84 protein-coding genes (1 of these 84 only partly in view) are annotated in these 88,395 nt (G+C 72.1%); 18 read left to right on the forward strand and 66 right to left on the reverse strand.

Features of this window, described 5'->3' with window-relative positions:
• The 3 genes in view from asnB to OG737_RS34730 are tightly spaced (each overlapping or abutting the next) and all read right to left on the reverse strand, a layout consistent with a single transcriptional unit that may run on beyond the window.
• On the reverse strand, positions 1-891 hold the start of the coding sequence (gene asnB, locus OG737_RS34720) for an asparagine synthase (glutamine-hydrolyzing) (protein WP_328930694.1). 987 nt of this gene lie to the left of the window's left edge; only the first 891 of its 1,878 coding nucleotides appear in the window; the start codon lies at positions 889-891; its stop codon lies beyond the left edge, outside the window.
• Positions 888-1,439 (reverse strand): hypothetical protein, encoded by a 552-nt coding sequence (locus OG737_RS34725; RefSeq protein ID WP_328930695.1) that lies wholly within the window; start codon positions 1,437-1,439, stop codon positions 888-890. The genes asnB and OG737_RS34725 overlap by 4 nt, the downstream gene beginning before the upstream one ends.
• Entirely contained in the window at positions 1,436-1,888 is a 453-nt protein-coding gene (locus tag OG737_RS34730; protein ID WP_328930696.1) for a DUF1772 domain-containing protein, read from the reverse strand. Before OG737_RS34730 ends, OG737_RS34725 begins: the two co-directional genes overlap by 4 nt.
• Before the next feature lie 229 nt (positions 1,889-2,117).
• Between OG737_RS34730 and OG737_RS34735 the strand changes: the two genes are divergently transcribed.
• Positions 2,118-3,707 (forward strand): FAD-dependent monooxygenase, encoded by a 1,590-nt coding sequence (locus tag OG737_RS34735; RefSeq protein WP_328930697.1) that lies wholly within the window; start codon positions 2,118-2,120, stop codon positions 3,705-3,707.
• An 83-nt stretch (positions 3,708-3,790) separates the two neighbouring features.
• Here the strand turns inward: OG737_RS34735 and OG737_RS34740 are convergent, their stop codons facing one another.
• From OG737_RS34740 to OG737_RS34760, 5 genes are all read right to left on the reverse strand, one after another.
• Positions 3,791-5,395 carry an FAD-dependent oxidoreductase gene (locus OG737_RS34740; protein ID WP_328930698.1) on the reverse strand — a complete coding sequence of 535 codons (1,605 nt, stop codon included), beginning with the start codon at positions 5,393-5,395 and terminating at the stop codon, positions 3,791-3,793.
• A gap of 47 nt (positions 5,396-5,442) precedes the next feature.
• Complete coding sequence (locus OG737_RS34745; protein ID WP_328930699.1) at positions 5,443-6,474, reverse strand: methyltransferase; 1,032 nt, start codon at positions 6,472-6,474, stop codon at positions 5,443-5,445.
• A 219-nt stretch (positions 6,475-6,693) separates the two neighbouring features.
• On the reverse strand, positions 6,694-8,301 hold the full coding sequence (locus OG737_RS34750; protein WP_328930700.1) for an MDR family MFS transporter: 1,608 nt from the start codon (positions 8,299-8,301) through the stop codon (positions 6,694-6,696).
• 199 nt (positions 8,302-8,500) lie between these two features.
• Positions 8,501-9,478 (reverse strand): zinc-binding dehydrogenase, encoded by a 978-nt coding sequence (locus tag OG737_RS34755; RefSeq protein WP_328930701.1) that lies wholly within the window; start codon positions 9,476-9,478, stop codon positions 8,501-8,503.
• 138 nt (positions 9,479-9,616) lie between these two features.
• Positions 9,617-11,152 (reverse strand): FAD-dependent monooxygenase, encoded by a 1,536-nt coding sequence (locus OG737_RS34760; protein WP_331723516.1) that lies wholly within the window; start codon positions 11,150-11,152, stop codon positions 9,617-9,619.
• 127 nt (positions 11,153-11,279) lie between these two features.
• On the opposite strand from OG737_RS34760, the gene OG737_RS34765 reads away from it, so the two are divergent.
• Positions 11,280-11,801: a MarR family winged helix-turn-helix transcriptional regulator gene (locus OG737_RS34765; RefSeq protein WP_331723517.1), complete on the forward strand. Its 522-nt coding sequence runs from the start codon at positions 11,280-11,282 to the stop codon at positions 11,799-11,801.
• Between the two features lie 18 nt (positions 11,802-11,819).
• On the opposite strand, the gene OG737_RS34770 is transcribed toward OG737_RS34765, so the two are convergent.
• The 23 genes from OG737_RS34770 to OG737_RS34880 form a co-directional block, all read right to left on the reverse strand.
• Positions 11,820-13,433, reverse strand: coding sequence for an FAD-dependent oxidoreductase (locus OG737_RS34770; RefSeq protein WP_331723518.1), 1,614 nt, complete (start codon positions 13,431-13,433; stop codon positions 11,820-11,822).
• A gap of 97 nt (positions 13,434-13,530) precedes the next feature.
• On the reverse strand, positions 13,531-14,493 hold the full coding sequence (locus tag OG737_RS34775; RefSeq protein ID WP_328930705.1) for a GNAT family N-acetyltransferase: 963 nt from the start codon (positions 14,491-14,493) through the stop codon (positions 13,531-13,533).
• Between the two features lie 126 nt (positions 14,494-14,619).
• A complete protein-coding gene (locus OG737_RS34780; RefSeq protein ID WP_328930706.1) occupies positions 14,620-14,823 on the reverse strand; it encodes a ferredoxin in 204 nt (67 codons plus the stop codon).
• Positions 14,824-14,829: 6 nt separating this feature from the next.
• Positions 14,830-16,080, reverse strand: coding sequence for a cytochrome P450 (locus OG737_RS34785; RefSeq protein ID WP_328930707.1), 1,251 nt, complete (start codon positions 16,078-16,080; stop codon positions 14,830-14,832).
• A gap of 64 nt (positions 16,081-16,144) precedes the next feature.
• Positions 16,145-16,918: an SDR family oxidoreductase gene (locus OG737_RS34790; protein ID WP_328930708.1), complete on the reverse strand. Its 774-nt coding sequence runs from the start codon at positions 16,916-16,918 to the stop codon at positions 16,145-16,147.
• Positions 16,915-18,366 carry an FAD-binding oxidoreductase gene (locus tag OG737_RS34795; RefSeq protein ID WP_328930709.1) on the reverse strand — a complete coding sequence of 484 codons (1,452 nt, stop codon included), beginning with the start codon at positions 18,364-18,366 and terminating at the stop codon, positions 16,915-16,917. Before OG737_RS34795 ends, OG737_RS34790 begins: the two co-directional genes overlap by 4 nt.
• Positions 18,367-18,425: 59 nt before the next feature.
• Positions 18,426-18,794 carry a hypothetical protein gene (locus OG737_RS34800; protein WP_328930710.1) on the reverse strand — a complete coding sequence of 123 codons (369 nt, stop codon included), beginning with the start codon at positions 18,792-18,794 and terminating at the stop codon, positions 18,426-18,428.
• 104 nt (positions 18,795-18,898) lie between these two features.
• The gene (locus OG737_RS34805; RefSeq protein ID WP_331723520.1) at positions 18,899-19,099 is read right to left on the reverse strand and encodes an acyl-CoA carboxylase subunit epsilon; all 201 of its coding nucleotides are present in this window, start codon (positions 19,097-19,099) and stop codon (positions 18,899-18,901) included.
• 32 nt (positions 19,100-19,131) lie between these two features.
• Entirely contained in the window at positions 19,132-20,700 is a 1,569-nt protein-coding gene (locus OG737_RS34810) for an acyl-CoA carboxylase subunit beta (RefSeq protein WP_405681587.1), read from the reverse strand.
• An 84-nt stretch (positions 20,701-20,784) separates the two neighbouring features.
• Positions 20,785-20,982 carry a DUF6059 family protein gene (locus OG737_RS34815; RefSeq protein ID WP_328930713.1) on the reverse strand — a complete coding sequence of 66 codons (198 nt, stop codon included), beginning with the start codon at positions 20,980-20,982 and terminating at the stop codon, positions 20,785-20,787.
• The gene (locus OG737_RS34820; protein WP_331723522.1) at positions 20,979-22,271 is read right to left on the reverse strand and encodes an MFS transporter; all 1,293 of its coding nucleotides are present in this window, start codon (positions 22,269-22,271) and stop codon (positions 20,979-20,981) included. The genes OG737_RS34815 and OG737_RS34820 overlap by 4 nt, the downstream gene beginning before the upstream one ends.
• 1 nt (position 22,272) lies before the next feature.
• Positions 22,273-23,697, reverse strand: coding sequence for an adenosylhomocysteinase (gene ahcY, locus OG737_RS34825; protein ID WP_331723523.1), 1,425 nt, complete (start codon positions 23,695-23,697; stop codon positions 22,273-22,275).
• Positions 23,698-23,732: 35 nt separating this feature from the next.
• Entirely contained in the window at positions 23,733-24,668 is a 936-nt protein-coding gene (gene metF / locus OG737_RS34830; protein WP_328930716.1) for a methylenetetrahydrofolate reductase [NAD(P)H], read from the reverse strand.
• A 29-nt stretch (positions 24,669-24,697) separates the two neighbouring features.
• Positions 24,698-28,147 (reverse strand): methionine synthase, encoded by a 3,450-nt coding sequence (gene metH / locus OG737_RS34835; protein ID WP_331723524.1) that lies wholly within the window; start codon positions 28,145-28,147, stop codon positions 24,698-24,700.
• Positions 28,144-29,136, reverse strand: a complete 993-nt coding sequence (locus tag OG737_RS34840) for a carbohydrate kinase family protein (RefSeq protein WP_328930718.1) — start codon at positions 29,134-29,136, stop codon at positions 28,144-28,146. Before OG737_RS34840 ends, metH begins: the two co-directional genes overlap by 4 nt.
• Positions 29,137-29,204: 68 nt before the next feature.
• Positions 29,205-30,428, reverse strand: a complete 1,224-nt coding sequence (gene metK / locus OG737_RS34845; protein WP_328930719.1) for a methionine adenosyltransferase — start codon at positions 30,426-30,428, stop codon at positions 29,205-29,207.
• 56 nt (positions 30,429-30,484) lie between these two features.
• A complete protein-coding gene (locus OG737_RS34850; RefSeq protein ID WP_331723525.1) occupies positions 30,485-32,620 on the reverse strand; it encodes a condensation domain-containing protein in 2,136 nt (711 codons plus the stop codon).
• Between the two features lie 85 nt (positions 32,621-32,705).
• On the reverse strand, positions 32,706-33,521 hold the full coding sequence (locus OG737_RS34855) for a 4'-phosphopantetheinyl transferase superfamily protein (RefSeq protein ID WP_331723526.1): 816 nt from the start codon (positions 33,519-33,521) through the stop codon (positions 32,706-32,708).
• Positions 33,518-35,305 carry an acyl-CoA dehydrogenase gene (locus OG737_RS34860; RefSeq protein WP_405922479.1) on the reverse strand — a complete coding sequence of 596 codons (1,788 nt, stop codon included), beginning with the start codon at positions 35,303-35,305 and terminating at the stop codon, positions 33,518-33,520. The genes OG737_RS34855 and OG737_RS34860 overlap by 4 nt, the downstream gene beginning before the upstream one ends.
• Positions 35,306-35,314: 9 nt before the next feature.
• Positions 35,315-36,271 carry an aromatase/cyclase gene (locus tag OG737_RS34865; protein WP_331723528.1) on the reverse strand — a complete coding sequence of 319 codons (957 nt, stop codon included), beginning with the start codon at positions 36,269-36,271 and terminating at the stop codon, positions 35,315-35,317.
• Positions 36,272-36,473: 202 nt separating this feature from the next.
• Positions 36,474-37,265, reverse strand: coding sequence for an ABC transporter permease (locus OG737_RS34870; RefSeq protein ID WP_328930724.1), 792 nt, complete (start codon positions 37,263-37,265; stop codon positions 36,474-36,476).
• Positions 37,262-38,230, reverse strand: a complete 969-nt coding sequence (locus OG737_RS34875; protein ID WP_331723529.1) for an ATP-binding cassette domain-containing protein — start codon at positions 38,228-38,230, stop codon at positions 37,262-37,264. Before OG737_RS34875 ends, OG737_RS34870 begins: the two co-directional genes overlap by 4 nt.
• Positions 38,231-38,263: 33 nt before the next feature.
• Complete coding sequence (locus tag OG737_RS34880) at positions 38,264-38,935, reverse strand: DUF4097 family beta strand repeat-containing protein (protein ID WP_331723530.1); 672 nt, start codon at positions 38,933-38,935, stop codon at positions 38,264-38,266.
• Between the two features lie 222 nt (positions 38,936-39,157).
• On the opposite strand from OG737_RS34880, the gene OG737_RS34885 reads away from it, so the two are divergent.
• The gene (locus tag OG737_RS34885) at positions 39,158-39,907 is read left to right on the forward strand and encodes a helix-turn-helix domain-containing protein (protein ID WP_328930727.1); all 750 of its coding nucleotides are present in this window, start codon (positions 39,158-39,160) and stop codon (positions 39,905-39,907) included.
• A 39-nt stretch (positions 39,908-39,946) separates the two neighbouring features.
• Here OG737_RS34885 and OG737_RS34890 read toward each other — a convergent pair whose 3' ends face one another.
• From OG737_RS34890 to OG737_RS34925, 8 genes are all read right to left on the reverse strand, one after another.
• Positions 39,947-41,215, reverse strand: coding sequence for an FAD-dependent monooxygenase (locus OG737_RS34890; RefSeq protein ID WP_331723531.1), 1,269 nt, complete (start codon positions 41,213-41,215; stop codon positions 39,947-39,949).
• 16 nt (positions 41,216-41,231) lie between these two features.
• A complete protein-coding gene (locus OG737_RS34895) occupies positions 41,232-41,504 on the reverse strand; it encodes an acyl carrier protein (protein WP_328930729.1) in 273 nt (90 codons plus the stop codon).
• A gap of 30 nt (positions 41,505-41,534) precedes the next feature.
• Positions 41,535-42,797, reverse strand: coding sequence for a ketosynthase chain-length factor (locus tag OG737_RS34900; RefSeq protein ID WP_328930730.1), 1,263 nt, complete (start codon positions 42,795-42,797; stop codon positions 41,535-41,537).
• Positions 42,794-44,062, reverse strand: a complete 1,269-nt coding sequence (locus OG737_RS34905) for a beta-ketoacyl-[acyl-carrier-protein] synthase family protein (RefSeq protein WP_328930731.1) — start codon at positions 44,060-44,062, stop codon at positions 42,794-42,796. The genes OG737_RS34900 and OG737_RS34905 overlap by 4 nt, the downstream gene beginning before the upstream one ends.
• Before the next feature lie 131 nt (positions 44,063-44,193).
• On the reverse strand, positions 44,194-45,165 hold the full coding sequence (locus tag OG737_RS34910; RefSeq protein WP_328930732.1) for an aromatase/cyclase: 972 nt from the start codon (positions 45,163-45,165) through the stop codon (positions 44,194-44,196).
• Positions 45,165-45,968: an SDR family NAD(P)-dependent oxidoreductase gene (locus OG737_RS34915; RefSeq protein ID WP_331723532.1), complete on the reverse strand. Its 804-nt coding sequence runs from the start codon at positions 45,966-45,968 to the stop codon at positions 45,165-45,167. Before OG737_RS34915 ends, OG737_RS34910 begins: the two co-directional genes overlap by 1 nt.
• Complete coding sequence (locus OG737_RS34920; RefSeq protein WP_331723533.1) at positions 45,965-47,680, reverse strand: FAD-dependent oxidoreductase; 1,716 nt, start codon at positions 47,678-47,680, stop codon at positions 45,965-45,967. Before OG737_RS34920 ends, OG737_RS34915 begins: the two co-directional genes overlap by 4 nt.
• A 72-nt stretch (positions 47,681-47,752) precedes the next feature.
• Positions 47,753-49,354: a class I adenylate-forming enzyme family protein gene (locus OG737_RS34925; RefSeq protein ID WP_331723534.1), complete on the reverse strand. Its 1,602-nt coding sequence runs from the start codon at positions 49,352-49,354 to the stop codon at positions 47,753-47,755.
• Between the two features lie 106 nt (positions 49,355-49,460).
• On the opposite strand from OG737_RS34925, the gene OG737_RS34930 reads away from it, so the two are divergent.
• On the forward strand, positions 49,461-49,922 hold the full coding sequence (locus tag OG737_RS34930; protein ID WP_331723535.1) for a nuclear transport factor 2 family protein: 462 nt from the start codon (positions 49,461-49,463) through the stop codon (positions 49,920-49,922).
• 12 nt (positions 49,923-49,934) lie between these two features.
• Here OG737_RS34930 and OG737_RS34935 read toward each other — a convergent pair whose 3' ends face one another.
• The 11 genes from OG737_RS34935 to OG737_RS34985 form a co-directional block, all read right to left on the reverse strand.
• On the reverse strand, positions 49,935-51,203 hold the full coding sequence (locus tag OG737_RS34935; RefSeq protein WP_328930737.1) for a beta-ketoacyl-[acyl-carrier-protein] synthase family protein: 1,269 nt from the start codon (positions 51,201-51,203) through the stop codon (positions 49,935-49,937).
• The gene (locus OG737_RS34940) at positions 51,200-51,961 is read right to left on the reverse strand and encodes an alpha/beta fold hydrolase (protein WP_328930738.1); all 762 of its coding nucleotides are present in this window, start codon (positions 51,959-51,961) and stop codon (positions 51,200-51,202) included. Before OG737_RS34940 ends, OG737_RS34935 begins: the two co-directional genes overlap by 4 nt.
• Before the next feature lie 44 nt (positions 51,962-52,005).
• Positions 52,006-52,827 (reverse strand): AfsR/SARP family transcriptional regulator, encoded by an 822-nt coding sequence (locus OG737_RS34945; RefSeq protein WP_328930739.1) that lies wholly within the window; start codon positions 52,825-52,827, stop codon positions 52,006-52,008.
• A 271-nt stretch (positions 52,828-53,098) separates the two neighbouring features.
• Entirely contained in the window at positions 53,099-53,872 is a 774-nt protein-coding gene (locus tag OG737_RS34950) for a 4'-phosphopantetheinyl transferase superfamily protein (RefSeq protein WP_328930740.1), read from the reverse strand.
• Positions 53,869-55,533, reverse strand: coding sequence for a polyketide synthase (locus OG737_RS34955; RefSeq protein ID WP_331723536.1), 1,665 nt, complete (start codon positions 55,531-55,533; stop codon positions 53,869-53,871). Before OG737_RS34955 ends, OG737_RS34950 begins: the two co-directional genes overlap by 4 nt.
• A gap of 16 nt (positions 55,534-55,549) precedes the next feature.
• Positions 55,550-56,224, reverse strand: coding sequence for a phosphopantetheine-binding protein (locus OG737_RS34960; protein WP_328930742.1), 675 nt, complete (start codon positions 56,222-56,224; stop codon positions 55,550-55,552).
• Positions 56,225-56,256: 32 nt separating this feature from the next.
• Complete coding sequence (locus OG737_RS34965; RefSeq protein WP_328930743.1) at positions 56,257-56,916, reverse strand: ScbR family autoregulator-binding transcription factor; 660 nt, start codon at positions 56,914-56,916, stop codon at positions 56,257-56,259.
• A gap of 67 nt (positions 56,917-56,983) precedes the next feature.
• Positions 56,984-57,850 (reverse strand): AfsR/SARP family transcriptional regulator, encoded by an 867-nt coding sequence (locus tag OG737_RS34970; RefSeq protein WP_328930744.1) that lies wholly within the window; start codon positions 57,848-57,850, stop codon positions 56,984-56,986.
• A 276-nt stretch (positions 57,851-58,126) separates the two neighbouring features.
• Positions 58,127-58,783 carry a ScbR family autoregulator-binding transcription factor gene (locus OG737_RS34975; protein ID WP_328930745.1) on the reverse strand — a complete coding sequence of 219 codons (657 nt, stop codon included), beginning with the start codon at positions 58,781-58,783 and terminating at the stop codon, positions 58,127-58,129.
• 109 nt (positions 58,784-58,892) lie between these two features.
• Positions 58,893-59,564 carry a ScbR family autoregulator-binding transcription factor gene (locus OG737_RS34980; RefSeq protein WP_331723537.1) on the reverse strand — a complete coding sequence of 224 codons (672 nt, stop codon included), beginning with the start codon at positions 59,562-59,564 and terminating at the stop codon, positions 58,893-58,895.
• Positions 59,565-59,665: 101 nt separating this feature from the next.
• On the reverse strand, positions 59,666-60,928 hold the full coding sequence (locus OG737_RS34985; protein WP_331723538.1) for a cytochrome P450: 1,263 nt from the start codon (positions 60,926-60,928) through the stop codon (positions 59,666-59,668).
• A 461-nt stretch (positions 60,929-61,389) separates the two neighbouring features.
• Between OG737_RS34985 and OG737_RS34990 the strand changes: the two genes are divergently transcribed.
• Positions 61,390-62,394: a ScbA/BarX family gamma-butyrolactone biosynthesis protein gene (locus OG737_RS34990; RefSeq protein WP_328930748.1), complete on the forward strand. Its 1,005-nt coding sequence runs from the start codon at positions 61,390-61,392 to the stop codon at positions 62,392-62,394.
• A gap of 49 nt (positions 62,395-62,443) precedes the next feature.
• On the opposite strand, the gene OG737_RS34995 is transcribed toward OG737_RS34990, so the two are convergent.
• Entirely contained in the window at positions 62,444-63,379 is a 936-nt protein-coding gene (locus OG737_RS34995) for an NAD-dependent epimerase/dehydratase family protein (protein WP_328930749.1), read from the reverse strand.
• Positions 63,380-63,467: 88 nt separating this feature from the next.
• On the opposite strand from OG737_RS34995, the gene OG737_RS35000 reads away from it, so the two are divergent.
• Positions 63,468-64,235 (forward strand): glucose 1-dehydrogenase, encoded by a 768-nt coding sequence (locus tag OG737_RS35000; protein ID WP_331723549.1) that lies wholly within the window; start codon positions 63,468-63,470, stop codon positions 64,233-64,235.
• 38 nt (positions 64,236-64,273) lie between these two features.
• On the opposite strand, the gene OG737_RS35005 is transcribed toward OG737_RS35000, so the two are convergent.
• Together OG737_RS35005 and OG737_RS35010 are read right to left on the reverse strand one after the other, a co-directional pair.
• On the reverse strand, positions 64,274-64,918 hold the full coding sequence (locus OG737_RS35005) for a dihydrofolate reductase family protein (RefSeq protein ID WP_328930751.1): 645 nt from the start codon (positions 64,916-64,918) through the stop codon (positions 64,274-64,276).
• A 125-nt stretch (positions 64,919-65,043) separates the two neighbouring features.
• On the reverse strand, positions 65,044-65,880 hold the full coding sequence (locus tag OG737_RS35010; RefSeq protein ID WP_331723539.1) for an alpha/beta hydrolase: 837 nt from the start codon (positions 65,878-65,880) through the stop codon (positions 65,044-65,046).
• Positions 65,881-66,010: 130 nt separating this feature from the next.
• Here OG737_RS35010 and OG737_RS35015 point away from each other — a divergent pair, with 130 nt between their 5' ends.
• Positions 66,011-66,463 (forward strand): helix-turn-helix domain-containing protein, encoded by a 453-nt coding sequence (locus tag OG737_RS35015; protein WP_328930753.1) that lies wholly within the window; start codon positions 66,011-66,013, stop codon positions 66,461-66,463.
• A 14-nt stretch (positions 66,464-66,477) separates the two neighbouring features.
• Here OG737_RS35015 and OG737_RS35020 read toward each other — a convergent pair whose 3' ends face one another.
• Complete coding sequence (locus OG737_RS35020) at positions 66,478-67,296, reverse strand: alpha/beta fold hydrolase (protein WP_331723540.1); 819 nt, start codon at positions 67,294-67,296, stop codon at positions 66,478-66,480.
• Positions 67,293-68,654, reverse strand: coding sequence for an AMP-binding protein (locus OG737_RS35025; RefSeq protein ID WP_331723541.1), 1,362 nt, complete (start codon positions 68,652-68,654; stop codon positions 67,293-67,295). Before OG737_RS35025 ends, OG737_RS35020 begins: the two co-directional genes overlap by 4 nt.
• Positions 68,655-68,831: 177 nt before the next feature.
• Here OG737_RS35025 and OG737_RS35030 point away from each other — a divergent pair, with 177 nt between their 5' ends.
• Positions 68,832-69,311 carry an anthrone oxygenase family protein gene (locus tag OG737_RS35030; RefSeq protein ID WP_328930756.1) on the forward strand — a complete coding sequence of 160 codons (480 nt, stop codon included), beginning with the start codon at positions 68,832-68,834 and terminating at the stop codon, positions 69,309-69,311.
• A 4-nt stretch (positions 69,312-69,315) separates the two neighbouring features.
• Here the strand turns inward: OG737_RS35030 and OG737_RS35035 are convergent, their stop codons facing one another.
• Complete coding sequence (locus OG737_RS35035; RefSeq protein ID WP_328930757.1) at positions 69,316-69,861, reverse strand: DUF1772 domain-containing protein; 546 nt, start codon at positions 69,859-69,861, stop codon at positions 69,316-69,318.
• 98 nt (positions 69,862-69,959) lie between these two features.
• On the opposite strand from OG737_RS35035, the gene OG737_RS35040 reads away from it, so the two are divergent.
• The gene (locus tag OG737_RS35040; protein WP_328930758.1) at positions 69,960-70,457 is read left to right on the forward strand and encodes a GNAT family N-acetyltransferase; all 498 of its coding nucleotides are present in this window, start codon (positions 69,960-69,962) and stop codon (positions 70,455-70,457) included.
• Here OG737_RS35040 and OG737_RS35045 read toward each other — a convergent pair.
• The 4 genes from OG737_RS35045 to OG737_RS35060 form a co-directional block, all read right to left on the reverse strand.
• Positions 70,450-71,445, reverse strand: a complete 996-nt coding sequence (locus tag OG737_RS35045; RefSeq protein ID WP_328930759.1) for an AraC family transcriptional regulator — start codon at positions 71,443-71,445, stop codon at positions 70,450-70,452. The genes OG737_RS35040 and OG737_RS35045 overlap by 8 nt on opposite strands.
• A gap of 21 nt (positions 71,446-71,466) precedes the next feature.
• A complete protein-coding gene (locus OG737_RS35050; protein WP_328930760.1) occupies positions 71,467-72,303 on the reverse strand; it encodes an NmrA family NAD(P)-binding protein in 837 nt (278 codons plus the stop codon).
• Positions 72,304-72,370: 67 nt separating this feature from the next.
• Positions 72,371-72,580, reverse strand: a complete 210-nt coding sequence (locus OG737_RS35055) for a DUF4287 domain-containing protein (protein ID WP_328930761.1) — start codon at positions 72,578-72,580, stop codon at positions 72,371-72,373.
• 76 nt (positions 72,581-72,656) lie between these two features.
• The gene (locus tag OG737_RS35060; RefSeq protein ID WP_331723542.1) at positions 72,657-73,208 is read right to left on the reverse strand and encodes a dihydrofolate reductase family protein; all 552 of its coding nucleotides are present in this window, start codon (positions 73,206-73,208) and stop codon (positions 72,657-72,659) included.
• 163 nt (positions 73,209-73,371) lie between these two features.
• On the opposite strand from OG737_RS35060, the gene OG737_RS35065 reads away from it, so the two are divergent.
• Positions 73,372-74,163, forward strand: coding sequence for an alpha/beta hydrolase (locus OG737_RS35065; protein WP_331723543.1), 792 nt, complete (start codon positions 73,372-73,374; stop codon positions 74,161-74,163).
• A gap of 3 nt (positions 74,164-74,166) precedes the next feature.
• Here OG737_RS35065 and OG737_RS35070 read toward each other — a convergent pair whose 3' ends face one another.
• On the reverse strand, positions 74,167-74,580 hold the full coding sequence (locus OG737_RS35070; protein WP_328930764.1) for an SgcJ/EcaC family oxidoreductase: 414 nt from the start codon (positions 74,578-74,580) through the stop codon (positions 74,167-74,169).
• Positions 74,581-74,639: 59 nt separating this feature from the next.
• On the opposite strand from OG737_RS35070, the gene OG737_RS35075 reads away from it, so the two are divergent.
• Entirely contained in the window at positions 74,640-75,188 is a 549-nt protein-coding gene (locus OG737_RS35075; RefSeq protein ID WP_328930765.1) for a flavoprotein, read from the forward strand.
• A gap of 28 nt (positions 75,189-75,216) precedes the next feature.
• On the opposite strand, the gene OG737_RS35080 is transcribed toward OG737_RS35075, so the two are convergent.
• The 3 genes from OG737_RS35080 to OG737_RS35090 all read right to left on the reverse strand — a co-directional run bounded on the left by OG737_RS35080 (position 75,217) and on the right by OG737_RS35090 (position 78,028).
• Positions 75,217-75,723, reverse strand: a complete 507-nt coding sequence (locus OG737_RS35080) for a DinB family protein (protein ID WP_331723544.1) — start codon at positions 75,721-75,723, stop codon at positions 75,217-75,219.
• 33 nt (positions 75,724-75,756) lie between these two features.
• Positions 75,757-76,929, reverse strand: a complete 1,173-nt coding sequence (locus tag OG737_RS35085) for an epoxide hydrolase family protein (protein ID WP_328930766.1) — start codon at positions 76,927-76,929, stop codon at positions 75,757-75,759.
• A 331-nt stretch (positions 76,930-77,260) separates the two neighbouring features.
• Positions 77,261-78,028, reverse strand: a complete 768-nt coding sequence (locus OG737_RS35090; RefSeq protein WP_328930767.1) for a TetR/AcrR family transcriptional regulator C-terminal domain-containing protein — start codon at positions 78,026-78,028, stop codon at positions 77,261-77,263.
• 89 nt (positions 78,029-78,117) lie between these two features.
• On the opposite strand from OG737_RS35090, the gene OG737_RS35095 reads away from it, so the two are divergent.
• From OG737_RS35095 to tpg, 7 genes are all read left to right on the forward strand, one after another.
• Complete coding sequence (locus OG737_RS35095; RefSeq protein WP_328930768.1) at positions 78,118-79,365, forward strand: FAD-dependent monooxygenase; 1,248 nt, start codon at positions 78,118-78,120, stop codon at positions 79,363-79,365.
• Between the two features lie 107 nt (positions 79,366-79,472).
• Positions 79,473-79,931, forward strand: coding sequence for a carboxymuconolactone decarboxylase family protein (locus OG737_RS35100; RefSeq protein WP_328930769.1), 459 nt, complete (start codon positions 79,473-79,475; stop codon positions 79,929-79,931).
• Positions 79,932-80,128: 197 nt separating this feature from the next.
• On the forward strand, positions 80,129-80,776 hold the full coding sequence (locus tag OG737_RS35105) for a ScbR family autoregulator-binding transcription factor (RefSeq protein ID WP_331723545.1): 648 nt from the start codon (positions 80,129-80,131) through the stop codon (positions 80,774-80,776).
• A gap of 170 nt (positions 80,777-80,946) precedes the next feature.
• Entirely contained in the window at positions 80,947-82,203 is a 1,257-nt protein-coding gene (locus OG737_RS35110) for a ParA family protein (RefSeq protein ID WP_328930771.1), read from the forward strand.
• Complete coding sequence (locus OG737_RS35115) at positions 82,200-83,111, forward strand: ParB/RepB/Spo0J family partition protein (protein ID WP_328930772.1); 912 nt, start codon at positions 82,200-82,202, stop codon at positions 83,109-83,111. Before OG737_RS35110 ends, OG737_RS35115 begins: the two co-directional genes overlap by 4 nt.
• A gap of 123 nt (positions 83,112-83,234) precedes the next feature.
• Positions 83,235-85,478: a telomere-associated protein Tap gene (tap, locus tag OG737_RS35120; RefSeq protein ID WP_331723546.1), complete on the forward strand. Its 2,244-nt coding sequence runs from the start codon at positions 83,235-83,237 to the stop codon at positions 85,476-85,478.
• A 3-nt stretch (positions 85,479-85,481) separates the two neighbouring features.
• Positions 85,482-86,036, forward strand: coding sequence for a telomere-protecting terminal protein Tpg (tpg, locus tag OG737_RS35125; protein WP_328930774.1), 555 nt, complete (start codon positions 85,482-85,484; stop codon positions 86,034-86,036).
• 137 nt (positions 86,037-86,173) lie between these two features.
• Here the strand turns inward: tpg and OG737_RS35130 are convergent, their stop codons facing one another.
• Positions 86,174-86,647 carry a MarR family transcriptional regulator gene (locus OG737_RS35130; protein ID WP_328930775.1) on the reverse strand — a complete coding sequence of 158 codons (474 nt, stop codon included), beginning with the start codon at positions 86,645-86,647 and terminating at the stop codon, positions 86,174-86,176.
• Positions 86,644-87,360, reverse strand: coding sequence for a hypothetical protein (locus tag OG737_RS35135; RefSeq protein WP_328930776.1), 717 nt, complete (start codon positions 87,358-87,360; stop codon positions 86,644-86,646). Before OG737_RS35135 ends, OG737_RS35130 begins: the two co-directional genes overlap by 4 nt.
• Between the last annotated feature and the right edge of the window lie 1,035 nt (positions 87,361-88,395).

Here is an 88,395-nt window from a genome sequence, read left to right on the forward strand (position 1 = left end):
GAAGTTCACCGAGAAGCTCTGCAGCGGGCCGCCGCCGGCGCCGGTGAGCGTCTTGTGGGCGAGCGCGGTCAGGGCGCTGGAGTCGATGCCGCCGGAGAGCATGGCGCCGACGGGGACGTCGGCGCGCAGGTGCGAGGCGACGGCGTCGGCGAGCAGCCCGCGGACGGTGGTGATGGTGTCTTCGAGGCTGTCGGTGTGCTGCCGGGCGGGCAGCGACCAGTAGCGCTGCTCCTGGCTGCCGGGGCGGCGCACGACGAGCACGTGGCCGGGGACGACCTCGCGCATGCCGCGGTAGACGGAGGTGCCGGGCTTGCGGCTGTGCGCGAACAGCTCGCGCAGGCCGTCGGCGTCGACGATCGGGGCCACGTACGGGTGGGCGAGGATCGCCTTGGGCTCGGAGCCGAACAGCACGCCGGTGGGGGTCGGGTAGTAGCTGAGCGGCTTCACGCCGAGGCGGTCGCGGGCCAGCAGGAGCTCCTGGCTGCGCACGTCCCACAGGGCGATCGCGAAGAGGCCCTCGAGGTGGGTGAGGAAGTCGGTGCCCCACTCCAGGTAGGCGTGCAGGGCGGTCTCGCCGTCGCCGCCGCCGGTGAACCGGTGGCCCTTGGAGGCCAGTTCGGCACGCAGCTCGGGGTGGTTGGTGACGGTCCCGTCGAGGGTGAGGACGGCGACGGTGGTGCCGCCTTCGGTGGCGAAGACGGCCGGCTGCCCGCCGGTCTCCGTCACGTCGAGGAGGGCCAGGCGCCGGTGGGCGAGCGCGGCATGGCCCTCGGCCCAGATGCCCTGGCCGTCGGGGCCGCGGTGGGCGAGGGTGGCCGCCATGGTCTCGACGACGGCGGCCTCCGGGGACAGGTCCCGCTCGAAGTCGACCCAGCCAGCGATTGCGCTCATCGGGAGGTCCTCTCATTCATGGCGAGTTCGGTGGTGTCGCTGGTGGTGGCCGTCACGGCGACCAGGGCGAGCGGAATGCCGGCGACGGCGGCCCGGAAGTCGTCCAGGGTGGGCGCGGGGCCGTCCTCGGCGACGAGGATGCCGAGGCGGCGGTGGGCGGCCTCGGCGCCGTAGCGCTCGTACAGCTCCAGGTAGCCGCGGGCCGTGCGCTCGGGGTCGGTGACGAGCTCGAAGCGGACCGGCTCGCGGCGGCCGCGCCAGGTGAGCTCGCCGTCGGCGCCGCCGGCGAAGTTGTGGCGCCAGGCGCTGCCGGTGGCGATGACGAGGCCGTCGGCGAGGCGGTGCACGCCCGCGGGCACCGTGTGCGCGCCGCCGCTGCGCCGGCCGGTGAAATGCAGCAGGGCGAGGTGTTCGGCGACCGGGCCCGGGTCGGGCCGGGAGAGGATCGCGATCATGCGGGCGTTGGCGGCGGCGCGGTCCTCGGCGCCGGGCAGGGCCCGGGCGACGCGGGGGGCGCCTTCGAGCGCCTGCCCGGGGGCGGCCGTCATGAGAGCACCACCGCGGCGGCCGTCAGGGTGCAGCCGGCGATGGCGAAGCAGGTGCGCACCAGGTGCCAGTCGCGCCACTGGGTGCGCGGGTCCTGCCAGTCGGGACCCAGGTCCTCGGGCTGCGTCTTCTTGACCCGGTTGTTGATGGGTACGTTGCGGGTCTGCGAGACGATGGCGACGCCGGTCATGGCCAGGGCCGCGGCGATGAACAGGGCCCGCGGACCGGTCTCGTCGGCACGCACGGCGAAGACCACGTCGACGACGACGGAGCCGGTCACGATGAACGGCATGAAGCGGTCGTACCGCTTGCCGAGCAGTTTGTGGGTGTCGACGTAACGGTCCGGGGTCATCGCGATCAGGGCGGGCATGACGCTGACCGCCACGGCGAAGAGCACGCCCGCCACCAGCCCGGTGCCCAGCAGCACCAGCACACTCAGGGTTTCCAGCACGGCCCGAGGCCTCCCGTCCAGCATGGATCGTCAACAGCGGTACGAAGGTTTTCAGCCGGGGCTCGCGCGCCGCTTGAAGCGGTCTGGACGCGGCCGGCGCCCGGCGTCACGGGTGGTGGCGGGTGCGTTCGAGGTCCGAGCGGTCCTCTAGCCGGGCCGTGTTGGCTGGCCGGGAGTGTCCGGAACCGCATGGAGACGGCAGCGGCATCGAGAACAAGGAGCACATCCGATGGCGGAGCAAACCGACGTACTGATCGTGGGCGGCAGCATGGTGGGGCTGGCCCAGGCGCTGTTCCTCGCGCAGCAGGGCATACGGCCGGTCCTCGTCGAGCGGCACACGCACATCTCGGCGCACCCCCGGGCCCAGGCGGCCAGCCCCCGCACGATGGAGCTGATGCGCGCGCTGGGCCTGGAGCAAGCCGTGCGCGCGCAGGAGAACCCGCACGCGCAGTACGGCGACATCCTGCAGGTGCAGTCGCTGACGGGCGCCGAACTGGGCCGGTTCGACGGTCCCTTCCGCCACGACCCGAACGAGGTCAGCACGACCGGCTGGACCCTGATCGGCCAGGACCGCTTCGAGCCGGTGCTGCGCGCGAAGGCCGAGGAGCTGGGGGCGGACATCCGCTTCGCCACCGAGCTGGTGAGCTACGAGCAGGACGAGGACGGGGTCAGCGCGGTCCTGCGGGACGTGCGGCACGGCACCGAGACCGAGGTCCGCGCCAAGTACCTGGTCGCGGCGGACGGGGTCCGCAGCGAGATCCGCGAGGGCCTGGGCATCGGCACGCACGGCCAGGGCGTCTTCGGCCGCCAGATGAACGTCATCTTCCACGCCGCGCTCGACGAGTACGTCGCGGGCCGCGAGTTCTTCCTCTGCTTCGTCAGCAACGACAAGGTCAAGGGCGTGCTCGGCCGGCTCGACAACGCGGACCGCTGGGTGCTGGCGCCGAGCCTGCCGCCGGAGGAGACCCACGCCGAGTACTCCGAGGAGGACTGCATCGCGATGGTGCGCGCCGCGGTCGGCGTGCCTGACCTGGACGTGGCGGTGGAGTCGAGCACCAGCTGGGAGATCGCGGCGCGGATCGCCGACCGGTTCCGCTCCGGCCGGGTGCTGCTGGCCGGCGACGCGGCCCACATCATGCCGCCCACCGGCGGTTTCGGCGGCAACATGGGCGTGCAGGACGCGCACAACCTGGCGTGGAAGCTGGCTCTGGTGCTGCGCGGGCAGGCCGGCCCTGAGCTGCTGGACAGCTACGAGGAGGAGCGGGTCCCGGTCGCCGAGTTCACCACCGAGCAGGGCGTCATCCGCTACCTGCAGCGCAGCGGCCTGGACGAGGAGGCCGCGGCCCGCCACCGCCCGGAGACCACGGTGCTGTTCGGCCACGTCTACCGCTCGGGCGCGGTGCTGTCCGAGCCGGGCGACGACGACGGCGCCCCGGTCGAGGACCCGACCCAGCCGTCGGGCCGCCCCGGCACCCGGGCCCCGCACTTCGAGCTGCGCTCCGGCGGCGGCGACGCGCCGCTGCACGACACGCTGACGGGCGGCTGGCGGCTGCTGGCCGGGCCCGACAGCGGGCTGTGGGAGCGGGCGGCGGGCCAGGTCTCCCGGCTCACCGGCATCGACGTCGCCTTCCACCGGGTGGGCGGCGAGGAGCCGGCCGAGGTCGTCGAGGAGTTCCTGAAGAAGTACGGGATCACGGCCACCGGCGCCGCGCTGGTCCGCCCGGACGGGTTCGTGGCCTGGCGGGCGGCCGAGGAGCCCGCGGACCCGGCGGTCGAACTGTCGGCGGTCGTCCACCGGGTGCTGTCGCGCACGGTCTGACAGCAGCGCTCACAGCGGAAGACGACTCGGCGCGCCTCCCGGATCCGGGAGGCGCGCCGAGTCGTTGCGGGCAGAGCCCGGGGTCAGTCCAGCGACAGGATCTGGCGCAGCAGGCCGGTCACGGTCTGCGCTACGTCTCCTTCGGGGCCGGCCTGGGAGCGCCAGGCGACGAAGCCGTCGGGGCGGACGAGGACGGCGCCGCCCTCGGAGACCCCGTACCGCTCCTTGAAGGTGTCCTCGGTGTCGGCGTAGTCGCCGCCCTCGCCGATGCCGCGGACCGTCAGCACCAGGCCGAGCTCGCGTCCGGCCGCGGTGGCGGCGGCCCACGGGGCGGTGGGGCCGGCGGTCAGCAGGGTGAAGCCGACCGGGAAGAGGTCGACGGTCGAGAACGGGCCGTGCTCACCGGTGACGAGCACGTGCGGGGCGCGCGAGCCGGGGCGGCCGCTGGGCTTGTCCGGGTCCTCGGTGACGGTCCACAGATCCGGGTCCTCGCCAGCGAACGCGCCCGCCGGGTAGGCGTAGCCGAAGGTCATCGTGGTCTCGTCGACCAGGTCCTTGGCGACGTCCTGGAACTGCTTGCCCTCGCGGACCGCGAAGCGCAGCATGGCCTGGCGCACGGTCTCCTCGGCGACCGCGCGTCGCTCGGAGTCGTACGAGGCCAGCAGCCCCTGACCGGCCTTGCCCGCCAGCACCAGGGCCAGCTTCCAGGCCAGGTTGTACGCGTCCTGGATGCCGGTGCTGGCGCCGAAGGCGCCGGTGGGCGGCATGACGTGCGCGGCGTCACCGGCTATGAGGAAGCGGCCCGCGGTGAACGTGTCGGCGACGCGCGCCGAGATGTCCCAGGCGGGCATGTTGACCGACTCGATGGTCAGTTCCAGGTCGGGGACGCCGACGGCGGCCCGGACCAGTTCGACGCAGCGCTCGGGGGTGAAGTCGTCGGCGCTCTGCCCCTTGTCGGGGAAGAAGGAGACGTTGATGACCCACTTGCGGTCGTTGTCGATCGGGATGATCGTGCCGCGCACCTCGGGGTTGTTGACGTAGGCGGCGATGATCTTCCGGCCGCGCAGGGCCTCTTCCAGGTCGGCGTCGAAGAAGAAGCTGACCAGGTTGGTGAGGGTGCCGCGGCCGTGGGATCCGATGTCCAGCAGTTCGCGGACGGGGCTGCGGCTGCCGTCGGCGGCGACGAGGTACTCGGCGCGCAGCGTGTAGCTCTCGCCGGTGCCGGCGTCGGTGAGCGTGGCGCTCACCCCGTCGGCCTCCTCGGTGACGGCGTCGAGGCGGGTGTGGAAGCGCAGGTCGACGCCGACCTCCTCGGCCCGCTTGCGCAGGATGGGCTCGAGCTGGTTCTGGTCGATCAGCGTCCACTGGGCGGGGCTGATGCGGCTGATGTCCTCGATGGAGGCGTTGGGCATCCGGACCCGCTCGTTGCCCGCGAGGGTCTCGACGTGGATCAGGTCGGTGTTGCCGGAGATCGGCGAACGTCCGGCCTTGACCCGGTCCTCCATGCCCACCGCGCGGTACAGCTCCATGGTGCGCGGGTTGATGGCACGGGCCTTGGGGTGCGTGGAGGTGCCGGGGTGGCGCTCCACCAGCGTGGCCTTCACCCCGTGGTGGGCGAGGAACACGGCGGCGGACAGGCCCGCGAGGCCGCCGCCGACGATGAGTACGGGCACCTTCTCCTGGCTCATGGTGATTCCTTGGGTGGTCGGGGCGGCGGACGGCTCCGTGTGGGCGGTCATCGGGTCGCGGTCACCAGCGTGTGCGTGCCGAGCAGCGGCTCGGCGGCGACGGCGGTGAATCCGGCCTCGGTGAGCCAGGTGCGGACGTCGTCGATGCGGTACTCCGAGCCGTCCTGGCTGACGAGGCGCATGTGGAGGCTGGAGAGCAGGCGCTCGGCGTTGCGGCGCTCGTCGTCGATCATCCGGTCGTAGATGAGGACCTGGCCGCCGGGGTTGACGGAGGCGAAGACGCGGCGCAGCAGTTCCTGCCTGCGGTCGGTGTCGAAGCCGTGCAGGATGTGGCCGAGCACGATGACGTCGGCCTTCGGGATGTCGTCCGCGAAGAAGTCGCCGCCGGTGAACTCGACCCGGTCGCCGAGGCCGAGGCGGGTGGTGTGCTCGGTGAACAGCGGGCGGGTGCGCTCCAGGTCGAACACGCCGGCCTTCAGGTGCGGGTGCTCCTTGACCAGGACGGAGGCGAGGTTGCCGCGCGCGCCGCCGAGGTCGATGAAGGAGGAGTGCCGGCTCCAGTCGATGCTGCCGGCGAGCTCGATGCCCATCCGGTCGCTGTACGCGTCGAGACCGGCGAAGAAGCGCTTCATCTTCTCGGGGTCGTTGTGCGTGTTCCCGACGAAGCCGCCCTTGTCGGGGTCGAGGTGCTGCGGGGCGCCGGTGGTCAGCGCCTCGGTGAGCCGGCCCCAGGTGCCGTACAGGGTCTCGTTGGTCAGCTCGACGAAGCCGCCGAGGTAGGTGGAGGTGCCGGGCACCAGGTACGCCTGGGCCAGCGGCCCGTTGCTGTACTGGTCGCCGGTACGCTCCAGCAGGCCGAGACCGGCCAGCGCGTCCAGGAAGTCGGCGGCCATGCGCGGGTGCAGGCCGGACGCGGCGGCGATGTGGTCCGCGCCGGCCGGTCCCTCGGCGAGGGCGCCGAACACGCCGAGCGTCACGGCGCTGTGCAGCACCTTGGCCGCGCAGTCCGCGATGGTCAGCTTGATCAGCGGACCGGGGTCGACCGCCGCGGCCGTCGTACGGTCATCGGTCGTTGTCACGCGAGCCTCCTAGCAAACCGTGGGGGACCGCTTCGGTCCTTCTCCCGACAATGGCCGGTTCGCGTGGAGTCCCACTCGAAGCGGCCTGAAGCCGCGGGGCGGGGCAGCGCGAGGGGTGCGGGCGTACGGGGCAGCGGACATGGCGAAGTGCCGCCCTCCCACCGCGGGTCGCGGGGGCGGGCGGCACTTCGGCCATGTCACACGCGGGGGATGGTGTGATCAGGCCGTTTCGGGGGAGCTGTCGGCCGTGACCGGGGCAGTCTCCTTGGCGGCGGAGTCGGCGGGCGCTCCGTCGCCGCCGCCACCGTGGTGGCGGGAGCGGAGCGTGCTGTTCTTCATCAGCAGGGTGAGGACGAGGCCGACCACCAGGACCGGCACCGCGGCGATGAACACCGGGGTGAGGGCGGCGGCGTAGGCCTGCTCGATGGCGGTGCGCACCGTGGCGTCGAGCGAGTTCAGGACCGTGTCCGAGGAGAGCGAGTTGTGGTCGACGCCGTTCAGGGCGCCGGCCGGGACGCGGTCGGCGATCTCGTCGGTGAGGCGGCCGTAGAAGATCGCGGCGAAGAGCGAGATGCCGATCGAGGTGCCGAAGGAGCGTCCGAAGGTCACGGTGCCGGAGACGGCGCCCATGTCCTGCGGAGGCGCGGTGTTCTGGGCGGCCTGCGTGAAGACCTGGGCGGAGAGGCCCGAGGCGAGGCCGAAGACCAGCATGTAGGCGATGGCCAGGGCGCGCGGGGTGTCGGCGTCCATGGTGGACAGCAGGACGGCGCCGACGATGCCGAGCGCCATGCTCAGGATCGGGAAGATCTTGTACTTGCCGGTCTTGCCGATGATCTTGCTGGAGACCACGGAGGTGAGCACGAGGCCCAGCATCATCGGCAGCAGGACGAAGCCGGAGGTGGTGGGGCTGGCACCGGTGGCGACCTGGACGTACAGGGCGAGGAAGTTGACCGTGCCGACGAAGACGATGCCGCAGATCATGGTGCCGAGCAGCGAGATGGTGAAGGTGGAGTCCTTGAACAGCCGCAGCGGGACGATCGGCTCGGCGGCGGCGGACTCGGCCTTCACGAACAGGCCGAGGAGCAGCAGCGTGGCGAGGCCGAGGCCGATGATCTGCGGGGAGGTCCAGGAGTACTCGACGCCGCCCCACGAGGTCAGGAGCGTCACGGCGACGATGGCGCCGGAGAGGGTGACGATGCCGGCGTAGTCGAGCTTGGACTCGCGGACCTTGCGCGGCAGGTGCAGGTACTTGGCGAGCAGGGCGACGATCACGGCGCCGACGGGCAGGTTGACCAGGAAGACCCAGTGCCAGCTGAGGGCGTCGGTGAGCAGGCCGCCGACGGCGGGGCCGGCGAGGGAGGCACCGGCGAAGACCATGCCGAACATGCCGTAGTACTTGGCGCCTTCGCGCGGGGTGAACAGCTCGCCGATGATGGCGAGGACGGAGACGAAGAGGCCTCCGGCGCCCAGTCCCTGCACGATACGGAAGACGATGAGCAGCTCCATCGAGCCGGCCAGGCCGGACAGGGCGGAGCCGAGGAGGAACAGGGCCATCGCGGAGAGGTAGACGACCTTGCGGCCGAAGAGGTCTCCGAGCTTGCCGTAGATGGGCGTGGTCACGCTGCTGGCGATGACGTACGCGGTGGTCACCCACGCGAAGAGGTCGATGCCGCCGAGGTCGCCCGCGATGCGGGGAAGGGCGGTGGCGACGATCTGCATGTCGAGGATGGCCACGAACGCGGAGAGCATGCAGGCGACCATGACCGGGGTGACTTTGGTCCCGGAGGGGTGCAGCCCGCCGGATGCCTGAGCGGTGGGAGCGGACAAGGTGGTGCCGCCTTTCGAATCGGTGTGCGCGATCCCCGTCGCACCGGCTGCTGAGCTACGGCCGGCGTCACCTGGCTGTTCCGCCCGAAAGGGGCTGGGGAAGGTCACGATGGTTGTGTGTGGTGATGCGGATGCTGTTGGGGGGGGTGCGGCCGGCCCGTCCCGGGGGTGGACGGGCCGGCCGGTTCTCGGCGCAGCCTCAGGGAACGAGGACGACCTTGCCGAGCTGGGCACGGGCTTCCATGAGCTCGTGGGCCTTGGCGGCCTCGTCGAGCGGCAGGCGCTCGTGGACGACCGGCTTGACCTGGCCGGAGCTGATGAGCTCGAAGAGGTGGCGCTGGCCTTCGGCGATCGCCTCGGGCTTGTTGTAGAGCATCGCGTAGAGGCTGAAGCCCGCGACGTTCTTCATGCGGGACAGGGCCAGGGTGGGCAGGTCCGGGATGTCGCCGGAGGCCGAGCCGTAGAAGACGAGGGTGCCGAACTGGGCGGTGATGCCCAGGGACTTCAGCAGGACGTCGCCGCCGACGGTTTCCAGGACCACGTCGGCGCCGCGGCCGTCGGTGGCGGCGAGGACCTGGTCGACCCAGTCCTCGTCGCTGTAGTTGACGGTGACGTCGGCACCGAGCTCGCGGGCGAAGTCGCACTTGGCCTGGGTGCTGGCGGTCGCGATGACCTTGCCGGCGCCCATCGCCTTGGCGATCTGCACGGCGAGGTGGCCGACGCCGCCGGAGGCCGCGTCGATCACGATGGTCTGGCCGGGCTGGAGGCGGCCGGCCTCCTTGATCGCGTGGTACGCGGTCTGGGCCGGGCTCGGCAGGAGGGTCGCGGCGGCGGCGTCGAGGTCCTGCGGGATCTTGATGAGCCAGCCGGTGTCCGCGACGACGTACTCCGCGTAGGCGCTGTGGTCGATGTCGCCGACGACGCGGTCGCCGACGGCGAGGTCGGTAACGCCTTCGCCGACGGCCTCGATCGTGCCGGCGACGTCGCCGCCGGGGGCGCCGGGCAGACCGGCGTGGCCGCCGATCGGGATGCCCTGGCGGCGCTGGACCTCGGCGAAGGTGACGCCGATGGCCTCGGCGCGGATCAGAACCTGACCCGGACCGGGCTGCGGCTTCTCCACCTCTTCGAGGCGCAGGACAGACGGAGCGCCGTGCTCGTAGTGGCGGATGATTCGCATGATTTCTCCAAACGGTATTTCCGTCGAGCCGTCGCGCTGGGCCGCGGCTCCGTCCGGGGGGCCGGATACATGTGCATGTTGTCATGCATTTGATTGCGAGTCCACACGTGATGGCCTCGCGGGGCGTTTCTTTACCGATTACTTAAAGACGGCGCGGGTGGGGTCGGTGACCCCGGCCCAGGTCTCCAGGGCCGTACGCAGGCCCTCGGCGACCTCCTCGGCCGAAGCGCTCTTGTCCGCGGCCCAGGCGACGTATCCGTCGGGACGGACCAGCACACCGGCGAGCTCCGGCTCTTCGGCGCACTCGGCGACGATGTGGCCGACGCGGCCGGCCCACTTCAGCGGCGCGGCCCACTCGTTGTAGACCTCGGAGATCTCCGGGCGGCCGGCGAGGTCGAGCAGCGCGAAATTGCCCCGGCGCAGGTACTTCGGAAGGGTCCGGGTGCCCTCCTCGGTCTTCAGCGTCAGGTCGCGGGCGAAGTCGCCGAGCAGCCGGTGCTCGGGGCCCTCGATGTCGTAGCGGACCCGGACACCGCTGAGCATCTCGGCGATGTGGCGGTTGACCTGATCCTTGGTCATCAGGGTCTGGAAGAGCTCGCGCAGCTGGGTGACGTACGGGTCGGGGTTCATCAGCGCGATCTGGGCGCGGGTGTTGGCCAGTACGGCGCGGGCCGGCTCCTGGCGCTCCTTGTCGTACGTGTCGAGCAGACCCTCGGAGCCCCAGCCGTTGATGGTGGCGGCGAGCTTCCAGCCGAGGTTGAGGGCGTCCTGCAGGCCGAGGTTGACGCCCTGGCCGCCGACGGGGAAGTGGGTGTGCGCGGCGTCGCCGGCGAGCAGGACGCGACCGGAGCGGTAGGTCTCGGCCTGGCAGGCGGAGTCGGTGAACCAGGACAGCCAGCGCGGCTCGCTCGCGCCGAGGTCGTCGCCCCAGATCTCGCGCAGGCTGGCGGTGAACTCCTCCAGCGTCAGCTCGGAGCCCGCTTCCTTCGTCGTCTCGAAGTCGAAGGTGGCGACGCGGTGGTAGGTGTCGTCGAGCGGGACGCAGAAGAGCAGGCCGCGCTCGGTGCGCTCCATGCCCATCGGCGCCTTCTCGCGGTCGGCGAGGACGACGTCGGCCAGGCGCGCGGTGACGCGGCCGCCGGTGCCGGGGAAGCCGATGCCCGCGGACTTGCGGACCAGGCTGCGGCCGCCGTCGGTGCCGACGACGTAGCGGCCGCGCAGGGTGTACGAGCCTTCGGGGCCGGTGACGTCGACCTCGGCGCCGTCCTCGTCCTGACGGACGGCGGTCACCTCGTGGCCGCGGCGGATCTCGACGCCGAACTCCTCGGCGCGCTCCTCCAGCAGCCGCTCGGTGCGGGTCTGCTCGGAGAGCAGCGCGTAGTTGTGGGCGCTGTCGAGCAGGGAGAAGTCGACCCAGACGTCGAGGCCGGCGAAGTGGCCGTTGCTCCACGAGTGGGCGCCGTCGCGGAAGCGGTCGGCGAGGCCGCGGCGGTCGAGCGACTCCAGCGAGCGGGCGTGCAGTCCGAAGGCCTTGGAGTGGGGGGTCCGCTCGGCGAGGCGCTCCAGCACGACGGGCTTGGCGCGGGCGATGCGGAGTTCGGAGGCGAGCAGCATGCCCACCGGACCTCCGCCGACGATGAGGACGTCGAAGTCGAAGTCCTTGGTGTCCGGCATTGCAGTCCTTCCAGAGGGGGGTTGGGGGTTTCTATGACGAGGAAAAATTATATGCTTGCTGTCATGCAAACGCTTGTGAGCATACACATGCTCGCTGTCCTCGATTACCACGCCTAGGATGTTCGCCATGGAGACTTCGACCACCAGGCAGAAGACCGCGCAGCTCCCCTCCGCGCACGGCGCGCTGGCCGCCGCCGACCCGCTGGACGCGGTCGGCCCGGCCTTTTCGCGGCTGCGCCGCGCATCGGCGCTGAACGTGGAAAACCCGGTGTCCCGCAAGGACATGACCCGGACGCTGGTGCTCAACATCGTGGAAGAGGGGCCCGAGCACGACGGCCAGGAGATCACCGTCGGAGTCGTGGCCGAGCGCCTCGCGGTGGACCCCTCCGTGGCCAGCCGCATGGTCACCGACTGCATCTCCGCCGGCTACCTGATCCGCGCCGCGTCCCAGCAGGACGGGCGCCGGACGATCCTGCAGATGTCGGACGAGGGACTGGCGATGCTGGCGGCGTTCCGCCGCCACCAGCGGGCCGCTTTCGAGTTCATCACCCGGGAGTGGCCCGACGACGAGCGCCTGCAGTTCGCCCGCCTGCTGATCAAGTACGTCGACTCGGTCGCCGAGATGCGCGGCGCCCAGGCCGACGGATAACCGCCGGTCCCCCATCGCTCAGCGCGCCAGGATCCGGCGCAGCGCCGCCGTCAGCGCCGCGCCCTGCTCACCGGCGGGGACGGCGGCCGGGGTGCGCCACGCGACGATTCCGTCCGGTCGCACCAGGACGGCGCCCGCGGCGGCCACGCCGTAGGCGGCGGCCCACCGGCCCTCCGGGTCCGCGAGCGCCCCGCCGTCGGCGGCCGGCGCGATGCGGTGGAAGGCCAGGTCGACGCCGAGCGCCGTGGCGGCGCTACCTGCCGCCTCGGCCCACGAGCCGCCGTCCGCCCCGGCCAGCAGGACGAAGCCGGTGCCGAACAGCTCCAGCGTGGACAGCGGGGCGCCGTCGCGCTCCAGCACCACGTACGGAGCGCGGGTGCCGGGCTCGCCCTGCAGGGTGCGCGGGTCGGAGGTCAGCGGCGGCCGCTCCACGCCCGCCTCGGTGATGAACGCGCCGGAGGGGTAGGCCTGGCCCATCGTGACGGTCATCGCGTCGTCGGTGGCTGCCTTCTCCTCCTCGGTCGCGGTGCCCGAGCGCAGGGCGAGCTGGAGCGAGCCCTGGCGCGCGGTGTAGGAGCCGACCGGGTGGCGCTCCTCCTGGTAGGTGTCGAGCAGGCCGGTGCCCGCGGCGCCCTTGGTCACCAGGGCCAGCTTCCAGGCCAGGTTGAAGGCGTCGGCGATGCCGGTGTTGGCCCCGTAGCCGCCGGTGGGCGGGATCTGGTGGGCGGCGTCGCCCGCGATCAGGACCCGGCCCTGGACGAAGTTCCCGGTGACGAGTTCGGCCATGTCCCACGGGAAGCGGGAGCGGACCGTGACCTCGACCTCGTCCGAACCGATCGCGGCGGAGACCAGCTCGGCGCAGCGGGCGTCGGTGAAGTCGTCGAGGCCCTCGCCCTTCTCGGGGTCGTAGCCCACGATCAGGGTGCCCTCGGTGAGGGTGTCGTCGTGCACCAGGATGCCCATGACCGTGTCGTTCTTGACGTGGACGACGCTGTAGCGGCGGTCCCCGAGGACCGCGCCGAAGTCGGCGCCGAACGCGATGCTCACGTGCCGGGAGAGCACGCCGCGCCCTTCGCGCACCAGGCCCAGCGACTCCCGTACGGTGCTGCGCGGCCCGTCGGCGGCCACCAGGTAGTCGGCGGTCAGGGTGGTCTCGGTGCCCTCGGCGTCCTTGACGACGGCGGTGACGCCGCTCCCGTCCTGCGTGAAGGAGACCAGTTCCGTGCTGAACCGCAGGTCGGCGCCGAGCTTCTCGGCCCGGGCGCGCAGGATCGGCTCCAGCCGGTCCTGGGGCAGCAGCAGCAGCTTGGAGGGGGTCAGGTCCGCGAGCTCGTCGCCGCCCTCCAGCTCCTCCTTGCTGAAGAGGACCTCGCCGGCCAGGGAGACCACGCCCGCGCGGGTCTTGTGCTTCTCGAAGCCGGACGCGGCGGCCTTGGCGGCCGCCTCGACGCCCACCGTGCCAAGGATCTCGGCCGTACGCGGGTAGTAGCCGACCGCGCGCGGGTGGATGGAGGTGCTGGGGTGCCGCTCGACCAGGGTGCAGGGCACGTTGTGATGGGCGAGGAACACCGCGGTGGAGAGGCCGACGAGGCTGCCACCGACGATCAGTACATGCGTGCCGCTCTTACTCACAAAGAACCCCTCTCGCGGATACCGGTCTGTGCGGATCGTGGCAGCGGCCGGTGGACCTGAACTCGAACTCCGCTCGCAGCAGCAGGGAGTCGGCGTCTCAGGCCTTGACGGAGTACGTCGACCAGGAGCTGTCCGCCGTGAACCCGAGGCGGCGGTTGAGGGCGACGACGGCGCCGTTGTCGACGTCGTTCCAGGCCTGCACGAGGGCCACCTGCCCGTTCTCGCGGGCGGTACGGGCCAGCAGGTCCGCCTTGAGCCAGGAACCCAGGCCCCGGCGGCGCCGGTCGGCGAGGACCAGGGTCTCCCCCGCGTCGGCCATCGGGCTGTCGCGGACGAAGACGGTGGCGTACCCGACGACTTCGCCGGTCGCGTCGTCGACGGCGGCGGTCACGTGCTGGCGGTGTCCTGCCCGCTCCGCCTCGGCCTCGCGCGCGCGGACGTCGTCGGCGGTGGGGGTGCGCACCTGCGCCTGCCCGTTGACGGGCGCGTCCAGGGTGCCCCAGGCGCGGGCGTAGGAACCGACGAGCCCGTCCGGGCAGCGGTCGGTCCAGTTCACGAGGTGGTGGCCGGGTACCGCCCGGGCGGCGAGCTCGTCGAGTCCGGCGGCGGCCGGGCCCTTCAGGAAGAGGCGGTTGCGCAGGTTGGTGCCGCGCAGTTCGGCGCCGCAGCCGGAGGCGAAGGCCTCGGCGGCGGGGGTGTGCGGGGCGTCGACCATCAGGTGGCCGCGGCCGCGGGCGCGCAGTTCGGCGCGGGCGGCGTCGACCAGGGCGGTGCCCGCGCCGCGACGGCGGAAGGACGGGAAGACCCACAGCGAGCCGTGGCCGGGTCCGGCCGGGTCGCCGAGGTCGAGGCCGAGCTTGGTGACGCCGACGGGCGTGTCGCCGTCGAAGGCGGCCAGGACGATCCGGTCGGCTCCGTGCCGGCGTTGCAGCAGCCTGGCGAGCAGGGCCTGTGACACCGGGGGGTCGGCGGGCAGTTCGAGACTCATCGTCTCCTGGAAGCCCGGAACGAGCAGGGTGATCGTCGCCGGGTCGTCACCGTCGAGGCTGCGGATGTCCATGGCCACCATCGTCCACGACGGCGCTTGAGATCCGTTCGAGAACGGCTCGGGGCCCGGACGCCGCACCGTCCGGGCCCCGAGCTGCGGAAGGCCGGCCGGGCCCGTCAGGGCCCGGCCGGCACGCGTTCACGCCTCCTGCGTCTCCGCGAGCGTGATGGCCTGCACCGGGCAGGCCCGTACGGCCTCGCGCACCATCGGATGCCCGGCGCCGTCCTCACGGCCGGCGATGACGGTGGAGAACCCGTCGTCGTCCTGCTCGAACACGAAGGGAACGGAGACGGCGCACTGGGCGGAGCCGATGCACCGGTCGGTGTCGATCGAGATGCGCACGGCGGCCTACCAGGTGACGGGGAGTTCGGAGACTCCCTGCAGGACGAACGGGGCGTTGACCGGCACCTGGTCGGCCGGGACCGCGAGGCGCAGGCTCGGCACCCGGCGCAGCAGGGTGGCGAGGGCGATCTCCATCTCGGCGCGGGCCAGGTTCTGGCCGATGCACTGGTGGATGCCGTAACCGAAGGCGACGTGGCGGCCGGAGGGCCGGAAGATGTCCAGGTCGTCGGCCTTCTCGAAGGACTGCGCGTCGCGGTTCATCAGCATCGTCGACAGGATCACCCCGTCGCCGGCCTTGATCACGTGCCCCTCGACCTCGATGTCCTCCTTGGCGACGCGCATCAGCATGTCGCCGATGGAGGCGTAGCGCATCAGCTCGTCCACGGCCCTCGGCATCAGGGACTCGTCGGCGCGCAGCGCCTCCATCTGCTCCGGGTGTGCCAGCAGCGCCATCGTGGACAGGGCGATCATGTTGGAGGTGGTCTCGTGTCCCGAGACCAGCAGGACGGTGGCGATCATCGCCAGCTCGTTGCGGTCGACCTTGCCGTCCTCCAGCTGGCGGGCGATCAGCTCGTCGAGCAGGGTGTCGCCGGGCTCCGCCTGCTTGCGGCTGATCAGGTCGTCCAGGTAGGCGAGGATCTCGGTGAACGCCTGCTGCGCCTGCGCGGCCTGCTCGGGCCCGGAGGAGGACAGCACGTGCCGGGAGCGCTCGTCGAAGTAGTGGTGGTCCTCGTACGGGACGCCGAGCAGCTGGCAGATGACGGCGGACGGCATCGGCAGGGCGTACTCGGTGAGCAGGTCCACGGTCCGGCCCGGGCCGCCCGCCAGCATCTTGTCGAGGAGGTCGTCGGCGTACTGCTGGATCACCGGGCGCAGCGCGTTGACCTGGCGGACGCCGAAGCTCGGCAGCACCATGCGGCGCTGGCGGGCGTGCACCGGGTCGTCGACGCCGACCAGCGGGGGCGCGGCGGCCTGCTGGCGCTGGGCCTCGATGCGCGGCGCGAGCAGCGGGAAGTTCGGGTCGAGGACGTCGGAGGAGAGCCGGGCGTCCGGGAACAGCTTGCGGCCGAGCTCGTTGCCCGTCACCAGCCAGGCCACCCGGCCGTTCCAGAGGGTGACCCGGGAGATCGGGCCCTTCTCGCGCAGCCCCTCGTACCCGGGCGGCATCTGGTAGGGGCACTTGCGCTGGATCGGGTACGCAGGAGCGTCCTCGGCCCCGTCCGCCAGCGTCTTCGGCGCGTCGAGTGTGTCGGTCATGGGTTCTCCTGGGTGTGTGGCCGGCGGCGGCCGTGCGTGGGGTCCGGCTGGGAGGGGGCGGGGTTCAGAGTCCGCCGGTGACGCGCAGGGCCTCGCCGTGGACGTTCCCGTTGGCGGCGGAGCCGAGGAAGACGATCGTGCGCGCGACGTCCTCGGGGGTGTTCATCCGGCCCGACGGCAGGGACTTGGCCTTGTTCTCCAGGAAGGCGGGCGAGGCGTGGGTGAGCACGTTCTCGGTGAGGGTCTGGCCGGGGACGACCTCGTTGACCAGGATCCCCGCGGGGCCCAGTTCCCAGGCGAGGCTGCGGACCAGCCCGAACAGCCCCGACTTGGCGGCGCCGTACGCGCCCGCGCCGATCATCCCGGAGTTCGCGAGCCCGGCGCCGACGAGCACGATGCGGCCCCAGTCGCGGCCGCGCATGTGCGGCAGGACGGCCTGGATGGTGTGGAAGACGGCGTCGACCGAGGTGCGCAGGACCCGCTGCCACTGCTCGACCGGGACCTCCTCGAAGGCGGGCATCTGCCGGCCGGGCCGCGGGATCGCGTCGCCCCACTCCACCGCGCTGGCGACGAGCACGTCGATGCCGCCCCACTCGGCGCCGACCGCGGCGACGGCGGCGCGGATCGAGTCCTCGTTGGCGAGGTCGTAGCGGACCACGTAGGGCGTGCCGCCGGCGGCGGCGACCTGCTCGGCCGTCTCCTTCGCGCCCGCCTCGTCGGAGTGGTAGGTGATCGCGACGCGCGCGCCCTCCGCCGCGTAGGCGACGGCGGTGGCCCGGCCGATGCCCCGGGAGGCGCCGGTGACGAGCACCACCTTGTCCGTGAGATCCGTCTTCATCGTCCTGCCTTCGTGGTCTGGTGGGCGCTGTGGGCGGTGTCCGGTCCGGCGCCGATGCTCTGCCCGTGCCGGAAGAAGCCTTCGGGGTCGTAGGCGCGCTTGATGTCGCGCAGCCGGGGGGCGTTCTCCGCGTAGTGGTCGCCCTCCCAGTCCGCCGGCACCCGCGAGCTGGGGAAGTTGATGTACGAGCCAGTGGCCAGCGGGGCGAGGGCCGCGCCGCAGCGGTCGGCCCACTCGTCGAGCTCGGCCGGGCCCCGGGCCGCCGACTCCTCGTCGCGCGTGGCGATCTGGAAGCCCGTCAGGAACTGGGCGTCGCGGTGGACGTACGCGGTCTCGGTGCGGCCGACCCGGTTGGCCGCGCCGCCGAGCGCGATACACAGCAGGTAGCGCTCGTTGTCGAGGTCCGGGTTCCAGGCCCCCAGCAGGGACTCGGCCTCGGTGTGCGTCACGGGCCGGCCGGTGAGCCGGTAGGCCTGCCGGGTGTACGGGTGACGGTGGCCGATCGCGTCCGGGTGGGTGCCGGTGCGGTGGCACTGCTGGACGGTCTTGGATCCGCACAGCGCCTCGTGCATGACCTCGGCGTACGCTCCGGGCGCGCCGACCTCGCGGTGCACGGGCTTGGTGCCGGCGGCCTCGGTGAGTTCGTCGAGGGCCCGCTCCAGTTCCTCGGGCGCCCCGTGGTGCACGCCCCAGATCTTGACGATCGGCTTGCCGCCGGGCCCGAACATGCCGGGCAGTACGACCAGGGAGGTGCCGAGGTCCTCGCAGGCCGCGGCGGCCCAGGCCTGCCAGGCGGCCAGTACGCCGGGGGCGTCCTCGTAGGACCACAGGGTCTCGAAGGCGGTCAGCAGCGGGGCGTCGACGGGCCGCAGCTCGAACTCGGTGACGATGCCGAAGTTCCCGCCGCCGCCACCGCGCAGCGCCCAGTACAGGTCGGGGTGCTCGTCGGCGCAGGCGCGGACGGTCCGCCCGTCGGCGAGGACGACCCGGGCGGAGAGGATCCGGTCGCTGGCGACGCCGAACTTGCGGGTCTGCCAGCCCAGTCCGCCGCCGGTCAGGAAGCCGCCCTGGCTGACGGTGGGGAAGGTGCCGGTGACGATCTGGCGTCCCTGTGCCTTGAGGGTGTCGAGCGCGTCGAGGGACTGCACGCCGGCGCCGATGCGCACGGCGGGGCCGTCGGCGACGGCGTGGTTCATCCGGGACAGGTCGATGACCAGGCCGGTGCCGGTGGACCAGCCGTTGAAGCTGTGGCCGGAGCCGCGCACGTGCGCCCGTACGCCGGTGTCCTGGGCGTGCCGTACGCAGGCGAGGACGTCCTCGTGGGACTCGCAGTAGGCGACCGCGTACGGGGTCACCGAGTCGTACTCGGTGTTCTGCAGCTGCCTGGCGAGCCGGTACCCCGGATCGGACGGGAGAACCAGCTCACCCTTGAGTTCGTCGCGCAGCATGGGGGTTCTTTCCTCCGTGAGTTCCCGGTCCGGGGTACGAGACGGGTCGGCCCGTCCGGCTACTTGTCGATGCCGAACTTGCGGGCGCTGACCTTGGAGCCCTCGTGGCCGCGCAGCAGGTCGCCCTTGGGCGAGTAGAAGTTGGCGCCGCCGGTGCCGACCCACTCGTCGTCGGAGACGAACTCGCCGGTGACGAAGACGTGCGCCTCGCCGACGTGCTCGCCCTCGGGGCTGACGGCGAGGATGTGGAAGTTGTAGTGGAAGGAGTCCGGTCCGGTGGACTCCCAGTTGCCCAGGCCGATGTTCTTGGCGTTGACCTGGTAGCAGGTGACGCCGCCGTCACCGGTGAAGGACGCCAGTCCGAACACGGACTTACCGTCGTCCTCCAGCTCCGTGGTCCAGGTTCCGACCAGCCTCGCGTCGGTCATGGCGATTCTCCTGACATGGGTTTCGGTTTGCGTGGTGTGCCGTCGATACGGTGCCGCCCCGGGCTGGAGCCGTACTTGAACGGCCCTTCAGCGGGCGGGCCCGGTCATCTGCCGCGCCACATCCCGGCGCAGGCGTGCGGGTTGCGGTGGGTGCGGTGCCAGCCGCTGCCGGTGACCCCGGCGTCCGCGGCGGGCGCCTGCGCGGCGGCGGCCCGCCGGGCCAGCAGGGACGTCAGGACGGCGGTGAGGGCGGCGGTCTCCTCCGCGGAGGGGTTGCCGCCGGTGATCTTCCAGGTGGTGGTCATGCGTCTGCCTCCTCGTGTCCCGGAGCAGCGGCTCACACCGGCGGGTTGCCGTGCTTGCGGGACGGGATGTCGGCGTACTTGGAGCGGAGCATCGCGAGCGAGCCGATGAGCGCGGAGCGGGTCTCGGCCGGGTCGATGACGTCGTCCACCAGGCCGCGCTCGGCGGCGTAGTAGGGGTGCATCAGCTCGGTCTGGTACTCCTTGATCTTCTGCGCCCGCTCGGCGTCCGGGTCCTCGGCCGCCGCGATCTCCCGCCGGAAGATGACGTTGGCCGCGCCCTCGGCGCCCATCACGGCGATCTCGTTGCTGGGCCAGGCCAGGGAGACGTCGGCGCCGATGGAGCGCGAGTCCATGACGATGTAGGCGCCGCCATAGGCCTTGCGCAGGATCAGCTGGATCCGCGGGACAGTGGCGTTGCAGTAGGCGTACAGCAGCTTCGCGCCGTGCCGGATGATGCCGTTGTGCTCCTGGTCGACGCCGGGCAGGAAGCCGGGTACGTCGACGAGGGTGACCAGCGGGATGCTGAAGGCGTCGCAGAACTGCACGAAGCGGGCGGCCTTTTCGCTCGCGTGGATGTCGAGGACCCCGGCCATCGCGGAAGGCTGGTTCGCGACGATCCCGGTGACGTGTCCGTCGAAGCGGGCCAGCGCGCACACGACGTTCTGCGCCCAGGCCGGCTGGGTCTCGAAGTACTCGCCGTCGTCGACGATCTCCTCGATGACCTTGCGGATGTCGTAGGCCTGGTTGGGGTTGGCCGGGACAAGGTCGGCGAGGGCGTCGGTGCGCCGGTCGGTGGGGTCGTCGGACTCTTCGCGGGGCGCGGTCTCGCGGTTGTTGGAGGGCAGCAGCGACAGCAGGAACCGTACGTCGGCGAGGCAGCTCTCCTCGTCGTCGTAGGCGAAGGCCGCAACGCCCGAGACCGCCGCGTGGACGTCCGCGCCGCCGAGGCCGTTCTGGGTGATCTCCTCGCCGGTCACCGCGCGGACCACGTCCGGGCCGGTGATAAACATCTGCGAGGTCTCGCGGACCATGAACACGAAGTCGGTCAGCGCCGGGGAGTACGCGGCGCCGCCGGCGCACGGGCCCAGCATCACCGAGATCTGCGGGATGACGCCCGAGGCCCGGGTGTTGCGCTGGAAGATGCCGCCGTAGCCGGCGAGGGCGGTGACGCCTTCCTGGATACGGGCTCCCGCGCCGTCGTTGAGGCTGACCAGGGGGGCGCCGGCGGACTGCGCGAGGTCCATCACCTTGTGGATCTTCTGCGCGTGGGCCTCGCCGAGGGCGCCGCCGAAGATGCGGAAGTCGTGGGCGTACACGAAGACGGTCCGCCCGTGGACCGTGCCCCAGCCGGTGACGACCCCGTCGGTGTACGGCTTCTTGTCCTCCAGCCCGAATCCGGTGGCCCGGTGCCGGCGCAGGGCCTCGATCTCGTGGAACGAGCCCTCGTCGAGCAGCAGCTCGATGCGCTCCCGCGCCGTCAGCTTGCCCTTGGCGTGCTGGCGTTCGGTGGCCTTCGGGTCGGGCCCGGCCACGGCCTGGGCCTTGATGTCGGCCAGTTCCGCGGCACGGTCCTGGATGCGGGCGGGGGCGACGTCAGTGATGCTCACGGGTTTCCTCCGGGACTGTAGGGAGGGGGAGGTGTGCGGGTGCGACCGGGCGGCTGGCCCGCGGGGTGCGGCCGGGGTTCACTGCCACAGGCCGATCAGCTGCCGGAACAGGGCCGTCTCGGTCTCGTCGAACGGGAGATCCGGGCGGAGCCTCTCCGGGTGCCGGGGAGGCGGCCCCTGCGGGACGCTCGTCTCGTCCGGCGGGAACCAGACCCAGATGCTGCCCGCCGCGACCAGCATCTTGTAGACGGCGTGGAGCACTCGGTGCGGTCTCATACGCGCGGCCTCCGTTCTGTGGGCCGGGAACGCACTTCGGAACCAGCCAACCCTCGCCCGGCGCCCTCGACGTCCCGTGGAAGTCCGCTTGAGGACCGGTCTCGGGTGCGCCGGTGCGCGTACAGGGCCGTGAGGGCCGCCGCCACGGTGACCAGGCCGCCCGTGTACAGGCCGGAGCGTGCCCCGTAGTGCTCGCAGAGCCAGCCGACGAGCAGGGCGCCGAGCGGGGTGGACCCCTGAAGGATCATGGTGTAGAGGGCCAGTACGCGGCCTCGGTAGCGCGGGTCGCTGCCCAGTTGGATGCGGTGGTTGGCGGCCTGGGCGAAGGAGATGGTGGCGAAGCCGGTGGCCGCCAGCAGGGGGATCGCGAGGGCGTAGCTGGGCGCGAGGCCGCTGGCGGTCTCCAGGACGCCGAAGGCGAGGGCTGCGCCGATGACCAGTCCGGGGCCGGGCCGGCCGCGGCGGGCGGTGCCGGCGAAGGCGCCGAGCAGGGAGCCGGCCGCCATGGCGGTGGTCAGCAGCCCGAAGCTGGCCGATCCGGAGTGGAAGACGGTCTTGGCGAGCAGCGGCAGGGTGAGCGCGAAGTTGAAGCCGAACATGCCGACGGCGGCGACGAGGCCGAGCGGCATGACGAGGTCGGGCCTGCCCCTGATGTAGCGCAGGGCGTCGGCGATCCTGGCGCCGCCCGGGGCGGCTCCGGTGCGCTGCAGCTCCTTCGTGCGCATCATCATCAGACTGGCGACGGTGGCCAGGTAGCTGAGCGCGTTGAGCAGCATCACCGGTCCGGTGGAGTCGGATCCGCTGATCAGGAGCCCGGCGAGGGCGGGGCCGAGGATGCGCGCGGTGTTGAAGTACGCGGCGCTGAGCGCGGAGGCGTTGGGCAGCAGATCGCTGCCGACGAGCTCGCTGACGAAGGACATCCGGGTGGGCGACTCGACGGCGGACACGGCGCCCAGGGAGCCGGCGAAGACGAGGATGACCGGCAGGCTCGCCCGCCCCGCCAGCACCACGAGGGCGAGGAGGAGGGCGAGCAGCCCGGCCGCGAGGTTCGCGAGGATCAGCAGCTTGCGCTTGTCGTACCGGTCGGCGAGCCGTCCCCCGTACAGGGTCAGGAGCAGCGTCGGGGTGAACTGCACGGCCGTGACGAGCCCGAGGGCGGTGGCCGAGTCGCCGCTGAGCGACAGCACCAGCCAGTCCTGGGCGATGAACATCATCCAGGTGCACATCACGGACAGCAGCTGGCCGGTGGCGAAGAGCCGGAAGTTGCGTACGGACAGGGACTGGAACACGTCAGTAGCGGTAGTGGTCCGGCTTGTACGGGCCCTCGACGGGGACGCCGATGTAGTCGGCCTGCTCCTGGCGGAGCGTCGTCAGCCTGACGCCGAGGGCGTCGAGGTGGAGGCGGGCGACCTTCTCGTCGAGGTGCTTGGGGAGCACGTAGACGTCGGTCGGGTACTCGGCCGGCTTGGTGAAGAGCTCGATCTGGGCCAGCGTCTGGTCCGCGAAGGAGTTCGACATCACGAAGGAGGGGTGGCCGGTCGCGTTGCCCAGGTTCAGCAGACGGCCCTCGGACAGCACGATCAGGACCTTGCCGTCGGGGAACTTCCACGTGTGGACCTGCGGCTTGACCTCGTCCTTGACGATGCCCTCGACCTTGGCCAGACCGGCCATGTCGATCTCGTTGTCGAAGTGGCCGATGTTGCCCACGATCGCCTGGTGCTTCATCTTGACCATGTCCGAGGCCATGATGATGTCCTTGTTGCCCGTGGTCGTGATGAAGATGTCCGCCGTCTCCACCACGTCGTCCAGCGTCGCGACCTGGTAGCCGTCCATCGCCGCCTGCAGCGCGCAGATCGGGTCGATCTCGGTGACGATGACGCGCGCGCCCTGGCCGCGCAGCGACTCCGCGCAGCCCTTGCCGACGTCGCCGTAGCCGAAGACCACGGCGGTCTTGCCGCCGATGAGGACGTCGGTGGCGCGGTTGATGCCGTCGATCAGCGAGTGGCGGCAGCCGTACTTGTTGTCGAACTTCGACTTGGTGACGGCGTCGTTCACGTTGATCGCCGGGAAGAGCAGCGAGCCCGCCTGGTGCATCTCGTAGAGGCGGTGGACACCGGTGGTGGTCTCCTCGGTCACGCCGCGGATCTCCGCCGCCAGCGCCGTCCAGTCGAGGGTGGTCTTCCCCAGCAGGTCCAGGACCAGCGCCATCTCCTCGTTGTCCGCGGTGGACGGGTCGGGAACGGCGCCGGCCTTCTGGTACTCGACGCCCTTGTGGACGAGGAGGGTGGCGTCACCGCCGTCGTCGAGGATCATGTTCGGGCCGCCGGTGGGGGTGTTCGGCCAGGTCAGCGCCTGCTCCGTGCACCACCAGTACTCCTCCAGCGTCTCGCCCTTCCAGGCGAAGACGGGGATGCCGGCCGCCGCGATCGCCGCCGCCGCGTGGTCCTGCGTCGAGTAGATGTTGCACGACACCCAGCGGACCTCCGCGCCGAGAGCCACCAGCGTCTCGATGAGCACGGCCGTCTGCACGGTCATGTGCAGGGAGCCGGTGATGCGCGCCCCGGCCAGCGGCTGGGCGGCCGCGTACTCGGCGCGGATCGACATCAGGCCCGGCATCTCGTGCTCGGCGAGCGTGATCTCCTTGCGGCCGAACGCGGCGAGGGAGAGGTCGGCGACCTTGAAGTCGGTGAACTCGGCTGTGGGCTGGCTGGGCATGGACTACTCCGGTGTGTGGACGTCGAGGTTCAGGGTCAGTTGACGTTCAGGTTCTGGTGGATCTCTCGGGTCGCCGTGGAACGGTTGAGGGTGATGTAGTGCAGGCCCGGGGCGCCCTCGGCAAGCAGCCGTTCGGCCATCGCGGTCGCGTACTCCACCCCGACGGCGTGGCCCGCGGCCGGGTCGTCGCGCACCGCGTCCAGGCGCCGGGCGAGGTGCTCGGGGAAGCGGGCGTCGCTCAGCTCGGCGAACCGGCGGATCTGCCGTACGTCGGTGGCGGGCATGATTTCGGGGATCACCGGTGTGAGGCAGCCGACGGCGGCCAGCCGGTCGCGCAGCCGCAGGTAGTCCTCCACCTGGAAGAACATCTGCGTGATCGCGTAGTCGGCGCCCGCCTGGCACTTGGCCGCGAAGTGCCGGATGTCCTCGGTCCAGCCCGGGGACCGCGGGTGGCGCTCGGGGAACGCGGCCACGCCGACGGTGAAGTCGCCCAGTCGGCGGATCAGGCTGACCAGTTCGTGCGCGTGCGTGAAGCCCTGCGGGTGCGGGGTCCACACCCCCTTCGGGTCTCCCGGCGGGTCCCCGCGCAGGGCGAGCACGTCCCGGATCCCCGCGTCCGCGTACTGGCCGATGATGTGCCGCAGCTCGGCGACCGAGTGCCCGACCGCCGTCAGATGGGCCACCGGGCGCAGCGTGGTCTCGGTCGCGATCCGCTTGGTGACCTCGACCGTACGGTCGCGGGAGGAACCTCCCGCCCCGTACGTGACGGAGACGAAGGACGGCGCGAGGGCCTCGATCCGCCGGATCGCGTCCCAGAGCGTGCGCTCCCCCGCTTCGGTCTTCGGCGGGAAGAACTCGAACGAGAAGGAGCGCCGGCCACTGGCCAGCAGTTCGCGTACGTCGGGGCGGGGGCGCGCGGGTGCGGGCTCGGGGGACGGGAGCGCGGGGCGCTCGGTGAGGACTGCTGCCATGACTCGGTTCCCTTCGGCGTCCGGAGAGGTCAGCGCGCGTTGAAGTACGAGGCTTCGGGGTGGTGGATGACGATCGCGTCGGTGGACTGCTCGGGGTGGAGCTGGAACTCCTCCGAGAGGTGGACACCGATGCGCTCCGGCCGGAGCAGGTCGGCGATCTTCGCGCGGTCCTCCAGGTCGGGGCAGGCCGGGTAGCCGAGGGAATAGCGGCAGCCCTGGTACTCGGTGCGGAACATGCCGTCCATGGACGCCGGGTCGGATCCGGTGATGCCCAGTTCGCCGCGGACCCGGGCGTGCCAGTACTCGGCGAGGGCCTCGGCGAGCTGCACGGAGAGCCCGTGCAGCTCCATGTACTCGCGGTAGGCGTCGGCGGCGAACAGCCGGGCCGTCTCCTCGCCGATCTTCGAGCCGACGGTGACGACCTGGAGGCCGACGACGTCGGTCTCGCCGGATTCCTCGGGCCGGAAGAAGTCGGCGAGGCACAGGCGGCGGCCGCGGCCCTGGCGCGGGAAGGTGAAACGGGTCCGTTCGGATCCGTTCTCGTCGAGGATGATCAGGTCGTCGCCCTTGGACACGCAGGGGAAGTAGCCGTGCACGACGGCCGCTTCGAGCAGCCCGTCGGTGTGCAGCCGGTCCAGCCAGCCGCGCAGCCGGGGCCGGCCGTCCGTCTCGATGGTCTCGGCGTCCTTGAGGCCCCACTGGCCCTTGAACAGGGCGGTCTCGTCCAGCCAGGAGGCGTAGTCCTTGAGCGGGACGCCCTTGATGACGCGCGTGCCCCAGAACGGCGGCGTGGGCACGGCGTTGTCGACGGCCACGTCCGAACGCCCGCCGGGCTCGGGCTCCGCCACCAGGAAGGGAGTGTCCCGCTTGGGCACGCGGCGCTGTTTGAGGGGCGGCAGTTCGACGCCGGGGACGCCGCGTTTGACGCCCATGAGGGCGTCCATCAGGCGCAGGCCTTCGAAGGCGTCGCGGGCGTAGCGGACTTCGCCCTCGTAGATCTCGTGGAGGTCCTGTTCGACGTAGGCGCGGGTCAGCGCGGCGCCGCCGAGGATCACCGGGTAGTCGGCGGCCAGCTTGCGCTGGTTCAGCTCCTGAAGGTTCTCCTTCATGATGACCGTCGACTTCACCAGGAGCCCGGACATCCCGATCACGTCGGCCTTGTGCTCGGCCGCGGCCTCCAGGATCGCCGAGACCGGCTGCTTGATGCCGATGTTGACGACGTTGTAGCCGTTGTTGGTCAGGATGATGTCGACGAGGTTCTTGCCGATGTCGTGGACGTCACCGCGGACGGTGGCCAGCACGATCGTGCCCTTGCCGTCGGCATCGGTCTTCTCCATGTGCGGTTCGAGATGGGCAACGGCCGTCTTCATGACCTCCGCGGACTGGAGCACGAAGGGCAGCTGCATCTGGCCGGAGCCGAAGAGCTCGCCGACGACCTTCATCCCCTCCAGGAGGGTGTCGTTGACGATGTCCAGGGCGGGACGGGTCCGCAGGGCCTCGTCGAGGTCGGCCTCCAGGCCGTTCTTCTCGCCGTCGATGATGCGCCGCTGCAGACGCTCGTCCAGCGGCAGCGCGAGGAGCTCCTCCGCCCGCCCGTCCTTCAACGACTTCATGTTGACGCCCTCGAAGAGGGCCATCAGCTTCTGCAGGGGGTCGTAGCCCTCGGCCCGCCGGTCGTAGATGAGATCCAGGGCGACCGTGACCTGCTCCTCCTCGAACCGGGCGATCGGCAGGATCTTCGACGCGTGGACGATCGCCGAGTCCAGGCCGGCCTTGACGCACTCGTCCAGGAACACCGAGTTCAGCAGGACGCGCGCGGCCGGGTTGAGGCCGAAGGAGATGTTCGACAGACCGAGGGTGGTCTGGACGTCCGGGTGGCGGCGCTTGAGCTCGCGGATCGCTGCGATCGTCGCGATGCCGTCGCCCCGCGACTCCTCCTGGCCCGTGCAGATCGTGAAGGTCAGCGTGTCGATGAGGACGTCCGACTCACGGATCCCCCAGTTGGAGGTCAGGTCCGTGATCAGGCGCTCGGCGATGGCGACCTTGTGCTCGGCGGTACGGGCCTGGCCGTCCTCGTCGATGGTCAGCGCGATCAGCGCCGCGCCGTGCTCCTGCGCCAGCCGGGTGACCTTCGCGAACCGGGACTCGGGACCGTCACCGTCCTCGTAGTTGACGGAGTTGATGACCGCGCGGCCGCCCAGCTTCTCCAGACCCGCCCGGATGACGGGAACCTCCGTCGAGTCCAGCACGATCGGCAGCGTCGAAGCCGTCGCGAACCGCCCGGCCAGCTCCTCCATGTCCGCGACGCCGTCACGGCCCACGTAGTCCACGCACAGGTCGAGCATGTGCGCACCCTCACGGATCTGGTCCCGCGCCATCTCCACACAGTCGTCCCAACGGGCCTCCAGCATCGCCTCACGGAACTTCTTCGACCCGTTCGCGTTCGTCCGCTCCCCGATCGCCATGTACGAGGTGTCCTGCCGGAACGGCACCGTCTGGTACAGCGAAGCCGCACCCGGCTCCGGCTGCGGCTTCCGCCCGGTGACGGCCGCACCCCGCACCCGCTCCACCACCTGCCGCAAGTGCTCCGGCGTCGTACCGCAGCAGCCGCCCACCAGCGACAGCCCGTACTCACGGACGAAGGTCTCCTGCGCGTCGGCGAGCTCGGCCGCCGACAGGGGGTAATGCGCCCCCTCACTCGTGAGCACGGGCAGCCCGGCGTTCGGCATGCAGGAGAGCGGGATGCGGGCGTTGCGCGCCAGATAGCGCAGGTGCTCGCTCATCTCGGCCGGACCGGTCGCGCAGTTCAGGCCGATCATGTCGATGCCCAGCGGCTCCAGCGCCGTCAGCGCCGCACCGATCTCCGAACCCAGCAGCATCGTGCCGGTCGTCTCCACGGTCACCGAACAGATCAGCGGGACGGTGACACCGAGCGCCTCCATGGCGCGGCGGGCACCGATCACCGAGGACTTGGTCTGCAGGAGGTCCTGGGTGGTTTCCACGAGCAGCGCGTCGGCGCCGCCGGAAAGGAGACCTTCCGCGTTCGCCTGGTACGCGTCCCGCAGCGTGACGTACGGGGCGTGGCCGAGGGTGGGCAGCTTGGTGCCCGGGCCCATCGAGCCGAGGACCCAGCGCTGCTGCCCGGTGGAGGCGGTGAACTCGTCGGCGACCTCACGGGCGATGCGGGCACCGGACTCCGACAGCTCGTGCACCCGCTCCGCGATGTCGTACTCGGCGAGCGCCGCGAAGTTCGCGCCGAAGGTGTTCGTCTCGACGCAGTCCACGCCGACGGCGAAGTACGCCTCGTGCACCGACCGGACGATGTCGGGGCGGGTGACGTTGAGGACCTCGTTGCAGCCCTCCAGCTGCTGGAAGTCCTCCATCGTGGGGTCCTGCGCCTGGAGCATCGTCCCCATGGCTCCGTCGGCGACGACCACCCGGGTGGCCAGCGCCTCGCGCAACTCGTCGGCCCGGTTCACGACGCACCTCCCAGGGACCCCAGCACGCCGTCCAGCCGCTGCTCCGCCGCGGGCCCGTACACCGCCCGGACCGTGCCGAGCAGTCCGGCGGGCTCGACCTCGTACGCCTGCGAGCCGACGGCCCGCAGCACCAGTGCCGCCATCGCGCAGCCGAGCTGGCCGGCGGCCTCCAGCGGCAGCCCCTTGCTCACCGCGGCGAGGAAGCCGGAGCGGAAGGCGTCTCCGACGCCCGTCGGGTCCTCGGCGGGCACGTCCGGTACGGCTCGCACCGTGAGGACGGGAACGCCTTCGCTGTCGATGCGCACGCCCTTCGAGCCGAGGGTGGTCACCCAGGTGCCGACCCGGGCGAGTACGTCCTCGACGCTCCACTCGGCCCGCTCGCGCAGCAGCGCGGACTCGTACTCGTTCGTGAAGAGCCAGCGGGCCCCGTCGATCAGGCCCCGCACCTCGTCCCGGGAGAGGCGGGCCAGCTGCTGGGAGGGGTCGGCCGCGAAGGGGATGCCGAGCCGGCGGCAGTCCTCGGTGTGACGGACCATCGCGGCCGGGTCGTTGGGCGAGACGAGGACCAGGTCCAGGGGGCCGCCGCGGGCGATGACCTCGCGCAGGTCGATCTCGGCGGCCTCCGCCATCGCGCCCGCGTAGAAGGAGGCGATCTGGTTGGAGTCCTGGTCGGTCATGCACATGAAGCGGGCGGTCTGGTGCCCGGCGGAGACGCGCACTCCGCCGGTGTCCACGCCGTGCTCCTTCAGCCACACCTCGTACTCGCCGAAGTCGGGGCCGACGGCGCCGACGAGTACCGGGTCCAGCCCCAGTACGCCGAGCCCGTAGGCGATGTTGGCCGCCACCCCGCCCCGCCGGATCTCCAGGGAATCGACCAGGAAGGACAGGGAGACGTGCTCCAGCTGGTCGGGGAGCAGCTGGTCGACGAACCGGCCCGGAAAGGCCATGAGGTGATCCGTGGCGATGGATCCTGTCACCGCTATACGCACGTTCTCTCCTGAAGGCAGGTGGGGGCCGGACTCTCGCCGGGGCGGGGCGCGGGCGGGGCGGGGCGCTGTCAGCGGGCGGCGGCGGCCTTGAGCGCCTCGGCCCGGTCGGTGCGCTCCCAGGTGAAGTCGGGCAGCTCGCGGCCGAAGTGGCCGTAGGCGGCGGTCTGGGCGTAGATCGGGCGCAGCAGGTCCAGGTCGCGGATGATCGCGGCCGGGCGCAGGTCGAAGACCTCGCCGATGGCGTCCTCGATCCGGTCGGTGGCGACCGTCTCCGTGCCGAAGGTCTCGACGAAGAGACCGACGGGCTCGGCCTTGCCGATCGCGTACGCGACCTGGACCTCGCAGCGCGAGGCGAGCCCGGCGGCGACGACGTTCTTCGCGACCCAGCGCATCGCGTACGCGGCGGAGCGGTCGACCTTGGACGGGTCCTTGCCCGAGAAGGCGCCGCCGCCGTGGCGGGCCATGCCGCCGTACGTGTCGATGATGATCTTGCGGCCGGTCAGGCCGGCGTCGCCCATCGGGCCGCCGATCTCGAAGCGGCCGGTCGGGTTGACCAGCAGCCGGTAGCCCTCGGTCTCCAGCTTGATGCCGTCCTGCGCCAGCTGGGCCAGCACGTGGTCGACCACGTGCTCCTGGATGTCGGGGGTCAGCAGCCCCACCAGGTCGATGTCGGAGGCGTGCTGCGAGGACACGACCACGGTGTCCAGGCGCACGGCCCTGTCGCCGTCGTACTCGATGGTGACCTGCGTCTTGCCGTCCGGGCGCAGGTACGGGAGCGTGCCGTTCTTGCGGACCTCCGAGAGCCGGCGCGAGAGCCGGTGCGCGAGGTGGATCGGCAGCGGCATCAGTTCCGGGGTCTCGTCGCAGGCGTAGCCGAACATCAGGCCCTGGTCGCCGGCGCCCTGCTTGTCGAGCTCGTCGCCGTCCTCACCTGCGGCGGCGCCCTCGACCCGCTGCTCGTACGCGGTGTCCACCCCCTGCGCGATGTCCGGGGACTGCGCGCCGATCGAGACGGACACACCGCAGGAGGCGCCGTCGAAGCCCTTGGCCGAGGAGTCGTAGCCGATCTCCAGGATCCTGTCGCGGACGAGCTGCGCGATCGGCGCGTACGCCTTCGTCGTCACCTCTCCCGCGATGTGCACCAGACCCGTGGTGATGAGGGTCTCCACGGCCACGCGAGAGGCCGGGTCCTCGGTGAGGAGCGCGTCGAGGATCGTGTCGCTGATCTGGTCGGCGATCTTGTCGGGGTGGCCCTCGGTCACGGATTCCGAGGTGAACAGACGGCGGGACATGTCACTCCTGATGGGTTGGGACAGAGAGCACGGAGGAGACGGAAGGGACGTGGACGTCATACGGTGCCCAGCCGCGGGCGGCGCGCCGCGGCCGTCAGCGCCCGGGCCAGCGACCGCAGCAGGCCGGTCCCGCCGTCCGCGGCGCCGGCGACGGCGACCAGCGGCGGTTGCCAGCCGTGCGCGGCGATCCGCTCGGCGGCCCGCCAGGCGGCGTCGCCCGCACCGGAGGCCCCGCCGAGCCACACCGGCTCCCCGCGGGCGAGCGCGGGGCGCAGGGCCTGCAGGTACAGGGCCGGGTCGTCCCCGGCGGGCAGGGTGACCAGGGCCTGCGGACCGTCGTAGAACTCGGGGAGGCCGTCGTAACACCCGGGCGGCGAGCCCGGCGCCGGCAGCAGGCAGATCGTGCCCGCCCCGGGACGGGCGGCCGCGCGCAGGACGCGCGCCGCGGCTGCCGGGCGGGGCCGCACCCGCGGTACGGGGATGCCGTCGAGCAGTTCCAGGGCCCCGGACACGTCCAGGGCGCCCCGGCCGTCGGGCAGGGTGCGCAGCAGCAGGGCCGCCTGGGAGAGCAGGCCGGCCGCGTCGGCGTCCTGGAACCTGGCCCGGTCGTGGACCGAGGTCAGGACCAGTCCGCCCGAGGTGTCGTGGTGGGCGAAGAGGGTGAACGGCAGGGCGGTGTGCGCCGCGAGCACCTCCGGCGGGTCCAGCTGTACGCCCGCTTCGGCGAGTTCGTCCACGACGGCGTCGCGCCCCGGTCCCGTACCGGAGGAGCCCCAGCCGGTGTGGGCGGCGGCGGCCTGCGGTTCGAAGACGACGAGGGACTCGAAGGGCGCGGCCGCCGTGCCGCGGCGGCCGGTCCAGTCCTCGATCTGCCCGGCGGACACCCACTCGTAGGCCGCGCGGTCCAGCGCGTGGCCGCTGAGCGTGTCCAGCAGCAGGGCCACCGGCATGTGGGCCCGTACGGCCACGTCCAGCGGAAGGGAGTTGCCCAGCGCGCCGGAGAGCAGCTCGGCGCCGGCGAGGGTGATGCCGCGGCCCGAGACGGCCACCGAGAACGCGACGGCGACCGGGTCGGGGCGCCGCGCGCGAGCGGCGGCCCGGTACAGCAGCAGCGCCCACACCGCGTGCAGGGCGGTCGACTCGGTCGCCCCCTGCGCGGCTGCCCAGGCCCGCAGCCGCGCCGCCTCCAGCGGGGTGAGCCGCGCGCGGTTGCGCCCGTGGCCGGGACCTTCCTGTGCCTCGCCCGCCCGGGTGCCTTGATCGTCGGACCGCACGGCGGGCAGGGTGACGGCGTCCGGCGGCGGGGCGGCCCGCCACCAGAACTCCCGTGCGGCCGAGGTGTCCTGGCGGGCCAGCCAGTGCGCGTGGTCGCGGACGTCGGGGCGGCGCTCGCCGCCCAGCGGCCTGCCGTCGGCGAGGTAGGCGCGCAGGAAGGCCCGCAGCAGGCCGCGCACGCTGCGCTCGTCGAGGAAGGCGCGGTGGTAGGTGAACAGGATGCGGGTGGGCCCGGACGGGCTCCCCGACCCGGGCGGCGCGTCCTCGTCCAGCAGCACGATGCGCAGCTGGCCCGGGTCGCGCAGGTCGAACTCGCGCAGCCGCTCGCGCAGGACGAGGGAGTGCCAGTCGGCGCCGCCGGGGCCGTGGTGCTCGATCCGCGGATCCACCCGCGGGTGGACGACCATCGACGGCGGTGCTCCCGCGGAGTCGGCCAGCGCGGTGCGCAGGGCCGCGTCACCGTCGTACAGCGTCCGCCATGCGGCGGTGAAGCGGGGCAGGTCCAGCGGCCCGTACCAGCGGGCCAGCAGCTGCTCGACGTGGAGTCCGGCGCCGGGGCGCACGAGCGTGTCGAGCAGCAGGTCCCGCTGGAGCGGGGACGCGGGTACGGCCGGCGGGCGCGGGCCGCGGCCGCAGCCGGCGGCCCGGGGGCGGCTGGCCGGGCCGGTGGAGCGGGTCCGGGGGCGCGGACGCGGGCGCGCGGGCGCCGCGCTGAGCAGGTCGGACAGCAGCCCGACGGGGTACGGGTGGGGCGCCACCGTCAGGGTGTGGTGGGTGTCCGAGTGCCGTTCCAGGGTGGGCTCGCAGGCCGGGAGGAGTGCGAGGGCCGCCTCCAGGTGTGCCGCCTCCAGCGGCCCGTGCAGCTCCAGCGAGGGCGGCGGGCCGGGCACGAGGACGACCGCCATGGCCGCGCTCATCGGATTCCTCCCTCCTTTTTCTTCTGCGTGTCTGACGTCGCTGTCTGGTGTCCGGTGTCCGGTGTCACGGAGCCGTCCGGTGAGGTCAGCGGGCCCCCAGTTCCTCCTCCACGGCACCCATGAACCCTTCGTCGAGCATCGTTTCGACCGCGGTGTCCCGCGCGGAGTCCAGCCCGGTGTCATGACAGGCCGTGCTGAGCAGGTACCGCCTGAGCACCCGGTGCGTGGCGAACGACCACGCGCCGCCCCCGGCCGGGCTGCCGTCGGGCCCCAGGAGTCCGCCGTCGGCCAGGCCGAAGCCGAATTCCGTGAACCCCAGCCTCAGCCCTTGTCCCAGGGCCTTGGTGTAGGCCTCCTTGAGGGTCCACAGCCGGAGCATCTCGGCGACCTGCCGCTCCGGGGGCATCCGGTCCAGTTCGGCGGCCTCGGCGGGGATGCACACCCGGTCCCGCAGCAGCTCGAAGGACATCCGCCGGCCGGCCGGCTCCACGTCCACGCCGATCCGTCCGGTCCTGCTGACACCGACGGCGATGAGGTCCTCGGTGTGGCTGAGGCTGACGTCGATCTGGCTCATGCCGCGGATGTACGGGCGTCCGCCGATCCGGTACGACAGGTCCAGCGCGGCCGGATCGGTCCGCAGCGCCGCCGCCGCGGTGTACTTGACGACCATGCGCGAGGTGACGAAGCGGTAGCGGACCGCGGCGTCCGGGGTGCGCCGGTAGCGCTGCCAGTCGCGGCCCAGCAGCGGTCGCAGCGAGGTGTCGGCGAGCGCCGCGGTCAGCCACTCCCCCCACGTCGCGTACACGACGACGCTGCCGCGACGTTCCAGTGCCGCGGAGACCGCTTCCCAGGGCCCGTCGGGGCCGGTGACGTGGATGGGCGGCGCGCCCGCGCGGTTCATCGGGTGAGCTCCGTACCTTCGAGGTCGCAGCTGCGGCCGGTGCGGTGCCGGCGGATCAGCTCGTCGAGCACCTGCGCCAGGCAGCCCTCGGGCAGGTCGGGCACGGCGATGCCGAGACGGCTGCCGATGCGCGTCAGCGCGAGTACGGCCCAGGCGGGGTCGGCGAGGAAGGCGTCCGTGCCGTCCTGCGCCTCCCAGACGCCGAGGACCGAGGCGGCCGCCAGGATCAGCGCGTACCGGTCGGTGAGCACGGCCACCCCGGGGCCGGCCAGCGCGGCCCGTTCGGCGGGCAGCGCCACGCAGTCCGCGCGCAGGGCCCGCAGTTCGTTCACGAAGCCGTCGGCGAGGTCACTGAGCGCGGCCATCTGCCCGCCGACCCGGCGGATCGTGGCGAGCCGGTCGGCCGCGCCCACCAGTGAGGCGGTGAGGAAGTCGTCGCCCCCGGCTATGCCCAGCAGCCGGTAGTCCAGGTCGGGCAGGCGCGCCCCGCCGCGGAACAGGCCGGGCGGTGGCTCGGGCACGCTGAACCAGGAACGGGAGGCCAGCGAGCGCAGCTGCGGGACGATGACGGCCTGGCAGGCGGCCGTTCCGGCGTGCCCGAGGCCGGCCACCGGCAGGTCGCGGACCAGCTTGTCGAGGGCGCCGTACTGCGCGTCACCGTGCGCGTAGCCGTGGCCGCCGAGCACTCCGGCGAGCTCCTCCAGGTTCTCGCGGAGCATGTCCGGTACGACGTACTTGACGGCCGCGGCCAGCACGTTGACGTGCTCGGGCAGCAGGCTCAGCGCGCGCAGCGACACGGTCGCCATGCTGTCGGCGGCCAGCAGGTCGGCGAAGACCCCGGCGAGCGGCTTGTGCCAGCGCCGGGCGACCGGAGCGGTGCGTCCCGCGGTGACGGCCCGTACGGCGGAGTGCAGGACGGTGTCCGCCGCGGCGACGGCGACGGCCGGGATCAGGCACCGGTTGACCTGGAAGGTGCGCAGGGCCAGGGCGACGCCCTCGCCCTCGCGTCCGACCAGGGTGTGCCGGGGCAGCAGGCAGTCGCTGAACTCCAGCCCGGAGAAGAGGCCGCCGCGCATGCCGGGCGTGGTGACGCGGGGCAGGTGGGCGAGGTGTCCGCGGGCGCGGGCGGCGGCGAGTACGTCGGCGTCGAGCAGGAAGACCGAGTGGCTGCGCGGGCCGCGGGCGGACGCGGTCCGGGCGTAGACCGCGTACGCGCCGGACCGGGCGGCGTTCATGATGACGTCCTTGCGGCCGCTGAGCCGGTAGCCGCCGGGATCGGGATCGGCGGTGAACTCGTCGCGCAGGATGCCGTTCGCGTGGGCGATCTCGTGGTGGACGATCGAGGCCCGGCCTCCGGCGAGCAGCGGCGCGGCGGCCGTGGCCCGCTGCCCCGGGTTGCCCGCGGCCCAGACGGCGGCGGTGGCGAACAGCGAGGTGATCCCGTAACCGAAGCCGAGGGCGACGTCGCGGCGGAAGACGGGGCGCAGCACCTGCGCGAGCAGGTCGGCGCGGGTCAGCCGGCCGCCTGAGCCGACGGGCACGAACTCGGCTCCGAGCCCGGCCGCGGCGAGGAGTTCCTCGGTGGCGGCGGGCGGTTCGCGCCGGGCGTCGGCAGCGGCGAGGGCGGCGATGCCGTGCGGATTGGCGGGGTCGTGCGGGTCCCCGAGGAGGCTTTCCAGGCGGGCGGCGCGGGCGGCGGCATCGGCCGCGTGGGATGCATGGGGCGCTGGGGGCGCGGCCGTGGGCAGCCGGGGTTCCAGGGAGATCGTCATCGTGGTGCTCAACTCCCCGTTTCAGAGGGTACGGACGGCGGATTCCGCGTGCTGGGCGGCGCGGCCGAGGGTGGCGACGCTGTTGCGGCCGAGCGCCTCGCGTACGTATGCACGGGCCTGGGCGATGTCGGCGTCCGGGCCCAGCACCTCGGCGATCGCCTCCTCGCGCAGCAGGACGCTGTGCCGCGAGACGGCGGTGACGCCGGTCTCGTCGGGGAACAGCGACCATTCGCCGGTGTGCGCGGCGAGCAGGCGCGGTGTCGCCGTCTGCTTGTAGACGATCCGGTAGGCGTGCGGGAAGCAGATCCGGACGGACTCCGTGGTGTGCCGCGAGCCGTCGCCCGTGAGGGTGTCCATGCTCAGCAGCTGGATGCCGGGCACGTCCTCGGTCAGATTGACGCGGCTGACGTGCGGGAGGTGGGCGGGCCAGTCGTCGACTCCGTAGAGGAAGGAGTAGACGAGCTCCGGCGGCGCCTTGACCGTGACGCGGTCCTCGAAGGTGAGGAGGAGGTCGTCCAGGCTCGCCCAGTTCTCGGCGGTCTCCTTGATCCGGTCGAGTTCGGCCCTGCTGTTGGTGTCGGTGGCGCGCGCCAGCCAGGCCGCGTCGTCGGGCCGGTCCTCGGCCACGGTGAAGTCGTGGTCGAGCGTGAGCCGGGACCGCGTGGCGCCGAGCTCGTCCACGCTCCAGCGCCCGCCCATGGCCAGCGCCGGGGCCGCCGGGGTCTCCTGCCGGAAGTCGACGCGGCGGGCCACCGGGTCCATGGCGCGGCGGGAGAACCAGGACTTCACCTGGCCGTTGGCGGTGACCCACATCTGGAACCGGTCCTCGGTCCCGTCGAAGTCGAGCCGCTCCACGTGCACGCTGGGCGGCACGATCAGCGGCCACTGGGTGGTGTCGGCGATCAGCCCGTACACCACGCCCGCGGGTGCGGTCACGTCCACCGTGTACGTCTTGTGGTGCACTCGCTCACCTGACATCGGCCCGCCTCTCTCGCCCTGGACTCACGAATGTGCCCGAGGCCGCCGGAAGCGGGGTGGAAGGCCGCTTGAGAGCCGGTCAGGGACGGCCGGGACCATGTCCTCCCCGCACACGAACGGGGCGGCGTACGTCGACGGGGTGTCGGTGTACGCCGCCCTCGGGTGGCACGAGTTGCGGGAAGCGCCCGCGTGGTCATGGCGGTTATTTCGGGTCGTGGTTGAACTTCGAGGTCGACCAGCGGTAGCCGAGCACGGCCAGGCCGATGGACCAGGCGACCGCGAGCCACCCGTTGTGGCCGATCTCGGTGCCGAGCAGCAGCCCGCGCAGGGTCTCGATGACGGGCGTGAACGGCTGGTATTCGGCGATCGGCTGGAACCAGCCCGGCATCCCCTCGATCGGGGTGAACGCGCTGGAGATGAGCGGCAGGAGGATCAGCGGCATGGCGCTGTTGCTGGCCGCCTCCGCGTTCGGGCTGGCCATGCCCATCCCGACCGCGATCCAAGTGAGAGCCAGGGCGAAGAGGGCGAGCAGCCCGAACGCCGCCAGCCACTCCAGGGCCGTGGCGTCCTTGGACCGGAAGCCGATGGCCACGCCGACGGCCCCGACGAGGACCACGCTGGCGAGCGACTGCAGGACGCTGCCGACGACGTGCCCGATGAGCACGGAGCCGCGGTGGATCGCCATCGTACGGAAGCGGGCGATGATGCCCTCGGACATGTCGGTGGAGACGGACACCGCGGCTCCGATGACGGTGCTGCCGATGGTCATCAGCAGGATGCCCGGAACGACGTAGGCGATGTACCCGGCGCGGCCGGCGGCGCCTCCGCCGATGCCCGCGCTCATGGTGTCGCCGAAGATGTAGACGAAGAGCAGCAGCAGCATCACCGGGGTGAGCAGCAGGTTCAGGGTGAGCGACGGGTAGCGCCGGGCGTGCAGGAGGTTGCGGCGCAGCATCGTGGACGAGTCGCGCACGGCGAGGGAGAAGGAACTCATCGGACAGCCTCCTTGGGCTGGTTGTTCTGGCCGGGCACGGTGGAGCCGGTCAGGGCGAAGAAGACGTCGTCGAGGTCGGGGGTGTGCACGGTCAGCTCGTCGGCCTCGATGCCGGCCGAGTCCAGCAGGTCGAGGATGGAGCGCAGTTCGCGCTGGCTGCCGTCGCTGGGGAGCTGCAGGGCGAGTGATTCGTCGTCCCGGGAGGCCTCGCGCAGTGCGGACGCGGCGCGCCGGTAGGCGGCCGGGTCGGTGAAGCGGAGCCGGACGTGCCCGCCGGGGACGAGCCGCTTCAGCTCTTCGGCGGTGCCCTCGGCGGCGATCCTGCCGTCGTGGAGCACGGCGATGCGGTCGGCGAGCTCGTCGGCCTCCTCCAGGTACTGGGTGGTGAGGAAGACGGTGACCCCGCCCGTGACGAGCTCGCGGATGATCTGCCACATGTTGTGCCGGGAGCGCGGGTCGAGGCCGGTGGTCGGCTCGTCGAGGAAGATGATCCGCGGGCTGCCGACCAGCGTCATGGCGATGTCCAGGCGGCGCTTCATGCCGCCGGAGTAGGTGGAAGCGGGCTTCTTCGCGGCCTCCGTGAGGTCGAACCGCTCCAGCAGCTCGGCGGTGACCCGCCGCCCCTCGCTCCTGGACAGGTGGTGCAGGTCCGCCATCAGCAGCATGTTCTCCTCGCCGGTGATCAGACCGTCCACGGCGGAGAACTGCCCGGTGACACCGATCCCGGCACGCACGGCCTGCGGGTCGGTGGCGACGTCGTGGCCGCCGACGTGGATCCGGCCACCGGCGGGGTCGGGGGAGATGAGGGTGGAGAGGATCTTCACGGCGGTGGTCTTGCCGGCGCCGTTGGGGCCGAGCAGGGAGAAGATCGTTCCTTCGGGGACGGCCAGGTCGACGCCGTCGAGGACGGTCTTGTCGCCGTAGGACTTGCGCAGCCCGTTCGCCGCGATGGCCAAGTTGGTCATGAGGGGTGCTCCTTCTACAGGCTGCGGGCGGTTTCAGAGGCTGCGGGCGGTGATGTCGCCGTAGGTGGTGGTCGCGTGGATGTTCAGGCCGGCGGCGGCGCCGTCGGTGTTGTTCAGTGCGTTGTGGATGCGGCCGTAGGAGGTGCCGGCGTCCAGGGAGGCGGAGACTCCGCGGGCGGCGCCGACCGAGATCTCGCCTGCCTCGGTGCGCAGTTCGACCGTGCCGCGCAGGGCCTCGGTGATGCGCAGGTCGCCCTTCTGGGTGCTGATCTGCGCGGGGCCGCCCAGGCGGCCGACCGTGATGTCACCGGCCTGGAGGGTGAGGCGGGCGCTGTCGGTCTCGTCGAGCTTGACGGTGGCCTGCGCGGCCTCGAAGGTGACGTCGCCGAGCCGGCCGACGCCCCGCAGTTCCGCGCTGGCCGCCTTCGCCTCGACGCGGGAGCCGGCCGGCAGCTGGACCGTCACCTCGACGGAACCGGAGTTGCCCAGGATCCGGTTCTTCGCCGCCGGGGCCGCGATCCGCAGGACGCCGTCGGCGTATCCGACCTCGATCTGCTCCGCCGCCTTCACGTCACGGCCCTTGGAGGCGTCCGCGGGCAGGACCTCGACCGTGGTGTCGGCCCGGTCCGCGGCGATGAACCGGATGCGCCCCGCGGGAATGTCCAGGACGGCGGCGACCGGGACGGCGGTGTCGAACTTCAGCATGGCGTTTTCCTTTGACTCGCTGTTTCCGATGAGGGAAAAGCTACGTTGCGTTCAAAGACTGGGCAACACATTCGTTGCGCAGAAATGCCATTACCGCAGGTGAAGGCCAGGAAATCGTTGCAACGGTCTAACGCCTAACGCAACAAACCCCACCCCATTCGTTGCAATGAATTGAAGGTGAACGCTATACTGGAGACACCAAGGACCACGAAGGAGACCGCGATGCCGGGAGGCAGACTCACCCAGCAGGAACGTCAGCAGATCGCGCTGGGACTGGCCGACGGCCTCGCCTACGCGGAGATCGCCAGACGCCTCGACCGCCCCACCTCGACCATCACGCGCGAGGTGATGCGCAACGGCGGCCCCACCGTCTACCGCGCCGACCTCGCCCACCGCGCCACCGAACGCCGCGCCCACCGCCGGCAGGCCGTATCCCGGGAGTCGGAGGCGGCCCCGCAGGCCCACGGGCGCGACGCCGAGGCCGTGCGCGAGTACGAGGAGGTGTTCACCACCGTCGTCACACAAACGGGCGCGCCCAAGATGATGTCCCGGGTGCTGGCCTGCCTCTTCACCACCGACTCGGGCAGCCTCACCGCGTCCGAACTCGTCCAGCGCCTCCAGGTCAGCCCGGCGTCCGTCTCCAAAGCGATCACGTTCCTGGAGAGCCAGGGCCTCATCCGCCGGGAACGCGACGAACGCCGCCGCGAGCGCTACGTCGTCGACGCCGACGTCTGGTACCAGTCGATGCTGGCCAGCGCCCGCGGCATCGCCCAACTCGTCGACACCGCACGGCAGGGCGTCGACGTCCTCGGCCCCGGCACCCCGGCCGCCACCCGCCTCGAGAACGTCGCCCGCTTCCTCGACTTCGTCGCCGAGAGCACCATCCGCGCCGCGGACCAGGCGCGCGACATCCTCCACACGAAACCCGGAACGACCACGGACAGCGCTGCCACGCCAGACCCGGACCGCTGACAGACAGACGGACAGACAGCCGCCCGCCTAAGCGGCCGCTTAGACCTTCGCGGCAGCGGGGCGGACGGTGAACAGGTCGGTCCGGACCCCGAGCGGATCGGTGCCGTGGGCGACCCTGCGGGCGATCCGGGCGCCGACCGGGGTGCGGCCGACGGCCGCGGCCGCCCAGGTGCGCGCGAAGTCCGCGAGCGGGCCGCCGCCCGCGCCGAACACCGCGCCGGTCTGGACCCGCTGCATCCGGTGCACCGCCTGCGCGACGGGCGAGCGCCGCCGCTGGTAGGGGGCGAGCCGCTCCCGGGAGACCTGGCCCGCGTTCAGCGCGTCGACCAGGACGGGATGCAGGGCGGCGGCGTCCTGAAGGGCCAGGTTGACGCCCTGGGCGCCGACGGGCCCGTGCGTGTGCGCGGCGTCCCCGAGCAGGACGAGGCCGTCGCGGGCCCAGTCCTCGGCGTGCGAGGCGAACACGTCGAGCAGGGTCAGCTGGGCCGGCGAGGACAGCTGTTCGTGCAGCAGATCGGCGAACTGCGGGAGCGTCCGGGTCAGTTCCCGGCGTACGTCGGTCATGCCCCGCGCGACGACGTCCCGCCAGCTGCCGTGCGGCAGGGTCCAGCCCACCCGCAGCCGGTCGGGATGGGACTCGTGGACGAGCACGACGCTGCCGCCGGCCCGGTGCACCCTGACCCTGCCCGTCGTGCGCCCGGGCGCGTGCAGCGAGAACCACACCGCGTCCTGGGCGAAGGCCTCCGAGCGCCCGGCGGCGATACCGGCGAGCGCGCGGGTCTTGGAGTACCGCCCGTCTGCGCCGACGACCACGCGGGCGCGGACCTCGGTGGGAGCGTGGTCGGGTCCGCGCGTGACCACTCCGGTGACCGGGGCGCCGGGGCGCTTCTCGACGAGCGACGCGAGCCGGTGGCCCTCCAGGTACGTGAACCCGGGCAGCGCACGGCAGGCATCGAGGAGTTCGCCGAGCAGGAAGGGCTGCGGCAGGGCCAGCAGGTGGTCGTACGGGGCGGGCAGGCGCCGGTAGTCGATGTCGAGCAGCAGCCGCCGCTCGTCCTGGACGACCTGGAACCCGTCCAGGACGCGCGAGCCGCGGCGCCGGGCCGGTGCCAGCACCCCGAGGTCGTCGAGGACGCGCTGCCCTCCGGGCTGCAGGATCTCGCCGTGGAAGTCCCGGCGGAAGGCGGTGGCCCGCTCGACCAGCGTGGTGCGCACCCCCGAGCGCAGCAGCATGAGGGTCAGGGCGAGGCCCGCGGGGCCCGCGCCGACGACGCACACGTCGCTCTCCCGTACCTCCGTTCCGCGCATGGCCCGCACGTCCATGTCAGACCGCGGCCCGGGAGGCGGACAGCGCCCGGTTGACCATGTCGAGGTAGCGGCGCGGGGTGTAGGCCTCGTCGAGCTCCTCCTCGTCGAGCATGACCGCGTAATCGCGCTCGACCCGGCCGGTGATCTCCAGCAGGGCCAGCGAGTCGTAGCCGAGGTCCCCGAAATCGCAGTCCAGGATGTCGCCGTCGAGGTCGGTCCCCTCGGCCTGGCCCGCGCACTCGCGCACCAGCCTGACCAGGTCCGCCAGTTCGATCTGCTCCTGTCCCATGGACGTCTCTCCTCTGTGTCGGTGGTGGTGTCAGGCGGCCCGGACGACGGCCGCAGCGTTGAAGCCGCCCCGGCCCCGCGCGAGTACCAGGACGGTGCGCAGCGCCACGCCCGTGCGCGGGGCGGTGGTGACCAGGTCCACGGGGCAGTCGGCGGCGGGCCGCTCGGTGCCGGTGGTCGGCGGGATCACCTGGTCGCGCAGGGCGAGCAGGGCCGCCGCCAGGTCGAGTGCGGCGCCGCCCGCGGACAGCCGCCCGGCCATGCTCTTGGGCGCGGTCACCGGCACCCCGTACGGTCCGAACACGGAGGCGATGGCCTCGGCCTCGGCCCGGTCGGCTGCCCGCTCCCCGGCGGCGTCGGCGAACACGAGGTCGACGTCGGCCGGTTCCAGCCCGGCGTCGGCGAGCGCCAGGCGCGCGGCGTCGGCCAGCCGCGGCCGCTCCGGCGAGGCGTCGAAGGTGGCCGCGTGCCCGGCCAGGCTCCCGTACACGTGGGCCCCGCGGCGCTCCGCGCTCCGCGCGTCCTCCAGGACGAGCAGGGCCCCGCCCTCCCCCACCACATGGCCCGAGGCGTCCTCGGCGAACGGCAGGTAGGCCCTGGCCGGGTCGTCGACGGTGGTCATGGAGCCGCCGGCGAGGTGCGCGGCCCAGCCCCAGGGACACAGGGCCGAGTCGAGGCCGCCGGTCACCACGAGCTGTGCGCCCTTGCGGAGCTGGCGGCGGGCGTGCGCCACCGCGTCGAGACCGCCGGCCTGTTCGGAGACGACGACGCCCGAGGCGCCGCGCAGCCCGTGCTTGATGGAGATCTGGCCGCTGTTGACGGCGTAGAACCAGGCGAAGGACTGGTACGCGCTGACGTGCTGCGGGCCCTGGCTCCACAGGGCCTGCAGTTCGCGGTGGCCGAACTCGAATCCGCCGGAGGAGTTCGCGGTGACCACGCCCGCCCCGTAGGCGGGCAGTTCCCGGGCGTCGGCGCCCGCGTCGTCGAGGGCCTCCTGGGCGGCGGCCAGCGACAGCCGGGTCACCCGGTCGGTCTGCGGCAGCAGGCGGCTGGAGACGTGGTCCTCGTCGACGAAGCCGGGCACCTCACCGGCCAGCCCGGCCGGGTAGGGGGAGGCGTCGAAGCGGGTGACGGGCCCGATGCCGCTCTCGCCGCGGAGCACGGCGGCCCACCAGGTCTCGGTGCCGAGCCCGCCCGGGGCCGCCACCCCGATCCCGGTGAAGACGGCGGTGGTCACGGGGGCCGCGGCGGTGTCGGTGTCTGCGGGGGATGCGGGGGCTGCGACGGCGTTCATGCGGCTGCTGCCTTCAGGCTCGGACGGGTGAGGATCATGGCGCTCTGGAAGCCGCCGAAACCGCTGCCGACCGTCAGGGCGGTGTCCGTGCGCTGTTCGCGGGCGGTGAGCGGGGTGTAGTCGAGGTCGCAGGCCGGGTCGGGCTCGTGCAGGTTGGCGGTCGGCGGCACCACGCCGTGCTCGATGGTGAGCGCGCAGGCCGCCACCTCCAGGGCGCCGACGGCGCCGAGGGAGTGGCCGATCATCGACTTGATCGAGCTGACGGGCACCTCGTGGGCGCGGGCACCCAGGCTCTTCTTGAACGCCTCGGTCTCGTGCCGGTCGTTCTGCTTGGTGCCGGAGCCGTGCGCGTTGATGTAGTCGACCGCGCCGGGGTCCAGCCGCGCCTCGTCGAGCGCGGCGCGGATGGCCTCGGCCATCTCCGCTCCGTCGGCCCGCAGCCCCGTCATGTGGTAGGCGTTGCTGCGCGAGGCGAAGCCGGAGATCTCGGCGTAGACGTGCGCGCCGCGCCGCCGGGCGTGCTCGAACTCCTCGATGACCAGGACGGCCGCGCCCTCGCCGAGTACGAACCCGTTGCGGGTGCGGTCGAAGGGGCGCGAGGCACTGGCCGGATCGTCGTTGCGCGGGGTGGTCGCCTTGATCGCGTCGAAGCAGGCCAGGCTGATGGGCGAGATCGGCGCCTCGCCGGCGCCCGTGACCATGGCGTCGGCGCTGCCCTCGCGGACCAGGTCGACGGCGTGCCCGATCGCGTCCAGACCGGAGGTGCAGCCGGTGGACACCAGGGAGACGGGCCCCTGGGCCCCGGCGGTGCGGGCGACCTCGGCCGCCATCGAGGACGGCACGAAGTAGTCGTACAGGTGCCGGGCGGCCCGGCCGTGGTCGACCAGCCACCGTCCGCCCCGGTCGCTGATGACGGCGTACTCGCGCTCCAGGGCGGTGGTGCAGCCGAGCGCGCTGCCCAGGGTGACCCCGCACCGGGCGGGGTCGAAGGATCCCGCCAGCCCGCTGTCGGCCAGCGCCTCGCGGGCGCTGACGACGGCGAACTGAGCGGCGCGGTCCAGGCGTTCGGCTTCGGCGGGGCCCAGCCCGTGCTCCAGCGGGTCGAAGTCCGCCTCGGCGGCGACCCGGGAGCGGTACGGCGCGGGGTCGAGGAGCGTGATGGCACGGGTGGCGGTCCGCCCGGAGGTCAGCAGGGACCAGAACTCCTTGGTCCCGGGCTTCCCCGGGGCGACGACCCCGATGCCGGTGATGACCACACGTCTCATCGCCTTGCCCCCACGAGTAGTTTCCGCTGACGCTCCTCCCGAGCCTCGACGACCGCGCTGGAGGCCTGCTGGAGCCGCCGCCCCGGCCCGATCCGTGTCCCGATGCGTGTCCCGGTCCGTGGGCCGGACCGTCAGCGCGGCGGCGCGGCGAGGCTCTCCGCGTGCCGCTTGGCGTACGTGAGCGTGGCGGTGCTGTTGCGCCCCAGCGCCGTACGGATGTAGTCGCGGGCCGAGCGCAGGTCGGCGCCCTCCCCCAGCACGCGGGTGATGGCCTCCTCGCGCACCACCACCCGGTGCTGCGAGATGGCGGTGGTCCCGTGCTCGTCCCCGGTCACCGTCCAGGAGCCGGTGTGGGCCTCCATCAGGGCCGGGGTGCGCGTCTGCTTGTAGACGATGCGGCCGGACCCGGGGAAGCAGACCCGCACCGATTCGGTGGTGTGCGCGGACCCGTCCGCCGTCAGGGTGTCCATCGACATCACCTGCACCGCCCCCCGCTCGGTCACGTCGAGCCGCGAGACGTGCGGCAGCAGCCGCGGCCAGTCGCCGACCCGTTCCAGGAAGGCGTAGACCGCCTCCGGGGGCGCGGCGATGTGCACGGTGTCCTCGAAGGACATCACCAGGGCGTCCAGCTGCCCCCAGCGTTCCCCGAGCCGGGCGAGGTTGCCCAGTTCGGCCCGGCTGTTGGTGTCGGTGGCCCGGTTCACCCACTCCACGTCCTCGGCCCGGTCGCCGGCCACCGAGAACTCGTGCAGCAGGGTCAGCTTCGAGCGCGCGGCGCCCAGCGGCTCCACGATCCAGGTGCCGGCCATCGCCGACAGCGGGGCCGCGGGTATCTCCTGGCGGAACTCGATCCGCCGGGCGGCCGCGTCCAGTCGGCGGCGCGAGGTCCAGGACTTCGCCTCGCCGTTGGCCGTGGCCCACACCGCCAGGTGCTCGTGCACGCCGTCGAAGGCGAGCCGCTCCACGTGGACGTTGGGCGGGAAGTACAGCGGCCACTTCGCCGCGTCCGCGATCAGCCCGTAGACCACGCCCGCGGGGGCGGCGACCTCGGTCGTGTGGACCGTGCGGTGGACGCGCCCGGTCTCCGGTGCCAGGGACGTCATCAGAAGTTCCCCAGACCGCCGCAGACGTTCAGCGCCTGGGCCGTGATCGAGGCCGCGAACGGCGTGGTCAGGTAGCCGACGAGACCGGCGACCTCCTCCGGGGTCGAGTAGCGGCCCAGCGGGATCTTCGCCTCGAACTCCTCCAGCACCTCGTCCACGGACTTGTCCCACACGTTGGCGTACGCGGCGCGCACCCGGGCGGCCATCGGCGTCTCGACGTACCCCGGGCAGACCGCGTTGACGGTGGTCCCGGTCGTCGCGAGCTCCTTGCCGAGCGACTTGGTGAAGCCGACGACGGCGTGCTTGGAGGCCGTGTACGGCGCGGCGAGCACCACGCCCTGCTTGCCCGCGGTGGAGGCGATGTTGATGATGCGGCCGTACGGGCCCTCGCCGATCCCGCCGTTGCGGAGCACCTCGCGGGTCACCAGGAACACGCTGTTGAGGTTGGTGTCGATGACCTCGTGCCACAGCTCGTCGGAGAGTTCGGCGGTCCGGCCGCCGCCGCTGCGCCCGGCGTTGTTGACCAGGATGCCGATGGGGCCGAAGGTCTCGACGGCCGCCGCGACGAGCGCGACGACGTCCTCCTTGTTCCGCACGTCGGCCGCCTTGCCCTCGACCTCCAGGCCCTCTTCCCGCAGGTCCTCGACGGCCTGCTTGACGGCCGTCTCGGTGCGGGCGCAGATGAACACCTTGTGGCCGCGCCGGCCCAGGTCCCGGGCCACGGCCAGGCCGATCCCGCTGGTCGCGCCCGTGACCAGTGCCACGGAAGTGGCGGGCACCGTCTGTTCAGTCGTCGCCGTCATCGTCGTCCCTCCAGGACTCGGGTGGTTGCCTCGACCGTGTCGGCAGGCGCTGGGGAGCCGACGGAGGAGCGCTGGAGAAGCACCGGGCCGAGCACGGACAGGGCCCGCTCCAGCCGTCGCCCGGTCAGCTCGGGGCCGCTCGCGGCCAGATAGCCGTCGGGGCGGATGAGCACCCAGCCGCCGGAGGCGAGGCCCAGCGCGTCGCGCAGCAGTCCGTCCGGGTCGGGCAGCGGCGCCGGCGCGGTGCCCGGGCGGGCGCCGACGGCCCGGACCGAGAGCCAGTCCCCGGCCACGCCGGCGGCGGCCTCGGCGGCCAGGCTCGCCTCGTCGCCGTCGGGCGCGTACAACAGCGTCCAGCGGGGGTCGCGCAGTTCGGCGTGGAGCGCCGTCGCGGCAGGGCCCGCGGGCAGGCCGGCCGCGATCGCGGCGGCGCGCGAACCGGTCGGCTGCCGCAGCCCACCGTCCGTGCTGGTCAGCGGGGAGTCGGGGTAGCCCAGCAGCAGCCCGGACATGCCGCCGAGCACCTTGCGCTGGATGGCGCGGCGCAGCGGCGGGGCGCCCCGCACGACGGAGAAGACGGCCGGGAGCATCACCCCGGCCAGCGCGTTCTTGAACTGCACCAGGAAGGTGGCCTGCCGGGTGGAGCCGAGCAGCTTGCGGCCGACGGGCACCCGCTCCTGCCCGTACGTGGCGAGCAGCGGCCGCCCCGCCTGGCCGCGGGCGACCATGGCGAGCTTCCAGGCGAGGTTGTACGCCTCCTGGATGCCGGTGTTCATGCCCTGGCCGGAGGCCGGGCTGTGCACGTGCGCCGCGTCGCCCGCCACGAAGACCCGGCCCTGGTGCATGGCGGGCACCATGCGCTGCTGGAAGGTGAAGACGGAGCTCCACTCGGGTTCGCCGACCAGCACCTCGCGGCCGAGTCCCGCGCTGAGCCGCTGCGAGAGGCGGGCGGCGCTCTCGCGCGCCTGGGCGGGGCTCGCGATGCCGGGGCCCGCGACGGGGGCGGTGTCGAGCAGCCGCCAGTGGCCCTCGCGCTGGTAGGGAACCATCATCAGGGCCTGACCGCCGGTGTGCACCCAGTAGATGGTGTCGGGCGGCAGGTCCATGGCCACCTGGGCGTCGGCCAGCTCCCAGGTCTCGCTGGACTCGCCGATCAGCGGCAGCCCGAGCTCCTTGCGCACGGTGCTGTGGCCGCCGTCGCAGCCGACCAGCCAGGCCGCCCGGTACTCCTCCGCGCGGCCGTCGCCGTGCTCCAGGCGGGCCCGTACGCCGCCCGGGTCCTGGCTGAAGCCGGTCAGCCGCACGTCCCATTCGACCGTGACGCCGAGCCGGCCGCAGGCCTCGCGCAGCAGTTCCTCGGTGCGGGTCTGCTCGATGACGACGGTGAAGGGGAAGCGGGTGGGCATCGAGGAGTAGTCGGCCTCCAGCCGCACCAGGCGCCGCCCGCCGGCGTACATCGTGAAGGCCTTGTTGTGCCGCCCGCTCGCGAGGACCGGTTCGGCCACTCCCATCTGGTCGAAGGTCTCGAGGGTCCGCGGGTGGACGGCGACCGCGCGGCTGGTGCGGGCGGGTCCGGGCGCCGCGTCGACGAGGCGTACGCGCACTCCGCGGCGGGCCAGTTCGTGGGCGGCGGTCAGGCCGACGGGGCCCGCGCCCACGACGAGCACCGAGGCCGGGTCCGGCACCGGCTGCCGTCCGACGAAGGTCACCATGGTGGTCGCTCTCTTCCGGGGGTCGAGGGGCGGAAAGGCCGGGGCAGGTGTCGGGGTGCAGATGTCCGGGCGTCAGACGGCGGCTTCGGCGGCCGCGCGGCCGCGCAGGGCCTGGCGCAGGGCGCGCCGTTCGGGCTTGCCCACGGGCGTGCGGGGCACGGCGTCGACGACCTCGACGCGGCGGATCCGCTCGAAGCGGGCGAGGCGCCGGTTGGCGCCGTCCACGATCGAGTCGAGGGTGTCGAGCAGGCCGGGTGCGGTGGGGTCGCGCAGGACGATCCCGGCCCAGGTGACGGCCCCGTGCACGGGGTCGGGCCAGCCGACGACCACGCAGTCGGCCACCCGCGGGTCCTCGGCTAGCACGCTCTCGACGGCGGTGGGCGAGACGAGTTCGTTGTCGTGCTTGAAGACGTCCCCGAGCCGGTCCACCAGGAACAGTTCGCCGTCCTCGTTGAGGTAGCCGACGTCGCCGGTGGAGAACCAGCCGTCCGGGCCGGCCCCGGAGCCGTCCGGGCCGTCCAGGTAGCCGGCCATCAGCTGGGGCCCGCGCACCTGGACCTCGCCGGTGGCGTACACGTCCATCGGGCGGCGGGTGTCCAGGTGCACGATGCGGCATTCGGTGCCGGGCACGGTCCGGCCGACCGAGCCGCGGTGGCCGCCGTCGCCGGGGCTCTGGCAGTGCGAGAGCGGGGAGAGTTCGGCCATCCCGTAGCCCTGGATGACGGGCACGCCGAGCCGGGAGGAGAGCGCGTGGGCCGTGGCGGGGGCGAGCGCGGTGCCGCCGGAGAGGACCGCGGTCAGCTCGGGCCCGGCGGGCACGCCCTCGGGCCGTGGGCCGGTGCCCGCGAGCATCCCGGCCAGCCGTTGCAGCCGGGCGGGCAGCCCGTAGTAGTGCGTGGCGCCGCTGCGAGCGGCCAGCGCGAGCGAGGCCAGCGGGTCGGGGTCGGCGCACAGGACCTGGCAGGCGCCCGCGAACACGGCCGAGTTCAGGTGCATGGTGTGGTAGAGCGGCAGGTGGTTGAGGGTGACGGAGCGGCTGTCCAGGTGGTGGGCGGCGGCCGTCTGCGCGGCGTTGGCGACCAGGTTGCGGTGGGTGAGCCGGACCCCGCGGGGCCGCCCGGTGGTGCCGGTCGTGAACTGGACGCAGGCGTCGGCGTCGAGATCGGGGCCGGGCCCGGTGAGCCCGGCGGGAACCGCAGCCGACGGGACGGCGAGGGCCACGGCGAGCGGGACGCAGTCCCCGGGCACCACGCCGTCGTCCGCGTCGGTCACCACGACCGCGCGCAGCGCCGGCAGCCGGTCGCGCAGCTTCGTGAGCACCTCGGCGGTGGCCGACGGCACGAAGGCGACCTCGACGGCGGCGGCCGTGAAGACGTGCACCAGCCCCGCCTCCCTGATCAGCGGGTTGACCAGCACGGCCGTACCGCCGCCGCGCATGGCTCCGTAGTACGCGGCGGGGAACTCCGGGCCGAGGACGCCCGCCACGCCGATCCGGGCTCCGGGGCCGCCGGCGAGGTGGGTGACGCACGCGGCGAACCGGTCGGTGAGGGCGTCGAGTTCCGCGAAGGTGGCCGCGGCGGAGGCCGTGCGCACGGCGCAGCCGTCCGGGTCGCGCTCGGCGGCGCGGCGCAGCAGGCCGTCCAGGGGCAGCTGAGGGTACGCGAATCTCGGCACGGCACGCTCCTCCTGATCGGACTGACCGGATGAGTCCCTACGGTCGGTCCGGGCGCTTGAGGAGGGTTCGAAGAGTGCTCGATGTGCCGTGCAGAGGCTGTACACCATGACCACACCCACCGAAGCGACGGACCGGTCCGCCCACGAGCAGCCCGAGTTCGGTGTGCTGTACGCCGAGATCCAGCAGTTCTACGCGCACCAGATGCAGCTCTTCGACTCGTTCCTGGCCGAGTCGTGGGCCGGTACGTTCACCGAGGAGGCCGTCTTCGACGTGCCGACGCTGCCGCACCCGGTGCGCGGGCGGGCCGGGCTGGTCGCCTGCGTGCGGCACAACGAGGAGGCGGCGCGGCGGACCGGCGAGCGGCTGCGGCACTGGCTCGGCATGCTCGACGTACAGCCGCGGCCCGACGGCACGGTGCACACCCGCGCCTACGCGCTGGTGTACTTGACCCCGACCGGCGGGGAGCCCACGGTGCACCGGGTGTGCGTCATGGAGGACACGCTGGTGCGCCGCCGCGGCCACTGGCGCACCGCCCACCGCGTGGTCTCCCGCGACGACCTGCGTTGAGGACGACCGGCGTCAGACGCGGGTCACCACCAGCGCGCTGTGCGTGCCGCCGAAGCCGCTGCCCACCGTGAGGGCGGTCCGCACGCGCTGCTCGCGCGCGGTGAGCGGCGTGTAGTCGAGGTCGCAGGCCGGGTCGGGCTCGTGCAGGTTCGCGGTCGGCGGCACCACGCCGTGTTCGACGGCGAGCAGGCAGGCGGCCACGGCGAGGGCGCCGAGCGCCCCCAGCGAATACCCGATCATGGAGGCGACGGCGCTGACCGGCACGTGGTGCGCGTGCGCGCCCAGGGCCCGCTTGAGGGCCACCGTCTCGTGGACGTCGCCGCTGCGGGTCCCCGAGCCGTGCGCGGCCACGTGGCCCACCGCCCCGGGGTCCAGGCGTGCCTCGTCCAGCGCGGCGCGGACGGCCTCGGCGAGATCGGCGCCGCCGGCCCGCAGCCCGGTCATGTGGTAGGCGCTGCTGCGCGAACCGAACCCGGCGATCTCCGCGTACACGTGGGCGCCGCGGCGCCGCGCGTGCTCCAGCTCTTCCACCACGAGCATGGCCGCGCCCTCGCCCAGGACGAACCCGTCACGGGTGCGGTCGAAGGGCCGGGCGGCGCCCTGCGGATCCTCGTTGCGCTGGTGGGAGGCGATGCGGACGGCGTCGAAGGAAGCCAGCGTCATCGGCGAGATCGGCGCCTCGCTCCCCCCGGCGACCATCACGTCGGCGCCGCCCTCGCGGATCAGGTCGACGGCGTGCCCGATCGCGTCCAGGCCCGAGGTGCAGCCGCTGGACAGCAAGGACACCGGGCCCTGGGAGCCGACGGTACGGGCCACCTCGGCGGCCATGGAGGAGGGCACGAAGTAGTCGTACAGCCGCTCCGCCACCCGCCCCGGCTGCGACGCAGGGCAGCCGGTGGCGCGGCCCGCGGCGGCGGCGAACTCCCGGTCGAGGGAGCTCGCGCAGCCGAGCGCGCTGCCCAGGGTGACCCCGCAGCGCAGCGGGTCGAGTCCCTGCGGCCCGCCCGGCCCGCCCAGCCCGCTGTCGGCCAGAGCCTCCCGGGCTCCCGCCACCGCGAACTGGGCACCGCGGTCGAGCCGCAGGGCCTCGGCCAGGCTGAGCCCGCAGCCCAGCTCGTCGAAGTCGGCCTCGGCGGCGACCCGGGAGCGGAACCCGGAGGCGTCGAAGCGGGTCAGGGCGCGGGTGGCGGTCCGCCCGGAGGTGAGCAGATCCCAGAAGCCCGGCACACCGACCCCGCCCGGCGCGACCACGCCCAGGCCGGTGACGACGGCCCGCCTCACCGGCCCCGCGCCACGGCCGGCGCGGGCGTCGCCGCCCGCTCCACGACACGCGCGGCCCGCCCGATCAGCCGGGGCAGGGCCTTGTCGCGTACGAAGAAGTGCCCGCCCGGGACGGTGCGGTGGGCGAACGGGCCGGTGGTCCAGCGCGCCCAGCCGGCCAGTGCCTCGGGGGTGCCCAGCGTGTCCTCGCGTCCGGCGACGGCCAGGACCGGCACCGGGAGCGGGCCCGCGTCCCCGGGTTCCCGGGCCGCGGCGCGCAGCGCTCCGGCGAGCCTGAGGTCGTCACGCAGGACGGGGAAGACGGATCGGTGCCACAGGTCACCGGGGGCGGTTCCGGCCGGCACCGCGTCGAGGGTGTCCAGGACTTGGAGCAGTTCGGCGTCGGGCAGGTCCGCGCAGGTCGCGAGCGCGGCAGGCGCGTCGGGCGGCGGCAGGGCCCCGATCGCGAGCAGGGCGGGCAGCGGCAGCCCGCACGCGTGCAGGTGCCGGGCCAGGGTGTAGGCGACCATGCCGCCGAGGCTGTGGCCGTACAGCACGTACGGCTCCCCCGCCCGTACGGCCGTTTCCACCAGCGGGGCCAGGTCCGCCAGGAGGGCGTCCCGGTCGGTCACCCGTGCCTCGCCGCGCCGCCCGTCCCGCCCGGGCAGCAGCCACGCCTTCGTCTCCACTCCCGGCCCGACCAGCCTCGGCCAGCGGTGGAAGGCCGAGACCCCGGCCCCCGCGTGTGCGAAGCACAGCACCCGTACGCCCATCCCCATGCCCTTCTGTGTCGAAATCCGGTCCGTCGTCGGCCTGTCGCGCCTTACGCCGCGTACAGGTTGAAGGTCGAGCCGCGGCGCGGTCCCGCGGGCACGTCCAGGGCCGGGTCGACGGCGAGCATCGCATGGTGCAGCCGCTGCAGCTGCGGCGAGGGCTCGACGCCGAGCTCCTCGATCAGCCGGGCGCGGAGCCTGCGGTAGATGTCGAGGGCGGTGGCCTGGCGGCCCGAGCGGTAGAAGGCCACCATCGCCTGCGAGTGCAGCCCCTCGTGCTGCGGGTGGCGGGCGATCATCTCCTTCAGTTCGGCGAGGAGTTCGGTGTGCCGGCCCAGCCGCAGGTCCACGTCGATGCGCCGCTCGGTGGTCACGAGCCGGCTCTCCTCCAGACGCATGACCTCGATCTCCAGGATCGGCCCCACCCGTACGTCGACCAGCGCGTGCCCCTGCCACAGGCCGAGGGCCCGGCGCAGCAGCACGGCTGCGGTCTCGTCGTCCCCCTTGTCGAAGGCACTCTGGCCGCTCGCGACCAGCTGCTCGTATTCGTGGACGTCCACGGACTCCGGCGGCATTTGCAGGAGGTAGCCCCCGTGGCGGGTCGCCAGCAGCTCCTTGGCATTTCCCGGGGCCCCCGGACCCATGGCCGTGCCGAGCCGCCGGCGAAGTTGAAGTATGTACGTCTGGAGGGTGGTCAGCGCGCTGTGCGGAAGCTGCGTCCCCCATATTTCTTCCATAAGCGTCGGTACGGGCATGACCCGGCCAGGGTAGAGCGCGAGCAGCGCCAGGATCTGGCGCGGCTTCCTGGCGGTCGGAACAATCGAGCCCCCGTTGACCTCGGCACTCAACGGACCCAGAACCTGAATCTTCATGGTCTCCTCCGTCACTAACGTCGAGTTCCCGTCGATTTCCAGCCTTCGACTCGTGCACGGTAGCGGGACCCAGGGAATAGCCGCCAAAACCTTGAGCAGCCGTCGAGCGGCCTTCCAACCCATTGAATTCCGGACCCCTTCCGACCCGGCGGAATGCCTAATTCAGGGAGTCGGCCCGGCATTCCGGTTATCACCTCCGATTCAACCGGTACTCGATATCTCCTCGAATTTTCGGGGGAAGTCGAGAACTGGCTGAGAGGCGGGGGGTGTTTCAGGTCAGGGCGAGGACGCGGGGCGTGGCGCGCCCCCAGGGGAATCCGGTGCGCAGGTCCGCGGCGGGCGACCCCGCCCCGGCCGGCGTGCCGGTCTCGACCGCGACCGCGGCGACGGTCTCCGCCGCCGGCTCGAACTCCAGGAAGCGCCAGCGGTCCGGCCGGCCGTCCCCGGCCACGGTGAGGACCGGCGGACCGTCTTCGTCCGCCCGCGTGAAGGCGTACTCCTCCTGGGCCGGGCCCGGGCCGAGGCCGAGGCCGCGCGCTTTCGCGTACGCCTGCCTGAGCGTCCACAGCCGCAGCGCGCGGCGGGTGCGCGAAGGCCCGGCGGGCGCGCGGGCGATCCAGTCCCGCTCCGCCCGCGCGAAGCCCTCGGCGATGCTCTCCAGGGCGGCCGCGCCGCGGCCCGTGTGCTCGACGTCCACGCCGATGCGGTGGCCGCGGGCCACGCCCACGAGCGTGTGGGCGTGGGTGCGGGACAGGCTGAAGTCCAGCGCCCCGCCGCCGCGCGGCAGTCCTTCCGCCGGGGGCCGCAGGAAGGGCCGTCCGTGCGCGGAGCGCCGCAGGTCGGCCTCCGCCTCGGGGATTCCGGTCTCCAGGGCCAGGACCCGGCGCAGGAGCGTGTGCGCCACGAGGTACCGGCGCCGGTCCCGTTCGAAGTGGAACCGGGTGGCGGTCTCCTGCTCGTGGGCGTCGAGCCAGTGCGCGGCGAGGGTGGCGGCGAGCCCCGGGGCGAGATCGGCCTCGGGGCAGAACCAGAGGCTGACGCTCACCGTGCCGGCAGCCACAGGGGGGTGCGCAGCAGCGCGGACGGCGGCATGGGCACCGAGACGGCCCCCGCGCCGGGTACGGCCTCCAGCGCGGCCCAGTCCACGTCCACCCCGGACAGCCACAGGTCGCGCAGCTGTCCCAGTCTGCCGCCGTGCCACAGGGCGGCGAGGTAGCCGACGGTCTCGGCGGCCTCGCCGAGTCCCATCGGATCCCGCTGCCCGCCGCGCAGGTCCACGCACGAGGCGTCCCCCAGCACCCGTACCAGTTCCTCCGCGCCGTGCACGACGACGGCGATCCGGCAGTCCATGGCCGCGCGCCCGGCCCGCAGCCCGCGCGCCACCGCCGCGATGCCCGGTACCTCGTACCCCGCCCGCAGCCACTCCGCCAACCGCTGTGCGGTGGCCTTCACATGGCGTGGTGTCGGACCGGACAGCACCACCAGCTCCGCGCGTCCGGCCGCGCGCGCGGCGCCGTCGTACTGCGACGGCGCCGGCAGGTACTCCTCCAGCACCACCTGGGCGTCGACTCCGCCCGCACCCCGCAGGCCCGCGACCGCGCGGCGGGGCTCCGACGGGTCCGGATGCGTCCAGGGCTCGGCGACGGCGCGGCCGGGTGCGGGGACCAGGACGCCGTGGCGCAGCTGGAGGACGGCGCGCACGAGCAGCGCCAGTCCGGTGGCCGGCCCGCTGCGGCCCACCGAGGGCTGCGCGCAGGCCGCCGTCTCGCGCAGGCCGAGGCCCTCCTCGGTGACCGAGGCCCGCTCCAGGGCCGCCCCGAGCATCCCGGACTCCGCGTGCGCGGCGGCGCTGCCGCGCACGACGGCGTGGACGGTGTCGCCGTCCGCGAGGGCCCGTTCCAGCGGCTTCAGCAGTAGCGCCCCCACCGCCTCGCCCGCCCCGGGCCGCAGGCTCCACCGGTGCAGCAGCAGGTGGACGCCTCCGACGAGGGCTGCCGCGCACTCCCCGCGCTCCAGGGCCGCGAGCGCGAGGTGCAGCGCCGTCGGCACGGAGGCCTCGGCGGTGTCCACGCACTGGCTGGGTCCCGTCAGGCCGAGCACCCGGGACACACTGTTGGCCATGTCCCAGTGCCCGCCGCCCGGTTCCACGCCCGCCTCGGCGGCGAGCAGCGGCCAGTCGCCCTCCCCCGCGCCGACGAACACCCCGACGCCGCGCGCGGTGCCGTCGGGGGCGCGCAGCGCGTCGAGCCGGGTGCCGGTGCATCCGGCGTCCTCGAACGCCTCCCAGGCCGTCTCCAGCAGCAGGCGTGCGCGCGGGTCGGTCAGCGCGGCCTCCCGCGGGTCGAGCCCGAAGAACTCCGCGTCGAAGTCCGCGACCCGCTCCAGGTAGTGGCCGGGCTCCGTGCCGGGCCGGCCGGGCGGCGGCGCGGCGGCCGCGCCGCGGCCGGTGCACAGCAGCCGCCAGTACGCCGCGAGGTCCGGGGCCTGCGGAAAGCGGCCGGCCATCCCGACGACGGCCACGGGGGCCTGCGCCGCCGCCAGGTCCCGCGCGGCCGGTGCGTACGGCACCGAGGGCAGTGCGGGCATCTGCGGCGAGCCGCCCGCGAGCGCGGGGGCGGCGGCCACGGCGGGCGTCAGCAGCGCGACCGCCTGCCTGCGGTCCAGGGTCCCGTCCTTGAAACGGGTCAGGATCTCCCGCTCGTCCATCCCGGTTCGTCTCCCGTCAGACCTGTGCCCGGCGCGGCAGCAGCACGAGCGCCTCGGCGACGCTGAGCCGTCCGTCGCGCAGGGCGTCCAGCAGCAGTTCGAGTTCCCGTACGGCCGGGGGCGTGGCCCGTGCCCCGCTGCGCCGGGCGACGTACGCCGCGAGCGCGTCCAGGTTCGGGTACTCGTGCAGGACGACGGCGCGTTCGTCCAGGCCGAAGATGCGGTTGACGACCGCGACGAACTCCGCCCCGAGGAGCGAGTCCACCCCGAGCGTCGCGAAGGGGGCGGCCGTGTCGAGGGCCCAGCTGTCACAGCACAGGATCGCGGTGAGCTGTTCGCGCAGCACCTCGACGATCTCCCCGGCGGGGACGGCGGTGGGGACGGCGACGGGGACGGGGGCCGGGGCGGTCGTTTCGCGTCCGTGCCCCGGTTCCGTGGCTCCGGCCGCCGCGGCCGCCCGTGCGACCTCCCGGGCGAAGGCCGCCGGGGTGGGGTGGTCGTAGAGGTCGGTGGCGGGCACCCGAATCCCGTAGCGGGCGCTGACCACGGCCACGAACTCCGTGGTCAGCAGCGAGTCGAGGCCGAGGAACTGGAAGGTCTGCTCGGGGTCGATCCGCTCCGGGTCGACCCGCAGCACGTCGCCGAGCACCCCGATGAGGTCGGACAACACCTCGGCGCGATCGTTCGTCATCGGTGGCTCCTCCGAACCGTCGGTGGCGCGGGTCAGACGGCGCTGGCCGAGAACTCGCGCGGGTACGCGGTGTCCGGCGCCGCCGTCCGGAAGTCCTTCGCCCTGCCCTCGGGGACGAGGACCGGCAGGAGCATCGACCACAGCGCGGCCACCCTGCGCCGCAGTTCCGCGGAGGGCATCCCGGTGCCCGCCATCACCTCGATCCCGCATGCGGCCGCGGCGACGAGCGACTCGACGCTCTCCCAGGAGCTCCCCTCGCGCAGTTCGCCCGAGTCCCGGGCCTGGCGCAGCAGACCGCAGACCGCCGCGACCCAGACGCGGTGGAAGTCGGTGACGGGCGGCTGCGTGCCCGTGCACTCCTTGGTGATCCGGAAGCTGGCGGGGACCGCCGGCTCCTCGTGCAGGGCTCGGGCCAGCCAGTGCGTCGTGTCGACCAGCGCCTGCAAGGGGGAGAGCCCGGATTCGCGCAGCGTGCGCATGTGCGCGTGGAGCAGGGCGCAGCCGCATTGCTGGACGGCATCGGCGAGTTCGTCCTTGGAGGCGAAGTGGAAGTACAGCGCCCCCTTGGTCACGCCGGCCGACGCGGCGATGCCGCTGAGCGTCGCGTTCGCGTAGCCGTTGCGGTTGAACAAGTCGGCCCCGGCGTGGACGAGCTTGCGGCGGGTCCGCTCCGACCTCTCCTGCACCGCCATGCCTCCTCGGCCCGTTGCCCGGCCCCGCGGCCGGCGCGTGGTCTGGGTCGTCGTGAGAGCACCCATGTCAGCCCACGCGCACGAGACGCTCGCCGTTGGCCTCCGGCGCCTCCAGCGGGCTCTCGGGGCCTGCCATCAGAATGGACCGCTGCAGCCGGCGCAGTGCGGCCGACGGCTCCAGGCCCAGTTCCCGTACGAGCGTGGCGCGCAGCCGCTGGTAGACGTCGAGGGCCTCGCTGCGGCGGCCGGAGCGGTGCAGCGCGAGCATGAACTGGCCGTGCAGGTTCTCGTGGGTGCGGTACCGGCTCGCGAGCACGGTCAGTTCGGCGAGCAGCTCACGGTGTCGGCCGAGCCGCAGGTCTGCCTCGATGCGCTGGTCGAGCGCGCACAGCCGGGTCTCCTCCAGCCGCCTGGTCTCCATGTCCAGCTGGATGCCGCCGTGCACGTCGGCGAAGGCGGGGCCGGACCACAGCGACAGGGCGTCGCGCAGCTGGCGGGCCGCGCCCGGGAAGTCGCCCGCGTCCATCGCCCGGTAGCCCATGCCGGAGAGCCGCTCGAACTCGCGGACGTCACTGACGCCGCCGCCGCTGTCGAGCAGGTAGCCGCCCGGCAGCGTGACCAGCACGTCCTTGGCGGTGCGCCGGCCGCGTCCGGCGCCGGGGGTCCCGTTCTCGGATCCGGTGTCGGCGCGGGCGCCCTGTTCCAGGGCGTTCGCGATCAGGGCGCGCAGCTGCAGTACGTAGGTCTGGAGCGTGGTGCGCGCGCTGCGGGGCGGTGCGCCGGCCCACAGTTCCTCGATGAGGGCGGACACGGGCACCACCTGGTCCGCGTGAAGGGCCAGCAGCGCCAGGACCTGGCGCGGCTTGGGAGCGGTGGGTGTGATGGATATTCCGTTCTCACGCACCGCCAGTGCGCCCAGTACATCGATGTCCACGCCGTACTCCCCTGCCTGGTCGGTGGGTTGAGGGATCGACTCTCGCCGCAGTCAGTAAAAAACAGGACCGACGGTTTGTCAATATCAAACCGGTTGCGCTGTTTCACTGTTCGAGAGGACGGGCACCCGTCGGCAGACGTCGCTTCAGATCGGCTCTGACCTGCGCATTCATCGGCATTCCGGGGCGCCGGGGAAGCGGTCCCCAATGTGCCAGGCATCCCTCGCGCCGACCTCAAGGCCGCGCGGACTCCCCTAAAAAGAGACCATCCGGTCCGCTTATTGGTGGTCGTCGGCTGCCTGCGGCTCGGCCACCGGTCCCGTGCCGGATCCCTCGGCCACCAGCACTGCGAGTACGTGCTGTGCGGCGAGCCTCGGCAGCAGCAGCGCCCAGAAGCGGGTGAGCGACCTGTGCGACACCCAGTCGGGCTCGCCGGCGCCCAGCACCTCGAAGCCCACGGTCGCCGCCACGACGGCCAGTGCCCCGTCCTCGGGTGAAACCCCGTCGGCCAGCTGCCTGTCCCGCTCCGCGGCGCGGAACACGTCCTGCACCCACCCCTGCCAGATCCGCCGCAGATCGCAGCCGGTGTCGCGGCGCCAGTCCGCACACAGACCGAACCCGGCCCGCACGACGACGTCGTGCGCCAGCAGCGCCGCCAGCCTGTGCGCCCCGTCGATGAGCAGTTGCAGGGCGCCGCCGGAACGGCCCGGCACGGCCGCGGTGATCCGCCGTACGGCTTCCACCGCGCGGCCCTCGACGGCCTCGGCCAGCTCCGTCTTGCTGCCGAAGTGGAAGTGCAGCCCTCCCGCGCTGACCCCCGCCTTCCGGCTGATGGTCGCGATGGAGGCGGTGACGAAGCCCTCCTCCGCGAAGATCTCGGCAGCGGCGCGGATCAGGGCTTCACGCGTGCGGGCGGCACGTTCCTGCTTGACCATGAGTTCTCCACAAACCGCTGACGCGGTTTGCCCAGGGGATGACAGAGTTCGCGATCATGGTCGGCGAGAGCACTGAAGGATCACTCGAAGACCACTCGTGCGAGCTGTGTCAGGGGAGGGCCGGCTCCCGCGGCTCCGCGGACTCCAGCGCCTCGATCTCCGCCACGACCCGGGCGCCGCGGTCCGCGGCCATGTCGAGGCGGGCCAGCACGGCGGGCGTCGCGATGCTGGGGTAAAGGTGCTGGTAGACACCCGAGATGCGGTACTCGATGTCCTCGCGGTCGGTGAGGGTCTGCGAGTAGACCTGCGCCCCGGTCCAGCAGGCCGAGATGATCCAAGCCGTCTCCGCCGGGTCCACGTGCGGCAGCAGTTCACCCTGCGCCTTGGCCTGGGCGAGGCGTTCCTCGGTGAACTGGATCCATCCGGGCACCGACCCGCCGCCGAAGATCTCGCGCATGTCCGGTCCCAGCGAGAGCCGGGCACCGGCGCTGAGCATGGGCTGGTACTTCATCCGGTGCGCGAGGACCAGGGCGACGTCGAACAGCTCCTGCAGCTTGCTCTCGCGGGGCGGCACGCCGCCCTCGGCGAACTGCTCGTCCAGTACGCCCTGGGCCAGCTCCTGTTTCGACGAGAAGTGGAAGTACAGCGCGCCCTTGGTGACACCCGCCCTGGACAGGATGTCCGCGATCGTCGCGGCCTCGTATCCACGTTCGTCGAAGACCGCCGCGGCCGCTTCCAAGATCGCGCGACGCGTACGTACCGCACGCTCCTGCCGTGCCACAGTGCCTCCGAATGTCCGTGCGTCCCTGCGGAACGGTCCCGTACAGGATCCATCTCCCATATAAAACCAACCAGAAGGTCCTTACTTTATCAAGCACAAAGTCACGAGTGTTGGACCTCGGATTCCTGTACAGTGTCCGGCCCGAGCCGTACGGGCAGTTCCCGAAGTCCGTTCGAGATGAACGACTCCACGCGCCCCAGCCCCTGCGGCGGGACGGCGAGGGACATCCCGGGAAAGCGGCCGAAGAGAGCGGAAACGGCCACCGCTGCCTCCAGTCGGGACAGCGTCGCGCCCATGCAGTAGTGGGGCCCGAACCCGAACGCCATGTGGTCGCTGCGGGTGGCCCGGGTGATGTCGAAGTCGTCCGCGTCGGCGCCGTGGACCTGCGGGTCACGCCCGGCCGAGGCCAGGGAGACGATGATCGGGTCGCCCTTGGGGATCACCGTTCCCTCGACGTCGATGTCCTCGACGGCGTACCGCAGGATGGCGTTGGCGGCGGGCGGCTGCCTGCGCAGCGTCTCCTCGACCGCGTCCTCCCACGAGGCCAGTCCCGACCGGATCAGTTCCAGCTGGGACGGGTGCGCCAGCAGTTCGTGCACCGCGCTGGAGATCAGGTTCACCGAGGTCTCGTAGCCCGCGGTGAAGAGCAGGATCAGGTTGTCGACGAGCTCCTTCTCCGTCAGCTGGGCGCCGTCCTCGTCGTCCCGGGCGGCGATCAGACCGCTGGTCAGGTCTTCCGCGGGGTGGGCGCGCTTGTGGGAGACCAGCTTGCCCATGGTCTCGTAGAGGTCGACCCCGTTGCGGTGCGCGTCCTCGGCCGATATCGCGGTGTCGAAGAAGCCACTGATGATCTTGTAGAGCCTGGCCCGCGCCCACTCGGGGATGCCGAAGAGCTCGAACATGATGCGCGTGGGGACCTCGTGCGCGAAGTGGGCCCGCAGGTCGACCGGCTCGTCCCCGGACCATCGGGCGAGTTCGTCCAGGACCTCGGCGACGACCTCGTCGATCCGCGGGCGCATCGCGGCGACCCGGCGCAGCGTGAACGCCTTCAGCGCCATCCGGCGCAGCCGGGTGTGCTCGGCTCCGTGCGCGGTGATCATGTTCTGCACCGACACCCAGATCGCCAGCGGCCACTCGGGGCCGACCTCTCCGCTGATCCAGGCGGGCCAGTGCCGGTAGGCGTCCTTCGAGACGCGCGGATCGGCGAGCAGTTTCCTGAGCGCGTGGTGGCCGGCCACGGCCCACCCCTGCACCCCGCCCGGAAGGGTCACCCTGACCGCCGGACCCAACTCCCGCAGCCGTGCGGCCTCGGCGTGGATGTCGCGGCCCGACGGGTCGATGGCGAAAGGGCATTGACGAAGCATTGCGGTGCCTCCTGGGGTCGGCGGTCCGGGAGTCGAGTGGCCTCGACTCCGCATTTTCAAAACCGCCTGTCCGGTTCGTATACACCCGGTGGCGGGCCCAAGTGTGGCACCTCCACGACCACACCGCCAAGCGGGCTCCCTGCAGGCCGCGAGCCCCGCCGAGAGGGGTACCGAAAGCAGCCGACGGCGCAATCCCTCCCCTGCGACACGCTCGCCTTCCGACCGGAATACCAGTTCCCACTTGGGGTGGAGCCAGCGATCTCCACGCAGCGTGATCCGACGGTGACTTCCCTGGTGGGGGCTGGATCGGGGCGATCGGTACACCCCTGTTCCACCCCTAACCGGGGTGACGTGTGCGACGGACGATCCCAAGTACCACCTTGCAAACAAAACCGGAGAGTACGTATCTTGCGTTTGGGAGTGCTCATCCCATCCGTCAACCCGGCTCTGTGGAGAGGTCCATGACCCTGCTGACGTTCCAGAAGAACGCCCCCGTGCTGGCCGACCAGACCGCCGGAGCACCATGGACGCGCTGTAACGAACTTCCCCAACTGACCACCACCGTCCCGAGGGAGTACGTGCACCGCAGCTCCCTCGCGGAGGTCTTCCTGACCGGCTGCACGAAGATCGACGACAACGTCTTCTCGCTCACCGGCCAGTGGCCCCGTGCCCACACGTTCTTCACCAGCGCCGACGGCACCAGCCACGACCCGGTCCAGGCCGGGGAAACGATCCGCCAGGTCGGCCTCTTCCTCTGCCACGCGGAGTACGGGGTCCCGCTGGGGCACAACGTGCTGCTGTGGACCCTCGGCTTCGAGTCCGACCTCTCCCAGCTGCACATCGGCTCCAGCCCCACCGAACTCGAACTCATCGCGACCTGCACGGACTTCGCCTGGAAGGGCAACAGGTTCTCCGGCTTCCTGCGCGTGACCATCCGCCGCAACGGCGAGGTCGCGGCCTCGGGGACGGCGCTCTTCAGCTGCGTCCCCCCGGCGGTGTACCGCAGGGTCCGCGGTGAGCGCGGCCCCGGCGCCCTGCTCGAACCGCTGGCCCGCGAGACCCCGGTCCCCGCGGCGACCGCGGGACGGCTGCTGCCGTTCGACGTCGTGCTCGCCCCGTCGGACCGGCCGGACCGCTGGCTGCTGAACCCCGACCTGGGCCACCCGATCCTCTTCGAGCACGCCAATGACCACCACCCGGGCATGGTCCTGGTCGAAGCCGCCCGCCAGGCCGCCTACAGCCTGCTGCCCGACGCCGCCTTCACCCCGTCGGGCATCGAGACCGCGTTCCACAGCTACGCCGAACTCGACGCCCCCTGCTGGATCGACGCCCGGGAGATCCCGGCCGCCGAAGGTTCCGGGGTCCGCATGGTGGAGGTGACCGGCCACCAGGACGGCCGCAAGATATTCGCGGCGACCGTCACGGGCACCGTCGGTGCGGAGCACGGCGGCCGACGCCGGGTGTGACACCGCGCCGGCCCTTGCCGTCGGGCGCTGCTGAGCCGCTGTGCGGGGATCAGCGGCTCAGCAGTGCCCGGTACCAGGGAGCGTGGCGCGCGAACGCCTCGGCGAAGACCGGCCCGGGTTCGGCCGGGACGAGGGACCACAGGCGCGTGCTGTCGTACCAGTGGTCCACGGCCAGCAGCGAGATGCGGCGTCGGGTGACCGGGTCGTCGGCCGCGCCGAGCAGTTCCAGCGCCTGAGCGACGGTGAGTTCCCCGCGCGGCGCCTCCAGCCCCAGCTCCCGGGTCACCGTCGTGACCAGCTCGCGCGCGGAGACCGGCTCCGGGTGGCTCGCGTGCAGCACCTGCCCGCCGACGGCGCCGACAGGCAGCCGGACGAGCGCCGCCAACGCCCCGGCCAGGGCGTCCACCGACACCAGGGAGATCCGCGCACGACCGCCGTCCAGCCAGTACGGCAGCTTGTCCAGCAGCTGGACCAGGGCCGGGATCATCCACGTGTCGCCGTCGCCGTAGATCAAGTGCGGACGCAGCACGGTCCCGCCCGCGGCGAGCACGAGCCGCTCCCCCTCCAGCCGGGTGACGCTGGTAGGCGACGTGGGCGCCTCGGTGAGCACGCCCTCGGCCTCGCCCCTGTGGGCGACGTCCTTGTAGACGGCGGCGGTGCCGAGCTGCACGACCCGCCCCACACCCGCCCGCCGGGCCTCGGCCAGCAGCGCCCGGGTGCCCTCGGCGTTGACCTCGCGGCACTCCTCCTCGGTGCCCCCGATCCGCGCCGCGAGATGCAGCACGGTCGTGACGCCGTCGCAGATCCCGCGCAGGGACGCGGGGTCGGTGAGGCTTCCCCCGGCGACCTCAGCGCCGGCCCACTCGGCGGGCGCCGACGTCCGGTGGGTCAGCAGCCGCAGCGACGCGGGGGACGCACCCCGCCGGGTCTCGGCCAGCAGCCGCTTCACGACGTGGGAGCCGACGAAGCCGGTGGCTCCGGTCACGAGTATCCGTTCGGTGGTCAACTACTGCCTCTCACCCGAGCCTTGCCAAAACGATCATGAGAAAACGGTGCTGATACTGTCGTACACCATGACTGCTGGTAGAGGCCTCCTTGAGGGAAAGTCGACTCTGATCACAGGCGCCAGCGCGGGCATCGGCTCTGCCGCCGCCCGGGTCTTCTGCCGTGAGGGGGCCGCCGTCACGCTGGTCGCCCGCCGGGAGCGCCCGTTGGCCGAGCTCACCGCCGAACTCGTGGCCGCGGGACACCGGGCCCAGTACGTCGTCGCCGACGTGACGGACCCCGCAGCCATGGCCGGCGCCGTCTCCGCCGCCGTCGACACGTACGGAGCCCTGGACGCCGCCTTCAACAACGCGGGCGTCGGCACGGAGCCCAAGCCCATGCACCTGCTGGACGAGGACGTCTACGACTCCGTCATGGACACCAATGTGCGCGGCGTGTGGAACTGCATGCGCGCCCAGGTGAAGGCGATGATCGGCCGCGGCGGTGCCATCGTCAACAACAGCAGCACCGGCGGGCTGGTCGCCACCCCCGTGTCCTCGGTCTACATCGCCTCGAAGCACGCGGTGATCGGTCTGACCAAGGCGGCCGCGGCCGAGTACGCCGCCCACGGCATCCGGGTCAACGCCATCGCGCCCGGCTCGACCCGCAGCGAGATGGTCGACGACTGGCTCGGCCGGCACCCCGAGATGGAGAAGGTGCTCCTCGACTCGGCACTGCTCCCGCACATCGCCGACCCCCACGAGATCGCGGAGGCCGCCGCCTGGCTGTGCAGCGACCGCGCGTCATTCGTCGTGGGGACGACCCTGGCGGTGGACGGCGGCTGGACCACCCGCTAGCGCTCTGACCGGGGAGGTCCGCCGACTGCACCCTCGTGTCATCTTCGCCAGAACAGGTGGTGCGTCACACCACTCGGGCTGGGCACGACATCGAGGTGGAACCGGTCGAGCAGCTCCTCGGGTGACTCCCAGAGTCGCACTCCGGCTCCGATCCGCACCTGCGAGACCGCCACATGCATGGTGTCGACGAGGCCGGCGTCGAGAAACTCCCGGATCGTGGTGGCCCCGCCGCCGAGTCGTACGTCCTTGCCCTGCGCCGCGTCCCGCGCTTGTCCGAGCACCGTGGCCGGGTCGCCGTCGACGAAGTGGAACGTGGTGTCGGAGAGCGTGAACGAGGGACGCTTGTGGTGGGTCATGACGAACACCGGGGTGTGGAACGGCGGCTCGTCACCCCACCAGCCGCGCCAGTCATGGTCGTGCCAGGGCCCGCGCTGAGGTCCGAACTTGTTGCGGCCCATGATCTCGGCGCCGATGTTGCGTGCGAAATCCCGCGTGAAGTAGTCGTCGAGGCCGCGACTCCCCCCGGGGTCGGTGCGCATGGGCCAGCTCGCCGTGGCGCCGGCCCAGGCGAACAGGTCCCCGGGATCGGCGTCGCCGAACGGTCTCTCCAGGCTCTGGTGCTCGCCGGCCCCGAATCCGTCACTCGAGACGCTGAAGTTCTGGACTCTCAGCAGCTGTTCCACGTGCTTCCTCCCGCGTTGTCGACAACGATGAGACCGACCGGGCCGGGCAAACTCATCGGCGCGCCGGTGACCGGCGGGGAATTACCCCCTTCCTGCTCAGAGCGGCAGAGCCGGGCAACCACCCCTCACACGGTTTCGAGCACGGCCCGAAGCGTGGCCGCGTAGGCCCTCGGGTGGGTGGTGTTGCCATTGTGTCCGCCGGGGAAGGTGTGTATCTCGGTGTCCAGCAGGTCCGCCAGAGCTGTGGCGCACTGGTGGTCGAAGACGGTCGCCGCGGTGGTCGCGCCCAGCGCCGGGAGGATCCGGGTCGTGGTGCGGGTGAGCTCGGCCGGGTCGAGGGTGTCGTGGATGATCGCCGAGAAGTCGTGCTCGATGAAGTAGCCGAAGTTGGCGCGCCGCCGGTCGTCCAGGGGCTGGGCGGTGAGACCGGGCTCCGCGTCCCGCCGGGAGAGGTCTATGCCGAGCACCCGGGCCATCTCCGGGAAGGCCGCGGACAGTCCGCCCGTCCGGTAGGTGGCCTGGAGGGCGGCGAGCTCCGCCTCGTGGTGGGCGCGGGCGGCCGCAGGGAGCAGCCTCGGGGCGACCGGCTCGTGGGCGACCAGGGCGGCGACCTGCTCCGGGTGCCTGGCCGCCAGGTGGAGGCCTATCACCGCGCCCAGGCTGCAGCCGAGCATCAGGACCGGCTCGTCGGTGACGGCTCGCAGCAGGTGGTGCACGTCTTCGGCGTGCTCGGCGAGCGTCGTGGTCCGCCCGGGCTCATCCGCCCGGCTCCGCGAGAGACCGCGCCGGTCGTAGGTCAGGACGGTGTAGGCGTCGGTGAGGTGCGGAACCATGTCCACCGTGCGGTCCGCGTCGCCCTCACCGCTCTGCGAGATGAGCAGCAGCGGGCCGGAGCCCTGAAGTCGGTAGTGCAGCGTCGCCCCGGGAACCGGGAGGGCGGCGGCGGTAACGGCTGCGGACATGGCGAACTCCTTCGTACGGCCGGCGCGGACCCTTCGTCCGCTGCTCTGCGACCAGCCTAATCCATCGAAACAGATACATCAAGAAAGATGTATCTCCAGCGATACATCTTCGCTGATGTACCTTGTCGGGGTGGATGGCATCGAACTGTTCCTGCTCGGCCGGGCCCTGATGAAGCTCGGCGAAGAGGCCCTGCCCGAACCCCCGGGCGGCTCCGGCCAGTACGCCGGCAGCACCCGCGCCGTGGTGATCGTGGCGGGCGACATCGCCACGCACCCGGACACCACCGTGGGCGAGACCGCCCTGCGCACGGGCCTGCCGCAGAGTCAGGTCTCGGGCGCCGTCGCCCGCCTGCGCGAGGCCGGGTCCGTCGAGACGGCGCCCGACCCCGCCGACCGCCGCCGCACGCTGGTCCGCCAGGCCCCCGCGGTCTCCGCGCGCGTGGCCGCCGTACGGGCCGCCGGCTCCTCCAAGGTCGAGGAGGCCCTCGTGCGGGTCTTGGGCGAGACGGAGGCGCAGCGGCTGCCCGAGGTCACCGAGGCACTGGAGGTACTGGCCCGCCACCTGGTGCGCGACGGCCGCTGACGCCGTTCGGCCACTCAGCGAACGGCCGCCCCGAAGGACACCAGGTCCTCCGCGATGGCCCATGCCACGGCCTCCTGGTGGTCGGTCAGGTAGAAGTGCCCGCCGGGAAATCCACGGAAGGTGAACGCACCGTCGGTCAGCTCCCGCCAGGCCATGGCCTCGGACGGACTCACCCGCGGGTCCGCCTCGCCGGTCAGCACACTCACCGGAACGCGCAGCACCGGCCCGGGCTCGTAGCGGTACGTCTCGACGGTCCGGTAGTCCCCGCGCAGCGCCGGCAGGATCAGTGCCCGCAGCCCCTCGTCCGCCAGCAGCCGCGGGTCGGTGCCGGCCAGCGCGCCGAGCTGGGCGAGCAGCGCCTCGTCGCCCCGCGTGTGGTGGTGTTCCTCCTCGCGGTGGGTCAGCGGGGACCGCCGCCCGGACAGGATCAGCCCGCGCAGCCCGCCCCTCGCCGGGCCACCGCCGGATTCGCCGTCCGGTCCCCCGGCCGCCTCCAGCCGCCGCGCCAGCTCGAAGGCGACCACCGCTCCCATGCTGTGCCCGAAGAGCACCAACGGCCGGTCCCTCCAGGGCCGCAGCGCCGCCCGCACCCCCTCGACCAGCGCGTCGATCGTGTCCGGCACGGGTTCCCCGAACCGGTCGTGACGGCCCGGGTACTGCACCGTCAGCACCTCGGCGTGCGCGGCGAGGGCCTGGGACCAGGGGAAGTAGAAGGAGGCGTTCCCACCCGCGTGCGGCAGCACCACCAGCACGGGGGCGGGTCCCGCCGGCGCGGGGTGGAAGCGCCGCAACCAGGGGTCGGGCCGGACACCCGCCGTGAGGCCGCGCGTCATCGCCCCTCCCCCGGCTCTCCGGGCTCGTCCGCCAGCAGCAGCTTCTTCTGGGGCTTGCCCATGGCGTTGCGCGGCACGGCGGCGACGAAGCGGACCTCGCGCGGGCGCTTGTGCACCGAAAGGTGCGCGGCGACGAAGTCGGTGAGCTCGGCGCCGGTGACCCCCTCGGCGACGACGAAGGCGACGATCCGCTGGCCGAGGTCCGCGTCCGGGACGCCGACCACCGCCGCCTCGCTCACCTTGGGATGGTCCAGCAGCGCGTTCTCGATCTCGCCCGCGCCGATCCGGTAGCCGCCCGACTTGATCATGTCGATGGAGGCGCGGCCCACGATCCGGTGGACGCCGTCCGACTCGTCGACGGCGGCGATGTCGCCCGTGCGGAACCAGCCGTCCTCGGTGTACGCGGCGGCGGTGGCCTCCGGTCGGCCCAGGTACCCCGAGAACAACGTGGGTCCGGTGAGCTGGAGTTCCCCGATCTCGGCGCCCGGCTCGGCGGCCACGCGCGTACGGATGCCGGGCAGCGCGGTGCCGACCGTACCGGGGCGGACCTCGCCGCCGGCGCGGCCGCTGATGGTGATCAGGGTCTCGGTCATCCCGTACCGCTCGACGGGCCGGTGTCCGGTGAGCCGTTCCAGGTCCCGGAAGACCGGCGCGGGCAGGGCGGCGCTCCCGGACACCAGCAGCCGGGCCCCGGTCAGCGCGGCAGCGGCCTGCGGTTCGCGGGCGATACGGGACCACACGGTCGGCACCCCGAAGTACAGGCTGCCGCCCGCCCCGGCGTAGGCCTCCGGCGTGGGCCGCCCGGTGTGCACGAGGGGGCTGCCCGTGCGCAGGGCGCCGAGCACACCGAGCACGAGCCCGTGCACGTGGAACAGCGGCAGGCCGTGCACCAGGGTGTCCTCGGCGGTCCACTGCCAGGCCTCGGCCAGCGCGTCCAGGTCGGCGGCGATCGCCGCGCCGCTGAGCACCACGCCCTTGGGAGCGCCCGTGGTGCCGGACGTGTACAGGATCAGCGCCGGGTCCTCGGGCACCGCGGCCTTCCCCGGCCAGGTGGAGGAGCGCCGGGCGAAGTCCACCTCGACCGGGGCCGCCCCGGAGTCCCGCAGGATGTGCTCGCGCTCGGCGGGCCCCGCGTCGGGCGGCAGCGGTACGCAGGCCACCCCGGCCAGCAGCCCGCCGACCACCGCGGCCACGGTCTCCAGGGAGGCCGTCGCGGTCACCGCGAAGGCGGGCGCCCCTGCGATGTCGGCCGCGACCGCGCCGGCTGCGCCGAGCAGGTCCTCGTAGGAAGTGGAACGGCCGGCGACGGTGACGGCGTCCGGCCGGTCCCCGTACACCCCGTCGAGCGCGGTCAGCATTGGTTCGCCAGCTCCCCTTCCCGGATGGCCGTACGGCCCTTGCGCCCCGTACACGCCCGTAAGCGCCCGGACTGCCCGCACGCTTCAGCCAGCCTACGACCGTTCTCCCCCTATGATCGGCGGGACTTGACAGGTTCGCCGACCTCGGGGGAGACCGACGTGGAAACGGCACGGTTCATGTCCTTGCTCGCAGCGACCATCACCACGGGCCTGGTCAGCGGCCTCTTCTACGGGTTCTCCGTATCCGTGATGCCGGGCCTGCGGCGCACCGGCGACCGGACGGTCATCGAGGTGATGCAGCGCATCAACGTGGCCATCCTCAACGGCTGGTTCATGCTGGGCTACCTCGGCGCCCTCGTCTTCACCGGTCTGGCGCTGGCGCTGTCCGTGCCGTCCGACGGCCGCGCGGCACTGCCCCAGCTGATCGGCGCGTTCGTCTGCTACGTGCTCGCGCTGGGGCTCACCGCCAGGGTGAACATCCCGCTGAACAACGCCCTGGAGAAGGCCGGACCGGTCGACCGGATCCCCGACCCGGCCGCCGTCCGCAGCGCCTTCGAGCAGCCCTGGGTACGGGCCAACGTGTGGCGGACGGTGCTGTGCACGGTGGCGTTCGCACTGCTCGCCTGGGCGCTGGTCCTGCACGGTCAGGGCAGTTAGGACGTCAGGAAGGCCGGTGGGACACCGCGGCGGTGGCGCGCCCGTAGTGGACCAGGGTGCGGGCGAGCGCGACGAGGGCCGCCGTGCAGAGCAGCGTGCGGACGATGTTCGTGGCGACCCAGGTGGTCTTGAACTTCTCCACGATCGAGAAGTCCGTCATGCCCGCCACCGGTCCCCCGCCGGCGAGCTCGTTGTTGAGCGGGATGTTCACGGTGAAGGTGATGACGAGGGCGACCAGGTACGCCGAGGCGGCCACCGCCGCCCACAGGGCGGTCCCGCGCCGTCCCGCGCGGTACTCGACGACCGCCGACGCGACGGGGGCCGCCAGGGCGAGCAGGAAGACCGCGCCGAAGAGGGCGTTCCCGTCGATGGCGGCGTTGAAGTTCCGCATCGCGGTCACGTAGGTCCCCTCGTCGCCGGCCGCCAGGCCCGGCATCACCGAGAGGTCGAAGGCGAGGAACAGCCCGGCCATCAGGCCGACGAGGACCGTCGAGACGATGACCAGAGCGGTGGCGTTCCGGGTGCTCCCGGCGATCGGACTGGGGCTCATGATGCTTCCTTGTCTGAAGGTTCGAAGGTTCGAAGGATCGAAACGGCGAACATCCGGCCGACCTTCGCGGTGCACCCGGCAGGTCCTACGCTGACCACATGATCAGCTCTTCTCTCCGCCTGGAACCCGTCAACGCCGAGAATTTCGACGCGGTCTGCGCGGTACAGGTCCGCCCCGACCAGGGGCACCTCGTCTCCCCGGTGATGAAGTCCCTGGCAGAGGCGTACGTCCACGGCGACGTCGCCTGGCCCCGGGCCATCGTCGACGGCGACGAGGTGGTCGGCTTCGTCATGGCCTTCCTGGACATCGTCTGGGACCCGGCGAAGGACCCGACCGGCCGCCGCTCCGGCATCTGGCGCCTGAACATCTCCGCCGGCCGGCAGGGCAAGGGCTACGGCCGCTTCGCGGTCGACGCCGTCGTCGAGGAGATCCGCCGCCGCGGCCTCGGCCCGGCGTACGTCTGCTGGCACGCCGGCGAGGGCAGCCCCGAGCCCTTCTACCTGGGCCTGGGCTTCCGCCCCACCGGCGAACTCAGCGGTGACCAGCCGGTCGGCGTCCTGACCCTGGACGCGCCGGCCGGGACGCGCACTACGTGAGCACCACCGTGCGCGGCGGCCCCGCAGGCATCGGCGCCGCCGACGGCGGGACCGCCCCCGAGCGGAACTGCCGGGGACTGACTCCCCGTACCCGTTTGAACGCCGTGGACAGGGCGAAGGCGCTGCTGTAGCCGACCCGCCTGGCCACCGTCTCGACCGTGGCGTCCGGCTCGCGCAGCAGGTCGGCTGCCAGGGCGAGCCGCCAGCCGGTCAGATAGCCGACCGGCGGCTCGCCGACGACCTCCGTGAAGCGCCGGGCCAGCGAGGCCCGGGAGACACCGACCTTGAGGGCCAGTTCCTCCACCGTCCAGCCGTGCGCCGGGTTCTCGTGCAGCATCCGCAGCGCCGGGCCGACCACGGGATCGCTCTGCGCCCGGTACCAGGCCGGGGCACCCGAGCCGGGGGCCGCCAGCCAGGTGCGCAGTACGCCGATCAGCAGCAGGTCCAGCAGCCGGTCCAGGACGACCTCCTGGCCCGGCTCGTCCCGGGAGATCTCTGAGGCGAGCAGGGTGATGAGCGTGGCGTCCGCGACCCCCGCCGACCGGACCAGGATCGTGGGCAGCGCGCCCAGCAGCCTGCGGCCCAGCTCGCTCGGCGCCTGGTAGGTGCCGCTCAGCATCACCGCCGACCCGGCGTCCTGGGAGGCAGCGCCCCAGGTACGGACGCCCAGCGCCATGGAGTCGGTGACGTCCACGCCCTCCTCCGTGCTGCACCGCTGGTCCGGCCCGACCGTGATCTGCACCGGGGTGTCCGGGGAGTCGGCAACCGTGTACGGCTCGGGCCCCCGTACGACGGCCACGTCCCCGGGGCTGATCCGCACCCGTTCCCCCTCGTCGGGCAGCAGCCACGCCGAGCCGTGCACCATCGTCACCACCGACAGCGGGGCGCGGTCCTCGATGCGCACGGACCACGGCGGGTTGAGAACGGACTTGAGGAGGAAGGCGCTCCGGGCCTTGGGGCCTTCGAGGAGACCGGTCAGCGTGTCCATGCGGCCATCCTCCCTTCTCCGTCAGGACAGCGGGTCCCAGACGCCGGTCGCCGCCGCCTCGCGGGCGAAGTCGGCGAAGTCCCGGGGCGGACGGCCCAGTACCTCCTCGACCCCGTGCACCAGGTGCGCGTTGCGCCCGTCGAGGATCAGGGTGAACAGCTCGGCGAAGTCCTCCGGCAGGTCGTTCTCCCGCAGCACCGCGCGGTAGTCCGCGTCCGAGACCGGCACGTACGCGATCTCGCGCCCGGTCACCTTCGACAGTTCGGCCGCGACGTCGGAGAAGCTGAGCAAGCGCGGGCCGGACAGCTCGTAGGTCTTGCCGATGTGCCGGTCGTCGGTCAGGGCGGCGACCACCACGTCGGCGACGTCGTCGGTGTCGACGAAGGCCTCGACGGCGTCCGCCGTGGGCAGGGCGATCTCGCCGGCCAGTACGGGCTCCAGGAAGAAGCTCTCGTCGAAGTTCTGGTTGAACCAGCTGGACCTGACGACGGTCCAGTCGGCGCCGGAGGCCTTCAGCGCCTCCTCACTGCGCTGCGCCGCTTCCTCGCCGCGCCCGGACAGCAGCACCAGGCGCCGCGCGCCGACGGCCACGGCCAGCTGGGCGAAGGCGCCGACCTGCTCGACGGCGCCGGGGAAGGCCAGGTCGGGGTAGTAGGTGACGTACACCCGGTCCACTGCCTCCAGCGCGGGGAGCCAGGTGGCAGGTTCGTTCCAGTCGAAGGCCGGCTCTCCGTGGCGGGATCCGACCCGGACCGGGCGGCCCAGTGCGGCGAGCTTCTCGGCGACGCGCCGGCCGGTCTTTCCGGTGCCCCCGATGACGAGGGTGGTCTGCGTGGGGTTCTTCGTCGTCTGCGTCATGAGTACAGTCAAGCCCCGCAACACGAGACGGAACATAGCTGAAGAGCTCACCTGCATACGCGTGCGTCTAATCGCCCGTCTCGGCGAGGGTGTGCGCGACGAGGGCGTTGGCGTGGCCGTGCCCCAGCCCGTGTTCGGCCTTGAGCCAGGAGACGAGCTCCATGTGCTTGGTCAGGGGCGAGGACCTGATGAGGTCCTTCCATTCCGCGATCGGACGGCCGTACTTCTTCTCGATCGAAGGGAAGTAGCTGGCGGGACCCTTCACCGGCTCGGTCATGTCGTGGTTTCCCGTCTCTGTGTGCGGATGCGCGGATGCGCGGATGTCGTCCGGACGGCCGCTTCCGGCCGCGCTCTCAGGCGGACGGCGTGGCGGGGGCGTACGCGTGGACCTGCGCGCCGCTGCCGAGGTCGGTGGTCCCGACCAGCCGGAAGGTCTTGACCGGGGAGTCCTCCCCGAAGAGCTTCTTGCCCTTCCCCACCACCACCGGGAGGGTCCACAGCCGCAGTTCGTCGATGAGGTCATGGGCGAGCAGGGCGTTGACGAGCTGCCCGCTGCCGTAGACCAGGAGGTCACCGCCGTCCTGGCGCTTGAGCGCCGCGACCTCGTCGGCGAGGTCGCCCGTCAGGAAGGTGGCGTTCCACTCGGGGGTGTCGAGGGTGCTGGTGGCGACGTACTTCGGCATGGCGTTCATCCGCTCGGTGCCGGCGTCGGCGCCCTCGGCGCGGGCGGTCCAGGCCGGCGCCATGCCTTCGTAGGTGATCCGGCCCAGCAGCAGGGCGTCGCTGGCCGCGAGCTGCTCGCCCGCGAACTTCTCCGCCGCCTCGTTCCAGAACGGCATGGACCAGCTCGGGTTCTCGATGACGCCGTCGAGCGAGATGAACACGGAGGCGATGACCTTGCGCATGGCGATTCCCCTTGTATGTATACGGCGTCCACATCGGACGTTCCGCGGCCTAACCGAGATTGTGGACGCCGTCCACATATCTCTTCTCCTCGGTCACAGAGGTAGACACGGACCCCGACCGAAACTCATCGCCCACCGCGAAGAAAAGTCGGATGATCATCGGATGATGTGGACCGAACGCACCGTCACCCGGGACGACGTACGCCTCAACTGCCTCGACAGCGGCGGCCCCGGCACCCCCGTCGTCCTGCTCCACGGACTCGCGGGTCACGCGGGCGAATGGGACGCACTCGCGGCCGCCCTCGCCCCCGGCCGCCGGGTCGTGGCCGTCGACCAGCGCGGCCACGGCGCCTCCGAACGCCGCCCGGCGGACGTCTCCCGCGCGGCCTACGTCGCGGACGTGGTCGCCGTCATCGCACAACTGGGGCTGGACCGCCCGGTCCTGGTCGGCCAGTCACTCGGGGGCCACACCGCCATGCTGACGGCGGCCGCCCACCCGGACCTGGTCCGCGGCGTGGTCCTGGTGGAGGCGGGCGCAGCCGCCGCCGACCCCGGCACCCCGCAGGAGATCGGCGACCTGCTCGACTCCTGGCCGCTGCCGTTCCCCTCGCTCGCGGCGGCCCGGGAGTTCCTGGGCAGCGACGCCTGGGCCGCGGGCCTGGAACAGCGGCCGGACGGCTGGTACCCGCGTTTCGACCGGGACGTCATGGTCTGCGCGATCACCGAGAACACGACCCGTGCGTGGTGGCCGGAGTGGGAGCGGGTCACCTGCCCCACCCTGCTCGTCCTCGGCGAACGCGGCATCATCCCGCCGGCCGAGTCGACGCGGATGCTCCGCCGCGCGAGCGCGCCCACCACAGCTGCCTCCGTCCCGGCCACCGGCCACGACGTCCACCTCGACGACCCGACGGCCCTGCACGCCTTGGTCTCCACGTTCCTGGAGACCCTCCCCTAGTCCCTACGCGGGGTCCGCCACCACCTGGGTGTTCTGGCAGGCCGTCAGCAGCCAGCGTCCGTCCGGCTCCCGGGTCATCACGTACAGCGGAGCGCCCTCGCCGTGGTCGCCGTCCGCTCCGTGGTAGCGCTGGCGCACCTTGACCGCCGCCACGTCCGGCCGCAGGAACTGCGTGTGCACCACCTCGTAGGTGACCTTGCCGTCCCAATTCGCCGCCGGCAGCACCGCCCGCGTGAACTCGGCGATCGCGTCGAAGCCGATGAGGACCTTCCCGTGCGCGGTGGTCCACAGCGCGTCCGGATGGAAGAGGGCGAGGAACCCCTCCGCGTCCTTGGCCTGCTGCGTGCGCTCGACGGTGGCGACGACCTGCGCGATCGCCTCGACTGCTGCGGCTTCCGCCGTGAATTCCGTGCCCATGGACCCAACCCTGCTCCCTCAAGCATGGTTGAGGTCAAGGCGTGTGATCATATGGCGACATGACCACGAGGACTCTGTACCTGCTCTGCTCCGCCGCGCCGCCCGTCTTCGACGTGGCCCATGCGATCGAGGACGCCCAGACCCGCGGCTGGGACGTGTGCCTGGGGCTGACTCCCAGCGCGGCGCACTGGCTGGCCGTGAGCCTCGACGGGCTGGCCGCCCTGACCGGCCACCCCGTCCGCTGGCAGTACAAGTTGCCCGGCGAGCCCGACGTATGGCCGCCGGCCGACGCCCTGCTCTTCGCCCCGGCCACCTTCAACTCGGTCAACGCCTGGGCCCTCGGCCTCACCGACCGGTTCGTCGTCGGCGTCGCCGCCGAGGCGATCGGCAAGGGCACCCCCGTCGTCGCCATGCCCTGCACCAATGCCGCCCTGGCCGCGCACCCCGCGTTCGAGCAGTCCCTGGCCGTCCTGCGCGGCACCGGAGTCGAACTGCTCTACGGCGAGGGCGGCTTCGTACCCGGCCCGGCCGGCCAGGACGAGTCCCCGCACTTCCCGTGGCAGCTCGCCCTGGACGCCGTGGACCGCGCGGGCACGACCACGGCCTAGCGGACGGGGTGCTCCCTCTTCCGTGGCCTCACTCCCCCGTCGCCCCGTCGATCGCCTCGCGCAGCAGGTCCGCGTGCCCGTTGTGCCGGGCGTACTCCTCGATCATGTGGGCCAGGATGTAGTGCAGCGAATACGGCTGGTCGCCGAAGTGCCCCGTCACGTCCAGGGACTCGGCGGCCTCCACGATCGCCCGCGAGCGCGCGCAGGTCTCCTCCCAGATCCTGAACGACTCCGCCGGATCCGCGTCCTCCACGTGGAACTCCGTCCACTCCCCGGCCTCGTTCCTCGGGAAGTAGCCGCGCACGTCCTCGCCGCCGAGGACGTTGCGGAACCACCCGCGCTCCACCTCCGCCAGATGCCGCACCAGCCCGAGCAGGCTCAGCCCGGACGGCGCCACCGCCTTCCGACTGAGCTGCTCGGCGGTCAGCCCCGCGCACTTCATCATCAGGGTGTCGCGCTGCCACTGCAGGATGCTGGTCAAGGTGGCGCGCTCGTCGCCCACCAGTACGGGCCGGGTCCGCTGTTCGTCGATCATCGGGTGATGATGCCGGACAGCGGCCCGCGGGGCTCATCCGAGCTGCCGGAAGAACTCCCGTACGTCCGCCACCAGCAGTTCCGGCACCTCCATGGCGGGGAAGTGCCCGCCCCGGTCGTACGAGGTCCAGCGCACGACCCGATCGGTACGCGCGGCCACGTGCCTCAGCGGGATGAAGTTGTCCCGTGGGAAGTCGGCGAGGGCCGTCGGCGTCCCCGACACCTCCGGCGGCTGCCCTGCGTAGTCCGCGTGCGCCCGCTCGTAGTAGATCCGCGCGGCGGAACCGGCCGTCCCGGTCAGCCAGTAGAGCATCACATTGGTGAGCATCTGGTCCCGGTCGATCGGACACCTGGCATCGCTCCACTCGGCGAACTTCTCACCGATCCAGGCCAGCAGCCCGACGGGCGAGTCGTTGAGTCCGTACGCGAGGGTCTGCGGCCGCGTCGCCTGGATGTCGGCGTACCCCTGCCGCTCGCGCGCCCACACCCGGTACCGCTCCCAGGAGGCCAGCGTCCGCTCCCGCTCGGCGGGACTCAGCGCGGCCAGCTCCTCGGGCCGCGGCTCGGCGGTGGCCCCGCCCCCCGGCAGCAGGTTCAGGTGCACCCCGACCACGTTGCCGGGCCGCAACCGCCCCAGCTCCCTCGAAACGGCGGCCCCCCAGTCGCCGCCCTGGACCCCGTACGCCTCGTACCCGAGCCGCTCCATCAGCACCCCGAAGGCCCGAGCGACCCGCTTGAACTCCCAGCCCGCCTCGGTCGTCGGCCCGGACAGCCCGAACCCGGGGATGCTCGGCAGCACCAGGTGGAAGGCGTCGGCCGGGTCACCGCCGTGCGCCCGCGGATCGGTGAGCGGGCCCGCGACCCGCTGGAACTCCACGAAGGACCCCGGCCAGCCGTGGGTCATCAGCAGCGGCCTGGCATCCGGCTCGGGGGAACGCAGATGCGCGAAGTGCACCCGAGCCCCGTCGATGACCGTGGTGAACTGCGGCCAGTCGTTCAACCGTGCCTCGGCCGCACGCCAGTCGTACTCCTCGCGCCAATACCGTACGAGCTCCCGTACTTCACCGAGCGGCATCCCGTACGCCCACCCCACCCCGGGCAGCTCATCGGGCCACCGCACCCGACGAAGCCGCTCGTCGAGGTCGTCCAGCTCCGCCTGCGCCACATCGAGCCGAAACCCGCGCAGCCCTTCTCCAAGATCACCCATAGACCGGCCATGCTAGGCCGCACCCCTCGACGGCGTTAACGGCGTTAATGCCGTTAACGCTGCCGCCCGAACGACCAGGGACCGTTAACGCCGTTAATGCCGCCCCGCCCACCCGATGCTCCACCCGCGCCGCCGTTAACGGCGTTAACGCCGTTAACGCTGCCGCCGCACACCCCACCACCCCTCGCCCGAACGAGCCGGGACCGTTAACGCCGTTAACGCCGTTAACGCTCGCCCGACGGCCAGGGACCGTTAACGCCGTTAATGCCAACCCGCTCACCCGATGCTCCGCCCGGCCACCGTTAACGGCGTTAACGCCGTTAACGCCCCCTCAGCCCTGCGCCCCACCCGCCCGCCGGGCAACCAGCAGCCCGAGCCCGTCCAGGATCCGCTCCAGCCCGAACTCCAGCGCCTGGTCCCGCCCCCCATGCTCCGCCGCCGAGGCCAACGCCGCTCCGAGCGCCGGGAACTCCGCCCCGTGCGTCCGCATCACCTCACCCAGCATCCCCGCGAGCTGCGCATCGGGCCCCTCCCCCGCACCGTCCCCGCCACCCGCACCGGCCGCCCGCTCCTGCTCCGCGATCCCCCGTACGTGCCCGGCCAGCAACACGACCGCGTCCATCGCCTCGGCACCGGTCAGCCCACACCCGTCCAGCGCCGCGAGCGCCCGCTCCATCCACCCCAGCTCCCGCGGTCCCATCACCCGCACCCCGACCGTCGCCTCCAGCATCCACGGATGCCGCCGGAACCCCCCGAGCAACTCACGCGCCCACGCCTCCAACCGCTCCCGCCACCCCCCGCCCGCGGGTTCCGCACCCGCACCCGTACCCAGCGCCGCAGGCACCGGCATCGCGCTCTCCACCATCAGCGCGACCAGCTCCGCCTTGCCCGGCACATACCGGTACAGCGCCATTTTCGTGACCGCCAACTCCCCGGCCACCCGCTGCATCGAGGCCGCGCCCAGCCCCTCCGCGTCGGCGATCCCGATGCCCGCCAGAGCGATCCCCTCCAGCGTGAGCCCCCGCTTCGGCCCCCGCGCGGGCTTGGCCGGCGGCCCCCACAACAACCGCACGGCCGCGCCCCACTGGTCGTTCGTCATCGGATCCCCTTGTGCTCGCACCAAAACTGCGTCTACCGTACACGGTATCGCTTCCGTGTCCGCCGGACACAGTTAACCGATGGAGTCCCATGCGCCAGCACCAGCCCCCGCACCAGCCCGCAGCCGACGCCCGCACCGTCCTCATCTCCGGCGCGAGCATCGCCGGCCCCGCCCTCGCCCACTGGCTCGGCCGCCACGGCTTCCGCCCCACCGTCGTTGAACTCGCCTCCGCCCTCCGCCCCGGCGGCCAGGCCGTCGACTTCCGCGGCGAGACCCATCTCTCCGTCCTCCACCGCATGGGCATCCTCGAAGACCTCCGCCGCATCCAGACCGGTGGCTCCCCCATGACCTTCGTCGACGACGACGGCAAGCAGCTCCTCCACCTCCCCGCCGAGTTCGCGGGCGGCGACATCGAAGTCCTGCGCGGAGACCTCTCCCGCGTCCTCTACGAGGCCTCGCTCCCCTTCACCGAGTACGTCTTCGCAGACTCCGTCACCTCCCTCACCGAGACCGCGACCGGCGTGGACGTCACCTTCCGCAACTCCCCGCCCCGCACCTTCGACCTCGTCGTCGGCGCCGACGGCCTCCACTCCAACGTCCGCCGCCTCGCCTTCGGCCCGGAGGCCGACCACGTCACCCACCTCGGCCACTACGCCGCAACCTGGAGCCTCCCCAACCACCTGGACCTGCGCCCCGGCACCGGCACCATCGGCTACAACGCCCCCGGCCGCCTGGCGAGCGTCGGCATCGACCACACCGACCCCACCCGGGCCCGCGCCTTCTTCGTCTTCGCCTCTCCTGAGCTCACCTACGACCGCCACGACCCCGAAGCCCAGAAGGCTCTCCTCCGCCGGAGCTTCACGGGCCTCCCCTGGCAGGTGGACCACCTCCTCGCCTCCCTCACCGCCGCCGACGACCTCTACTTCGACTCGATCAGCCGCGCCGACGTCCCCGCCTGGTCCACCGGCCGGATCGCCCTCCTCGGCGACGCCGCCTGCGGCGCGACCATCGGCGGCATGGGTACCGGCACCGGAATCGTGGCCGCGTACGTCCTGGCGGGCGAGCTCTCCCGCTCGCCCGAGGACCACCGGGCCGCCTTCACCCGCTACGAATCCCTGCTCCGCGCCTACTCCCAGGGCTGCCAGAAGAGCGGGGACCGTACGGGCCCCTTCCTCGCCCCGTCATCGAAGCTCGGCCTGCGCCTGCGCAACGGCATGCTCAGCCGACGCCGCATCCTCGACCGGATGCTGAAGGCCGGCGCGGACGTCACCACGCTCCCCCTCCCTGCCTACGCGACCACCCGCGAGGGCGCCGGAACCACCCCGACGCCTCGCTGAAAAAAGAAATGTCCCGGGAGCGGTCACATTCCCGCCCGCTGCTCCGTCAGTGCATTGAAGGGCTCCACCGGAGCCCCGCACCGCAGCCACCACCCAGGGAGATCGCAATGAACGCACGCATGGGAAACCCGGCCCTCGTCGTCCCCGGCGCCATGGCCGCCCTCATCGCGGTCGGCAAGACCGTCACCGACACCGGCATCAGCGAGCGCACCCTCGAACTCGTCCACATACGGGCCAGCCAGATCAACGGCTGCGGCGTGTGCCTCGACATGCACCACAAGATCGCCAAGAAGCACGGCGAGACCGACGACCGCATCCACGTCATCGCCGGCTGGCGCGACACCCCGTACTTCTCCGACGCCGAACGCGCCGCCCTCGCCCTCGCCGAGGCCGTGACCCGCGTCGCCGACCGCAGCAACGCCGTCCCCGACGACGTCTATGAGGAGGCGGCCAAGCACTACGACGAGCAGCAGCTCGCCGCGCTCCTCCTGTCCATCTCCATGGTCAACGTCTGGAACCGCATCAACCTCGCCACCCACCAGCAGGCGGGCACCCCTTGGGCCTGACCCGGGACGCCCGCCCCGCCCCGGGGACCATTAACGGCGTTAACGGTCCGCCACCGTTAACGGCGTTAACGGCGTTAACGCCCCACGCCCACCCATCCACCAAAAAGTACTGGGTGACTGGTTTTCTTCACCCGACGCCGACTAGATTGACCCCCCGCGGGATCCGCCCGCACACCGACCGACCAGGAGACGGACACGTGGCGAGGGTCAGGCAGGAACGGGCCGAGATCACCCGGCAGGCCATCCTGGACGGCGCGGCGATCGCCTTCGACCACTCCGGCTTCGGCGGCACCAGCCTCAGCGACGTGGTCAAGCACGCCGGAGTCACCAAGGGCGCCCTGTACTTCCACTTCCCGTCCAAGGAAGCCCTCGCCCGCACCCTGATGGACGAACAGTTCCAGGTCTCCGAGGGCGTGCCCGCCATCGAGAACCCGGGACTCCAGACGGTCATCGACCTGACCCACCAGATGGCGTTCGGGCTGCGCACCGACGTCCGCATCCGCGCCGGCATCCGCCTGGTCATCGAGTTCGGCTCCTTCACCAACCCCGACCCGACCCCGTACAACACCTGGATCGACACCTGCCACGGCTGTCTGACACCGGCCCAGGAACGTGGCGACATAGTTCCGTCGCTCGACGTGTACGACCTCTCGACCTTCCTGGTCGGCTCGTTCACCGGGATCCAGGTCACCTCGCACGTCCGCAGCGGCCGCGAGGACCTCCACACACGGGTCATCGACCTGTGGAACCTCCTCCTTCCCGGGATCGTGCCCGCGCACCGGATCCCCCACTTCGACCCGGCGGGTTCGCCCGAGTGCCGGGCCGGACTCTCTCTTCCCGCCTGACTGCGTATCCAGGGCGGCCTCGCACACGCCGTGGCGAACCACGGGGGTGCTCGCTACGGCGTGTGCGAGGCCGCCCTGTCGCGCATCCAGAACCGGAAACACGCCAATTCGTTAGCAAAACTCAAGCGTGGCGCCCACGCGCACCCACAGACGTTAGTAAAGTCCCTCTCATGACTTCGCCCTCGTCTCAGAGCGACCGAGAGAAGGTCGTCTCCAAACTCCCCCCGTGGCTGCGCCAGGAGTTGAAAATCCGCACCGCCCAACTGCGGGTGGACATCCAGGACGCCGTCCACCAGGGGATCGCCCACTGGAGCGCGCTCGCCTCCGCCCCCTCCCCCGTCGACACGTCCGGCGCCGAATCGTTCTCCACCTGGCTGCCCGCCGGCCAGTGGGAGTCCTTCCGCACCGACTCCAAGGACCGTGGCGTCTCCCTCATCCAGGGACTCGCCCAGGCCGTCAGCCTCTGGCTGGAGATGAACCCGGCCCCCACGGTCAAGCGGCCCTCCGTCGTACGCCGCATCATCGTGTGCAACCAGAAGGGCGGAGTCGGCAAGACCGCCATCACCGCCGGCACCGCCGAGGCCCTCGCCGAGGACACCTCGACCCTCCACCCCGTACGCGTCGCCCGCCAACTGGCCCGCATCACGGCGGACGAGGACCACCAGCCGGACCTGGCATCCGCCCCCCTGGACCTGGAGGACCTCCCGGGCCTGGGCATGCGCGTCCTGCTCATCGACTTCGACCCCCAGGGCCACCTCACCAAGCAGCTCGGCCAGCAGCCGCTCCCGATCGGCGGCGACAGCCTCACCTGCCACATGGCCGGCGAGGCCAAGGGACCGCTCTCCGACCTGATCGTCCCCATCGCGGACGACCGCTTCGGCGACCGGCTGCACATCCTCCCCGCCTGCACGGACGCCTTCCTCCTCGACGTCCGCCTCTCCACCGTCCGTGCCCGCGAGGCCGCCCTCGAACGCGCCCTGGCCCCCGTCGAGGCCGACTACGACGTCATCCTCGTCGACTGCCCCCCGAGCCTCGGCCTGAGCATGGACGCGGCCATCTACTACGGCCGCCGCCGCGACACCGAACAGCCGGGCGCCTCCGGCGCGCTGATCGTCGTACAGGCGGAGGACTCCTCGGCGGACGCGTACGACCTCCTCACCTCCCAGATCAACGACCTGCGCGACGACCTCAGCCTCGACATCGACTACCTCGGCCTCGTCGTCAACCTCTACGACGGCCGCCGCGGCTACATCGCGACCTCCTCCCTCCAGGCCTGGATGGACATAAAGGATCCCCGGGTCGTCGCCGTCGTCCCCGACCTCAAGGAACAGCGCGAAGCGGTCCGCGTGAAGCAGCCCCTCTTCGTCTACGCCCCCAAGGGCGACCAAGCCGTCGCCCTGCGCGCCCTCGCCCGGGAGATCTCATGAGCAGCAAGGCCGACAAACTCGGCGTCTCGGCTTCCTTCGCCCGGGCTCAGCCGGCGGGTGTCAGCTCCCGCCGCGCGGCGATCGCGGAGGCCACCGGCGCGCCCACCTCGGGGGTGGTCCCGCCGTCCGAGGTACCCATCGACGCCCTCGCCCACAACCCGTTCAACCTCCGCGAAGACCTCACGGAGCTCGAAGAACTGGCGGCATCCCTCACCGCCCGGGGCCAGCTCCAACCCCTCGCGGTCGCCACCCGCATGGCCTTCATGGAGGCCCACCCGGGCACCACCGACGGCCTGGGCCGCGCCCCGTACGTCGTGATCGACGGCAACCGCCGACTGGCCGCAGCCCACCTGGCAGGCCTGAAGACCATCCAGATCCACGTCAACGACTCCCTCTCCACCTCCGCGGCGGACATCCTCGAATCGGCCCTGATCGCCAACGTCCACCGCGTGGACGTGGCCCCCATGGACCAGGCCCGCGCCCTCCAGGAACTCGTCGACGTCCACGGCTCCCAGGCCCAGGTCGCCAAGCGCCTCGGCAAGACGGCGGCCTGGGTCTCGCAGCGGCTGACCCTCCTGAACCTCACCCCCACCCTCCAGGAGAAGGTGGAGACGGGCGAGCTCAAGGTCGAACCGGCCCGCCGCATCGGCCGCCTCCCCCAGGAGGCCCAGGAGGCCGCCGCGGACGAGAGCATTAACGCCGTTAATCCCCCCCGCCAACGAACGGCCCCCGTTAACGGCGTTAACGCCGTTAACGCCCCGCCCGCCCCGCCCGCCCCGGCCCCTACCCCCGCCCCCCGGATCTCGATTTCCACGATCTCCCCGGAAACGATCGCGGACGCGCTCACCGCGCACCTCACCCCGGACGACCTCAAGGCCGTCACGGAACTCCTCATGCTGCGCATTTGAGCTGGGCATCTGAGGCACCACCCACGCCGGGGGCGCTGACGGCATTAACGCCGTTAACGCCCCCACGTGCGTTTCATGTGCGTTCAGCGGTGCGATTCACATAGGCTCTGGGTGGAGGTACCGATGCCGAACAACCGAAACACCCACCCCGACGCCAACGAGCAGGAAGGCCTCTTCGCCGCGGTCGACGCCCTGCTCGAAGAGGTCGCCCAGGACCCGCTCCCCCACCCGGACGAGCGCAAGCGCCTGCGCGAGGCCGCCGGCCTGAGCCAGGACCAGATCGCCAAGGCCCTGACGGTCCGCCGCGAAACGGTGACGTCGTGGGAAACCGGCCGCACCTCCCCCCGCCCTCCCAAACGCGCGGCCTACGCCCGCCTCCTGGAGGGCCTCTCCACCCTCCACCCCGTTAACGGCGTTAACGCCGTTAACGCCACCGCGCCGCAGCCCCCCATGCCCACCCCCATGGCCCACGCCGAAAGCACAGCGCTGCCCACCCCCGCCCCCGAAACCCCGGCGCCCGTGGCGCAGCCCGAACCCCCCACCCCCCACCCGGGGTCCGGGGCGGAGCCCCAGTTCCGGGAAGGGGCGGGTAGCGGAAGAGCGCCGCAGGCCCCCACGCGTACCCGCACCGCACCCCCCACCCCCCACCGGAGCCCCGGGCCGAAGTCCCAGCCCCCCACACCGACCACGCCCCCGGCAGGGAACGGCCCCCTCGCCGTCCTGGACGGCGCCGGCCACGCCCACACCACCGGCGGCCTCATCCTCGACCACCCCACCACCGGCGGCCTCCCCTCCCTCATCTCCTGGGCCCTGGGCCCCGCCGCCGACCTCCGCTCCCCCCGCCTCCACCGCAACGGCAAGGACGGCGACCCCCTCCTCGTCCTCACCCCCGCCGCCACCGAGGCCCTGGGCCTCCCCCTCACCCTCGAAGACCGCCGCGCCCTCCGCCTCCCCGACAACCACCCCACCCTCAAGCAGCTCGCGAAGAGCAAGTGGCAGCTCACCCGCCGCGGCTTCGGCCCCTGGGCCCGCGTCTACCGACCGGCCACCCCCACCACCGGCCGCCAGTGCGTCCAGCTCGCGGTCCTCCCGTGGGGCGCCCTCGACCCCCGCGCCTGGGGCGAGGACACCGCCGACCTCCCGGCCCCCGAACTCGCCGAGCTGCTCAGCACCTACGCCTCCCGCGTCCTCACCCCCCGCGGCTCCACGGCCGTCACCGGCCTCGAACTCATGACGGCCCTCCGTCCCCCCACCCGTGCCGCCCGCAACGCCGAGACCAACACCTGGGAATCCGCCCCCGTCCCCGGCTCCCTCACCCGCCCCGTCGACCCGGCCCCCCCGGAGGCCCCCGACGAACACCCCGTGGTCGCCTCGCTCTACCCCCGCTCCCACCAGCGCACCCCGGACCAGGTCCTCGACGAAGAGGCCTACGACTGGATCCGCGACCCGGAGCTCCTCACCGACGAGGAGTGCACCCGCACCCACGCCGTCGGCATCGACGTCAACATGGCCTTCGCCGCAGCCGCGAACCGCCTCACCGTCGGCCTGGGCCCCGCCACCCACACCAAGAGCCCCCGCTTCGACCCGACGGCTCCCGGCTGCTGGTTGGCGGACCTCTCCTCGATCTCCCTCGACCCCCGCCTGCCCAGCCCCTTCACCCCCCACGGCAAGCCCCCGACCGGCCCCGCCTGGTACGCCACCCCGACCCTCGCCTACGCTCAGGAACTCGGCCACGAGGTCCACCCCACCGAGGCCTGGCTCCGCCCCGAGTGCGGCCCGTACCTCGACGCCTGGTACACCCGCCTCCGCGACGCCTACATGGCCACGATGGCGGACCTCGGCGTCACCTCGGCCATGCCCGAACCCGAGTTCCTCAAGGCGATGACGACGCACAAACAGGACGCCCCCATCCCCACAGCGGTGCTCTCGGCGATCAAATCCACCGTCAAGGGCGGCATCGGCAAGCTCCGCGAACGCCCCCAGGGCGCCGGCTACCGCCCCGGCGAGCGCTGGCCCGCCCTCGAACGCCCCACCTGGCGCCCCGACATCCGCGCCGCCGTCATCTCCACGGCCCGCGTGAACATGCACCGCAAGATGAACAAGCTCGCCACGACAGCCGGCCTGCACCCCATCGCGGTCCTCTCCGACTGCGCGGTGTACCTCTCCGACGGCCCCGGCCCCCTCGACTTCCTCCCGCGCACCCCCGACGGCAAGCCCCTCCCCGGCGGCTTCCGTCTCGGCGTCAGCCCCGGCATGGTCAAGCACGAGGGCACCCAGCCCCTCCTGTGGGCCGTCGGGATGCTCGACGAAGGCCTCAACCCCGCCCGCCACATCAAGGGCCACGACGCAGCAGCAGACGGCGAGTAACACATGTCCGACATCTCCGACAGCCTGACCAAGGCCGACGAACAGCACTTCACACGCCCGATCCCCAAATCCGCGGGCGCCCAATTCCGTTTCCTGCTCAAACAGCTCAAATCGACAAAGGCCGTGGCAACGACGCTCGGCATCTCCCAGCGCACCGTCGAGCGCTACGTCAAGAACCAGATCAAGCAGCCCAAGCCCGAACTCGCCGCCCGCCTCGAAGCCGAGGTACGCCGCCGCTGGCAGCCCCTGGTGCGCAAGCGCGCCCGCGACAAGGCGGCCAGGACCACCGGCCTGGTCATCGAGACCCGCGCCCGCTTCGGCTTCACCGCGGCCCCCGGCACCACCGACGACGGCCGCATGCGCCGCATCACCCAGCACCTCCCGCCGGAGTACGCGGGCCGCCTCTTCGCCGCCCAGGAGGCCGGCGCCGCCGAGGCCCAACTCCGGCAGATCGCGGCCGAAGCCCTCCAGGAGATCTACTTCAAGGACAACGGCGCCCGCGCCACGAGCCTCCTGGTCGAGTTCACGGACATCGACTACGTGGACTTCGCCTTCTGACCAAGCGCCAGGAGACCCCAGGGCCCCAAACAGCCCTCAGAAGCCCTTCCCGGCCCCTCCTGACCCCTCAAAACCCCAAAGGGTCCCGGGCATATCCCGGGACCCTCATTCACCCCTCACAAGCCCGCCTAGGCGCTTCACCCCACGGCGTGCAGCGTCCTCCGCCGCTTCGACTCCGCAGCCTTCTTCGCCGCGGCCTGCGCGGCCCGCTTCTGACGCTGCTCGGCCAGCTGGTCCTGATACGCCGCCACCGCCTGGTGGTAGCTGGCGACATACCCCCGCGCGTCGAGCCGCTCCTCGGCCGCCATGTCGTTCACGGCGGCGACAGCGTCCTCGAAGGAGTTGTACCCGGCCAGCATGGGATTGATCTGGTACACACCGTTGCGGACCTTCCGCACCAGCTTCGCGAGCTCCAGACTCCGCAGAGCCGCGTTGACGCTCGGCCGGCTCAGCTCCAGCAGCCCACCGACGGTGGCCTGGTCGATGAGGATCCGCCCGCCCGGCTCGCTCAGCGAACGCAGCTTCAGCAGCACACGGTAGGCCGCAGGCGGAAGGTCGAGGTCGGAGAGAAGCCCGTCGGCGTTGACCGCAGCGAATCGCAAGGTGCTCACTGAGCTGTCCCTTCTTCCGTGCGCTTCGCCCGGCTCAGCCGACGCGCAGCGCGCTCTTTGGCCCGTTCGGCCCGCAGTTCCTCGATGGCCTGCCGCATGTGGTCCAGCGACGGGAACCGCACCAGGTCGGGCAGGCTCGTGTCGCTGCGGATCTGCGAGATGGTGCTGTGCTGCTCCACCTTCACGAACTCACCCGTCATCTCCGTCCCCGGGATGAACTCGGCCACCCGGTAACTGTAGGGCGGGTTGAACTGGTACACACCCCGCCGCACCTTGAAGACGATCCCATGAGACATGACGGTGTGCAGTGCCTCCGACGTCTTTGTCCGACTGACGTCAAGGATGGTAGCCATCTCCTCCTGCGTAAGAGGAATCCGCCCCCCCGCTCGCTGGCACGCGATGAGCAGCAGGATCAGCCTCAGCGGCAAGGCTTCCCGGAAGTACTGGGCGATAACCAGGAAGAACTCGAGACTGTCCATCGAGAACGCATTCGGCTGATTCTGCGTCCCGTAGAACTCCAGCGGCTTGCGCTCGCCGTCCAGCGTCAGCTTCCGGCTCGGGTACCGCTTCGCCAGACTGTCCAGGTCCTTGACCGGAGCCAGCGGCTGACTCCACGCCGAGATCGCATCATCAACGGGGAGATCAGGACGCGGCGCACCCGCCGGACTCCGCCGACGCCGTTGTGGCTCTGATGACACGAGGCTGCTCTCCACTTCGTTGATCTGCAGGGAGAGTATGTCAACAAGGGTGACACAAGTGTCACGCTCATTGACGTTCGGCGTGTCTTATGTCCCCCCAGCAGGGACACATCTCGGCCACCCCCTCCCCGTCGGCTTCACGCCAGCCCTCACCCAACCCCACCCATCCCCCCAGCAGTTCGCCGACACATCCCCGCTAAAACGTCAGCCGCCCCGACGTTTTAGCGCAAATACCGTCAGTCTCGCTGACGTTTTGCGCTCGTTCTGTCCCCCTAGCAGCGACACATCCCCCCAGTTATGTCCCTTCTGAGGGGACATAACTTTCCCCCCGCACCCGCCCTGACCTGCGGCAACGCATCTCCGTACCTTATATAGGCCGTCTCCTGCCGCGCTGCGCGCACTGAAGCCCGTCTCCAACCCTCCGCCACCCGAACTTCCTGACGCCCCATCACTTCCCAGAACTCCCATCGAACCCCCACCCAGTCCCCCAACCCCCCAGGCAATCTGACCGATTCCCATCTTTATCCATGCATCACTTTGAACCACCCCCCTCGCCTACCCGTTAACGGCGTTAACGCCGTTAACAACCACCACGCACCAAGAACGAGGGGCTCTTCCCCAAACGCCTGTAAGCCCAACCAAGCAAGGTCTCTCACTCCTCACCACGCAGCGCTGAGCCGCCCTTAGCAAAGTCGTTTGATGAAGCGAAGCCGGACTAAAACCGTCTAGAGCAAAACAGAGGACACTAGCCCAAAAGCCGTCCGCAGCGAAGCGGAGGACACCGGCCCGAAGGGCCGGCTCTGGCTCGGCGAAGCCGAGCCCCGCCGAGCGCAGCGAGGCGGTTCATTGCTCCGGAGCGAAGCGGAGGAGCAAGGCTCCGAAGGAGCCTCGGCCGAGCTCAGCGAGGCCGGTCTCTCCTCAGCGCGCAGCGCTGAAGTACTCGGAACAGCCAAGCACCGCGAGGCAAGGGAGCGAAGCGACCGCCCCGGCCGAAGGCCGGCCTCGCCGAGCGCAGCGAGGCGACTCTCTGTCACAGCGCGCAGCGCTGTG

Origin of the sequence: Streptomyces sp. NBC_00122 (genome assembly GCF_045160845.1) — a bacterium.
Classification (GTDB): domain Bacteria; phylum Actinomycetota; class Actinomycetes; order Streptomycetales; family Streptomycetaceae; genus Streptomyces.

Coding starts and splice junctions, on each gene's coding strand:
- OG737_RS34725 (WP_328930695.1), bottom strand. CDS start 1,439: ATGACGGCCGCCCCCGGGCAGGCGCTCGAAGGCGCCCCCCGCGTCGCC.
- OG737_RS34735 (WP_328930697.1), top strand. CDS start 2,118: ATGGCGGAGCAAACCGACGTACTGATCGTGGGCGGCAGCATGGTGGGG.
- OG737_RS34740 (WP_328930698.1), bottom strand. CDS start 5,395: ATGAGCCAGGAGAAGGTGCCCGTACTCATCGTCGGCGGCGGCCTCGCG.
- OG737_RS34755 (WP_328930701.1), bottom strand. CDS start 9,478: ATGCGAATCATCCGCCACTACGAGCACGGCGCTCCGTCTGTCCTGCGC.
- OG737_RS34760 (WP_331723516.1), bottom strand. CDS start 11,152: ATGCCGGACACCAAGGACTTCGACTTCGACGTCCTCATCGTCGGCGGA.
- OG737_RS34765 (WP_331723517.1), top strand. CDS start 11,280: ATGGAGACTTCGACCACCAGGCAGAAGACCGCGCAGCTCCCCTCCGCG.
- OG737_RS34775 (WP_328930705.1), bottom strand. CDS start 14,493: ATGGACATCCGCAGCCTCGACGGTGACGACCCGGCGACGATCACCCTG.
- OG737_RS34785 (WP_328930707.1), bottom strand. CDS start 16,080: ATGACCGACACACTCGACGCGCCGAAGACGCTGGCGGACGGGGCCGAG.
- OG737_RS34790 (WP_328930708.1), bottom strand. CDS start 16,918: ATGAAGACGGATCTCACGGACAAGGTGGTGCTCGTCACCGGCGCCTCC.
- OG737_RS34795 (WP_328930709.1), bottom strand. CDS start 18,366: ATGCTGCGCGACGAACTCAAGGGTGAGCTGGTTCTCCCGTCCGATCCG.
- OG737_RS34800 (WP_328930710.1), bottom strand. CDS start 18,794: ATGACCGACGCGAGGCTGGTCGGAACCTGGACCACGGAGCTGGAGGAC.
- OG737_RS34805 (WP_331723520.1), bottom strand. CDS start 19,099: ATGACCACCACCTGGAAGATCACCGGCGGCAACCCCTCCGCGGAGGAG.
- OG737_RS34815 (WP_328930713.1), bottom strand. CDS start 20,982: ATGAGACCGCACCGAGTGCTCCACGCCGTCTACAAGATGCTGGTCGCG.
- ahcY (WP_331723523.1), bottom strand. CDS start 23,697: ATGCCCAGCCAGCCCACAGCCGAGTTCACCGACTTCAAGGTCGCCGAC.
- metF (WP_328930716.1), bottom strand. CDS start 24,668: ATGGCAGCAGTCCTCACCGAGCGCCCCGCGCTCCCGTCCCCCGAGCCC.
- metK (WP_328930719.1), bottom strand. CDS start 30,428: ATGTCCCGCCGTCTGTTCACCTCGGAATCCGTGACCGAGGGCCACCCC.
- OG737_RS34850 (WP_331723525.1), bottom strand. CDS start 32,620: ATGAGCGCGGCCATGGCGGTCGTCCTCGTGCCCGGCCCGCCGCCCTCG.
- OG737_RS34855 (WP_331723526.1), bottom strand. CDS start 33,521: ATGAACCGCGCGGGCGCGCCGCCCATCCACGTCACCGGCCCCGACGGG.
- OG737_RS34865 (WP_331723528.1), bottom strand. CDS start 36,271: ATGTCAGGTGAGCGAGTGCACCACAAGACGTACACGGTGGACGTGACC.
- OG737_RS34870 (WP_328930724.1), bottom strand. CDS start 37,265: ATGAGTTCCTTCTCCCTCGCCGTGCGCGACTCGTCCACGATGCTGCGC.
- OG737_RS34875 (WP_331723529.1), bottom strand. CDS start 38,230: ATGACCAACTTGGCCATCGCGGCGAACGGGCTGCGCAAGTCCTACGGC.
- OG737_RS34880 (WP_331723530.1), bottom strand. CDS start 38,935: ATGCTGAAGTTCGACACCGCCGTCCCGGTCGCCGCCGTCCTGGACATT.
- OG737_RS34885 (WP_328930727.1), top strand. CDS start 39,158: ATGCCGGGAGGCAGACTCACCCAGCAGGAACGTCAGCAGATCGCGCTG.
- OG737_RS34890 (WP_331723531.1), bottom strand. CDS start 41,215: ATGCGCGGAACGGAGGTACGGGAGAGCGACGTGTGCGTCGTCGGCGCG.
- OG737_RS34895 (WP_328930729.1), bottom strand. CDS start 41,504: ATGGGACAGGAGCAGATCGAACTGGCGGACCTGGTCAGGCTGGTGCGC.
- OG737_RS34900 (WP_328930730.1), bottom strand. CDS start 42,797: ATGAACGCCGTCGCAGCCCCCGCATCCCCCGCAGACACCGACACCGCC.
- OG737_RS34905 (WP_328930731.1), bottom strand. CDS start 44,062: ATGAGACGTGTGGTCATCACCGGCATCGGGGTCGTCGCCCCGGGGAAG.
- OG737_RS34910 (WP_328930732.1), bottom strand. CDS start 45,165: ATGACGTCCCTGGCACCGGAGACCGGGCGCGTCCACCGCACGGTCCAC.
- OG737_RS34915 (WP_331723532.1), bottom strand. CDS start 45,968: ATGACGGCGACGACTGAACAGACGGTGCCCGCCACTTCCGTGGCACTG.
- OG737_RS34920 (WP_331723533.1), bottom strand. CDS start 47,680: ATGGTGACCTTCGTCGGACGGCAGCCGGTGCCGGACCCGGCCTCGGTG.
- OG737_RS34930 (WP_331723535.1), top strand. CDS start 49,461: ATGACCACACCCACCGAAGCGACGGACCGGTCCGCCCACGAGCAGCCC.
- OG737_RS34940 (WP_328930738.1), bottom strand. CDS start 51,961: ATGGGGATGGGCGTACGGGTGCTGTGCTTCGCACACGCGGGGGCCGGG.
- OG737_RS34945 (WP_328930739.1), bottom strand. CDS start 52,827: ATGAAGATTCAGGTTCTGGGTCCGTTGAGTGCCGAGGTCAACGGGGGC.
- OG737_RS34955 (WP_331723536.1), bottom strand. CDS start 55,533: ATGGACGAGCGGGAGATCCTGACCCGTTTCAAGGACGGGACCCTGGAC.
- OG737_RS34960 (WP_328930742.1), bottom strand. CDS start 56,224: ATGACGAACGATCGCGCCGAGGTGTTGTCCGACCTCATCGGGGTGCTC.
- OG737_RS34965 (WP_328930743.1), bottom strand. CDS start 56,916: ATGGCGGTGCAGGAGAGGTCGGAGCGGACCCGCCGCAAGCTCGTCCAC.
- OG737_RS34975 (WP_328930745.1), bottom strand. CDS start 58,783: ATGGTCAAGCAGGAACGTGCCGCCCGCACGCGTGAAGCCCTGATCCGC.
- OG737_RS34985 (WP_331723538.1), bottom strand. CDS start 60,928: ATGCTTCGTCAATGCCCTTTCGCCATCGACCCGTCGGGCCGCGACATC.
- OG737_RS34990 (WP_328930748.1), top strand. CDS start 61,390: ATGACCCTGCTGACGTTCCAGAAGAACGCCCCCGTGCTGGCCGACCAG.
- OG737_RS35000 (WP_331723549.1), top strand. CDS start 63,468: ATGACTGCTGGTAGAGGCCTCCTTGAGGGAAAGTCGACTCTGATCACA.
- OG737_RS35010 (WP_331723539.1), bottom strand. CDS start 65,880: ATGTCCGCAGCCGTTACCGCCGCCGCCCTCCCGGTTCCCGGGGCGACG.
- OG737_RS35020 (WP_331723540.1), bottom strand. CDS start 67,296: ATGACGCGCGGCCTCACGGCGGGTGTCCGGCCCGACCCCTGGTTGCGG.
- OG737_RS35025 (WP_331723541.1), bottom strand. CDS start 68,654: ATGCTGACCGCGCTCGACGGGGTGTACGGGGACCGGCCGGACGCCGTC.
- OG737_RS35030 (WP_328930756.1), top strand. CDS start 68,832: ATGTCCTTGCTCGCAGCGACCATCACCACGGGCCTGGTCAGCGGCCTC.
- OG737_RS35035 (WP_328930757.1), bottom strand. CDS start 69,861: ATGAGCCCCAGTCCGATCGCCGGGAGCACCCGGAACGCCACCGCTCTG.
- OG737_RS35040 (WP_328930758.1), top strand. CDS start 69,960: ATGATCAGCTCTTCTCTCCGCCTGGAACCCGTCAACGCCGAGAATTTC.
- OG737_RS35045 (WP_328930759.1), bottom strand. CDS start 71,445: ATGGACACGCTGACCGGTCTCCTCGAAGGCCCCAAGGCCCGGAGCGCC.
- OG737_RS35050 (WP_328930760.1), bottom strand. CDS start 72,303: ATGACGCAGACGACGAAGAACCCCACGCAGACCACCCTCGTCATCGGG.
- OG737_RS35055 (WP_328930761.1), bottom strand. CDS start 72,580: ATGACCGAGCCGGTGAAGGGTCCCGCCAGCTACTTCCCTTCGATCGAG.
- OG737_RS35060 (WP_331723542.1), bottom strand. CDS start 73,208: ATGCGCAAGGTCATCGCCTCCGTGTTCATCTCGCTCGACGGCGTCATC.
- OG737_RS35065 (WP_331723543.1), top strand. CDS start 73,372: ATGATGTGGACCGAACGCACCGTCACCCGGGACGACGTACGCCTCAAC.
- OG737_RS35070 (WP_328930764.1), bottom strand. CDS start 74,580: ATGGGCACGGAATTCACGGCGGAAGCCGCAGCAGTCGAGGCGATCGCG.
- OG737_RS35075 (WP_328930765.1), top strand. CDS start 74,640: ATGACCACGAGGACTCTGTACCTGCTCTGCTCCGCCGCGCCGCCCGTC.
- OG737_RS35080 (WP_331723544.1), bottom strand. CDS start 75,723: ATGATCGACGAACAGCGGACCCGGCCCGTACTGGTGGGCGACGAGCGC.
- OG737_RS35085 (WP_328930766.1), bottom strand. CDS start 76,929: ATGGGTGATCTTGGAGAAGGGCTGCGCGGGTTTCGGCTCGATGTGGCG.
- OG737_RS35090 (WP_328930767.1), bottom strand. CDS start 78,028: ATGACGAACGACCAGTGGGGCGCGGCCGTGCGGTTGTTGTGGGGGCCG.
- OG737_RS35095 (WP_328930768.1), top strand. CDS start 78,118: ATGCGCCAGCACCAGCCCCCGCACCAGCCCGCAGCCGACGCCCGCACC.
- OG737_RS35100 (WP_328930769.1), top strand. CDS start 79,473: ATGAACGCACGCATGGGAAACCCGGCCCTCGTCGTCCCCGGCGCCATG.
- OG737_RS35110 (WP_328930771.1), top strand. CDS start 80,947: ATGACTTCGCCCTCGTCTCAGAGCGACCGAGAGAAGGTCGTCTCCAAA.
- OG737_RS35115 (WP_328930772.1), top strand. CDS start 82,200: ATGAGCAGCAAGGCCGACAAACTCGGCGTCTCGGCTTCCTTCGCCCGG.
- tap (WP_331723546.1), top strand. CDS start 83,235: ATGCCGAACAACCGAAACACCCACCCCGACGCCAACGAGCAGGAAGGC.
- tpg (WP_328930774.1), top strand. CDS start 85,482: ATGTCCGACATCTCCGACAGCCTGACCAAGGCCGACGAACAGCACTTC.